Source organism: Arthrobacter sp. SDTb3-6, from assembly GCF_013376095.1.
In the GTDB taxonomy this organism is placed as follows: Bacteria; Actinomycetota; Actinomycetes; order Actinomycetales; family Micrococcaceae; genus Specibacter.
In genome coordinates this window covers 1-113302 of the sequence record NZ_JAAMFN010000008.1, presented here as the reverse complement: position 1 = coordinate 113302, position 113302 = coordinate 1, and the positions used below count along the sequence as shown (strand labels likewise).

Here is a 113302-nt window from a genome sequence, read left to right as displayed (position 1 = left end):
AACCTCATCGGCGCCGACATTGTGGAGGTGGCCCCGGCCTACGACCACGCCGAAATCACCGGCGTCGCCGCCAGCCACGTCGGCTACGAGCTCATCTCCCTGATGGCCGACAACCATGTGCCCGGCGACCGTTTTGGGGCTGCCAACGGCTACGCCGCCCAGGCGCTGGACGCGGAAGCACGACGCCGGCCGGCCGGCTTTGCGCCCGCCCCGCTGGTCGGCACCCAGGGAGGTGCCCAGTGAGCGACGCCCAGCTGGTCCAGCCTGTCGAGCCCACCCCGCTGGCCGGGCCCGGGGAGCAGCCGGGACTCGACGCCCAGCGCAACGGTGGGGACCTCGTCGTCGAAACCCTGGCGGCCCTGGGTGCGAAGACCGTCTTCGGCATCCCCGGCCAGCACGCGCTGGGCCTCTTTGACGCCCTGAGCCGCTCGCCGCTGCACTTCGTCTCCTCCCGCGTGGAGAACAACTCGGCCTTCGCCGCTGACGGCTATTCGCGCGCCACCGGCGAGGTGGGCGTGCTGTTCCTCTCCACCGGGCCCGGCGCCCTGACAGCCCTGGCCGGGCTGCAGGAGGCCTATGCCACGGGCGTGCCCATGATCGTGGTGGCCAGCCAGATCCCGCTCGAGGGCCTGGGCGCCCGGCGCAAGGGCATGCTCCACCAGCTCGACGACCAAAAGGCTTCCGCCGCGAACGTCACGAAGAGCCAGCGGCTCATCCAGCACGCCTCCGGCATCCCTTCAGCCATCCAGGACGCCTGGACCGAGGCCGTGTCCTCGCCGCAGGGCCCGGTGTGGATCGAGGTGCCGCAAAACGTGCTGCTGGACCCCGTCTTTGTGCCCGCCGTCGAGGATGCGCTGGCCGAACCGTTCGACAACCCGCCCCGGGTGGAGCTGGTCCGCGAGGCCGTCAAATGGCTCACCGATGCGGTGCGGCCGGCCATCGTGGCCGGGGGAGGGGTGCGCCGCGGCAGGGCCGGGGCCCACTTGTTGTCCATCGCGGAAAAGCTCAACGCACCCGTCGTCTGCACGCCCGGCGGCAACGGCGCCTTCCCGTGGAACCACGAACTGTCGCTGCAGTCATGGGTCGAGGACCGGCATGTCACCGAGGTCCTGGAAGACGCCGACGTGCTGGTGGTGATCGGCTCCTCGCTGGGCGAGGTGTCCAGCAACTACTTCACCATGGAGCCGCGGGGGCGCATCATCCAGATCGACGCCGAACCGCGCGTGCTCGAATCCAACCGCCCCGCGCTGGGCATCCGGGCCGACGCCGGCCAGGCGCTCGCCGCGCTCGACACCGCCCTGGACGCGTCGCTGAGCGCGGACGCCGACTGGCACGGCGCCACGCCGCAGGCCGTGGTCAAGGAAACGCTGGCCAAGGTCGCGGCCAGGCTCGACGGCCAGGACCTGGCCCTGGAACGCCGGTTCATGGCGGACATCCGCGAGGCCGTCCCGGCGGACATGCAGACGTTTTGGGACATGACCATCTCCGCCTATTGGGGCTGGAGCTGCTGGGACTCCCGAGACGGCGAATTCCATTCCGCCCAGGGCGCCGGCGGCCTGGGCTTCGCCTTCCCCGCCGCCATCGGCGCCTCCCTCGGGCTGCAGGGCGCGGGGAGGCCCGCGCGCGTGCTGGCCGTGGCCGGGGACGGTTCCTCCATGTATTCCATCGCCGAGCTGGCCACGGCCAGGCAGCACAATGCGCCGGTCACCTGGCTGATTGTGGACGACGGCGGCTACGGCATCCTGCGCGAATACATGGTGGGAGCGTTTGGCAAGGCCACCCACACGGAATTGGCGCGGCCGGACTTCGTGAAGCTGGCCGAGTCGTTCGGCGTCCCGGCCCGCCGGGTGAAGCCGGAGGACGTCGGGGACGCGCTGCGGGAGGGTTTCGCTTCGGACGGGCCAAACGTCGTCGTGGTTGACGTTCTGTTGAAGATGTTCGCCCCCACCCACCTGGACATCTGAGCTTCCGCGGACGGGCAGCCAACGGGGCTGCGGGACCCGCGGCGGGCGCCTAGACTGGTCCGCATGGCCCTCGTGTACAAGGCGCAGCTGCGCCCCTCGAAGATGGAACTGCTGGCCCGCTGGCTGCCGCAACAACCCTGGTTTGACGCGGCGGACGCGGACCTGGTCCGGCTCGGGTCCTTCCGCTTTGACGACCCGGACGGCGGGGTCGGCCTCGAAACCATCCTGGTCGGCGCCGGGCACCGGGCGTACCAGGTCCCGCTGAGCTACCGCGGGGCGCCGCTGGACGGCGCGGAGGCCTTCCTGGTCGGCACCATGGAGCACTCCGTGCTTGGCAGCCGCTGGGTCTACGACGCCGCGGCAGACCCCGTCTATGTCCGCGCGCTGGCGGCCGCGCTGCTCACCGGCACGCCGCAGGCCGTCGAAATGCGGGAAACCGACGGAGTCATGGAAACCCTGCCGGCGACGGCGACGCTGGCCAGCACCGGGACCGCTGCGGCCGTGCCGGCGTTGGCGCCCGGGACGCCGACGACGTCGGACTCGCTCACCGTTGTTCCTGCCGGGGCACTCACGCTGCGGATCGCCCGCGGACTGGACCTGTCCGGCGTCGTGCACGGGGCGCCCGCACTGACCGTGACGTGGGCGGGACAGGACGTGCCGGTCCACCTGGCCGGGCCGGCCTGAGGAATGCTTCACCCAACCAAGCATGGGAATGCACCATGGCGGTTGACTTCCAGCTCGTGATTGACTGCGCCGATCCCCGGCTGCTGGCCGAATTTTGGGCTGCGGCGCTCGATTATGAACCCACGCCGCCGCCGCAGGGCTTCGGCAGCTGGGACGACTATTGGCGGGACGTCGGCGTCCCCGAGGAGGAGCTGGACCTGGGCATTGACAGGATCTCCGACCCCGCAGGACGCGGGCCCACCATCTGGTTCCAGGTGGTGCCGGAGGGGAAAACACACAAGAACCGGCTGCACCTGGACATCCGTGCCAGCCGCGGCAGGAATTCCCCGATCGCCGAGCGGCGCAAACTCATCGAGGCAAAGGCGGAACGCCTTGCCGGGCTCGGTGCAGTGCGCCTGCACACGTTCGAGACGGAAGGCCTGGACCACTACGCCGTCGCCATGCGCGACCCGGAAGGCAACGAGTTCGACATCAACTGACGCGCACTGCCCCGCGGTCTTGCAGGCGCAGCGCTGTGGCCGTACCGTGTCCGGGCAGACGCCCGGCACAGCCAAGGACCCGGCTCCTAGGCGGCTTGAAGAACCGGGATGTCCGATCCGGTGGTGCTTGGTGCCTGGGTTTCAAGCCTGCGCTGCCGGCGTTCGAGCATGTCCGCCAGGGCGCCCAACAGGATGTTGACGATGAGGAACCCGATGGCGGCAACAAACTGCGCCTGCAGCAGTGACTGCGTGAAGTACTGCCCAATGACCGTGGCGGAGCGCAGCAGTTCCATGTACCCGCCCAGCACGTAGGCGAGGGCCGTCCCCTTGAACAGGATGATCAGCTGGCTGACCAGCGCGGGGCTCATGGACCGCAGGGCCTGCGGCAGGAGCACCCGGACCATGGTTCCGACCTGGGAAAAGCCCAGTGCCAGCGCCGCCTCGGACTGTCCCGGGGGCAGGGCGGCAATGCCGGAGCGGATCAGGTCTCCAATGACAGCGCCGCTGTAGAGCGTCAACGCAATGACCAGGAACCAAAAGTCCCCAAGCTTGAGGCCGTAATTGGGCAGGACCAGGGACGTGAAGTACAGCAGCAGCAACAGGGGGATGCTGCTGAACACGTCGGTGTAGACGCGGCTGAGGCGGCGCAGGAAGGTGCGGGTGGAGACCAGGCCAAAGGCCAGGAGGCAGCCGACGGCCAGGGACAGGACCATCCCGACGGCTGCGGCCGCAATGTTGTTGAGCAGCCCCTGCCCCAGGAGCTTCCACAAGCCGGGTTGGGCAAAGGGCGCCCAGGCGGCGGCGCCAAAGACGCCCTTTTTGGCCAGGGTTGCCAGGACCAGGACGGCCAGGGCGGCGAGGGCTGCTCCCGTGACAATTTCGAAGATGATGTGCCGGCGCCGGGTACGGGGTCCGGCCGGGTCGAAGAGGGAATGGTTGTTCATCGGCTAAACGCCACCTTCCGGTCCAGTGCGGCAACGAGGCGGCCGACGGCCAGGCCCAGCACCAAGTAGCAAATGGCAGCTCCTGCGAAGATGAGGAACGGTGAGGCCTCATCCACGGCAAGCTTGTCGGTGAGGAACGTCAGTTCCGCAACCCCGACCAGGGCGGCCACCGAGGTGTTTTTGACCATGGTGATGTAGACATTGCCCAAGGGGCGGACAACGGTCGCCATGGCCTGTGGGAGTACCAGCAGCCTCAAGGACATCATGGGCGCAAAGCCCAGTGCCCTGCCGGCCTCCAATTCGCCCCGGTCCACGGTGTTGAGGCCGGAGCGGATGGTCTCCGCGACGAAGGGTGCCGTGTACAGCACCAGTGCGATGGCGGCGGAGGCATACAGCGAGAACTGGATGTCCAACTGTGGCAGCCCGAAAACAAACAGCACCATTTGCACCGGCAGCGGGACATTGCGGAAGATCAGGATGTAGGTGGATGACATGGCGCGGGCGACCCGGATGGGGCTGGTCTTCAGCGCCGCCAGGACGGTGCCGAGGACGATCGAGCCCAAGACCCCGTACACAACGAGGCCGAGCGTGACCAGCACCCCCTGGCCGAAGTCACCTGCGTGGTTGAAAAGTAGTTCCATGGTGGTTCCTAGAGGACAATCTTCGGCGGGGTGACCTTCTCAGGCTTGACCTTGCCGATCGTGGCCCCGTACGCCTTCTGCCAGTCGCCGTCGGCGACGGCCTTCTTCAGGAGTCCGTCAAGATATGTGTGGAAGGCCGGGTCGTTCTTGGGGGAGCCGATGGCGAACTCCTCGGAATCGGCCAGGTGGCCGCTGGCGATGCGGTAGAGGCCGGGATTTTGGCTTTCAATGCCCAGCAGGATGGCTTCGGTGGTTGTCAGGGCATCGACGCGCTTGTCCTTCAAGGCCTGCGCGCACTCGCTGTAGGTGCTGAACAAGACCAGCTTGGCGGAGGGGACGGCTGTTGCAATGAGCTGGGAAGCGCGCGCACCCGTGGTGGAGCAGACGGACTTGCCGGACAGGTCGGTCGGCTTGTTGATGGACGTGTCGTCCTTGCGGACCATCAGGGCGACGTCGCTTTCCAGGTAGGGGCCGGCAAAGTCGACCGCCTTCTTGCGCTGGTCGGTCACGGCGTAGGAGGCAATGACGACGTCCACCTTGTTTTGCTCGAGGAAGGCTTCGCGGTTCTTGGTGACGGCTTCGACGTACTGGACGTTGTTTTCGCTGCCGGTCAGGTCCTTGGCGAGGATCTTGGCCATTTCAATGTCAAGGCCCTCCATCTGGCCGGTGATGGGGTTCTTGACGCCGAAGAGCGGCTGGTCAAACTTGACGCCGACAATCACCTTGCCGCGTTGCTGGATCTTGGCCATGGTGCTGCCGGCCGGAAAGGTCTCGGTGGGGTGGCTCGCGGCGGCTGTTCCGCTGCCCCCGCAGGCGGTGGTGCCGAGGATGAGTGCGCCCATGACGGCCAGGGCGGGGAGCAGGTGTGTGCGCTTCATTGTGACTCCTCAAAGGGGTGCTTCGGTGCACCCGCTGCTTGTGGTGGAAGGGGTTGGTTGTTAGTGGACGGAAGAAAGGAAGGATTTGGCGCGCTCGCTCTGGGGCGCGGTGAAGAACGACTCGGGGTCGGCCATTTCGACAATCTGCCCGTCCGCCATGAACACGATGCGGTCGGCAAAGGCGCGGGCAAAGGACATTTCGTGGGTGACCACGACCATGGTGGTGCCGTTTTCGGCCAAATTGCGCATCGTGGCAAGGACCTCCCGGGTGGACTCGGGATCCAGTGCGGAGGTTGGCTCGTCAAAAAGGAGCACCTTCGGCCCCATGGCCAGGGCCCGGGCAATGGCGGCCCGTTGCTTTTGGCCGCCGGAAAGCTGCGCGGGCCGGCTGTTGGCCTTGTTCCCGATCCCCACCAGCGTCAGGAGTTCGTGGGCGCGGGCCTCGGCGCTCTTTTTGTCGACGCCCAGAATCTTGCGCGGTGCCATGGTGATGTTCTCGAGAATCGACTTGTGGGAAAACAGGTTGAAGGACTGGAAAACCATGCCCACTTCGGTGCGGAACTTGTATAGCTCCCGGCCCTCCAGCGGCTGCTCCTTGCCATCGATGAGGATGTGTCCCTCGTCGATGACCTCCAGGCGGTTGATGCACCGGCAAAGCGTCGACTTGCCCGAGCCTGACGGGCCCAGAATCACCACCACCTCCCCGCGCTTCACGGAAAGGTTGACGTTGGACAGGGCCTGCATCTGGCCAAAACGCTTCCCGACACCCCTGAACTCGACGACGGTATCCGTCTCCGTGATCGCTGTCATGATCTATCTCCCTTAGGTGGATACGACTGTATACATTAAAATACAGTGTGACACGGTGATGGCCGTCACGGCAAGATCTTGACGAAGAAAAGTCGGATATGTCGGCGTGCGCCGCAAAGTCCGGCAGCCGGCTGCACCTTAGGGGTGGGAGATGGAATCCCGCAGCAGGCCAAGGCGCAGGCTCCTGGCACTTTCCATGTGCGCCCCTGCAATGTCCCGCGCGGAGGACTCATCACCGGCGTCAATGGCTTCCACGAGTCGGCCATGTTCATCCAGGGCTTCCTCCCAGCGCGTGCCGACGGACAGCGTGGAGTGCGGCGTGCGGATCAAGTGCGTTGTGAGCCGCTGGAGGAGGTCTTCAAGGACGGGGTTGTGCGCCGCCGCCCAGACGGCGGCATGGAATTCCATGTTGGTGGCTGCTCGCGTCCCGTCATCCGGAGCGGTCAGCGCCCGGTCGCGCGCCAGGAGCCCTTCGAGCCGCATGACGTCGGTGACGTCGTGGCCCCTGGCAGCCTGTGCGGCGACTTCCTTCTCCAGTAGGATGCGGACGTCGTAGACCTGTATGACTTCCTGCGGGGTGGCCTGGTGGACCTGAAGCCCACGGACGCCCTGCTCGAGAAGTTTGTCGTGCTTGAGGCGCCGCAGCGCATCGCGAACCGGCGTGCGCGAGACCCCGAACCGCTCACTGAGTGCGACCTCGCGCAGCGGTGTTGCCGGTTTCAGGACGCCGGTCAGTATTTCGCCGCGAAGCTCGTGGTAAATTGAATCCCCGTCATGGCGGGTCACTTCTGGTGGCGTTGGCATGAATCTCCCGGCTGGTGTCTCCGGCACGGCCACAGCGTGGTTCTGCGGACTTACGCAGAAGGGCAGCGGGCCGGTGGCGGTTTACGGATAATTTAATAGTTTGATTCTCAACAAGGGTAATTCAATCCACCCGCTGTATCCACCTGTATACTAAATAGCCATACCTAATAGCCGCGTCCGGTTCGAGGCTACGACAACTGTCTTTTTCCGTGGCCGGCCGGACGATGTCCCGCCTGTCCGCAGATGGGGCGTTGTCGCGGAGAGTCACCGAACAGGACCGGCGGTGCGTCGACGAGTCCATCGACGCGTACCTGGCGGAGGCGGGCATTCCCCCGAGACCTCGGGGACGAGACCTCGGGGATGGGCATGGTTGATCCGGATCCCGGACACCTTCCGTACGGGCAGGGAATTTTTGGACCATGCCAGCGCGCAGCTCAACGCTTGCGATCCTGCGCCGACGCTGCCTTCCGGATGGCTGCCCGTGATGCGGGAAGCCATAGCCTGGCCATGCGTTGTGGGGAAATAGGGTCCATTCCCGTTGCGGGGCCTGCTCCGCTTCCGAGAAGTACTGTGGCTCCCACCAGGCGGCCGGGACCGCGGGCCGGTCGGCGGACTCTCCGAGTTTCAGGGCGTCTCGCGTGTGCAGTCGGAGGCAGAAGGCGCAACCATTGATCTGGGAAACCCGGATTTTTACGGCTTCGACGAGCCTTGCGTTGAGTCCGGCCAACCGCGCGGCTTCTTCAGCGGCCATGAAAAAACTGCCGATGGGCGGCCACGAATTGGTTTTGCGCGGCTGGATCCGGCAGCGCACCCGGCACCCCGTCCGATAGGCTCGGCCCATGAGCAACGCGGCCTCCATGACTGTCACCACGCGTACCATCGAGCTGGCCGGGCTTGGTCCCGAATCGCCGCTGCCCGCGGTCCAGCCGCTGCCCGGGCCGCCCTATGTTGCGGGAGGCGGCATCCCGGCAGAGATCGTTCAGGGCGCACGCTGGGGCGGGGTGAAAAACATCTTCCCCTACATGCTGCAGGACGCGTACACGCGGGAGGCCGGCGCAACGGAACTGACCGCCGTCGTGCTGGAAAACCAGCACCTGAAGGCAACCTTCCTGCCGCAGCTGGGCGGCCGGCTCTGGCAGCTGTTCGACAAGGACACGGGCAAAGAGCTGCTGCACACCGGCGGCCGCATCCAGTTTGCCAACCTGGCCCTGCGCAACGCCTGGTTTGCCGGCGGGATCGAGTGGAACATCGGCACGCGCGGGCATTCGCCCACCACCTGCTCGCCCCTCCACACCGCACTGGTGCACACGCCGGACGGGCAGGAGGTGCTGCGCATGTGGGAGTTCGACCGGCTGCGCGAGGCGGTGTTCCAACTCGATGCGTGGCTGCCCGCCGACTCCCGCGTGCTGTTCACGGCCGTGCGCATCCGCAACCCCAACGCCACCCCCGTCCCCATGTACTGGTGGTCCAACGCGGCCATCCCGCAAACCCCGCACACCCGCGTCATCGCCCCGGCCACGCGCGCCTTCGCCACCGGCTACGACGGCGCCATGGACGTGGTGGCCCCGTCCGGCTTCCACGGGATCGACGCCACCTGGCCCGCCCGGAACCCGCACGCCGCGGACTTCTTCTTCGACCTCGCACCGGGCCGGCGCCGCTGGGAGCTCGCCCTGGACGACGCCGGGGACGGGCTTGCGCTCGTCTCCTCACCCCGGCTGCGGGGCAGGAAGCTGTTCGTCTGGGGCGAGGGCGACGGCGGGCGCCGCTGGCAGGAGTGGCTCACGCCGACGCCGCCGGGCACCGAGCCGCGGCGCTACGCGGAGATCCAGTCCGGCCTGGCGCAGACGCAGTTTGAGTATGTTCCGATGCCCGCCGGGGCGTCCTGGCAGTGGGTGGAGGCGTATGGCAATGCCGGCCTGGACCCTGCGGTGGCCGGCGGCGCGTGGGACGCCGCCGTTGAACATGCCGGCGAACGGGTGGACTCAATGGTTTCCGCCGGCGTTGTGGACGCGGCGCTCGCCGACGCCGGCCGCTGGGCGGACCTGGCGCCGTCGGAATTTGTGGTGGCGGGCAACGGCTGGGGCGCGCTGGAGCGGGCCCGGAGGCACGCAGCCAAAATGGAGTGGATCGACGAGACCGGCACACCGTTTGGCCAGGAAACGCTGACGGCGGCCCAGGCTCCCTGGCTGGAACTGCTGCGGGCCAATGAAGGCGTCGTGGAAAAGCCGTTTGAGCCGGCGTCCGCAGGGGAGCCGCGCCAGCCGTTCGGCGGGGCGGAATCGTTTGTCCGCGGCCTGGACTGGGAGGACCTGCTGACCGCGGCGCGCAACGACAGTGCGGAGGCCGCCTTCCACCACGCGGTCATGGTCCACGCCCGGGCCGATGCCGCCAACGCTGATGACATGGCAACCGTGGCCGCCCTGTACCGGAAGGCCCTGGGCGGCACTGGCGGCACGGGCGGCACTGGCGGTGATGGGGGTGGGGCCGGCGGGACCGGCACCACGCTGGGCAAGCGCAGCCGGGTGCTCGCGCACCGGGGACTGGGCCTGGCCCTCATTGCCGCCGGGGACATCGACGGCGGACTGCTTCAACTTGGCCACGCCTGCCACCTTGAGCCTGGCAGCCGCGCCGTCCTGCTGGAAGCCATGGCACTCGCGGTGGACAACGGGAGGCCGGCGCTGGTGTTCGACCTGCTGGAAGGCGCCCCGGCAGCACTGCTGTCGCTGGGGCAGGTGAAGTTCCTGCAGGCCAGGGCGCACGCGGACACCGGGGACAGCGCCGCGGCGGCGGCGGTCCTCAAGGAGGGCATTGAAGTCCCGGACCTGCGCGAGGGCGCCAACTCGATCGCCGAGCTGTGGCGGCGCGTGTGCCCGGGCGAGGACGTGCCGGAAAAGTACCAGTTCAGCATGCGCTGACCCCCGGGGGAGCCCTGCCCGGCCCCGCCGGTTCGCGCAAGGGCGGTGTCGGCATTGACACCGGGGTGTGAGCTGTGTCATTCTAATCTCTGTGAACTTGTCAGACAGCTGGACAGCCGGACAGCCGCAAATTGTCCGGGTCAGCGCCGCGGAGGCCGTGTTCACGGCCATCCGCGACGCGATCGAGAGCGGGCAGCTGGCCGTCGGGTCCAAGCTGAGCTCCGAAACGGCGCTCGCGGCCCAGTACGGCGTCAGCCGCTCCGTGGTCCGCGAGGCCCTGCGCTCCTGCACGGCTCTGGGCCTGACGGAAACGCACACCGGCAAGGGCACCTTCGTGGTGGCCAACCACGCCCCCGGCGACTTGGTCCTGGGCCGGTTCTCGGCCCGCAGCCTCATGGAAGCACGCCCCCACATCGAGGTTCCGGCCGCCGAACTCGCCGCCACCCGCCGTTCCGCAGAACAGCTGGACCAGATGCGCGGCATCATCGAGGCCATGGTGGGGGAGGACGATCCCGAAATCTGGGTCAGCCTGGACGGCAGCTTCCACGCCGCCATTGCCACCGCCAGCGGCAACGGCGTCTTCGAACGGGTGGTCAATGACATCCGCGACGCCATGGTCTACCAGTCGGAGACCATCAACCTCATCACCGGCCGGCGCCTCGCCTCCGACCGCGAACACCGCGCCATCCTGGACGCCATCGCCCGGGGGGACATCGGGGAAGCCGGCCGCGCCATGGCCGTCCACCTCCACGCCGTCGACGACGCACTGACCCTGATTATTGGAGACACCACCGCATGACAGCGCCACAGTTCCCGGCCCACGCACCCCTTGCCGTCCAGACCCGCGGTTCCATGGTGGAGAGCGTCCACTACGGTTCGCTGGCCGCGGTGAGGCCCGACGGCGGGACCCTCCTGGAGCGCGGGGAGCCCGCCGCGCGCATCTACCCCCGGTCGGCCTTGAAGCCGCTCATGGCCGTCGCGATGCTGCGCGCCGGCGCCGACCTGACCGACGGCCAGCTGGCCCTGGCCGCCGCGAGCCATTCGGGTGCCGCGGTGCACCAGGACACGGCGGCAAAGATCCTGGCCGATGCCGGGCTCACGGAGGACGACCTGGGCAATTCCACCGACCTGCCCTACGGCACCGCCGAACGCCGCGCCTGGCTCGCGGCCGGCCACGGCCCCACCCACCTGGCGCAAAACTGTTCCGGCAAGCACGCAGCGCTGCTGTCCACCTGCGTGGCAAACCGCTGGCCGTTGGACAGCTACCTGGACCACGACCATCCGCTGCCGGCGCTGATCCGCGAGGTCGTGGCGGAACTCACCGGCGAGGAACTGACGGAGATCAGCACCGACGGCTGCGGCACCGAGGTCTTCGCGCTGTCCCTGACCGGCATGGCACGGGCCTTCAGCCGCCTCGTCACCGCCGCGCCGGCCACCCCCGAGCATCGCGTGGCCGCCGCCATGCGCGCCCACCCGGACCTCGTTGCGGGGGACGGCCGCGACGTCACCGCCCTGATGCGGGCCGTCCCGGGACTGCTTGCCAAGGACGGCTTTGAAGGCATCCAGCTCATCGCCCTGGGGGACGGCAGTGCGGTGGCCCTGAAGATTTCCGACGGCGGCGACCGCGCCCGCATGCCCGCCGCCGTTCCCGCGCTGCTCGCCTTGGGCGTGGAGCCGTCGCTGCTGGAACCGTTTGACAACCTCCCCGTGCTGGGCGGCGGCCATCCCGTCGGCACCCTCCACGGCCTCCGCCATCCCGCCTGACCCCTCCCACCAAACCCCCGGTTCCAAACGGGGCCCTTTTTCCCGACGCGCGGTTCCAAACGGGGCCCTTTCCCGCAGCGCTCCCTCATGTTCCGGGGGAACGGGATGCCCGCGTGTGCCTTCGCCCGCCAGAACCACCCGTCTGCCTGACCAACCTTCCCGCCTGACCAACCTTCCCGCCTGCCACGCAAGTCGCACTGCCTTTACCCAAGGAGCATCATGACTGAACTGTCCACCAAGCCGCTGGACCCCCTCGCGGCCGTCGCCATGCGCAGCGAACACGACCTGATCGGCGACCGCGACGTCCCTGCCAACGTTTACTGGGGCGTGCACACCCTGCGCGCCGTGGAAAACTTCCCCATCACCGGCCAGCCGCTCTCCACCAACTCGCACCTGGTGAACGGGCTGGCCATGGTCAAGCAGGCCGCCGCCCAGGCCAACCAGGAGCTGGGGCTGCTCGACGGCGGGCGCGCCGGCGCGATCATCCAGGCCTGCCGGGAAATCATCGCCGGGAACCTCCATGACCAGTTCGTGGTGGACGTCATCCAGGGAGGTGCGGGGACGTCGTCGAACATGAACGCCAACGAGGTGATCGCCAACCGTGCGCTGGAAATCCTGGGGCACAACAAGGGTGAATACCAGTTCCTGCACCCCAACGACCATGTCAACCTCAGCCAGTCCACGAACGACGTCTACCCGACGGCCGTGAACGTGGCCACGATCTTTGCCGCGAAATCGCTGGTGGAGGCCATGGAGTACCTGGGTGGGGCGTTCCTCGACAAGGCCGTGGAGTTCCGCACCGTGGTGAAGATGGGGCGCACGCAGCTGCAGGACGCCGTGCCCATGACGCTCGGCCAGGAATTCAACAGCTACGCGGTCACGATGGGGGAGGACCGGGCCAGGCTGGCGGAATCGACCCTGCTGGTCCACGAGATCAACCTCGGCGCCACGGCCATCGGCACCGGGCTGAACGCGCCGAAGGGGTACGCGGAACTGGCCTGCCGCCACCTGGCGGACATTTCCGGGCTGCCGCTGACCACCTCCGTGGACCTGATCGAGGCGACGAGCGACGTCGGCGCGTTTGTCCACCTGTCGGGTGTCCTCAAGCGCGTGGCCGTCAAGCTTTCCAAGATTTGCAACGACCTGCGCCTGCTTTCCTCCGGCCCCCGCGCCGGGCTGGGCGAGATCACGCTGCCGGCCGTCCAGGCGGGATCCTCGATCATGCCCGGCAAGGTCAACCCGGTCATCCCCGAGGTGGTCAACCAGGTGGCCTACGAGGTCATTGGCAACGACGTCACCGTCACCATGGCGGCCGAAGGCGGGCAGCTCCAGCTCAACGCCTTTGAACCGATCATTGTGCACAGCCTGACAAAGAGCATGCGGCACCTGGAAGCCGCCTGCCGGACCCTCGCGGACAAGTGCGTCCGGGGCATCACCGCCCATGAGGACAAGCTGCGGGCCCAGGTGGAGCACTCCATCGGACTGGTCACCGCACTCAACCCGCGGCTGGGGTACGCGGCGTCGACCATGATCGCACTCGAGGCGCTTTCCTCCGGCCGCGGCGTGGCCGAACTCGTCCTGGAGCACAAGCTCCTCACCGCCGGACAATTGGACGAGCTTCTGCGTCCGGAACACCTGGCCAACCTCAGCGACTAAACGAGCGGTCCGCAAAGGTGCGGGCCGCATTCACGGATAGGCAAGCTTATGCACAACCGCACCACAACAGACACCTCCGACCTGGTCCAGGACGCCCCGGACCAGGCCCTGACGGCCGAGGACGCCGGGCTTCACAAGGGCCTCAAGTCCCGCCAGATACAGATGATCGCCATTGGCGGGGCCATCGGCACCGGCCTGTTCATGGGCGCCGGCGGCCGCCTGGCCGGCGCCGGCCCCGCCCTGATGTTCAGCTATGCGATCTGCGGCTTCTTCGCCTTCCTGATCCTGCGTGCACTGGGCGAACTGGTCATCCACCGCCCGTCGTCGGGCTCCTTTGTCTCCTACGCCCGCGAATTCTTCGGCGAGAAGGCGGCCTTTGTCTCCGGGTGGCTGTACTGGCTCAACTGGGCCATGACTGCCATCGTGGACATCACCGCGATCGCCCTATACATGCACTTCTTCGCCAAATACGTGCCGTGGATCGGCGCCGTGCCCCAGTGGGCGTGGGCGCTCGCGGCGCTGTTGCTGGTGCTGGGCCTGAACCTCGTTTCGGTCAAGGTGTTCGGCGAGATGGAGTTCTGGTTCGCGCTGATCAAGGTGGTTGCCCTGGTCGGCTTCCTGATCATTGGCACGTACTTTGTCATCTTCGGCACGCCCGTGGAAGGCCAGCAGGTGGGGTTCAGCCTCATCGCGTCGCACGGCGGCTTCTTCCCCAACGGCCTACTGCCCGTGGTGGTGGTCATGCAGGGTGTGGTGTTTGCCTACGCCTCGATCGAGCTCATCGGCACCGCGGCCGGCGAAACGCAAAACCCCGAAAAGGTCATGCCGAAGGCCATCAACACCGTCATCATCCGCATCGCCATCTTCTACGTGGGCTCGCTGGTGCTGCTCTCCATGCTCCTGCCCTACACCGCGTACAAGGCCGGGGAAAGCCCGTTCGTGACCTTCTTTGGCTCCATCGGGGTCCAGGGCGTGGACTCGATCATGAACCTGGTGGTCCTCACGGCGGCCATGTCCTCGCTGAACGCCGGACTGTACTCCACCGGCCGCATCCTGCGCTCCATGTCCCTGGCCGGCTCCGCACCGAAGTTCGCCGCCAAGCTGAACAAGCGCGGCGTCCCCTACGGCGGCATCGCGCTCACGGCCATTGTCGCCGGGCTCGGCGTGGTCCTCAACGCCATTGTCCCGGCGTCGGCGTTTGAAATCGTGCTGAACGAGGCGGCACTGGGCATCATCGCCTCGTGGGGCATGATCGTGCTGTGCCAGCTGGCCCTGTACCGCCTGTCGAAAAAGGGACTCGCCATCCGGCCTTCGTTCCGCATGATCGGTGCGCCGTGGACCGGCTACCTGACGCTCGCGTTCCTGCTGGCCGTCATTGTACTCATGGCCTTCGACAACCCCGTCGGCACCTGGACCGTGGCCTCCATCGTGGTCATTGTGCCGGCGCTGATGATCGGCTGGTACGCCTCCCGCGGCCGCATTAAGGAGATTGCCGCCGGCCGGGACGGCTTCACCGGCGCCCATCCGGTGATCGCCCACCACAGCCACGCCCCGCAGGCCGCGGGAATCGCCGGCGAGGACTGAGCCCCTCCGCCCCGACGAATGCCGGGACCGGCCCTGGGAATAACTTCCTGGCACCGCCAGTTGACCCTTTTAGATGCAAACGCATGAACATTGCAGCGATCAAGGAGTCACAGTGCAGCGCACAGTTGTTGTTATCTCGGCCGGCCTCGGCGTCCCGTCGTCCACCCGGATGCTGGCGGACCAGCTGGCCGCGGGCGTCAAGGCGCACCTGGGCGAGCTGGGCGCGGAAGCCGTGCTCGACGTCGTCGACCTGCGCGATTATGCGACCGACATCGCCAACAACATGGTCACCGGCTATGCGGGTCCGGCCCTGGCCGACGTCGTCCACCGCGTCTCGCGCGCCGATGCCATGATCGCCGTGACCCCCACGTTCAGCGCCTCCTACAGCGGCCTGTTCAAGTCGTTCTTTGACATCCTGGACCCCAAGTTCATCGACGGCATGCCGGTGCTGATCGGCGCCACGGGGGGATCCTCACGGCACTCGCTGGTGCTGGATACGGCCATCCGCCCGCTGTTCAGCTACCTGCGCGCCCACACCATGCCCACGGCCATCTATGCCTCGCCCGAGGACTGGGGGCAGTCCGGCACCGACGCCATGGACCACCGGATCGGCCAGGCGGCGGGGGAGCTCGCCGCCGTCCTTGCCCCGTCCACGGGCACGACGCCGGCCGCCGGGGACACTGTTGGCCTCGGATTTTCCCCCGACCACAAGGCGAAGCGCCACGAGCGTGAGGTGTCCGAGATGACGTCCCTGCCGTTCGAGCAGCTGCTGGCCCAGACCCAGGCCCGCTAGGCAGGCCCCGCGAGTTGGGCTTGTCAGGGCCTTGATTTCGGCAGGCTCAATCGGCGGCGGTCCCGGCAGGCCCAACCATCGGGCCGCGACCACCGCCCGTCAGAAGATCGGCTGGACGGGCCGGGTGGTCAGCGGCGGCGGATCGAGCTGGTCTACGATGACCGTGAGTGCCACGCGGTAGATGTCCGGATGGATTTCCGGGCTGGCGTGGCCGGTGTTGGGGATGTCGTATTCAACGTGCGGGTTCTTCGGGAACAGCGCCTCCCAGCCCACAATGGCCATGCGGGCGTTGACAATGAAGTCCTTGGGGTCATACAGCAGGCCGATCCCGGTGCTGCTGGGGATGCCGCCGTCATACTGGGCGGGGAAGGCCTGCAGGAACGTCGCCTGCGTGGTCTTGAGGATCAGCGAATCGCTGGACACGTTCAGGGAGCTGCCGATGCCCGAACGCGCGGCCTGGTACATGCCCTGCCCGTTCGGGTTGGCCAGCCCGCTCCACACGCCGGCCGCCAGGCGCCCCACCAGCCCCAGGTAGGGGACCACCTGCCCGGCCAGTGAAATGTATTCCTTGCTCGGGTCCAGGACATCCGCCACGCTGCTGGGGCTCGAGCCCATGATGATGACGCGGACGTGGATGCCAATCCCCTCCAGCAGCCCCGCCAGCACCGTCGCCGCCATCCCGCCAAAGCTGTCCCCGTAAAAATAGACGGTGTCGATCTTGCGCTCAAAGGTGTCGCGCTGGACGGCGATGAACAGCTGGGCAATGTCGATCCCGCCGTTCGAGTAGCCAATGTAGGACGCCGGCGCCCGCTCGTTCATGGCCGGCTGCAGGGCCGCCAGCTTCCGGCCTGTGTCCCGGTAGCTGACCCCAAAGCCGCCCAGCAGGTACCAGGTCCGGCCTGGAAACCTGTTCGCTGCCGTCTTGTTTTCGTCATTGTCCGGCGTGGTGACGCGGAACTGGGAGCGCTCGGTCAGCTGGTAGTCGGCGGCGATGTTGGCATTGAAGGCCGTGGAGGCGGCGGCGGCCGCAACGGTGCCCAGCAGCCAGCGCCGGGGCGTGTTGGGAACCTGCCGGGTGTGCCGGTGCCGTTCGAGGGACTTGTGCGCAGGGTGGGCGGCGCCACCGTCGGGGGGCGGCTGGTCGGGGTCTGGTGTCGTGGCTGCCATGGCGAATCAGCTTCATTCTTCCACGCCGGGCCACCCCGCTGCAGGAGGGAGGCGCGACGCCGTTTCCCGGCGCGCGCGTTGCCGTCGGGTCCCAGCGTGGTGCGGAGGGGTACGTTTAAGGTGTCTGCCACCCCCTCGCAAATCCTATAGGATTTTAGAATGATGAAGCCATCCCGTGTCGCCCGCCCCGTCAGCCGGCAGGTCCTGGCCGATCACGTCTACGAGGAAATTCTCGAGTCCCTCATGGACGGGCGCCTGGAACCCGGCGCGCAGGTCAGCATCGACGGCACGGCCCGCGACCTTGACGTTTCGCCCACGCCCGTGCGCGAGGCGCTGGCCCGCCTGGAACACACCGGCCTGGTGGTCCGGGTGGCCCTGAAGGGGTACCGCGTGGCACCGGTTTTCTCCCGCGAGGACTTTGCCAACCTCATGGACGCGCGCCTGGTGATTGAACCCGTCACCACGGAGCTGGCCTGCCGGCGGATGACCCCGGCCCTGCTCGAAGAGCTGCGCCAGTCCATCACGGACCTGAAGGACGCGCGGCGGGGGCCTTCGTTCGCCGAATTCCGCGACTACCTCGACGCCGATGAACGCTTCCACCGGCTGATCGCCGAAAACTCCGGGAACCCGTTCATGTTGGCCGCCTACGAGGCGCTGGGCGGCCAGGTGCAGCGCTTTCGCCTGTTTGGCGGCGTGGGGATCACCGACGCGGACCATGCCATTGCTGAACACCAGGCTGTGTTCCGGGCCATCGAGCTTGGCGACCCGAAAGCCGCCGCAGCCGCCATGACGGAACACGTGGGCCGCGTCCGCCAGCGCTCCATCCAGGACGCCCCGCCCGCCTGAGGCGTGCCCAGCGACGGGCCCAAAACGTGCCCAACCGCGGACCCCGCGGCGTGCCCAACTTCGGGGTGCCGCCCGTCTGACGCACGGGCGCCGGGAGCGTGCCAGCGGCCTGCCCGTGACGCACCATGCCGCTTCCGCCGGCGCGCCCGCGGAAGCGGCAGGACGGCAAAACCGGCCGGGGGTTCCCAAAATGTGATTCTTGACATAGGCTCCCTCAATAGTAGATCCTATAGGAAACAGGATCACTAAAGGAGAAACACCCATGGCCTACACAGCCGCCAACTGGCCCATCAGCGCAGCACTGCTGCAATTCCCGGGCACGAATGCCGCCGGGCAGCACATCAACGACGCCGACGCCACCGCCTGGCTGAAGGTCTTCCGGGAAGTCAGGGACGCCGGATTCACCAACGCGGACCTCACCGACAGCTGGGTCCGCCCGGGCGACCTGGACGCCGCACGGCTGGCGGAATTCAAGCAGTCCGCAGCGGAAGCGGGGATCGGCATCCCCGTCATCTCGGCCATCCGCAGCAGCGTGATCGACGCGGCAAACTGGGAAGGGAACCTGGCCTACAGCCACCGCACCATTGATGCCGCCGCGGAACTCGGCTGCGAAGTGGTCTCCTTCGGACTCCACCAGGCACTGACCGCCGAACAGCAACGGCAGCTGTGGTTCTGGACGGCCCAGGGCCACACGGACCCGGTGGGGGACACGGAAACGTGGAATGCCGCCGTCGGACGCCTTCGCGAGCTGGGGCGCCACGCCGCCGAAGCCGGCATCCTGCTGTCCCTGGAAATGTACGAGGACACCTACCTGGGCACGGCGGACTCGTCCGTGAAGCTGGTCCAGGACATCGGGCTGGCCAATGTGGGCCTCAACCCGGACGTGGGCAACCTGGTCCGGCTGCACCGCCCCATCGAGGACTGGCGCGAGGTGCTGGAGAAGACCCTGCCGTACTCCAACTACTGGCACGTGAAGAACTACATCCGAGACGAGGACGTGGCCCGCAACAGCTACGTGGCCATGCCGGCGCCCATGGAAAGCGGCATCATCAACTACCGCGACGCCTTCCGCACCGCCATCTCGGTGGGCTTCCAGGGCATCATCTGCACCGAGCACTATGGCGGCGACGGCCTCAGCGTCACGGCCCGCAACCAGGACTACCTGCGCAGCCAGGTCCTGCCCAAGGACGACGGCTACGCACTCGGCACCAGCCGGGTGGCCCAGGGCCGCCAGCAGCCCGCCGCCGTCGCCGCCGTCTAAATACCGGAGCACCAACCCCGAAACCCTTGCGGATTCAAAGAGGAACCATGACCCAGATATTCGACGATCCCGCCGACTTTGCGGACGAGGCCCTTGACGGCTTCGTGGCCGCCAACCGGCAGTACGTGTCCCGCGTGGACGGCGGCGTGGTCCGCTCCACGGCCAGCCCCCGCGGCCAGGTGGCAGTGGTGGTGGGCGGCGGCTCCGGCCACTACCCGGCCTTCGCAGGCCTGGTGGGGCCGGGCCTTGCCGCGGCCTCGGCCTGCGGCAACATGTTCGCCTCCCCGGCGGCCGGGCAGGTGTACCGCGTGGCCAAGGCCGCCCACAACGGCGGCGGCGTGCTGCTCAGCTACGGCAACTACGCCGGGGATGTCCTGCACTTTGGCCAGGCCCAGGTGCGCCTAAACGCCGAAGGCATCGAAACGCGCACCGTGCTCGTCACGGACGACATCGCCAGCGCACCGGCCGACCAGCCGGAAAAACGGCGCGGCATTGCCGGGGACCTCACCGTGTTCAAGGTTGCCGGCGCCGCCGCCGAGGAAGGCCTGGACCTGGATGAGGTGGAGCGCCTGGCCATTCTGGCCAACGCCCGCACCCGCTCCCTCGGCGTGGCCTTCGACGGCTGCACGCTGCCCGGGGCGCCCGAACCGCTCTTCCACGTCCCCGCCGGGCTCATGGCGCTGGGCCTGGGGATCCATGGCGAGCCCGGCATCTCCGAACACCCGATGCCGACGGCGTCCGAGCTGGCCGGGCTCCTCGTCTCCCGGCTGCTGGCGGACAAGCCGGAAAACCCCGGCACCCGCGTCGTGCCGATCATCAACGGCCTGGGCACGGTCAAGTACGACGAACTGTTCCTGCTGTTCGGCAAGGTGGAAAAGCTGCTCACCGGCGCCGGCCTGACCGTCGTGGAGCCCGAGTGCGGTGAGCTGGTCACCAGCCTCGACATGGCCGGCCTGTCGCTGACCCTGCTGTGGCTCGACGACGAACTCGAGCGCCTGTGGGCCGCACCCGCGGACACGCCGGCCTTCCGCAAGGGCACCGTGGCCCGGCGCGCCCGCCGCGAGGTGGAAGCAGGCGCCGCCGCTGGCCAGGCGGACAGCGAGCAGCCCACGCCGGCGTCCGCCGCCCTGGGGAGGCACGCGGTCTCCGCGCTCGCCGCGGTGCGGGACGTCGTCGTCGAAAATGTCGAGGAACTGGGCAGCCTGGACGCCATTGCCGGCGACGGCGACCATGGCATCGGCATGCGCCGGGGCGTCGAGGCAGCGGTGGATGCGGCACAGTCCGCGGCCGCGTCCGACGCCGGCGCCTCCGTGCGCCGCATCCTCGCCGCGGCGGGGGAGGCCTGGAGCGAAAAGGCCGGCGGAACATCCGGCGCACTGTGGGGCACGGCCGTCATCGCGGCAGGTGCGGCCCTGGGCAACCGCGGGAGCTACTCCGGCACCGATGCGGCGGTTGCCGTCGAGGCCTTCGCCTCGGCCATCACCGGGCTGGGCAAGGCCGAGCCGGGGGACAAGACCATGGTGGACGCGCTGCTGCCGTTCCGGGACGCCTTCACCGCCGAAATCGCCGGCGGGGCGCCCGTGGACCGGGCACTCGCGGTGGCAGCCGCGGCCGCCCGCGCCGCAGCGGATGCGACGGCCGGGCTGCGTCCGTTGAAGGGGCGCGCACGGCCGCTGGCCGAGAAGAGCCTGGGCCACCCGGACCCGGGTGCGGTGTCCTTCGGCCTCATCGCCGAACGGCTGGGCCGCCACATCGAAGCACAACTCATCCAACAAGGAGCACGGGCATGACACAGGGCAAAGCAGGACTTCGCATCGTGGTCGGCAACGACTCGGCCGGCGTCGAATACAAGAACGCGCTCAAGGCCCTGCTGGAAGCCGACTCCCGGGTGGCCGCCGTCACCGACATCGGCGTGGGCCCGGACGATTCCCGCGCCTATCCGCACGTTGCCGTGGACGGGGCCCGCCTGGTGGCCGACGGCGACGCCGACAGGGCGCTGCTGATCTGCGGTACCGGGCTCGGGGTGGCCATTGCCGCCAACAAGGTTCCCGGCATCCGCGCCGTCACTGCCCACGACAGCTACTCTGTGGAACGCTCTGTACTGAGCAACAACGCCCAGGTGCTCACCATGGGCCAGCGCGTCATCGGCCTGGAACTGGCCAAAAAACTGGTCACCGAGTGGCTTGGCTACAACTTTGATGAAAACTCCGCCTCGGCCGAAAAGGTCGACGCGATCTGCTCCTACGAACCCGACTACACGAAGGCCTCCTGAACCATGACTGAAACAACGTCCACGCCCGGCATCCAGAAAAACTTCGCCGTCGTCGGCTCCGGCTACATGGGCGGCGGCATCGCCCAGGTCCTGGCCCTGGGCGGTGCCCGGGTGGCCCTGGCCGACGTCTCGGCCGAGGTCGCGCAGAAGAACTACGAGCGCCTGCTCACCGAATCGGACCAGTTCGTGGCCGACGGGCTGTTCCCTGCCGGCTCCACCGGGATCCTGCGCAAGAACCTCTGGCCCGCAGAAAACATTGAAGAGGCCGTGGCCGGCGCCGAGTTCATCGAGGAGGCCGTGCCCGAGGTCCTGGCCATCAAGCACGAGACCCTGGCACGCATTAGTGCCGCCGCCCGCCAGGACGCCGTGATCGGCTCCAACACCTCCACCATCTCCATCGCCGACCTGGCCGGCCCCGTGGCGCACCCGGAACGCTTCCTGGGCGTGCACTTCTCCAACCCGTCACCCTTCATTCCCGGGGTGGAGGTCATCCCGCACGCCGGCACCTCGGCCGGCACCGTCGCTGCCATCCGCGAGCTGGTCCACTCCTCCGGGAAGCAGACGGCCGTGGTCAAGGACGTCACCGGCTTTGTCCTCAACCGCCTCCAGTACGCCCTGTTCCATGAGGCCGCCCAGCTGGTGGAGCAGGAAATTGCCACGGCGGAGGACATCGACACCCTCGTCCGGACCACCTTCGGCTTCCGGCTTCCCTTCTTCGGCCCGTTCGCCATCGCGGACATGGCCGGGCTGGACGTCTACAACTTCTGCTACCAGTCGCTGCAGACCGGGTTCCCGGAACGCTTCGCCACGCCCAAGATCCTCAGCGACCTGGTCAACGCCGGCAAGCTGGGCACCAAGACGGGCGCCGGCTTCCTGAACGTCCCGGCTGAGCGGACGCCGGAACTGATCGCCTACCGCAACAAGGCCTACGTCGCCATGCAACAGCTGCTCGAAGACCTCGGCCCCGCACCCATCCACTAATTCCCCCTACCCACGAACCACCAGGAGAGATCCATGCCGGAAACCACTTCAGCATTCCCCGCCGAACGCACCGCCATCATCACCGGGGCCGTATCCGAACGCGGCATCGGCCGCGCCACTGCCAACTACCTGGCCAAGCGGGGCTGGAGCATCGGCGTCATCGACCTTGACGACGCCGCCTGCAAGTCCGTCGCCGCGGAATTGACGGCCACGTACGGGGTCAAGGCGCACGGGGTGGGTGCCAACGTCTCCGAGGAGTCCTCGGTCCGCTCGGCCATTGACGAAATCGAGGCCGCACTGCCGCAGGTGGTGGCGCTGGCCAACATCGCCGGCGTCAGCTCGCCCGTCGACTACCTGGAGCTGGAACCGGCCGAATGGAACCGGGTCCTGGGCATCAACCTCAACGGCGTGCACTACGCCACCCGCCGGGTGGCCGAGTCCATGGTGAAGAACCGGCTTGGGCGCATTGTGAACATCTCCTCCGTCTCCGCCCAGCGCGGCGGCGGCACCTTCTCCAAGACGCCGTATTCCGTGGCGAAGGCCGGCGTGATCGGCCTGACCCGCGCCACCGCCCGCGAACTGGGCCCGTATGACATCACCGTCAACTGCGTCTCGCCCGGCCCCATCGACACCGACATCATGGGCGGCACGCTGACCCAGGAACGCAAGGACGACATGGTCAAGGACCTGGTGGTCAACCGTGTTGGCAACACCCGCGACATCGCCGCAGCCATCCACTACTTCATCGGCGAGGACTCCGGGTACACCTCGGGCCAGACGTTGAACGTGGATGGCGGGCTGTACATGCACTAGAGGAGGAAACCATGGAACCCCAAAGCACCGGTGCCTGGAGCACCGCCCGCAAGCTGTACCTGCTTGTCGGCATCATCGCCTGCGTCGGCGCCGTCATCCTGATGGCCTACCCGCGCTAAGACCCGACCTCAGCACCACCTTCGACCAAGCACCACCACCGCTCAACGAGGAGTCTGCATGACCAACCTGACCAGCACCAGCAAGGAGTTGTTGGAGTCACCGGCGCTCAAGTCGGCCGTCCGCAAGGCCACTTTCCGCCTGATGCCCATGCTCGTGATTCTCTACGTGGTTGCCTTCATGGACCGCACCAACGTCGGCTTTGCCGAGGCGGCACTGGAGACCGACAAGGGAATCTCCGCCGGCGCCTATGCGCTCGGCGCCGGCATCTTCTTCATCGGCTACGCAATCTTTGAAATCCCCAGCAACCTGATGCTTAAAAAGGTCGGCGCCAAGATCTGGCTCGCCCGCATCGCCATCACCTGGGGCATCGTTTCCGCCTGTTTTGCCTTCGTCCAGGGCGAAAACTCCTTCGTCGCGCTGCGCTTCCTGCTCGGCGTCACCGAGGCCGGCCTCTTCCCCGGCATCATCATGTACCTGGCCGAATGGTTCCCCAACAAGCACCGCGTGAAGATGTTCGCCATCTTCTACCTGGCCCAGCCGTTCTCCCAGCTCATCGGTTCCCCGCTGTCCGGCGGGCTGCTCAACATCGGTGAGAAGGTTCCCGGCGTGCACGGCTGGCAGGTCATGTTCTTCATCGAGGGCATGCTTGCCGTGGCCGCCGGCGTTGTTGCGTTCTTCCTGCTCATCAACGGCCCCGCCAAGGCCAAGTTCCTCTCGCAGGAAGAGAAGGACGCCCTGACGGCGGCCATGGCCCAGGAGGACGTGCTCCGCAAGGAATCCGGCCCGTCCGGCGTCCTCGCGGCGATGGCCAACGGCAAGGTCTGGTACTTCACCATCATCTACTTCTGCCTGCAGATCGCCGTCTACGGCGTCACGTTCTACCTGCCGCAGCAGGTGGCGCAGCTGACAGGGCAGAAGGTGGGCCTTGCAGTGGGCCTGCTGGCCGCCGTGCCGTGGTTCTTCGGCATCTTTGCCTGCTATTTCATCGGCAAGTACGCCCACACGGTCATCCGCCGCCGTGTCCTGGGCACGTGGCTGTTCGTCTCCACCGGCCTGTGCATCTTCGGCTCGGCATGGGCCGGCGCCAACGGGCTCCCGGCACTGGGCATCATCTTCATCACGCTGGCCGTCTGCAGCTTCCTGTCGATCGGCCCCATCGCCTGGTCCTACCCGACGGCGTTCCTCACCGGCACCGCTGCTGCCGCAGGCATCGGCCTGATCAACTCCCTCGGAAACCTCGGCGGATTCGTCGCCCCGATCCTGCGCACCAGCATCAACGAAACGTTCTCCTCGGCGTCCGGTGCCATGGGCATCTACGCACTGGGCGTGCTGCCGTTCGTTGCCGCCCTCATGATGTGGGGCACCTGCCGGTTCAAGAACAAGGCCGACCAACTGCTGGACAACTGAACGGAACACTGCACCACATGACACACACCGGAACCACCCCGCAGCTATACATCGGCGTCAGCACCAAGATGTACATGGGGTACCGGGCCAGCCTGCGCTGGTTGGAGCAGGTGCGTGCCGAACTGGACGCCCGCCCGGCACTTGCTGCCGGGCGGGTGCTCCCGTTTGTGATCCCGTCCTTCCCGGTGCTGCCGGCAGCTGCGGACATCCTGGCCGGAACCGCGGCGGTGCTGGGCGCCCAGAACTGCAGCCCGGCCGAAGGCCCCTGGACCGGCGAGGTTTCCGCCTCCATGCTCGCGGAGCTGGGCGTGGGGATGGTGGAGCTGGGCCATGCCGAGCGACGCCGCCACTTTGGCGAGGACGACGCCGTCGTGGCGGCCAAGGTGCGCCAGGCCAGGTCCGCGGGGATCACCCCGCTGCTGTGCGTGGGGGAGCAGCGCCGGGGCACGCCCGCAGAGGCGGCGGACTTTGTGGTCCGCCAGCTGGAGGCGGCCCTCGCCGGCCCGCCGGACGGCGGGTCCTGGGACAACGCGGGTGCCACTGTGGTGGCCTACGAACCGGTCTGGGCCATCGGCGCGGCCGAGCCCGCAGATGCCGGCTACGTCACCGCCGTCGTCCGTGGCATCAGGCAGCGGCTGGAACCGCATGGTGCGGGGGTGCTGCCCATCATTTACGGGGGATCGGCCAAGCCGGGCCTGCTGCCGCAGCTGGACGGCGTCTCGGGCCTGTTCCTGGGCCGGTTCGCGCACGATGCCGCCAACCTGGGGCGCGTGCTGGACGAGGCGCTGGCGGAGGCCGGCCCGGCGTAGGCGGCGAGGCGGCTTGCCGGCACACAGCGTAAGCGGCGGCCCGGCACACGGCTGTCGGGCGGTGCCTTTATGCGCCAATTTCGCGCACCGGTTTTGCGCATAGGGTCGCCCGAATTTCTTTATGCGCGGAACCGGGCCCGGGTTTGGCGCATCTTGTCCACTGGCGCGAAACCCGCGGCGGGTCCGGCGCATAAGGAAAGCGGCCCCGGCTTATGCGCCAAACCCGCGGCGGGTCCGGCGCAGAATTGTTGCCATGGTTAGCCGGCGTGGCGCCGGGCCGGGGCAACAACCTTGATCACGGCGGAATCGTCCGCAGCGGCCAGGCCTTGGGCCTGGCCCAGCAGGTAGAGCTGCTCGGCTGCGGCGGCCACGGGCGCCGCGAGGCCGGCCGCACGCGCCGCCTTGCCAACAATTCCCATGTCCTTGACGAAGATGTCCAGGCGGCTGAGCACGTCCGCGCCGCCGTCGGCGTAGGCCTGAAGGATGCGCGGGCCGCGGTTGGAGAGCATGAAGGAGCCCGCCGCCCCGGCCTCGAGCGCGGAGAGTGTCTTGGCCGCATCAAGCCCCAGGGCGTCGGCCAGGGCCAGGGCTTCGGCAGCTGCGGCAATGTGGACGCCGCACAACAGCTGGTTGACGGTTTTCAGGGCCTGGCCGTCGCCGGGGTTGTCGCCCACGATCGAGAGCGTGGAGGCCAACAGGTCCAGGACCGGGGCCGCCTGTTCCCGGGCCGAAGGCGTGGCGCCCACCACGATCAGCAGATCGCCGTCGCCGGCGCGGACTGGCCCGCCGGACAGCGGTGCATCCACCAGTTCCACGCCGTATTCGGCCAGCCGCTCCACCGTGGCCGGGATGGCCTCGGTGCCGACGGTGCTGGTGAGGATGACGACCGATCCGCGGGCCAGGACGGGCGCCACGCCGGCATCGCCAAAGAGGACCTCGTTGAGCTGCTCGCCGTTGCGCACGGCCAGCAGGAGCGCATCAGCGCCCTGCGCGGCGGCGCGGGCGGAACCAAAGGTCGCAATCCCAGCCGCGGAGGCGAGTTTGAGCCGCGGTTCGGCAATGTCATAGCCGTGGACGGACAGCCGCGAGGCCAGGCGCGTGGCCATGGGCAGGCCCATGGCACCCAGGCCCAGGACGGCGACGGTGTAGTTGGCATTCATGGTGGTCTCCTTCAGGGACTGGATTCAGAACGTGGCGCTGAGCTTGCGCGTAACGTCGGCCAGGGACTGGTCGTCGCCCACATTGCCGGCAAACACGATGTACGGGATGCCCTTGGCCGGCCCGTCCACCGGTTCCCACAGGGACACGATGCCCGGCAGCATGGGGCCGCGCACAATGGCATGGCGGATTTGAAGCCCGTGCGCCGCCACGTCCGAGGACGTGATGCCGCCCTTGGCGATGACGAAGCGCGGGGGCGTGGCCTGCAGCGTGCGGTTGACCACCTCGACGACGGCGGCCGAGACGGTGCGCGCAATCTGCAGGCTCGCCGCGGGGTCGTCGGCCGTGATGAGCAGGCGGCTGGTGTGCACGATGACGTCGCCCGTCGCCAGGGCGGCCACAATGTCCCGGACGACGGCGGCGACGTGGGTGCCGCCGCCGTCGGCCAGCAGCCTTTCCACATCGATCTCAACGGTGCATGCCGCACGGTGGGCATCCGTCAGGGCCTTGAGCTGGCGGGTGGTGACGCCGACGTGGGAGCCGACCACGATCAGCCCGCCGCGTGCGGAGCCGGGGGCGCCGCCGGCAGGGAAGATCTCGGCAGTGGACAGGGGTTCGCGTATTTCCTGGCCGATCCGGGCGCGCACGAACGGCGGGCCCACGCGGTACACGAGCGACTTGCCGCGGCGTTCGGATTCCTCCAGGCCCAGGGCCAGGACGCGCAGGTCGTTTTCGGTGACGGCGTCCACCACGATGGGTGTGGCGCCGGTGGCGGCGTCCAGGGCATCGGCGATCGCGGTGGCGCCTGCTTCCGGGGTGCCGCGCCGGATCAGCGTGAGGTCCACGGTGGTGACGCGGGAGGCGGGGATGCGGCCGCCGGATTTCTCCTCCACATAGTCCGCCAGGGCGGAATGGGTGAAGCCGAAGGTGGCGTCCCGGGCGAATTCGGTCTCGGCCACCGGGACCAGTGTCCCCGCCTGGCCTCGGGTGTAGTGGACGCCCCCAACCGTGATGCGGCCGGCGTCGGGGAACGCCGGGACAATGACCACCCCGTCCACCTCGCCGCCGCCTTCCGCGGCGAGGGTTTCGGCAATCGTGTCCGGTTCCAGGGGGAAGTGCCCGCGAAGGGTGGAATCGCTGCGGCTGGTGAATCCCACGGACACTCCGGCCGTGCGGGCTGCGGCCAGCGCATTGACCACGACCTGCCGGTTCCGCTCGCGGGCCTCGGCGGGGTCCAGGCTGCGGGTGTTGGTCAGGACGTAGACGGCCTTGGCGGCGGCGCCGTCGATCAGGTGCCTGAACACCCAGTCAAAGTCCGCCACGTCCCAGCGCGTCAGCACCGGCAGCCCGGCCACGGACTGTGTTCCGGTGGGGTCGTCGTCGAGCACGATCAGCACCCGGTTGGACGCGGCGGCCCCGGCAGCCACCAGGCCGGCCGGGACGCTGACCTCGGCGGGGTACGCGCCCAGCAGCTCGGATTCAAGGACCATTTCTTCACACCTCTTTGTGGTCTGCATTTTGTAAGATGTCTGACATCTAACATTCGAGTGTTATTGTGGCACGGGGCACAGCGGATGTGCAAGCGGGCCCCGGCGGCAGTGGTGCCGGACCTTAAACTAAAGCCTGAAGGACCCGGGGAAGGGGATGGCATGGCACGCAAGTCGCTGACCGAGGTGGTGGCGGATGATTTGCTGGACCGGATTGTGGCCGGTGAATTCCCGCCCGGCTCGCTGGTGCCGGGCGAGCTGGAACTGGGCGCGCAGCACGAGGTGAGCCGGATGACCGTGCGGGAGGCAATGAAGACGCTCGAGGCCCAGCGCATTCTCCGGGTGGAACGGGGCCGGGGGACGTTCGTCAACCCGCTGGGCACCTGGGGGTCATTGCATGCCGTGCTCCGGGCCGTCTCCGAAGGCAGGGATGACGCCGCCGTGGCCATCCAGCTCATCGAACTGCGGCGCATGCTGGAGACGGGCGCCTGTGAACTGGCGGCCACCCGCATCTCCGGGGACGACCTCAAACGGCTGGCCGGCGAGCTGGAACGGATGCGGACGGCCCACGCGGCCAACGACGTGCCCGCCTTTGTGGAATCGGACCTGGCCTTTCACGACATCATCCTGCACGCCTCGGGCAACATCTTCGTGTCGGTGCTTTTCGAGCCGCTGCACCGCATCCTGGAAAACCGCCGTGCCGAAACGTCGCGGGTCCCGGAGATCCAGGCAAACGCGATTGCCATGCACGCGGCCATCCTCGCGGCGCTTACCGCGGGCCGGCCGGAACCGGCCCGCGTGGCCATGGACAATCACATGGTGCAGACCTTGGATGATCTGAAGGGCTATGTCCTGCAGGCACCTAAATCGTGATGTTCTGCGCACCCACCACCTTGGCGATGAACAGGTGGAATTCCTGCATCCAGGTGCGCAGGAACTCCTCCGTGGACGGTTCCGAGACGTTGCCGTCGCTGTCGATGAGCCCCTCGGTGAAGTGGATGTAGCACTCCGGGTTGGCCAGCTCGGGTGAGTTGACGAAGGAGAGGATGCTGCGCAGGTGCTGCTGGGCCACGGCCGTGCTGATCAGGCCCGGCGAGGTGCCGGTCACGGCGGAGGGCTTCTTCGCGAAGGAATTGGTGCCCCAGGGCCGCGAACCCCAGTCGATGGCGTTCTTGAGCACGCCGGGCACACTGCGGTTGTATTCCGGTGTCACAAAGATCAGGGCGTCGACGGCAGCCACCGCTTCCTTGAACGCTCGCCCGGCCGGGGGATAGTCGGCGTCGTAGTCGCGGTTGTACAAGGGGAGGTCGCCGATGGGGATCTCCACCAGTTCAAGCTCGGGCGGTGCAAGCTTGAGCAGGGCACGTGCCAGCTTGCGGTTGATGGACTCCGAGGCCAGGCTGCCGACAAAAACTCCCACTTTGTAGCTCATGTTGGTACTCCTTCGAGGCTTGACTGAAGCTGCCGGTCCCACCCTAAGCCTGCGATGGCTGCGGCGTCCACGGTCCGCCGCCCGGTCCGCGGCGTGTAGCGGGAGCTGCGCCGGGGCGTACGACGCCGGGTGCCCGGCCCCGCCACCATCCCGCCTGTCGCTGGCGCTGGGAGCGCGCTGGTGGTGGACTGGGAACATGGCTGGAAGCGTGCACAAGGGCAGGTCCGCAGGCGCCGGGCGCCCGGACGGTGTGGGCCCCGCCGGCGCGGCGCAACCCGTGCCCGGCACGGCGGCCCGTCCGTCGCCGTGGCTGTCGCTGCCCTGGGTGGCCATCCTGTTCATCACCGGCGCGTTCCACCTGTACCGCGGGGTGCCCGTCGACGCAGCGATCTTCCTCGCCGCAGGGGTTGCCCTGGCGGTCGACACATCCGTGCGGCACTCCAGGATCACCCGGCACGGCCGGCACACCCCGCACGGCCGGCAGCACCCGGCGGGGGAGCCCGCAGTACGGCTGCTGCCGCGCTGGTTCTGGCCAGCGGTGGCCGCTGCCGTCGGGGCGCTGTCACTGGCCGTGGTGGTCCTAGCCCCGGAAAACAGCACGGGCATACCCGCGGTTGTGGGGCTCGTCGGGGCCGCCATGCTTCTTGTGGCCTGGCCCGACCCGCCCCGGACCCCCGGGGCTGCGCCTGGAAATCCCGCGGCGCCCGGGCACCCCGCACCCCGGGTGAGGCGGGCCGCCTGCTGGTGGGGCGCCGTCGTACTTCTGCTGTGTGTGTGGGAAATGGGCACCTACTTCATCGACCGGTTTGCCCCGGCGGACACGGCCGTGTTTCCGCCCCTGACGGACCTGCTGCAACCGTTGTTCGACGGCGATTCCAGCCGCTGGTTCATGACCGGGCTGTGGCTGGTGGCGTGCGGCGCGCTGGTGCGGGTGGGGCGGCGGCCATGATTTACGTGCTGGTGGTGGCGGGGTACGCGCTGGTGCCGCTGGCGGGGATCACGCTGGTGGTGGTCTCGCGCGTGCGGCCGGCGGCGCTCGCCGGCCTGGGGGAGCTGCTGGGACGGGTGTTTGCGACACGGGCCGCGCGCATCACGCTGCTGCTGTTCGTGTGGTGGCTGGGCTGGCATTTCCTCGTGGGGGATTAGCCCGCAGCTGTGGCGGGTGGGACGATGGGGGCATGCAGGATTTTTGGCACTTCGTGGGCAACTTCTGGTGGCTGGCGTTCCCCCTGGCAGGCATCGTGGGCGGCTGGGGCCGGGCCGTGTCGAAGGCTTCCGACCGACGCCACGAGCGGCGCATGGAAATGTACAGGCTCAAACACCCCGAGGCCGCCGCGCTGCCACCGCTTCCGCAGGTCACGCTCGCCAAGGACCCGGAGGCCTTCACCGAGGCCGACGTCGCCAAGGTCATGGACGCCCACGACGCCGTCAACCGCCGCTGGCTCGACTACGAGCTCGATGTGGGCAAGCTGATCGACTTCCCCATGATGACCGACGTCCGCGAACCCCTCACCGTGGCGTTCCTGCGGGCCAAGCGCGACGCCGATGCGCTCCGCCCCGTGGCCGCGGCCGAGGTCACCGCCAAGACCCGGTGGGACGACTACCGCAACGCCGTCAACGCCTACGATGTGGCTTTCGACGTGGCGGAAAAGGAAGCCCGGCGCATCAAGGACACCGCGTACAGCGAGCCGGAGCGCCAACGCCTGGGCACGGCGCGCAAGCTCGTGAACCTTGCCGAGAATGAGGCTGCCAGCCCGGCCGAGCGGCAGTCGGCCTTCAAGCGGGCCCGCAAGGAACTGGACGGGATCATCGTGCTGCCGGACGTGACGCTGGCGGCGCTCGAACAAAAAGTGGCCCGCATGATCAACCGCTCCAACTGACTCCCCGGCGGTATGCTGAAGCATCTTTCTAAGGACGGGCCATGGCACGCACAATCGTAATCACCGGGGCAAGCGACGGCATTGGTGCGGCCGCCGCGAAGATGCTGGCGTATCCAGGGGACCAGCTGGTGGTGGTGGGCCGGTCGCCGCACAAGACGAAGGCCATTGCCGACGAGCTGGAGGCGGACAGCTTCATCACGGACTTCACCGATTTGGGCCAGGTGCGGGAACTGGCGGCCGGGCTGGCAGAAAAGTACCCGCGCATCGACGTGCTGGCCAACAACGCCGGGGGCATCATGGCCGGCCGCGAGGTGACCAAGGACGGACACGAGAAGACGTTCCAGGTCAACCACCTGGCCCCCTTCCTGCTGACCACGCTGCTGGTCGAGCAGCTTGTCGCGAGCAGGGCCACCGTCATCAACACCTCCAGCATGGCCAACCGGTTCATGGCGAAGTTTGACATCAACGACCTTGACGCGGCGAAAAAATACTCGGCGAACGCCGCCTACGGCAACGCCAAACTGGCCAACATCCTCTTCACCCGTGAACTGCAGCGCCGCTACGGCGACCATGGCATTTCCGCCGCGGCCTTCCACCCAGGCGTGGTGGCGAGCGGATTCTCGGCGGAATCGAATGGTGTGACCAAGCTGGCGTATGGCAGCCTGGCCCGGCGCTTCATGCTCTCGCCCGCGCAGGGAGCGGACACGCTGGTCTGGCTGGCCACCTCCGTCCCGGGCGAGGACTGGACGCCCGGCGAGTTCTTCTCCCGGCGCAAGGTGGCCCGGGCCAACCCGCTGGCCTACCGCGCGGACCTGGCCCTGGGCTTGTGGGAGCAAAGCGCTGCGATGGTGGCCGGCTGACCGCCGCGCTGTCCCGGAAGCTGGGCTGGCGGCAACAGCTCAGCCGGGCAGAACGCCGTCGTAGATCCCGTCCGCGAGCTGGCGCACCAGCCACGGGCTGAACACGAACGGCACGGCCTCCACCGCCTCCGCCACATCCCCGACGTCCGCCCACGACCAGTCGCACACCTCATCGCGATTGGGTGAGAGCCCGCCGTCGCCTGTGTAGACGGCGGTAAAGACGGGGCAGATCTCGTTTTCCACAATGCCCGAGGCATCCACGGCCCGGTAGCGGAAGTGCGGCAGGGCCAGGCGGATGTCGGTGACCTCAAGGTTGAGTTCGACGCCGGCCCGCCGCCGCACAGCGTCCTCCAGCGTTTCGCCGGGGGCCGGGTGCCCGCAAAACGAGTTCGTCCAGACCCCGGGCCAGGTCAGCTTCGAGAGCGCCCGGCGGGTGAGCAGGGTCCGCCCGGTGCCGTCCATCAGGTGGCAGGAGAAGGCCAGGTGCAGCGGGGTGTTGTCGCCGTGCACCAGCGACTTGTCCGCCGTGCCGATCTCGGAGCCGTCGTCGTCCAGCAGCCGGACCAGTTCAAGGGGTGAAGACATGGCAGGGCGTCCTTTCCGACGGTGTCCCACCAGCTTATGGCTTGCCGGCGGGGTGGGGCACCCTGCACGCCGGTCCGGGGCGGCTGCTTTCAGCGAAGAAGTCCCCCGGAACCGATTTCAAAATTCGGCGGTGCAGATAAAGCGTGCTGTGGGGCCGCCAACCCGCATTTGCTGAACCATCGAATTCCCCTGTGGCCGCAGAGGCCACCGGCCACCCCGTGCCGGCAACGATTCCGGTCCGAGCCCTCAACAAACCGGATAGGCACGGACAGGCGTTAAGGCTTCACGGCGTCGTGCGGCACAACTTCGTGGAGCTCGAAGCCGCCGGACTTCAGCTTCCAGTAGTGCAGCCGCAGCGCAGCGGCCGTGCCCTGCTCCACGTACAGCCGCCAGCACACATCCTCCCCGCGCATGCGGGCCGGTGCATGGGCGCCCTCGTTTTCGCGCAGGACATGCGGCTTCCGGTTGCGCAGCGGCCCCTCGCGGTTGGCCACCAGGTCCACCACCGCCCGCAGGGCCTTGGTCCGCTGCGGCGCCGGCAATGCCGCAAGCGACTCCAAAAAGTAGGGTCCCACGGAGTACGCGCCCAGCGGCTCACGGTCCTTGTCCACGGCGGGAACCGTCCGCGCCCATTCCGTGTAGAGGTCAAAGCGGAACTGCTCCACGGGTTCGCCGAACAGGTCCGGCGGCTCGGGTTCCGACTTGGAGGAGGCCGACCTCCGCAACTTCTTCGCCCCTACCAGCTGGGTCTTCGTCTTGGCCAGCTCGGCTTTCAGGGACTCGAGCTGCCGGATGACGTCGCTGCGGAGCCGGGCCTCGTGGTCGGCCCGGCGGCGTTCGTCGTCATAGCGGTCCTGCCACATCCTGGCGAGCTTGTCCGTCGCGCCCCTCTTCGTGGCATCCGCAGAGAGCTCGGCGATGGTGTGCCGTGCGGCCTCCAGCTCCATCTGTGTCGATTTCAGGGCCGTGCGCCGCTCCGAGGCCGTAAGTGCGGACCCCTCCCCGGGAGGGCCGACGCCGGCCGCCGGGCGTGCGTGCCCGTCTCCCGTTTCGCCGGCCCCGCCGGGTGCCCCGGCATGCGTTCCGGCGGCCGCGGCAGCGCCGGGAGGGGCAAAAATACTGGTGTACGGCCGGTCCGGGTCGAGCCAGGGCGGCCCGCCCGCAACGAGGGATGGGGCCGGGACGTGGGGGTCGTCGTCGTCCACGTCCAGCATGGACAGCACCACGGCGCCGTTTTCGTAGAGCACCCGGACGCGCACCACTTCCCCTTCGGTGAGCAGGTCCTCCGCGGCGTCGAGCTCGTTGGAGGAGATCCGGGCGATGCCGATCCGGAAGTCGGCGTCGGGCCACAGGGTCACCACGGCGTGCCCGGCGTAGGCCGCCTTGACCCGGGCCAGGGCAACGTCGCCGGGGCGGTACACCGTGACGGGAGAGGCCGGCCGCTGCAGCAGGGCGTGGATGTCCAGCGTGCGGGCCTCCGCATCGAGGAGCCCGGTGACCTGCTGGCCCCGCGTGAGCAGCCAGTCCAACGGCACGCCGGGCAGCAGGTCCTCGGCACGGATGGTGACCTGCCGGCCCGTGGTGGCCAGCCTGACCAGCGCGCGGCTGTTGTCTTCGCCGGTGAACCCGCCCACCGTGCCGGTGGCCGTGGTTGGTGCGGGTTTCGGGGGCGGGGGTGCTGCGGATTGGGTGCGCCGGGCGCCCGAACGGACGTCCGCGGCCAGGGCCTCCATCAGCCGTGACAGGTTGGTGAGGCGGTGGACCAGCCGCGGTTCAGGCGTTGTTTCCGGCCAGTCGGGCCCCGCCGGGTAGGCCCGTGCACCGGAACCGTAAATCTCCAGGCCCGGGGGCAGTCCGTCCTGCAGCCGGCGCGTTTCACTGCCGTTTTCCAACTCGAACACGTCAGCCTCGCCGTCCAGGAGTGCTGCCAGGGCGGCGGCGTTGATCCGGTGGCTGCCGGTGCCGGCTGTGAAACTGACGACGACGGCGGGCCTGGTCCGTGTTGGACTGGCCAGCAGTTCGGCCACGGCGGCGCCGGGCAGGTGGTGGACGGGTGCGCGGCTGGCGGGTGTTTCGGGGACGGTGGCCGGGCCATGCCTGCGCTGCTTTTTCCGTGCAGGCATGTCGCCTCCCTTCGCCGCAGTCCACCGGCCTCGCCGCCGTGTCAGCCACATTACCGTGGTGCGGCTCCGTGGTAGCGGTGGGGCGCGTTGCCGCGGTGACCGTGATCCCTGCCAGGATCTTAAACGACCCTTCCCGGCGTGCCGAACGGCGGGGCCGGCGGCAGGGGAGGCCTGGGCGCATCCGGATGGGGCGGGTCCAGAGGGTCCGGCGGGAACGGCGGGGGAGGGGGCTCGGCAGGGTCCGGTGGCCGGGTGGGGTCCGGCGGCCGGGTGGGGTCCGGGGGCTGCGTCGGGTCGGGCGGCATCGTCGGGTCGGGCGGCATGGGAGGCACCCAGGGCCCGGGTTCGCCTGGCCTGGACGGTTCGGGGTCCGGAATCGATGAAGTGCTGTTCTGGTCCATGACTACAGGTCCTTCCTGACGGGAGGCTGCCGCATCAGAGCCCGTTATCAGGTGCGTCGGCAACCTTGATTCATTCACCCTACGCGGCTGCCATGCCGGGCGTAACCCCGGTGGCGCCGGGTGCAGCCCCGGTGTTCGGCACCGTCCGTTCCGTTCGGGTTTCCGGGCGCCGTTCGTGCGGTGCCATGGGTACGTGTGCATGGGGAGTCCTGCATGGGGAGCGGGCCCCATCGACGCCGGCGGACGGGCCGCGATAGTTTTTTAGCAACGGCTCCACCGACGCACGGGGAGCTGAACCGAAGAACACTGAACGAATAGGATGTGCATTGTGGCTGGTTTGATTGGTAACAACCCGGAGGACATGGCGGACCTGGCGGGCAAGCTGGGGCATGCGGTGGACCAGATCCAGCAGCTGACCAGTTCGCTGGATGGCAAGGCGAATTCCGTGCAGTGGCAGGGTCCGGATGCTGACCGGTTCAAGCACACGGACTGGCCGACGTACAAGACGCAGCTGACCAAGGTGGCCCACAGCCTGCAGGAAGTGCAGCAGAATGTGAACAAGCAGCGCCAGCAGCAGATCCAGACCTCCGCACACTGATACGAGCGGTGGTGTGCAGGCCCGGTGCATCCCGCACCGGGCCTGCTGCCTGCCCTATGCCTTCGCGAGTGCTTCCTTCAGCGCGCCGAGCACCAGCACCACGGAGGCCGGGTTCGCGTTGGGCCCCATCATGCCGATCCGCCACACGGTGTCCGCGAACTTGCCGGCGCCGGCCCCGATTTCCAGGCTGAAGTTCTCCAGCAGGTAGGACCGCACCACGGCGGAATGGACGCCGTCGGGCACGCGGACGGTGGTCAGGCTGGGCAGGCGGGACCCTTCGGCGGCAAACAGCTCCAGGCCCATGTCCTGCAGGCCGTCCTGGAGGGCAAGGCCGGCGGCGGCGTGGCGTGCCTGGACCGCGTCGAGCCCTTCATTGCGGATGCGGCCGAGGCCTGCCTGCAGGCTGGCAATCATGGCCACCGGGGCCGTGTGGTGGTACGTGCGCTTGCTGCCGCTGGCCGCTCCGACGTACCCGCCGAGCAGGCCGATGTCCAGGTACCAGGACCGCGGGTCCTTGACGCGGCGCTCGAAGGCGGCGTCGGAAATGGTGAAGGGGGCCAGGCCGGGGGAGACGCCGAGGCATTTCTGCGTGCCGGCATAGCCGACGTCGATGCCCCAGTCGTCGGCCTTCAGCTCCAGGCCGCCAATGGAGGTGACGGCATCGGTGATGAGCAGCGCATCACCCTTCAGCTTGCCCAGCGCGGCGATGTCGGAGCGGACGCCGGTGGAGGTTTCGGCGTGGACGGCGGCGATCACCTTGGGGGCGGGGTGGGCGGAGGCGACGCGCTCGGGGTCGATCGGCCGCCCCCACTCGTGGTCCACGCGCACCACCTCGGCGCCGGCGCGGCGGGCCACCTCGCACATGCGCTCGCCGAAGAGGCCGTTGACCGCGACGACGGCCACGTCGCCCTTTTCGATGGTGTTGACGAACGCGGCCTCCATGCCGAGCGAGCCCGTGCCGCTGAGCGGAAGGGTTCGGGCGTTCGTGGTGCCCCAGACCTCGCGCAGGCCCTCGCAGGTGTCGTCGAGCATTTCGATGAACAGGGGGTCCAGGTGGCCCAGGATCGGGGCCGCGATGGCCGAGACTGCCTCCGGGTAGCAATTGCTCGGTCCCGGCCCGAACAGGTGGCGGTAGGTGAGGGTCTCGGTCATGGAAGCTCCTTGGTGTGCGCGGAAGGTTCCTCTACAGCATATGCGCCGCTGGCAGCGCCATTTCATCGCACCCAGCGCGTCATGCACGACCTCGGCGGGTACGGTTACAGGCGGTGCGGCCCGTCCGTGCCGGAGCGGGCACCGGGCCACTAGCGCTCTGGAATCTCGGTCAGCCCGCCGCCGTCGAGAATCTTGCCGGCCTTGTACGCCATCGGTGCCACGTCGTTGACTTCGGCATGGCGGACGCGGCAGATGAATACCGTATGGGTTTTCGCCTGGAAGCGCTCCCGGATTTCCGCCTCGAGCATGGCCGCGGAACCGTCGATCAGCGGTGAACCGTGGGGCCCGCCGTGCCAGTCAAATTCAGCGAACTTGTCGTCGGACTTGGACGAAAATACATTCACCACCTCGCGTTGGCGGTTGCTGAGGATGTTGACGCCCAGGTGGGTCGCTGCGTGAAGCGCCGGATACGTCGAGGAGGTGCGCTGGATGCACACCATGATCAGCGGGGGATCGAAGGAGATGGAAGCGTAGGCGTTCACCGCCAGGCCGCGTGGCTTGTCGCCCTCGCGCGTGGTGACAACCGTGACGCCCGTAATGAATTGCTTGTTGAATCCCCGGACCATGAGCGGATCGGGTTCATCCACGTCCCGGTCTGCGATGCCGGGGACCACGGTTTCAGTCATCAATCTTCTCCTAGTGAAGTAATGCCAAGGGCGTTGAGCAGTTGGCGCGGATCCCAGGTCACGCGCTCGTGGAAGAGCCTGCCGTCGGTGAAGGTGCAGAAGTTCACCCCGAACGTTTGTACTGTCCTGCCCGTGGCCGGAACCCCAAACAGTTCGTTGCTGTGGGTGCCGGTGCTGCTCCAAAAGATGGCCAGGTGGCCGTCCTCCTCGACGAGGTCCTCGACAGTGGTCTTAAGGTCAGGAAATGCGGCGCGGGTTGTCCTGACCGCGCCCTTGTATGCCGCCGCATCGAGGGGTGACGACGAACCCTCCGTGACGCGGGTGAAACCGTCGGCCAGCAGCGCATCGAGCGCGTCAACGTCGCCTTCGTCCCACACTGAGTGCCATACCCGGCGGACGTGCGCCTTCAGCTCCGATTCCTTGGACATGGGTGAAAACTCCTCCTCAAAACGTTCTGATGTATGGCACCAACGGTAATGCAGCTCACAATGCCAAGTCAAAGGTGCTGGCCGTTTGTGATGTGGATTTCCGTAGTTTAGACCAAAATTACCGTTATTTATGGGATTTTTTTACTCCATGACTATGCCGGTGAGGCAAAGTCGTTGACTTCAATGAACGTCGATGCATATAGTCGCTACCATGCAAGATGTGTTGACGTTGAAGTCGACGGACAATGCACCACACCATTGACAAATTCGCTGCAACGCTGCAGCGGAGCGAAAGGCTATACCAATGCGCTTCTCCATCTTCCATGCGCTGGGTGCTCCCGGTGACTTGAAAAATTACAACCAGCACATGAAAGATGCCCGAGAGTACGCGCAGGCGGCCGAACGCTACGGGTTTTGGTCTACCTGGTACACCGAGCACCACTTTGGCCACGAGGGCCAGGAGCTGACGCCGAACCCCGTCATGATGGGCACTGACATTGCGGCGCGGACCTCCACCATCCGCATCGGCCAGGCAGCCGCCATCGCCACCTTCTGGCACCCGCTGCGCCTCGCCGAGGACCTGGCACTGCTGGACCAGTTCTCCGACGGTCGCGTGGAGGTGGGCGTGGGACGCGGCCTCTATGGGCGGGAGGCCCTGAACCTGAATGAGCTGGCGGATCCCCGCGACCAGGAACAAAACCGCGCCCTGTTCGCGGAAACATTGGAAGTCATGCGCAAGGCATGGACGCAGGACTTCTTCAGCCACAAGGGCCGTTTTTACGAATTCCCCAAGCCCGGGGTCAAATGGAGCCACCCGCTTTCGCCGGCCACCAGCGACTTCACCGAAGATGGCATCATCACCAAGATGTCGGTGGTTCCCAAGCCGTTCCAGGAGGAGCTGCCGCTCTGGCAGGTCATCGACACCCCGCGCTCCATTGCCAGTGCCGGCCGGGACGGCATCCAAGGCATCTTCTGGCTGCCTCCGGTCTCTGCCCTCAAGCCGCGCTTTGAGCTGTACCGCGAGGAAGCTTCCAAGGCCCAGGGCCGCGACGTGCCGCTGGGCGAGGGGATTGCCCTGGTGCGCGACGTCTATGTGGCTGACACCATGGAACAGGCCCGCGAGGAGTTTGAGCAGGCCGTCATGAACACATACAAGTGGATCACCCACTGGCGCGGGCTTTCCAACATGATGGAGGACGGCGAAGAACTGACGGATGCGCACAAGCTCGACTTTGACTTCCTGATGGACCGCAACATGTTGGTTGGCACACCCGAGTTCGTTGCCGAGAAGATCGCCGAGCTCAAGCGGGAGGTCGGCCTGGAACACATGATGCTCTGGACCACCCACCCCGGGCTGGACCACAAGAAGTCCATGCGAAGCCTGGAGCTCTTCTCGGAGCACGTCATGCCGCAATTCACGGGCAGCAACTAGGATGGCGGCCACTGCGACAAAGTTGTCAGACTGGCTGCGCAAGATTGTCCTTTACCAGGAGGACGTCAAGGATGAACACGGCGCGCCTCCAGCGGTCCCTGCCGTTCGGGCCACCGTGGCGGCCGTGATCCGCAATCCATGGCTGGGCACTGGTCCGGGCGAGGTCCTGGCCGGGCAGGCCGAGGCCGTTGCGCCGCACCTGGCGCGTGCCCTTTCGGACCGCCTCAAGGCGGCCCTTGGCGGGGCGGAGGAGATTGAGGCGTTCGGCAAGGCAGCCATTGTCGGCACGGCCGGCGAAATTGAGCACGGCGGAGCGTTGATCCACACCCCTTACTTCGGGAACCTCTTCCGGGAATTCCTGGAGGGCGAGTCCATCATCTGCTTTGCCGACAGCAGATCGGATGCCGGGCAGGCACTCATTGTCCCGATGTGGCACAAGCACGCACCGGCCACCCGCAGCCACTACCAAACCATTGCCGCCCGGGTCTCCGACGGGCCCCGCCCCGACGAGATTGTTGTCATCGCGGCGGCCTCCACCGGGCCGCGGCCGCACGCACGCATCGGTGACCGGAAAACCGACCAAGTTGTCACAGCAGAGAAATTGGAGCACGTATTCGCATGAAAATTCGCAAGGTAGTCACTGTCATTGAAGAAATCTCGCAGGAGGGCGGCCGGGCCGTCTCGCCGGCGGCGCGCGTGGCAATTGTGGCCGCCGTGATTGAGAACCCGTGGGCCGGCCAGGGATTCGTGGAAGACCTCTCGGCCGGCATTGACGCCACGGCATCCGATCTTGGCGCGTTGCTGGCCCCCGCCGTACTTGCGGCGCTGGGGACACCTGCAGAAGCCTACGGCAAGGCTGCGATCGTCGGGCTGAACGGCGAAGTGGAGCACGGATCGGCCCTCATCCACACCCTGAAGTTTGGTGACCACTTCCGCAAGGCCGCCAACGCCACGACGCTGCTGCCGGCGGTGGAGAAGCGCGCCACGGCCGGCACAATTTTCGACATTCCCCTCAAGCACATCACCGACGCCACCATCCGCTCGCACCACCAAAGTGTGGAAGTGCGCATTGACGATGCCCCGCACGCGGATGAAATCATCGTTGCACTCGCGGCCGCATCCCAGGGCCGTCCACAGCAGCGCCTGGCCGCGCTGTCCACGGAACAGTAGCCGGCGATGGCCAAGGCAACCCTGGTCCTGTTGCACGGCGTGGGCCTGGACCACACCATGTGGCATCAGTTGGCTGGGCGGCTGGGGACGCAATTTGACGTCCGTGCCCTGGACCTCCTGGGTCACGGGACGCGGCCGCCCGCGCCGGCGGACGTCACCTTGTCCGATCTCGCGGACGACATTGCCGGGATGCTGGAACCGGGGACGCACCTCGTGGGCTTTTCCCTCGGCGCCCTGGTGGGCCAGCATCTGGCCAGCCACCGGCCAGGGCTGCTGGCGAGCCTGACCTCGGTCAGCTCCGTGTGCCGGCGCACCCCAGAGGAGCGCTCGGCTGTCCTGGCGCGGCTGGCCCTGGCCGCCGGGGACTTTCCGGCCAGTGTCGAAGCATCCCTGGAGCGCTGGTTCCCAGATGCGACGGCGGCACCAAATTCCGTCGTTGCGCAGACCCGGCGGGTCCTCCTGGGCAACGACGTCCAGTCGTACCTGAACTGCTACCGCGTCTTTGCCACCGCGGATGAAGGGCTGTCCCTGGAACTGCCCAAAATAGCTGTTCCTGCCCTGGCCGTCACCGGTGCGGACGATCCCGGCTCGACCCCGGAGATGACGCACCGGCTGGCGGGGGCCATGCCGGACTGCACCGCCGTCGTTGTTCCCCATGCCCGGCACATGCTGCCGGTCCAAGACCCAGAAGCCCTGGCCACCGCCCTCACGTCGTTTATTGGAGAGAAAATCAATGTCAACTATCCGTAGCTACGGCCACTTCATCGGCGGCGAGTGGGTGGCGCCTGCCAGTGGCGAATATTTCGAAAGCACCAATCCGGCCACGCTGGAGGTCTTGTATTCTGCTGCCCGCGGCAATTCGGAAGACATCTCGAAGGCCGTTGACTCGGCACAGCGTGCCTTTGAGGACCCGCGCTGGAGGGACTTGAGCCAGACCCGCCGTGGGCACCTGCTGCGCCGGCTGGGGGACGTCATTGGCGAACATGCCGAGGAACTCGCCCGGATGGAAACCCTGGACAATGGCAAATTGCTGCGTGAAATGCGCGGGCAGATGGCCTCCCTTCCCGAGTACTACTATTACTACGCCGGCCTGGCGGACAAGATCCAGGGCGACGTCATCCCGACGTCGGACAAGACGGTGCTGAACTACACCATGCGGGAACCGGTGGGCGTGGTGGGTGCCATCACGCCCTGGAACTCGCCGCTGACCCTGACTACCAGCAAGCTGGCGCCGGCCCTGGCAGCTGGAAACACCATGGTGGTCAAACCCAGCGAATATACCTCGGCCACAGTGTTGCGTCTGGCCGAGCTGGTCATCGAAGCCGGATTCCCGCCGGGTGTGGTCAATGTGGTGACGGGGTTTGGTGGCGAGGCCGGGGCCTCACTGGTGGACCATCCGAAGCTGGCCAAGATCTCCTTTACCGGCAGTACGCAGACAGGCTCGCGGATCGCCTCAAGTGCCGCGTCGCGGTTCATCGGTGCCACCCTGGAACTTGGCGGCAAGTCGCCCAACATCGTCTTCGAAGACGCCAACGTCGCCAACGCCGCAATGGGCGTGGTGGCCGGCATCTTCGCGGCCGCCGGGCAAACCTGCATTGCCGGAAGCCGCGTCTTTGCCCACAAGTCCGTCTACGACGAACTTCTGGAACGGGTGTCCGCGCGGGCGGCGTCGATCGTGATCGGCGATCCGCTGGAGGACGCGACAGAGCTGGGCCCCCTGGCCTTTGCCACGCAACGAGACAAGGTGGCCGGCTACGTGGACCTGGGCGTCAGCGAGGGTGCCAAGGTCCTCACCGGCGGGCGGTCCATCGACGGGGGTCTGGGCGGCTACTTCTTCGAGCCCACGGTCCTGACGGGGGTGGACAACAGCATGCGCGTTGTCCGCGAGGAGATTTTTGGCCCGGTGGCCGCGATCATGCCCTTCGAAACGGAGGACGAGGTGGTCCGCCTGGCCAATGACACCCAGTACGGCCTGGCGGCCGGGCTGTGGACGCAGAACCTCTCCCGTGCCCACCGCCTGGCCGGACGGCTGGACGCGGGCACCATCTGGGTCAACACCTACCGTGCCATGTCTCCCATGTCGCCCCGGCAGGGGTTCAAGAGCAGCGGTGTGGGTGTGGAGCACGGCACGGAGACCATCCGCGAGTACACCCGCCTCAAGAGTGTGTGGATCAACACCAACGACGCTCCCGTGGACGACCCGTTTATCATGAGAGGCTGACCATGCCGCTCATTGAAGTGACCCTGTCGGCCGGCCGGACAGCCGCTCAGGTGCGGTCCATGATCCACGAGGTCCATGCGGCGGTGGAACGCACCACCGCCGCGCGTCCGGAGCACATCCGCATCATCGTTCGCGAGGTGCCCCGGGACCACTGGGCCACGGGCGACGTCACCCTCACGGAACTGGACGCCAGTTCCGGGTGATGTTGCATGGTAGATAGGCTGCCCGTCATGACTCGGCAAAAAGCCAAGACGGCCTGATTTGCCACGTTTTCCCTCCATGGAAGTGAGTTCGCCGAATTGGTGAACATCTATTGACATGCATGCAAGCTTCAAAATAGGATTTCTACCATGCAAGAAGGTATTGTGAGCCAGGACACAGCAGTGGATGATTCGCTGGGCGAGACCACGTTGCTTGACAGGATTCGTGAGCTCATTCTGGGCGGGGACTACAAGCCTGGAACCGCACTCTCGGAGGTGCGGCTGGCTGAGTACTATGCAGTCAGCCGGACGCCCGTGCGTGAAGCCCTCAAGCAGCTGCAAATCGAGGGACTCGTGGAAATCCGACCCAAGGTGGGCACCTTTGTTCGGGAAATCACCCGACGCGAGATTCTTGAAATGTTTGAAGTGAAAGAAACGCTGGAGGGCCTCGCAGCACGCCTGATGGCCCGGCGCGGGCAGATTCCCGAGCTGGACACCCTCCGGACAAATGTGGAGGCTTCCGAACTGGCGGTGCTGCGCAATGACAGCACCGCTTACGCCAACCTGGTGCACGAATTTCACGAAACCCTCATCACCGGGTCAGACAACCTCAAACTTGCCCAACACTACCGAACGCTCATGAACCAGCTTGCATACCACCACCTGGTCCTCACCTCCGTTCAGCATCCCGGGCGGCTTTCCAGGTCCACGGCGGAACACCGCCAGGTCCTGGAACTAATCACCGCCAAGGACAGCGTCGGCGCGGAGCTGGCCATGAAGGACCACGTGTGGGCCTCCTCCCGCGAAGTCATGATGGACTCCGTTTCACGCCAAGACAGAAACTAGCCGCCGGCTAGCCCAGGGCCGGCCCAGCGAGGCCCACCCCACCCCACAACCGAGCGATTTCAGAACGCGGCACCAATGCGGGTGCCGTGGCGCTGGACCGCACCCACTTTCGCAAGAATTGACCGATAGGACGGCAGACATGTCGCAAAACAGTGAGTCAAGTGTTGCCGCTGACCGGGGTTACCGGGACAGCCTGACCAAGATTGAACCCTACGGCGTGGAACACATCCCCGACGTGGAACGGCACGGCAAGCCCAGCTCCCAGTTCTTCATCTGGTTTGCCGCCGGCATGAACTTCCCCATCATCGTCCTGGGCTTCAGTGCAGCCTACTTTGGCCTGTCCATGGCGCAAGCGGTCGTGGCAATCCTCGCCGGCGCCCTTATTGGTTCCACCATCATGGGCCTGATGTCCCGCATGGGCGTCCGGCTCGGCGTTCCCCAGCAGATGCAGGCCCGCGGACCTCTTGGCTTCATCGGCAACCTGTTCCCCGTGGCCTACGTCAACGTCTTTGCCGGCGTCGGCTGGGCGGCGGTCACCGTCATTCTCGGCGGCAAGGCGCTGCACGAGCTGACGCATTTGCCGTTCTGGCTCGCCGCCTTGGGCCTGATGCTGCTGCAGCTCCTCGTTGCCGTCATCGGCTACAACCTCATCCACTTCCTGCAGCGGATCCTGGCGATCGTGCTGTTCTTCGGCTTCCTGCTGATCACCATCGTCACGGTTTCCCGCGGCGGCGTCACCTTGACAGGCAACCCGCACGCTGAAGGATTCATCGGCGCCGGCAGCTGGGTCACCTTCTTTGGCTACTTCCTGGCATTCCTGGTGGCCTGGCTGCCATTCGCCTCGGACTACTCCCGCTACCTGCCGGACACGGGGTCCGTGCGCCGCGGCACCGGCATCTTCACCATGCTCGGGAACTTCGTGACCATCGCCTGGATGGGGATCGTCGGCGTCGTGCTGGCCGGCACCGCAACCACCACCGACCCGATCACGGCGCTGAACCAGCTCATGGGACCTTGGGCTGTTCCGGGACTGCTGGCCATTGCACTTTCCTCCTTCTCGCAGAACTTCCTTAACGTCTACGGCGGCGCCATATCAATCCAGACCATGGGGGTGCCAGTCAAACGGACCACCGGCGTCGTGTTCATCTGCGTGGCCTCCTACCTGGTTGCCCTGTGGGGCCAAAACGGAATCTACGAGGGCTTCTCCGTCTTCCTCAACCTGACGGCCTACTTCATTGCACCGTTCGCAACCGTCCTGATCTGCGACTACTACCTCGGCGGCCGCCAGTCGAAGCAGGGCATGGCCGAGCTGTTCGACAAGTCGCGCAAGTTTGAGTGGGGCTTCGTGGCCTGGGCCGCCGGCGTGCTTGGCTCGGTTCCCTTCTGGGTCTCCTCCCTGTACACGGGGCCGGTGGCCGCAGCCATCCCCGATGCGGGGGACCTGAGCATGTTCGTGGCCGCGGCCGTTGCGGCGGTCGTGTACTTTGCCACCTACAGGCTGCGCCCCCTGTCCGGGCTCCGGCATCCAGTTGCCGATGTCATGGCCGCGCAGCCAGCTCCTGCAGCCCAGCGGGCGGGGCGGTGAGCGCCGGGGTCCCTGTCCGCCGCAGGACGCTCGTCGCAGTCGACATGCAGCACTGCTTCCGTGACAAAGGCAGCCAGTGGTACGTGCCGCGGTATGACGAGATCGTGCCGGTCATCGAGGCGCTGGACAAATGTCTGGAGGGGCCGGCGGTTTTCACGATGTTCGTGGCCGACCCCCGGGAGCCCGGCGCCTGGAGCAGCTACTACGACCGCTGGCATGAGATGCGCCGGCCCGGCGCGCACAGTCTCTGGGACATCACAATGGCCCCGCCGGCCGGCGCCGCCATAGTTTCGAAGGGGACATTTTCCAAGTGGGGACCCGAGCTTGAAGAGCTCATCCCCGTAGGTTCGGAAATGATCCTGACAGGTGTGGCCACGGACTGCTGCATCCTCTCAACGGCCCTGGGCGCCGTCGACGCCGGACGGTTCGTTACGGTGGTCTCCGACGCCTGCGCGGCGGTCAGCGATGAGGCGCAGGCCCAGACGCTGGCGCTGCTGCAACTGCTGGCGCCCCTGTGTACCGTGGTCACCAGCACGGAATTGCTGGGCGTGTCCCCGGAAATTTCCGCGCCCGCCCTGCAGCCCTGAAAGAAGGAAGAAATGATTGTTGAAGTGACGCCGGCCGGAGTCAGGCTGCTCAACCCGGATGACACCAAGCGCCTCCATGTTGAGGTTACCGGCGGACTGGACGGGGGACAGCTCGCGCAAGCCCTGCAGGCTGCCCAGCTTGGCACTGTCGACGGCGGCCACGCCTTCCTTCGGCCGGCCGGCCTGCGTGGGCTGGCAGGGGACGCGGCGACGCCGGCGTGGGAGGCGGAACTGGCTTCCATGGTTGACTACGCCACGTCAAAGGGGTGGGTCGACGGCAACGGCTGCCTGCAGGCCCACCTGGAATTTGACGACGGGAAAGCCCATGGGTAGTCGCCGGCGGCGAAGCCGGTAGTCTCACTTCAACCGCAGCCATCCTGGAAAGGTTCCCCCATGCCCCTCCCCGTGCCCGGTGCCGACGCCCACCTGGCCGCTGCCCCGACGGTCATCCCCTCCCTCCAGCATTGGACCCCGGGGGAGGGGGGCACCCGCCTCGGGGAGGGATTCGTCGTCGTGCATCCGCCCGAGCTGGCGGAGGTGGCCGCCACACTGCTGGCGGACATGGCCGAGCTGGCCGGGCTCTCCGGCAGCGCCGGGGACGGTGCGGGCGCCGGCACCATCGTGCTGGCGCTGGACCCCGCGCTGGAGTTCCCCGCGGACAATGCCACTGCAGCTGCCGAAGGGTATGTGCTGGAGGTCGACGGCGGCGTGCGCGTCAGTGCCCGGACGGCGGCCGGCGTCTACTGGGGCACGCGCAGCCTGTTGCAGATGCTCTCGGCCTCCACCACTTTGCCGGGCGGGACCGCCGTCGACTGGCCGAACTACCCGGTGCGCGGCTTCATGCTGGACGTGGGCCGCCGCTTTGCCGATCCGGCGGCGCTGCGGGACTGGCTCCGGTTCATGAGCTGGTACAAGCTGAACACTTTCCTGGTCCACCTCAATGACAATGAGATCACCTCGAACACCCAACGGCCGTGGACCGCGGCGCAGCAGGCGTTCCGGCTGGCCTCGGATTCGCCGTGGCTGGCGGGACTTGCCGCGGAGGACGGCTCCTACAGCCGCGCCGACTGGGACTCCTTCGAGGACGAGGCGGCGCTGCGGCAGGTGCGGCTGGTGCCGGAGATTGACGTGCCGGCGCATGCAAGGAGTTTCACCCGTTGGCGTCCGGAGATGGGGCTCGACGGCGGCGACTCGGACATGCTGGACCTGGGCAGGCCGGCGACCACCGAGCTGGTCAAGGACGTGTTCAGCGAGTTTGTGCCGTGGTTCCGCGGCCCGGCCGTCCACTTCGGGGCCGACGAATACGCCCGCGGACACTCGGAGGAATACCGGGCGTTTTTCAACGCCATCAGCGCCCATGTCCGGGCACTCGGGAAGGACCCGATGGCGTGGGGCAGCCTGACCGTGATGTCCGGTGGCGCCGGCGCACCGGGCCCGGACGGCTACAGCCGCGACGTGGTGGTGTGCGCCTGGAACAAGGACTGGTACAGCGGCCGGGCGGCCGTGGCGGACGGCTACCGCGTCATCAACACCGACGACGCGCTCCTGTACATTGTGCCGTTTGCGGACTACTACCACGGCCACGGGCTGGACGCCCGGGCATTGTTTGACAGTTGGGAGCCGCACGTCTTTGGCGACGGCCTGGACCTGGAACCGCGGCACCCACAGCTGCTGGGCGCGGCCTCGGCCGTCTGGAACGACCTGGTCCTGCTCGCCTACAACGAGCGCGCCGTCCACGACCTGGTGAAGCCGGCCTTCGGGGTGCTGGCCCAAAAGATGTGGGCCGGGGCTGTCGCGGGGCTTTCCTTTGAGGAGTTCACTGCACAGGCCCGAGCGGTGGCAAGGTGGCCGGGACGGGAGCTTTTGGACTGACCAATGGACGGGCGGCCGTCCTGTCTGTAGGCCTGAAAGGACGTCGTCCGCGCTCGCTGTGGAACGCACCATGCCGTCTACAAAGTTGTTCAGCGGGTAGCGGGACCGGCTGTATTGAGGGCGCCGCGTGCGCCGCGCGTAGCCTTGGCCATGTTGCCGAGGAGGCCCTCACGCGTGGCGCAGTCGTAGCTGGGGACATTCCTCCCGCGAGGACAGGCCCCCAACGCCAATGCAGGCCGTTCCCCAGGCCCCGACGGACGCGAAGCAGGGACCTTGTGAACTCCGGAACCCCTTGTGCCGGCGTCAGGGAAGTGGCCATGTAGGCAGCCCCGGTCGGCCGCTTCCGGGTTCTGATGGGGCCCATTAAACGTCCGTTGGCCTTCGGCCTCGCGGGGAGGTTGCCGAAGGCCAACGGTAACGCTGATAGGGGTCTAATTATTTGGTGTACCCGAAGACCTGGTTCCACTTGGCAAGATCGCTTTTGCCAAAGTTGATGGCATCCGCGTTGGTCATCCGGTAGACCTTGCCCGAGTCAATGGCAGGGAGCTGAACACCCATGATGGTGGGAGGCGCCACATCGGTGCGGACGGGGTATTCGCCAAGCTGCCCAAAGATTTTCTGTCCCTGCTTGGAGAGGTTGTAGTTCATGAACACCTTGGCTGCGTCAGTGTTTTTCGCTGAACTGGTCATGCCCAGGAAATAGTCATAGGCGACCAGGCCCTCCTTCGGAACGATAAATTTGACGGGCGCCTTGTCTTGCACCGCAGAGAGGTTCGTTCCGCTGATGGTGACGGTTCCGACGGCGACTTCACCGCGGGCCAGAGCTGTTGCCTCTGCGCCCAACGAGTCGTAGATGGTCGGCTTCTGTGCGGCATAGGACTTGAAATAGTCCGGTCCGAGTTTCGAATCCATGAACCTGTTCAGGGCAGCCGTGCTGCCGCCGGAGCCGCCTTGGACGATGCCAATCTTTCCCTGCCATTTGCCGCTGACGGCATCAGCCCAGGACGTGGGGGCATCCGCTTCCTTAACAAGCTGGGTGTTGTAACCAAGCGTGTAGACGGAGTCGAACATCCGGGTGAACTTTCCACCGTCAATGGAGACGTCCTTGAACTTTGACGCCCCAGGGACGTCGTAGTTCTGCCATACCCCGGCGTCTTCCATGGACTTCGCGATCCGGTAATCGGAGGTGCGAATGACGTCGGCGCCGAGTTTGCCGGCCCCCTTTTCGGACAGCACGCGCTCACTGAGTTTGTTCGGGGTGAGGCGCACGACATTGACCTTGATGCCGGTGTCCTTGGTGAACGCGGCAACCAGGGCAGCCTCCGACGACTCCGTATAACCGGAGTAGAGGGAAAGCGTCTCGGTCTTGGCCTTGTCGTAGGTGGTCTTGTCCGCGATGGTTTCACCGTTAATGACCAGCCCATTGGTCGTGTTGACGGATGCGGCGCCTGTCACGACGCTGGAACTGGCGTCGGCACTGCCGCAGGCGGCCATGCCCATGACCAGTAGTAGACCGGTTCCGATTACGGGGATTTTGGAGGATAGCTTCATGGTTTTGATCCCTTCAATTCTTGGTGTGGACTTCGGATTTGAGTGAGCGTTTTTTGGATTTGCGTTCCGCGCCAACGAGCTGGGCGGCGATGGCTAGTACGGCGATAACGATGCAGTAGAGCACGCTGACTGCCGCAGCAGCCTGGCTCTGCCCGTTGTCAAAGTCATCGAAGACAAGGATTGACAGGATGCGCGTATTGGACGTGAACAAAAAGATGGAGGCACTCAATTCGCGCATCGAGAGCATGAGGAAAAGCAGGAATGACGACGTGATGCCGACCCTCATTAGGGGCAGGGTGACCGAGACAATGGCCCGTGCACGACGCGCCCCCAACATCACGGCGCTGTCCTCCAGATCCTGGTCCATCTGAAGCATCGATGCCGAGATGCCGCGGTAGCCCTGCGGCAGGAAGACCGCCACGCAGGCGATGGCCAAAATGGCCAGGGTGCCATAGACGGGAAGGGGCAGCAGCAGCCACGTCCACAGCAGGCCGATGCCCATCACGATGGCTGGGACCGCAAGCGGGGTCATCGCAATCATTTCAATGGCCGCCCCGCCCTTGGCCTTGGTGCGGTACCGGATGTAGGAAGCAACGAAGCTCAACGTTGTGCCGGCTGCAGCTGCGATGAGGGCCACGAGGACGCTGTTGCGCAGCGCAAGCTGGAAATCGTGGGACGTAAAGACTTCCCCAAGCTTCGAAAAGGTCAGGGCTCCTGAATCGAAGAGCTGTGAGATCGATGCGACGAAGGGACTTGACTGCATTGACGCTGCCAGCAGTGCCAGCATCGGCAAGACCACGGAGACGGCGAAGTAGGCCAGCGCGAGAATCGTAAAGGGCCAGCGCAGGCTCCGCAAAGGTACCTGCCGGGGCCGGTTTCCCTTGCCCGTCACGGTCGTGAATTTGCGCTTGTTGATGATTCGTTGCTGTACCACGGTGATCACCAGCAGGGCGACGGTGAGGACGACGGCGATGCTGGCGGCCTGGTTGCTCTTGGCGGGGGTGGCGCTCATCAGCCGGTAAATATACGTCGGAAGCGTGTCGACGCCGCCGGGGTTTCCAATGACCTGTGCCACGGGGAAGTTTTCCATGGTCAGGGCGAACACCAGGACTGCGGATCCCAGCAGCGCCGGGAGCGCCAGCGGCAGCGTGACGGTGCGGAGCATGGTCCGCATCGGTGCGCCGTGGACGGTTGCTGCTTCTTCAAGGTCGGCGTTCATCATGGATAGCGAACTGTGCATGAGCAGGAAGGCGTAGGGCGCGTAAAAGATTCCCAGCACAAAAATGAGTCCCGGCAGGCTGTAGATATTGATGACGAAATCCAGGCCCAAATCCCTGAGCAGGATGTTTATATATCCGGCGCTTGGGGACGACAGGAGGGACCAGGCCAGCGCGCCGACGAGTGCCGGGATGAACATTGGAGCCATGCCGATAAAGAAGATGAACCGGCGCATGGGGGCATCGGAGCGGGCGCAGATGAAGGCAAGGAACGCCCCGATGACCAGGGCGATAACCGCCGAGCCGGCGCCCACGATGAGCGAGTTGCCAAGTGCACCGAGGGCCTCGGGACTGCCAAGGAAAGCCAGGTTGTCCAAGGTGAGGTTGCCCAGGGAGATATTCCCGGGCCGGGGCACCGAGCTGGAGAAGGCGGCCAGCAGGACAAGGGCCAACGGGAGCACCACCAGTATCGCCAGGATGACGATGATCAGCGTTGTGGGCCAACTCTTCCTGAAGCTTGCCAGCGTACGGATCCGGCGAGGGAACGGCTTCCTCACCGGAACAGGCAGGTCCCTGGTGAAGCTGGTGTCTACGGGGGAGGGGGCTTTGAGGCTCATGCGTACACCTCAGCCGGGAGGAGCTGAACCTCGTTGGGATCGACAGTCACCCAGACTGTGTCTCCGACGTCGTGCTGTTCGCCGCGCTTGATGGTGCCGAGGGCATCCAGTTCCAGGCCGCCCTCCAGTTCCACGGCATAGCGGATGTCGTTTCCCTGGAAGCCGGCAACGCGAACCGTTCCCTTCCATGAATTCAATGATTCCTGGGGGCGGGCCGTGACTTGGAGATCTTCGGCGCGGATGCACAGCCTCATGTCAGCCACGTTGGACGGCACAGACTGGGAGGACCGGACCTTGACGTTGTGCCCTGCGATGTTCGCTGCAGCCAAGCTGTCTTCCACCTCCACCTTGTCGCAGTCCATCACGTTCGATACCCCGAGAAAGTGGGCGATGGATGCGCTGGCCGGGGTTTCATACATCTCCCGGGGCGCGCCGATCTGCACGATTCGCCCGCTCTGGAGGAGGGCAATGCGGTCCGCGAGAGCGAAGGCCTCGTGCTGGTCATGGGTGACGTAGACACAGGTGAGGCCGAGCCGGAGCTGGATTTCGCGCAGTTCCACCCGGAGACGGTCGCGGAGGCGGGCATCAAGGTTGGACAACGGCTCATCGAGCATCAAGACACTGGGGCGCATGACCAGGCTGCGGGCCAGGGCAACGCGCTGCATCTGCCCGCCGCTGAGCAGGCTTGCACCGCGGGGTGCAAATTTCTCCAGCCCGACCATCGTCAGCACTTCCATGACCCGGTCCTGAATCTCCTTTTTCGAGATCTTTTGCATCCGGAGCGAATATGCAACGTTTTGGAAGACGGTCATGTGGGGCCACACCGCATAGGACTGGAACACCATTCCCACATTGCGCTTGTTGGGCGGCAGGTTGATGCCCTTTTCGGAGTCGAATACCACCACGTCGTCGATAATGATTCGTCCCGCGCTCGGCTCTTCCAGCCCTGCCAGGCAGCGCATGGTGCTCGTCTTGCCGCAGCCGGACTGGCCGAGCAGCACCAGTGCTTCACCATCCCCGACGTCGAGGTTGAGATTTTCTATGGCAGTGAAATCGCCATACTTTAGTTGAAGATTCTGGATGCTTATTTTCATAACAGTTCCTTAGGATTGAGACGACCGGTCCATTCAGTCCCCCGGGACAAGGACGGTCCCTTCGCTGATAACACGGGCTGACCTTTGAAAAGTGATCTGCGTCGGCATGGAGGCGTCGAGCGAGAATCCGGTGGCGCCCTTAAGCATATGGATCGTCATTGGCGTTCCGGCCGCCGTCTCCGCAGATTTTACGGTGTAACGGTTGACGACAGTGCCTTCCCTGCCGGCGGCCACGGCCACTGCCACGGCACTGGTCAGGCCGATGGCCGGGTGCAAGGCGCCCATGGAGATCATCCTGGCCGACACGCCTTCTTCACCAGGTGGCGGTGAGCCGACGATACCGACCTTGGGGATCGAGGTGAGGTCATTGGGGATACTCATCAGTTTCGCCGCCGCCGCTCGAAGCTCAGGCGCGAGTTCAACCAGGCCCTGTAGCTGGCCGGCGCCTTCCTGTCCGGAAACACCGAAGTCAGCGGCATCGAAAAGTGCGGCGGGGGCCCCCGCATCTATCAGCGTCACGCGGTAGGTGGCGCCGCCCACGGTGATCTCATCAACCGGGTTCCCGGTCGGGAATTCAACACCGAAGGTCGACCAGCTGCCCTGTTCGAAAATGATGTCCACCGGGACGCCGGGATAATATTGGCCGTCCAGCCGGCGGTCACCATAGGCGGGCACGAGCCCACCAGGCGTAGGAACCTCACACGTGAGGTTGAGCCCGGTAATGGTGTTCGTAATGGGAATCCGTGTTGTGCCTTCGCCGGGCTCAACAAGTCCGGCGTGCAAGGCGTACAGGCCCAACCCCGTGGCGCAGTTCCCGCAGTTGCTGTCCCATTCGACCGCCGGCCGGTCAATGGCAACTTGGGCGAACCGGTATTTAACCGCCCCGACGTTCATGCCACGGTCGTCGACTACGATCGCCTTGCTCGTGGTGGACGATGCACCTCCCACGCCGTCAATCTGCCTGACATCCGGCGAACCGAACATGCGGATGAGCAGCCGTTCCACTTCCCCGGTGTCCTGGGGGAGGTCGCTTTCACGGAAGATCCAGCACTTGCTGGTACCTCCGCGGACCAGCGTGGCCGGGACAGCCGATATGGAGTGCGGCATCTGATAGACATCCGGGTCGGGGTCGAGTCCTGCGTGAAGCACCGTTGATTCTCCTATATGCCATTCAATCGGTTGGCGTACCGCCCAGTCTTTCTAGTCGATCAAGTACCTCAAAGAAGTGCAGACTGGGAGTTGTTGTATGTGATCTGGATAAAATGTATACCGAAATCACCGCCGTGACAACAATCACTATCCAAAGTGGCGGATTTGGGGGAGCCGGACATCGGACGGGACGGTTCCTCCCGCGCTGTTCCGGCCGGATTGCCGATTGCAGACAGTAACCCCAAAATGTATACAGGTGGTAGAATGTAGGCAGAAGGTATGGCGGCGGCTGTCGCCGCCATCGTTGTCCGCTGCCTGTCGTAGACCCTTATTTGGAGGACTCCGTGTCGTCACCGGCGTTGATGAGCCCGTATCTGATGATCCGTAATGCGATCATTGCCCAGGAGTTTCCGCCCCGCGCGCAGCTGGTGGAGAATGCCTTGGCTAAAAAATACAATGTGTCCCGCACCCCGATCCGGGAGGCCCTGCGCCGACTGGAGACGGAGGGGCTGGTGGAACGCTACGGTTCCCGTATGCAGGTTCGCGAGTACAGGCCCGAAGAAATGTTGGATCTGTATGAAGTGCGATCCTTCCTGGAGGAGGCGGCTGCGAAAACGGCGGCATTGCGCCATACCGACATGGATCTGATGCTTATTGAACGTGCCCACCAGAGCATGCTGGATATCAAGTTTGAGGAAGCGAGTGCGGCGCAGATGGCCGCCGCCAACCGGACATTCCATGAGCGGGTATGGGCCGCCAGCCACAGTGCGGCACTTGTGGACCTCCTGGACCGGATTCTGGTGCACTTCATCCGCTACCCGGGAACCACCCTCTCGACGCCGGAGCGGTGGAGCCAGGTCCTGAAGGAACATGAGGAACTTGTTTCCGCGATCCGGGACCGCGACGCAGAGAGTGCAGGAAAGATCGCCAGTGTCCACATGGAAGAGGCGAAAAACATTCGCATCGAGATGTACATCGATGCCCAGGAGATAGCTCCGTCCTAAGGCTTCGCCAAGACGCGCGAAGAGCATTTCACACCCCTGCCGACGGCAGGGGTGTGAACGACGCCAGCGGCGGGGCGGTTTGAATGGTGGTCACTGGGACCACCGACTACGCCACGTGACCGCCCCGCTGGCTGGGCTGCAGCCAGCCAACCATCCCTGAAGACAATGCCGTAGAGCCACCATGCCGTGGCATGGGGCTGCCGGCAGCAGCCAGGGCACCATTGCAGGATCAAACACCAAAAGGAGAGTGCACATGTCCGGGATTATCATCGTCGGAGTGGACGGAAGTGAGACGGCGTTAAAGGCCGCGCGCACTGCCGCGGACTTGGCCGCGGGTACAGGGGCAACGCTGAACGTTGTGACAGCCTACGGGAACGACAAAAGCGAGATCGTTGAAATTGCCGGGGAGGAATGGACCATCTCCAATGCTGCCGAAGCGAAGAAAGTGGCGCAGCGGGTGGCCGGGCAGTTAAGTGCCAAGGGGGTGCGGGCCACATACACGGCTGCACTGGGTAAGCCGCACGAGGTCCTGCTCAACGAAGCTGAACGCCTCGGCGCGGCCATGATTGTGGTCGGCAACCGTCGGATGCAGGGGCTGGCCCGCGTCCTGGGTAGCGTTGCCAACAACGTTGCGCACAACTCTCCCTGCGATGTCTACATCGTCAAGACCGATTAGCCTTCCGCTGCCGCGCCGGATTTGCCGGGTTCCCGGGCCGTAAAGGCCGGAGCCTCCAACAGGAGCTCCCGGCATCCGACCGCGCTGGCCTGGGAAGGGCGGTTACGGCCGGCGGTCCCTGAATGGGGCGCCGGCCCGGCGCGAGTGAAACCCGTCGCAGCACTATGGACAAGTCTGTCGACCATTGTATACAGTTGTATATAGCAGAATCCGCCATGACGAATGGAGCCAAAAATGCAGGACGTTGCGCAAGTTGTTGTTGTTGGAGGAGGGAATGCCGGTTTCGCGGCCGCCCTGGCCGCCGCGGAGCGGGGCAGGTCGGTGGTGCTGCTGGAGAAGGCCGAGGAAGACCTTTCGGGGGGCAACAGCTATTACACTGCGGGGGCCACCCGGATTCCCCACGATGGCCTGGATGACCTCCTGGATGTTATCGAACCCGATGAGCGGCACGCGGTCACCGTCGTTCCTCCGTACGCGCCCGGCGATTACCTCTCAGACCTGGAAAAGGTCTCAGAAGGCCGAAACGACGCTGAACTGTCACAGGTCCTGGTGGAAGAGAGCCAGGCTGCGCTGCGTTGGCTTCACGGGCATGGCCTGAAGTACCGGCTCATGTATGAACGCCAGGCGTACACCCAGCCTGACGGTTCCTACCTCTTCTGGGGCGGGCTGCATGTCGGAAACGTTGGAGGCGGCAAGGGACTGATGGCCGACCATCGGGCGGCAGCCGAACGGGCCGGCGTGACGGTACTGTATGGCCATGCGGTAACAGGCCTTGTGACCAACGATGACCGCATCGAGGGCGTAAGCTTCGAGACCGCCGACGGCCAATCTGGAACCATGCGCGCCGAATCGGTCATTATCGCCTCGGGAGGCTTTGAAGCCAACGCCGAGATGCGCCGTCGGCATCTCGGGGAAGGGTGGCAGAACGCGAAGGTGCGGGGAACCCAGGGCAATACAGGAGAAATGATCGTGTCCGCGCTGGAAGCCGGTGCAACCAAGGGTGGAGACTGGGCGACATGCCACAGCGTTGCCTGGGACGCCGGCCATCCGGAAAATGAAAGCAACTTTGAGCTGACGAATCAGCTGACCCGTGGCGGCTATCCGTTGGGAATCGTCGTCAACCGGTTGGGCGAGCGCTTCGTCGATGAGGGTGCCGACTTCCGTAACTACACCTATGCGCGGTACGGCCGGGACATCCTGCAACAGCCGGGATCCGTGGCGTTCCAGATCTTTGACTCCTCAACCCGTCCCATGCTGCGGAGCGAGGAATACGACATGCCGGGCGTTTCGGTGGTGTCCGCGGACACCATTTCCGAGCTGGCCATCCAGACCGGAATTGAGCCGGAGGCGTTGGAGAAAACCGTCAAGGAATTCAATGCGGCAATCGATGAATCGAAGGTTTTTGACCCGAACATTAAGGACCAGCGGCTTTCGGATGTCACTCCGCCGAAGAGCAACTGGGCCCTCGCCATCGAGTCGGGACCGTATTACGCGTTCCCCGTCACCTGTGGCGTGACCTTTACGTTCGGCGGATTGAAGACCGATACCCATGGCCGTGTCCTTGGTGAAGACGGGGCCCCGTTGCCTGGGCTTTTTGCCTGCGGCGAGGCCCTCGGCGGCCTGTTCAGCGGCAATTACCCCGGGGGAAGCGGACTGGCGGCGGGTGCTGTCTTCGGCAGAAGGGCCGGAGCCATCGCCTGAGGCACGCCCCCGAATGGAAGTCCTGCTGACAATGGTCTGGCAGGGGCCGTCATTGGTCCATGATTTCCTGAAGAGCCAGCGCGGACTCTTTCGGATTTGTGAGCATGGCGCAATGGTCTCCGCTGATCTTCACCAGCCTTGTTCCCTGGGGCAGGTTGGACAATGACGAGCGCATACGCAGTTCCGTGTTTTGTCTGTCCCCGGTGGGCCACACTTAAGTGGTGGGGATATGCGAGAGGTCTCCGTAAGGCGCAGCCGGCTCAAAGAGGGGAGCGAGGGGCTGGGGCGTCAGCCGGGAGCGAATCGATTGTGCCAGCCTGCTTTCCGGATGCAGGGATGACAGCCATCGGGAGTTCACTATCCCCTCTGGCACTGTGTAGCTGCCGTCGCCGCTGGCGGCGGCGAGGGCTTCATAAGTCGAGCGGGTCTCCGGGTCCAACGTTTGCGCCCAGGTCTGTCCCGCGGGACGGGCCTGGGCGCTGAAGTAGACCAGATGCCGGACCTGCTCCGGGCGCTGCTGCGCGGCCATTGATATCGGATATCCCGCCATGCTGTGGCCTACCAGGACCACCGGTGAACGGAGCCGCTCAAGCTGTTCGACGACGGCGCGTATGTAGGTGGCCGCGGTGACCGTTCCGCGCGGGGTCGCGTCAGCACCGTGCCCCGGAAGATCGAAGGACCGGCACTCTGCCCCTACCTGTGTCAGTTCACCGGGCGGCCAAAAGTGTGCACACAAGATAAAATACACCTGTATACAGGTATTCGCTGTTGGATCGTTGGTTCGGCACAACGCACATACGGGTGCAATGCGTCCCTCAACAAAAAGTCGGAGAGATCGTCATGTTTAGACTATCCAGGTCTGTCGATACCCGCATGGCCGGTGGTGGTTCACAGCCGTGTTGAAGTAATCCGTGTACAGCCGTTTGCGCGAAGACATCCTGACCCGGACGACCCCCCCCGACGAGAGTCTCACGGAAATGGCACTCACACAGCGGTACGCTGCGTCCCGAACCCCTGTCCGTGAAGCGCTCCAGCGCCTCGAGCAGGATGGCCTGGTCGAGCGGCGGGGCAAGGTCCTCACCGTCCGATCCCATACGGCTGAGGAAATCGTGGACATGTATGAATCGCGGATCATTCTTGAGCAGGCTGCAGCGGCAAAAGCGGCGCGCAAGCGGACCACTCCCAGCTCCTCGCTGGTCGGTCTACCCGAGGGATTGGATCAACAAGTACGCCGATACCCTCTGACGACATTGACGTATCCAGGCCGGTGGGAGACCGTGCTGACGCACTATGAGGCACTGATCCAGGCCATCGAATCGGAAGACACCACAACAGCCGGAGCCATTGCCGCCGCACACATGTCCGAATCGCTCAACATCCGGCTTCAAATGTACGCCAGCAATCCCGGGGTCCTCTAAGTAGGACAGCCGTGCCAGTTCCATCTCAGTAGTTGTAGTCCGTGGCCGGAACGCGCGGCCCGTGGTCCGGCCGCCGCCTGCCGGCCACCAGGTCCAGGGAGAGCTTCACCAAAGCACGTTCACCTGTGGCACCCCAACCGTGCAGCCTCCCCAGCCAATCCGCGGGAATGGTTGGGTACCCGGCGGCAGCTCCAATCAAACCTCCGGCAATCGCGGCAACAGTGTCCGTGTCATTTCCTCCGCGGACGGCATTTCCAGCGACAGCCGGAGCGCTTCCGGCCCCACCGCACCCGCTGACGCAAGGGCGCGGAAAATGGCGGACCACGCGCCCTGAAATGCCTCAACCACCCAGCCGTTGTTTTTGAAGTCGCATGGATGCGAAGCCTCGGCGACGTCGATCCGTGAACGCCATACCTCGGCCCGGCCGTCGTCCAGCAGCGGCAGCCCAACCCGCACATCCAGCTCGCCTTCCAGCACGGCATGGCGGATGGCTGCCGTCCATAGCTGACAGGCCTCGGTGGAGTCTGCCTCATAGTGGGTCAATGCGCTGATCCGTCCGGCGGCTTCCCACAGGCCAGCCGCGGAAGAAAGGAACGCCAGTGCGACGGGCGCCGTGCGCATCAGGGAGCCATTGCCGGCGGATCGCCCTGCACTCTCATGGTGGCCCCGGGCAGCCGCGAAAGCCGCCTGGTCCGCGGCCTTGCCTGCGGCCATCAGGTGCGCCGCACGTCGCAGCACTGAACCGGTTTGCGCCCCGACGTCCTTGGACTCCGCGGCCCATGCCTGCCAGCCGGTGACCATGCCTGAAAGCGAGCGTTCCCCCGCGGCGGACTGTCCGGCGTCGAGCGCATCGAGGATCGACGTTGCGATGGTGACGGCCATGGATGTGTCATCAGTCCATTCGGCGGGATCGAAACCGAACGGGCCGCCGCCCTTCATGGTCACGGATGCCGAGGCCGGGAGTGCGGGGCCGAATTCGTAGCCGGCTCCGAGCGCATCGCCGGCGGCAGTGGCGACCAGGGTGCCGGCGGCGCGGTCAAGTTGTGCGGGGGAGAGCTTCAAGGTGGTGCCTTTCGGTGGTTGAGCCAGTCGACGGTGGTAGAGCCGGTCGTGACCGGGCTGTCTGCTGTGCCTGAAGTTGAGTTACGTGAACACGGCGTGCTTGGCATTCCAGGCGGAGAGGTGGGCGATCTGCGGTTGAGTTCCCTCCGTGCCCCAAATACTCAGACCGCTGACGGGCAGGCTGGAATGGCCGTTTTCAATCCGACGTACCGAAATGGAGCCGGCGTTGCCGCGGTGTCCTGACTGGTTTCGGAGTCCAAGGCCATTGGACGCAATGGCCCCAACGAAGTCGCGGGCGGCCTGGGCCCGGACCGGGCGTGTGGCGCCCCGGCCGGCGGGGTTCCTGAACAGCAGCAGGTCCAGCACCAAGGCATCCATCACGGCGGCGAAGTGCCGGCGGAACAATTTCCGGGAACCGAACAGTTCCAAGGACAGGACCTGGCCTTCAATTCCAATGATCAATCCACGCTGGCCGTCCAGCAGGTTCGGCAGGAGGAATCCCTGGGGCCGCGGCAAGTCGAGGTGCTTAACCAGGGAGCCCGTCGCACTGTTGGTGCGGATGCCCTCGTAGCGCTGGACCCGCTGCCAGACAGCGTCCTGGTGGTCCGAGCCGTTCATATGCAGGCCGGCCTGGACATGGAACGGGGCGCGCCGGCCGGTGTTGAGGTGGGCGGGGCTGCCGTTCCAGCGCCCTTGTTCAACGCACACAACCTTGATGTTCGCCGTTTCGCCCGCGCCGATCAACGTTGTCCGGGCTGCCATTCGGTGCTGTTGTCCGCCCTCCAGGAGCTGTCCCTCAGTGAGCAGCGCCGCTTTGGTTCCCTGGTTGGTGACCGTGAGCCGGCTGACTTCCGGAGTCGACAGCTCGTTGACGCCCAGCTTCGCTTCGGTGCCTGTGACCAGGCCCTTGGTTGCCCGGGCGTCCACCCAGACCGGGAAGAACGTGGCCGCTCCGCACTGCATGCCGACGCCTACGTGTAGTTGGGGCAGTTTCATGGCGGTTCTCCTGATCATTGGTCGAGCCTTTCGAGGCACGTTCAACCTGATACAAATTTGCGCATTTATGCGCTAAAACAACGATAAGGCAAGTTGTGTATTTAGCGCAAGTCTGCGCAAAATAGAGTCATGACTTCTTCACCCGACCGGCCCTTAGACGGGTCCGGGAAGACGCTTCTGGATTACCCCCGCCCGTCGGTCGCCGTGGATACGGCGCTGTTGACCGTGCACGACGGCGCACTGAAAGTCCTGCTGGTCCGTCGCCCTGGGCCGGGGGAAGGGTGGGCGCTGCCCGGGACCTTTGTTCATCCGGGGGAGAGGCTGGCTGATGCGGTGCTGCGGTCCTTGCGGGAGAAGGCCGGAGTGACGGGGCGCTCGCCCCATCAGCTTCACGTGTTTGACGAGCCGGATCGGGACAACCGCGGCTGGGTCTTGTCGGTGGCCCACGTTGATGTAGTCCCGGAGGCTGCGCTGATCGGGTCCGCCGTGACCGCGCCACGGGCCAAGCCACAGCCGGTGATCGAGCTGGTCGAAATCGACGCGATCGATTCCATGGACCTGCCCTACGACCACGGCCAAATCATTGGCCACGCCGTGACCCATATCCGCGGAAATTACAAAACATCACCGGACCCGGGCGGGCTTCTTACTGGGCCGTTCACCCTCAAGGAACTGCGGGAAGTCCATGAATCAGTTCTCGGCGAGCCGCTACAGCGCGACACGTTCCGCCGCACCATGGAACGCCAACTGAGTGCCACCGGCGCCATGTCGGACGGAACCAAAGGGCGGCCAGCGGCCTTGTTCGTTTCCCGCGGGGCAACTTAATCCTTGTAGGGGCTCCACTTCAAGGAGCGGGACAAGGCCAAGTCCAGCTCGTTGCCGCCAGCTTCACGCAACTGCCCGGAATCGCCGACAACCACCAGCAGGGTCCGGGCACGGGACAATCCAACGTAGAGGCGTTCGGCTGCCCTTTCCATATCCCGGAACCCGTTGACACACAGGATGACGACGGACCGTTCCAGCCCCTTGAAGCCCAGCACGTGGCCGTAAAACTCTCGTTCGTTGGCATGAAATTCGCGCCAGTACTCGTCAATCTTTCCGGACTCGAAGAAGTCACGATGAATAGGATGGCGCGAGTTGGTGGTCAGCAATGCGATTTGGTTGTTCGCCCAGCCGTCATCGATGAGGGCGTCGATGCAGTCACTGGCTACGTCCAGGGCTTCCCCTTCCGAACATTCCACTCGTCGCACGGCAAGCCCGGTGCTTCCGCGCGGGGTGAACCTTTCCCCGGCAAAACTCTTGAACGTCTCGGCGATCTTCTTGGTGTTCCGCAGGTTGTCATCGATGTGGATGGGGATTAGGCCGGGGATCGCTGCGGCCGAATCCCAACGTTTGTACACATCCTGGCGGTCATCCATGAACGCATAGATTTCTGAAGCATCAGGATCTTTCAGGCAGGAGCGCAGGGCGTCCCACCAGCCGGGCGCGAAGTCCTGGGCCTCGTCAACGATGACCGCGTCAAACTTTTCCTCGCGACGCAGTGTTGAAGCCAGTTCCTTCAACATTCTGGGCATTTCAACATCGAAATAGTCCTGACCTTCCCCACTGGGGATTCCCAGCGACTGAACATATTCATGGAACTCCCCGGTGAAAGCGGGCTTGGCTGATCGCCACCTCCCTACCTGATTGATGAGGTGCATGCCAAGTCCCTTGTTGTAGCAGAACAATCCGACGCGTTTGCCGGACCGGCAGAGCTCGCGAGCCTTCTCCACGGCGAGCCACGTCTTGCCGCTGCCTGCCCCGCCGGTAAACCTGATCCGCCTCAAGGAGCGGGTGGCCGAGAGTAGCACCGACTGGCGCTCGGTCAGGTGGTCTTGTTTGTCTTCGTCTTCCTCGTATCCGGTAGCACTGGTTTCCGCCTGGTCGAGACCGCCCTCCAGCCTTGGAACAATTCTTTCCAAGAAGGACGCCGCCAAGGGCACAGTTCCACCGCCCTCGGTTTCAATGGCCTGCCGAATTTTTTCGGCAGCATTTCCAAGGTCTTCTTGAGCAAGAAAAAGCGCGCGGGGACTCCCGGACTTTACCCAGTCGGGCGACATAACCGAGTATGGGAAGGCGGCCATGTATATGAAACGGCTTGTCAGCGGGGTGCCGATCTGGTCGGCCAGCCAGTTCTTGAAGGCATGAGCGGAGCTTTGCGACTGGGCCAGAGGATCGCGGAGTTTATGCTTTCCATCTTTGCCACCAGACTGAAACCACTGCCCGTGATCATTGGTAATTTGTCCGCCTTTTACTTCTATGGCGGCAAGGCCCACACCCGGCCAAAGCACCAGAATGTCGATCTCGTGCTCAGCCCGGCCATGTCGGACCTGCACAGAGTGGGCCAGCACGACGTCTTCGGGCAGATCAGCCTTCAACGAGTCCCAGACTGACTTCTCGGCCAGCTGGCCGTCATCGAAGTCAGGGTCTGGCGGAATGCACTGCACGGGAGGACTCCTTTCCGGTAATCGGTGCCAACGAGATATTCAACCTGTAGGATCCGGATCGACGCGAAGTCATGGTCACGACTCGGCCAAATTCGCGAGGTATTCGGCGTGGGCCAGGGCAGCGCGCTGTAGTTGGTCCACCGACAGCTTGGGTAGTTTTTTATAGCGGTAAATGAAATCGGGATCGAAATGGTTGAACTCGCCTTCGGCTTTCCCTTGCTCATTGTTGGAACGGGGGACGTCTGCGGAATCCAGGATCTGGTCCAAATGGTCGAAGGCGTAGAACTCCGGATGATTCCGTGCGAATTCGGATCTGACGTTCTTGCTGACAAGCCCCTGGCCGGACAGGTGTGGGAGGCGCATTGCCAGTCGGAAGGCCCCACCCTGATATTGCCATCCGGCAAGGATCCCCCGCTCCTTCCCGTGAATAGCGGTGAACCAGCTGACGCCAGGGCGTGAATTGTTGAAGTGACTGTCAGCGCCCGCCGGCAGGCCCTGCTGCTTCAGGATAGCGTTCAGGCGCTCAGCTACGCGTTCCGCCCGAGTCTTGGACAGGCCCGAGACCATCTGTTTGGTCAGGTATTGGTCAACGTCGCCAGCGGGATCAAACACCGGTTCGTCTCTGTCCTTGATTCGTGTTGCGTCCACCAGCCCGCCCAATGAGAGCAGGACCTTGGCGTAACGTCTGACAGTTTCCACCTCGTAGCTTGGTTCCTCCCTGTCGAAGGCAACCTCGAGCAGTTCAGCCAATCGGTCGAAGCTGAGGTGCTTCCACACGAGCCGTTGGCCGCCTGTTGTGGTGTAGCGAGTCGGATATCCGTCTTCGATAAAGCCGGACCGGGTTGGGCTCAGCAGCAGCATGGCGCCTGGGCCCACGGGCCACCTGGCGACCTTTTCGGCATATTTGTCCAGCTGGTCAGGAGAGGGGGTGGAGAAGACCTTGTTCTCGATGACCAATGGTGCCTTGTCCGGCCAATGGAAAACTATGTCAAGGTTCTCTTTTTCACGGTCGACCCAACGACTTTCGCTGCCACTCCCGGAATTAACAAATTGACCGAAAACGTCGTCAGCTTTCTTCGGGAAAGCCTCGAATATCCAGGCCAACATGTTCGAGTGGAACAGTTCCTTGTTGCCAAACATGATCTGGGCAAGCGGTTCCGTGGCAAGTACCTGCGCGAAACTCACCTGGGATGTTTGAACCGGGGCCGGGATGCCATGGAGAAACAACCGGACCGGATTCGCCGCACCATGGGGCGGTGCAAGGTGGTGGACCGACTGCCCAATCCATGCGTCCGTTTCGGCGGATCGGTGTCCAGTGAAATAGTGGCGGTTCTTCATGCTTTCGGCAACGGCTGGGGCATAGCGCTGTTCACTTGTCCCCCAAGAATCGATGATGAACGCCGTCCGGATGATGCCGTCGGCGATTCCAAGGGCGATCTTTGCTGCGTCCCTGCTGCCGGATCCGATGCGCCAATTGCCACGGGTCATGTCGTAGAGGCTGCTCTCGGATTCCGTCGCGCCGTAGCTCTTGCCAATGACGAACATGGCGACTGGCATGTCGGTCCCCGGGAAGGCCTGACTGAGGATCTCGACTTCGCCGAAAGTAACAGCCATATGCATTCATCCCCAAGTGTTATTACGCCAGCAGGCAACCGGTAATCAGTCCTGGACATGACCTTACTTGAGAGCGGCAACATTGGAAGGCAAGCCGCTACCAGTGAAGTGGCCCCTGTTCGTCTTTGTCGTACACACCACATACCCTGGCCAGGTGAAGACATTTGATGGGGATGGATCACCAGAGCTGCTAGGCGAGGGACTCTACGAGTTGCTCCACACAAAGGAGCTGGGCCGGCGTCTCGCCGCGGTGCCGGAGCTTCAGGCCGGCATGGACGACCTGGGCCGGGATGACTCACCCGCAGCACTGGCGCGATACGTCGGCAATGCCGTCCAGCAACTGCTCATGGACACCAGGGAAGAGGACCGCGTTGCGAAGGCGAACCAGATCCTGGCCGTCATCGACCCGGGTAATCAGGTCACCCCGGGTCCCACCCAGCTCATGTCACTTCACAAACCCGATGCACTCAAGCGCCGGCAACTCCGCCGTCCCACCACAAACCTCAGCGACAGCGCGCTGCTCACCAACGGCAAGGACGATCCAAACCTTGCCGCCGAGATCCGGGCGGAGATCGAGTCCGCCGACGCAGTGGACCTGCTCTGCGCCTTCATCCGGTGGACGGGAATCCGCCTGCTGGAACCGGCACTCGAAGGGCTGAAGGAGCGCGGCGGGAAATTCCGGGTCATCACCACCACTTACATGGGCGCCACCGAACGCCGCGCCATCGACCACCTCGCTAACAAGTACGGCGCCGAGGTCAAGATCAGCTATGAGACACAGTCCACCAGGCTGCATGCCAAGGCCTGGCTCTTCGACCGGAAGACCGGTTTCAGCACCGCCTACGTTGGAAGCTCGAACCTGAGCCGGGCCGCCATGCTGGACGGCCTCGAATGGAACGTACGCCTCTCCAACATCGGGACACCTGCACTCCTGCAGAAGTTTGCCATCACCTTCGACAGCTATTGGGAACAGCGGGCGTTCCAGGACTATGACCCCGCCACGGATGCTGCCAAACTTGACGCAGCCTTGCAGCGCAACGGCGGCAAGCTGACCTCCGCCCCCACGGGATACACGGGCCTTGAGGTGGAACCGTTCCTGCACCAGGTCGAGATGCTTGAAGACCTCGATGCCGAACGAGCCAAGGGTTTCCACCGAAACCTGATCGTCGCGGCCACGGGCACTGGGAAGACAGTCATCGCAGCCGTCGACTACAAGCAACTCTGCGAAGCCGCCGGTCGGGATCTGAGCCTGCTGTTCGTCGCCCACCGCAAGGAAATCCTGCAACAGTCGCTGACCACCTACCGCAACGTCATGCAGGACGGAGCCTTCGGCGAACTGTTCGTCGGAGCAGACAAGCCCAAACAGTGGAAGCACGTTTTCGCCAGCGTCCAATCGCTCTCCGCCAAGGGCATCGGCGTGCTGCCCGCAGACCGGTTCGACGTCGTCGTCATTGACGAGTTCCACCACTCGGCCGCGTCCACGTACCGGAAGCTGATGGAACACCTTCAGCCGCTGGAACTGCTCGGGCTGACGGCCACGCCCGAGCGGGGCGACGGCATCCACGTCGCCGACCTGTACTTCGATGGGCGGACGGCGAGCGAACTGCGCCTCTGGGACGCCCTTGACGCCGATCTCCTGGTCCCGTTCCACTACTTCGGGGTGTCCGACGACGTCGACCTGAGCCATTTGGACTGGAAGCGCGGATCGTACGACCTGCAACAGCTCAGCGGGCTCTACACGGGCCACAGTGCGCGCGCGGCCAAGGTGGTCAGGGAACTGCAGGACAAGGTCACCAGCACCCAGGACATGCGCGCCATCGGCTTTTGCGTCTCGGTGCAGCACGCCCGGTACATGGCGCAGGTGTTCAATCAGGCGGGAATCGCGTCGCTTGCGGTGTCGGGCCAGACGGACGACGGCGAACGCGCCCTTGCGCTTCGACGGCTGCGGGACCGCGAGATCAACTGCATTTTCGCCGTTGACCTTTTCAATGAGGGCCTCGACCTGCCGGAGGTGGACACGATCCTGCTCCTGCGCCCGACGCAGAGTGCCACGATCTTCATCCAGCAGCTGGGCCGCGGGCTCCGGCGGGCCCGCGACAAAGCCGTGCTCACGGTGTTGGACTTCATCGGGCAGCAGCACCGCGAGTTCCGCTTTGATGACCGGTACCGGGCCATGACAGGCTACGGCAGGAAACGCCTTGAGAAGGCGGTGGAAGACGACTTTCCCTTCCTGCCATCCGGCTCCCAAATTGTCCTGGACCGGGTCGCGAAGGACGTGGTGCTGACGAACTTGAAGGCTCAGCTGAACTTAAATAAACCGAAACTGGTGGCCGACATCAAGTCGTATTCGGAGCTGTTGTTGGCGAATTACCTGGAAAGGTCAGGCAATGACGTCAAGACCATCTACAAGAGCACCAGGAACTCCTGGACCGACTATTTGCGCCTCGCGGGGCTCATCGACGGGCTTTCCCCCTTGGAATCACTGGCCGGCGGGAAGTACGACGAGTTGAACCAGGCCGCGGAGAAGAAGCTTCTCGGCCGGATGGCGGCCCTGATTCATGTTGACGACCAAGAACGCGCGGATGCCTATTCCATGCTAGTTTCTGCCAACGCACCTTCCTACGCGGACCTGGCCCCGCGGGAGCAGGTCTTCGCCAGGATGCTCTTCTTCACGCTGTGGGACGACGCCGGCGGATTCACCTCCTACGACGAAGGCTTCGATCACCTGCGCCGCCATCCGCATGTCTGCAGCGAGATTCAGCAGATCGTGGCGCTGGGAGCCGCGGCGTCCAAGCGGGCCGGCAGGAGCCTTGGCATGGAGTATGCGGGAATTCCGCTATATTCGCATGCGACGTACAGGCGCGAGGAAATCTTGGCCGCCCTGCAGTATGGGTCTTTGGAGACCGGGAAGAACGTCAAACACCGCGAAGGCGTTGCCTGGTGTCCGTCCACCAATACGGACGCATTCTTTGTGACGATAAGCAAAGACCAGGCCAAACACTCTGCCACCACCATGTACAAGGACTATGCAATCAGTCCGCAGCTGTTCCATTGGGAGTCGCAGAACAACACTTCGCCGACAAGCACTGTTGGCCGGCGCTACTTAGGCCACAAGGCGCAGGGGTCCAACGTCCTGCTGTTCACCCGCGACACCGCTGAGGACGAAACCGGGTTGACCTTGCCTTACACGTGTCTTGGCCAGGTCGACTATGTCCAGCACAAGGGGGAGAAGCCAATCGCCATTACATGGAAGCTGCACCGGCCGATGCCGGCGGACGTGTTCGCCGACGCGGCGGCCGTCGCCCAATAAGACGTTCAGGCACGGAGTCCCGACTTGTCGTGAGACAGTCCGAAAAGCGGGCCGCGTCAATTCGATGTCACATACTCGATAGTAGTTTTCTTCCCTGCCACAGTGATTGCGTACCCGCTGCTACAGGAGGACCGCTGTGACCGTTCGAGACAACACCAACCGCCGGCTCAAGGAAGTTCTGGACATCATGGCCGCAGGGTCGTGGGAGGACCAGAAGCCCAACGGGGGAGAGGTCTTGGCAGAGGCCGTGGCCCGCATCCCTTTCAGCAAGGAAGAGTCCGAGCTCCTCAGCGGAGGCATTCCGCGTGGCCACAAGAACCTGACCAAGGCCACCGCGGAGCTGGTGAAGGCCGGTTGGATGAGCAAGGGCCGCAGCGGCTGGGAAATCACCGAGGACGGGCTGAAGGCCACTGTTGCGTTCAAGACCGTTGATGCGCTGACCGCAGCCCTCGCCGATGGAACCCCGGTCCCGGCCGAAACGCCGCTCCCCGCCAAGCCTGTGGCCAAAAAGGCTGCCGCCAGGAAGCCCGCGACCAAAGCCGCAGCCACCGCCAAGAAGGCGCCGGCCAAGGCGGCCCCCAAGAAGACCGCCACGAAGGCACCTGCCAAGGCATCCGGCGTCGAACATAAGGACCAGCCGGCCTCAGTAGCCCTGGCCGGGGACTTCGGCACCATCCTGGGCGCCCTCGTGAACTGGGACCCCGCACACGACAGCGTGCAGATGAAGCTGGATGCAAAGCGCGGCACCTGGAAGCTGACCGCTGACCTGCCGGCAGGAAAATACAGCTACAAGGCCGTGGTGAACGGTTCCTGGGATGAGAACTACGGCGCATTCGGCCTGCGGGACGGCGCCAACCACGAGTTCGAACATGCCGGTGGGCCGGTCACCTTCCATTACGACCACGCCACCAAGGACGTGCTGCGGGGCGAATAGGGGCGGGCCGCGCGCCCCTTGGTCTCGACGCGCTCGCAGGGCTCGCTGCTCGACCAGCGGGGGAGCCGGACCTATCCGTGGAGGGTCCGGTACGTTTCCGCGGCCGCAGGGTGCAACGGCAGCCCGGCCGTGTTGATCAAGGTCTCGGGACTGAGAAACTGGATGCCGAGGCTGGACTTCGGGATAAGCTCCCGGGCGTGGTCCACCAGCAGCAGCACCGTCTGCCTGACCGTCTCGGCGTTGAGGTCCGCCCGGCACAGCAGCAGATTGGCAACGCCGATGGTGTTGACGGATGGCGTCCCGCCATAGCTGTTCTCCGGAATCACTGCGTGTTCGTAAAAGCCACCGTAGCCTGACGCCAGCCGCGGAAGCAGCGCAGCCAGGTCGAGAAACCGGAGCCCGACTTCGGCATTGGCTGCGGTGATGGCCGCTGTGGGAAGACCGCCTGACCACAACAGCGCGTTGATGGCACCCTTGCGGATCGCGGCCAGCCCGTCGTTCAGACCCAGCTGGTGCTGCCGTACGGGATTCCGTGAGTCCGGCCCCAGGCCCGCAGCATCGATGATCCTGCCGGCGGCCAGCGCCGTCCCGGAACCCACCGCGCCGGTCCCCACCGACCTGCCGGCCAAGTCTTCGAATGAGCCAATCCTGCTGTCCCTCCGCACGATGCAGTGGACGTAGTTCTCATAGACCTTGCCAATGGCCACCATGCGTCCCGGGGTCGCATTCATCAGGTCCGCAGCGCTGTCCGCCAGAACCGGGCCCATCGTGGCCGACCCTGCGAGGATCCGGGAAAAATTCTCCGCGCTGCCGCCTGTGGAAATGGTGGTGGCGGTCCTTGCCACGCCGTTGCGCTGCAGTGACGCGGCGAGCAGACCCGCAAATTCCAGGTAGAAACCGCCGGGCTCGCCGCCGGCAATCACGGCACGATCCAGCGGAGAGTGAGGAGCGCAGGCCGCGACGGCCGGCAGGATCGTTCCGGCCAGAACGGCTCCGGCGGCGGATTTGAAGAGCCGACGGCGGGTCACCGGCTGGTTCTCGACAGCCTCGACCGGCGGGCGGGCGTCAATCATCGGAGGACCTTGGTCTCGACAGGCTCGACCGGCGGCTGGGTCTGGACAAGCTCGGCCGCCGGTCCGGGCCCGGCCAGCGGGGCAGGACCAGCCTGGCCCGCAGCCCGTGCGGCTCGCTGGGGCCCAGCACCAGCGTGCCGCCGTTGGCTTCGGCCAGCCGGTCCACAATGGTCAGGCCCAGCCCGGTGCCCCGGATGTCCCGGTGGTCCGGCGACCGCCAAAACCGCGTTGTGCTCAAGGCGAGGTCGTCGGGGGACATGCCGGGGCCGTCGTCGGACACCTCAATGTCCACGGTGGCGGCAGATGCCTTGAGGGTGAGCCGGATATGGCCGCCGGGGGCGTACTTGATGGCATTTTCCAGCAGCTCGCCCAGCATTTGGGCCAGTTCAAAGGGGCTGCAGGCCACATAAAGCTCGGCGTCCGGGCTGCTTTGAAGTGACAATTTCGTCCCGCTGCCGGTGGCCGCCGCCGTGGCCCTGTCCAGTTCTTCCTGCACGGCCAGCAAGGCGTTCGCCCGGTCGTGCTCCGAGGCGGGCACCGGGCCCACGGCCTTCCCCGCCGTGCCCTCAAAGGCGCGGTTTTCCGCCGTGGCCAGCATGAGCACCCCGTCAAGGAGTTCCTCCACCCGGCCCAGCTCGGCCGTGACGGCGGAGAATGCCTCGGGCTCCGGACCTGCCTTGAGCTGGAGCAGGTCCACCCGCAGCCTCAGGGCGGCCACGGGGTTGCGCAATTGGTGGGAGGTGTCCGCAATCAGCTGGCGCTGCTGCTCGAGGCTCCCCTTGACCGCCGCGGCCATGGTGGTCAGCGAGCGGCTGAGCTCCCGCAACTCCGGCGGCCCGTCCTCGGGGACGCGGCGCATGGAGCCGGTTTCCTCCAGTTCCACCACGGCGGAATTGAGCCGGTGGATGGGCCGCAGCACCCACCGGGTCACCCGGGCCGCACCAAACAGCAGCCCGACTTCCAGCAGGGCTCCCGCTGCAATGACCAAGATCCACAGCGTCCTCAGCTTGGCCTGGGCGGTACCGGCGTCGACTTCCAGGACCACCTCGCCCATGACCTGGTTCGCGCTGCCAAAGGATGTGGACACGAGCATCGTGCCGGGGCCGACGGGACGCAGCGCCGGCAGCTTGGTCAGGCTCAGGTTCAGGCTGGCATTGAACAGGGCATCCCTGACATCCGCCCGGGCGGGATCGAGCACGCCCGAAACCAGGGTGCGATCCTGGGTGTGAACCAGGATCCCTTCGCCGTAGAGCTTGGAGTAGGTATCCATCGCCGTCTTCAGCCCGGCCCACTCATGGGTGGCGGCGGCATCCGCGGCCACCTGGGAAAAACGGTTGAGCGAGGCCAGCCGGTTGATTTCCAGGTCCTGTCCGAGCGCGCGGCTGCCGGCGCTCAGGATCGAATACGCCAGGCCCACCACCAGCAGCACGGACAGAAGGCCCAGGACGCCCAGGACGCGGACCCTCACCCCGGGTTCGCTTCGAAGCGGTAGCCGACGCCGCGGACGTTGACGATGTAGCCCGGCCGGCCCAGCTTGGCGCGCAAGCCGGTCAGGTGGACGTCCAGGGAACGCGAGGCTGCCACGAAGGCGTCGCCCCAGAGGGCATCCATGATTTGTTCGCGGGTGGCGATGGAGCCGCCATGGCGGACCAGCAGTTCCAACAACCCGAACTCGGTGGGGGTCAATGCCAGGAGCCGGCCATCCAGCTCGGCGGTTCGGTGGTCCGAGTTGAGCGTGAGGGCTCCGGCGGTGAGCTGGCTGCTTTGGGGCGCCGCACGCCCCATCCGCCGGCCCACGGCTTCGATCCGGGCCAGCAGTTCGGCGAGCTTGACCGGTTTGACCAGGTAGTCGTCCGCGCCCAGCCGCAGGCCTCGGACCACGCTGCGTTCATCATCGCGGGCCGTGAGGATGATGACGGGGGCCAGGGTCACCTGGCGCAGCTTGCGCAACACGTCCAGGCCGTCCATGTCCGGCAGGCCCAAATCAAGCAGGACCATGTCCGCCCCGTGGTGCCGGAGCAGGGCGTCGCTGCCACGGAACACCCTGGCGGCCTGGTGCCCGGCGGAACCCACGGCCGCAAGCAGGGCGGAGGCAACGGCGTCGTCGTCCTCAACGATCAGCAAGTCCACGCGTCAGTCCCTTTGCGGCAGTGCCGGGCAGCCTGTCGCGGTGACAGGCTGCCCGGGCCAGTGTGCTTCCAGATTACCGGGCGGCGACGTCGTCCAGGTCGGGGGTGCCGCCGTCGGGCGTGGACCCGAGGGCTTCGGCCTCGATGTGCGAGGTCTTCGACGACTCGCCCATCCTCCAGTAGACGATGAAGCTGACGGCGATGCAGGCGGCCACGTAGAAGTAAAACACCGGCTCCAGCCCGATGCTCTTCAGTCCAAGGGCGATGAATTCCGCGGTGCCGCCAAAGATGGCCACGGTGAGCGCGTACGGCAGCCCGACGCCCAGGGCACGGATTTCCGTCGGGAAAAGCTCGGCCTTAACAATGGCGTTGATGGACGTGTAGCCGCTGACGATGACCAGGCCCACCATCATGAGCAGGAACGCCCCCACGGGGTTTTTGGTCCCCGCCATGAGGAAGAACAGGGGAACGGTCAGGAGCGTGCCGAGGATGCCGAAGCCGAGCAGCAGCGGACGGCGCCCAATCCGGTCTGACAGAGCTCCGGCCACGGGCTGCAGGACCACGAAGGCCAGCAGGGCGAAGAAGTTGATCCAGCTGACAGTGGACTTGTCGATGCCCACGGTGTTGACCATGAACTTTTGCATGTACGTGGTGTAGGTGTAGAACGCCACCGTGCCGCCCAGGGTAAGCCCGACGACGGTCATGACGGCCTTGGGGTGCTGGAGCAGGATGCGGATGGTGCCGGCCTGGGACGTGGATTCCTTGCCCAGCCGGGTGAACTGCTCGGATTCATCCATGGTGCGGCGCAGCCACAGGACTGTCAGGGCAAAGATGGCGCCGAGCACGAACGGGATCCGCCAGCCCCACGTCTTCATGTCGGAATCGCTGAGGAGTTGTTGCAGGATGATCTGCACGCCGAGGGCAATCAGCTGCCCGGCGATGAGGGTGACGTACTGGAAGCTGGAGTAGAAGCCGCGGCGGCCGCTGCTGGCCATTTCCGAAAGGTACGTGGCGGAGGTGCCGTATTCGCCGCCCAGGGACAGGCCCTGGATGAGCCGGGCGACGACGAGGATGATGGGCGCCCACACGCCGATGGTCTCGAAGCCCGGTGTGCAGGCAATGATCAACGAACCGGCGGCCATCACCGTGATGGACAGCGTGAGCGCGGCCCGGCGGCCGTGGCGGTCCGCGTACCGGCCCAGGATCAGGCTTCCGAGCGGGCGCATCAGGAAGCCGACGGCGAAGATGGCCGCCGTGTTCAGCAGCCGCGACGTGGAGTCGCCCGCCGGGAAGAACTCGGCCGAAAAGTACACGGCAAAGGCCGCGTAGACGTACCAGTCGTACCATTCGATGAGGTTCCCCACGGAACCCTTGAAAATGTTGCTTGTGATGCGCCGCGTCGTTGCGCGCTCACGTGCCTTGTCCACGGCAGGTGCGTCCATGGATCCTCCTCGACGTTTTGGGTTGTGGCCCCGAAGAAGTGATGGGGCACAAGCCAAGTTATGCGTGATCCGGGGCACAACAAAGCCGATCCGGGCTTTCCTAACACTTCCTTAGGTTTGCCGGTTGCGGGGAGAATGCGGCGGGGTTTCCGGGCGTGGGCGGGCAGTCGGGCCGGGGTCTCGACCACTGGGGCGCGACCCCTGCCCCCCGCCTAGTCGGTGTCCTTGTTCAGCTGCCGCCTGGCGATGGACAGCCCGGCAACGATCACCACCAGGATGCCGGCAGCTCCGCCGATGATGCCCCACGGCACCGCCGGGCCGGAGGAACCTTCCGCCGCGACAGCCGACGCCGTCGGCCCGCTTGCCGCCGCCGGCGCACTGGCGCCGCCGGTGGCCGTGAAGGAAAATGTCCCTTCGACGGGGTGCGAATCCGAGGAGACAATCCGCCACTCCACCGTGTACTTTCCGGCCGGGGCACCCGGCTTGACACCCTGCGTGACGTGGTTGTCAACGATGTTCACGGGGCCTTCGGCCCAGTTGGTGCCTGCCGCATCCTTGACCAGGATCTCCGAGCCGATCGCGGTGGGCGTGTGGTTGAACGTCAGCCCGATCCTGGCCGGCACGGCGGTGACGGTTGAACCGTCTGCGGGGCTGGTGCCCTCCAGCTGGTCATGCGCCTGCGCCGCGGCCATGGGGAGCATGAACGCCGCCAGTGCGACGACGGCCAGCAGCGCCCGCGCGAACGGGCCCAGGCGGCGGTGTGCTGTGGTGCGGTTGCTCATGGCATTTCCTTATTTCGCCGTTGGCTTGCGGCGGCCGGCAAGGACCATGCCCAGTGCGGTGCCGCCCAGGAGCAGGCCCGCGGCGCCGAGCACGATGCCCCACACGGAGGCGGCATTGCCGGTGTCGCTGGTGGTGGCTGGGTCGGCGGCCGGGGTGGCGCCGTCGGCGGCGGTCGTGACGAACGACGGGGCCGGGTGCTCGGGTTCGGCCTGGCCGGCGACGGCCTTCTGGTCCCAGTTCACCACCGAACCGTCCGTGTAGGTCTGGCTGGCCGGCAGCAGGACGGTGGTGCCTGCCTTGGGGAGCTTGCCCAGGGACAGGGAGAAGGACTGGTATTCGTTCGGGCCGATCTGGTGGGCGGCGTCGGCGGTCCATTCCACGGAGGTGGCTGCCTTGGTCACCTCGCTGCCGCCCACGGTGACAGGCTTGGGGAGCTTGGTGGTGATGACCTTCGCGGTCCAGCCGTCCAGGGCCTTGACGGAGACGGAGGTGAAGGGGTGGTCGGTGGGGAGTTTGACCACGAGCTTGGTGGTCTTGGCGGTGTCCGATTCGTTGGGCACGTTGAACGTTACGTGTGTGTAGCCGTTGGCTGCCGGGTCATCGGCGACGGCGTGGACGTGGGCGGATGCGGCGGCGGCGCCGGCGGCCAGGAAGGCGGCGGCGAGGGCGCCGGTGGCGATGGTCTTGAGGGTGCGGCGTGCTGGGGATTTCATGGTGGGCCTTTCAGGGGCTCTGAAGCTGTGGGTGTGGGTATGCGGCGGGCGGCCCGGACGCCGGAGACGGGTCAGGGGTGCCGGATGGGTGCCGCAGGGCGGCGGGCCGTGGTGTCCGGCCCGGGGGGATGGCCGCAGCACGCGATGCCACGCCCCGACCCGTTGGGTGGGGGAGCGGCTTAGGCTGCGGCGGCCAGGGCCGGCGGGCCGCGGTGGTGGCGGACCGGCAGCGGGACGTCCAGGGCGCTGGCGGCCGGCAGCCAGGGTTCAGGGGCCGCATCAATGCGCAACGGTGCGGGGATGGGGACAATGGCCAGGCCGATGATGGCGGTGATGCGCAGTCGCAGGGACTCCAGCAGACGGATGGCACTGGCCTCGCCGTAGCGCAGGAACACGATGGTCAGTCCCGCAGCGGCCGCGTGGCTGAACCACATGGCGGGGGTGTGGCCCGCAGCCATGTCCGCGGCGGGGCCGACGGCCATGGGGGAGGGGGCTGCAAGGGTGCCGCCCATGTCCATCCCGCCCATGTCCATCCCGCCCATGTCCATCCCGCGGTGCGCGGCGGCCATGGCGGCTGCCGGCAGGGAGGCCGGGGTGTCTGCGGAGAGGCTGAACAGCAGGTGGAACAGGCCTTCGCTGGCCACCACGGCCGCCACCAGGTTCGTCAGGGACAGTACGCGTCCGGCCAGGAATACACACACCAAGCCGGAGATTGCCAGGGAAAACAGCACCAGCAGCGGCTGCGGGGCGTCCCCGCCGCCCCAAATGTGCGACAGCACCGCAGCCAGCGTGGCAAACGCGGCGGCAGTCCAGCCGCGGGCCAGGCGCGCACCACGATCGCCCACGGTACCTCCCTGCCCCTGTTGCCGGCGCCCCAGCCCGGTGTGGCGGGCGCATCCCCCACCATCATAAACGTTCTACGCGGTGTCGAAAACAGCGGCTGCGGGCTTGGCCGATAGGGTGGAAACATGCCGCACGGACTACGACGACCCGCACTTGCACTGGTGCTCATCCTGGGCGCCGGGCTGGCCGCCGCCTCCTGCTCCGGCCCGTCCCTGCCCAGCGCGGCCGACGCCGGGCCCCGCCTCCAGCAGCTCTCCACCGACCTCGCTGCGGCGCTGTCCGCCGCTTACCCCGGGGCGCCCTGGCTGTCCGTCCCGGGGCAGGCCACGAATCTTTCCAAGAACGACGCCGGCACCTGCCACCTCACCATCGGCACCTTGCGCTCCAAGGAATCCCTGAGGGACGTGCCCGGCGGGTGGGCCGCCGTCATGAAAACCGTCAACCCGGTCCTGAGGGAAGGCGGCTTTGCCGACGTTACGCGTACGGATTCGCTCAAGGGCGGTTACACGGGCATCAGCTCCACCGACGGCCACGGCGGCGAGGTGAAGATCTCGGAGAAAGGGGCCACCGAGATTTCGGTGGGCTCCGACGTCTCCGACAAGGACTGCAGCCTGCAGTAGGTCCTGCCACGGCGGTGGTCGAGTAGAACCCGGTGGCGAGCAGCGAGCTATGTGAGCGCGTCGAGACCAGGGTTGCTGCGCCCGCTCGCCCCGCGGATGCGTAACGTAGACAATTGAGGCACATAATCCAGGCTGATGTCGCCGAACCGGGATCCTGGACACGGCCGGCTTCGCTGTTGCCAACTCACTTTGTCAGACCCCCACCCTACCTTGGGAACAAGACAGATCCACTGGCGATCCGTCCGCGATTTGCGCTACTGAATCCGCGCTATTCGCATCGTCACTTATAGGGGAAATCATGAAAAAGCTCTTCTTTGCAGTTCCGCTGGTTGCACTTTTGCTGGCCGGTTGTTCCAGCCCGGCTCCGACCGTTGACAAGGTGGGGGATGCCAAGCCCGCCGCGAGCCAACCCGCCAAGACTGCGGACCGCTCGGCTGCCCTTGGCGGTACCGTCACGTACGATTCCGGCGTCAAGGTCACTGTGAAGTCGGACGGTTTTCAGCCGGTCAGCCAATACGCCGCGGGAGCCGTGGACGGCAAGGCTGCGGTGTTCGAACTGACCGTGGTCAACGGCAGCAACAAGGAACTGGAGGCTGGCCTCATGTCAATGCCCAAGGTCACCGTCGGGGCCAAAAACACCCAGGCCACGCCTGTTACGGACATGGAAGCCAAGCTGGGCATGGACATGCTCAGCACCATCCTGCCCGGCGAAACCCAGACTGTGAAGTTTGGTGCCGGCATCGCCGCCGCTGACGCCGCTGCTGTGCGCGTCGAAGTAAGCGGACCCAACCCGTTTACCGACAAGGACGCCATCTTCAAGGGAGCCGTCAAGTAGCGTGCGCGTCGCGGGCGGCGCCACGTTTCGGCGGCCCGGTCCATCATTGGGGGGACCGCGCCGCCGTCGATGGCGGCATGGCGGCCCGGGACGCGTGCGCACCTTGCTGATCTTTTCAAGCCCCGGGTGCGTGGGCGCTGGTCAGACAACCCGCGAGCGTGATGACAAGGCCCCACCACGCAGACGGGCGTCTCGCGGCCGTTCCCCACGGCCCGGCTGCCGTTGCGGGGTGAGGGGAGTGACGGCGTCGGCCACGGTCGACGGCGGTCACCGTTTTTGCGGTTAGGGCTTCCAGACCATCAGCACCACCACGGCCACCAGCAACAGCGCCGAGATGCCCGAGCCCATCGCCACGCGGGGGTACTCCTTCGTTCGCAGGGCGGCTGCCCCGCCGTCGCCGGCGCCCGCATTTCCGCCGGCCGGGCCGCCGTCGGGCAGTTCGTCCGCAGCCCGGCGCAGGGCGGGAACCACCACGGCCAGGTTCAGGATCAGGGCCACAATGTACAGCAGGATCGAGATCAGGATCCATGGCGTCGTGACGGACAGGTTGTGGCTCTTGCCCGCCAGGCCCAGGGCGCCGAACCCAAAGAACACCACGATCAGCGACAACAAGGTATAGAGGTTCACGCTCTTTGACAGCGCCCGGACCTGGCCCGAGTCGCGGGCCCGGAGGGACCTCAGCGCGGTCATGGGCAGGATTGCCATGGGGCCCACCAGGAATACGGCGGCCACCACATGCAGAACGTTCATTACGGTATCCATCAAGAACCTGCTTTCCATTCGGGTCCGGGCCGTTGCCCTTCCCCCAGTCAATACCACGGGACCCGATTGGTCATCCGAGGGGGAGAAACCAGTTCACCAAGAGGTAGACCAGTGCGACGGCGGTCAACGCCCAGGTGACCGCGGCACCGACCCACAGGCCGCGGCGGCGCCGGCTGACGGCCAGCCCGGTGAGCAGCGGCGCGGCCACCATGCACAGGACGAACACCATGCCGGCGAGGCCGGCCACCACCGAGCCGGCCGTTGCCGGGCTCGCGCCGGTGCCCGCCATGTAGAGATAGGACAGGAGTGCCAGCAAGACGGCCGGGTAGGCCAGAACCAGCCACCCGAGCAGGGTGATGCCAACGGCCCACAGGAGCGAGCGGTGCGGCTTGGCCTCCGTCGTGGCGGACGCGACGGAGACGGGCAGGCGCTGTGAGGGGATGAAGTGCTGGCGTCGGCTCATGGTCCTTTTGTAGCAGGCCAAGCTAGGCAAATGCTGTGCCAGCAGCTGTTCACGCTTGTTCGGTGCCGGGTTCAAAGGGCCAGGCACCCTCCATTTCTTCCAGCCGGCGGCTCCCATGGAATATGGGCACCGGAGTCCGGCAAGGACTTCGCGACGGCCGCGACCCTCTGCCTGTCGCTGCCTGAACGGCCCGAAGGAAGGGCACGCGGGTCGTCGATACAGGCCAGCAGGACGGCGGAGCCGCCAATGTGGCGCTCGCGGTCACGGGTGTCGTTGATCCAGGCTGCCGTCCGGTACCTGAAAGCCGTTGAGGCCTCCGCGTTTTGCCATGACGGAAGGGGCAACATGGTCCGCAACCATGGCGTCGACCATGCTTGATCCGCGCAGCTAGTGCAGTTCCTGAAGCCCGGGGAGAACCTGCTCCTGTAGTTCATATCCCAGATGGCTCAACAGAACCGCGACTTGTGGTTTGGACGTCGCCCCCATTTCCATGTGCAGCAGCGCGTCCATGCCAGCGGTTGGCCGGATTGACTCGACGTGACGGCGAATGGCGTGGAGCTGCACCATGAGGCCGCCGACCAACGTCCACATGTCCGCGGGCGCGGCGCCTTCCAGCTCGGCCAGCTGCGGCCACGGATCAGTCCATAGTTCCCGGGGGAATCTCCATTTCACCGTGTGGCCGCGTGGTCATGACCGTTCCCCGTCCCAGAGTCAGTGAGCCGCTCCCGCAGGAGCCACTGCGCCTGGCTGCGGCTTCGCACGGACCCTTCATCCAAGAGGTCGAGGGCGACGGCGACGTCGGGAACCCCGTTTGACAGGCCACTGCTGATACGTTCCGTTGACACCGTCCGGAGCCGCAACCTGCCGGATGGATTGGTGGTGGGACCGTACTTGGTGGCCAGGGCGTCCAGTTGTTCGCCGGATTCATAACCGTCCACGTCCCGGGCCCATGCCGTGAGGTCAAAGTGCTTCGAGATGGGTGGGGAGGCAACGGCCCGATTGCCGGTTGGGATGATTTCATCGCGCAGATGGGCGGCGTCACCGGCGAGACCGTCGAAGGTGTGGAGTGTGGCTCGTCCGCCGGCGAGCCACACGACGTGGTCGGTCTGGAGGCCGGCCTGTCGTTTGTGGTGCCGGGAAAGGGCCGCCGCATCTAGACCGGACGCCCCCAAATCATTGGAGTGCCCCTGTGTGAGGAGTGAAATTGCCGCCCACGCCGTTTTTTCACTCCACCGCCGCCCCGTGTGGGACGTGGTGGACCAGCCCCGGTTGGCGGCGGTTTGGCGCCCGCTTGCAACCCCCTGGCGGCGGTCCGGGACCAACATGGTGCCGAGCCTGCCCGAGGCGGTGGGGGCCCCGCTGCTGACCAGTGCCGCACCCGGCGTCGTCCCTGTGGACGGACCGGCGGACCCTGTCGGTGCTTCATGGCAGAATGAGTGGCACTGAGGGTGGGGAGGCGTTGATGGCGTATCCGATGTCCAGGGCATTGCCGGGGTCGGGGCGGATTCCGCTGCCTGCCTCGCCCATCGTGTGGGACGGGTATGTCCGCAAGACCAGGCGGGCCCTGCTGCTGGTGGGCCTGCTTTGGGCGCTCGCGGTGGCGATGCTCGGGTTCTTCTCCCCGTTCCACCTGGCCCACACGCTGGACTCCCCGGACCGTTTCATCCCGGCGCTGCTCTTCGTGGTGGGCGTGGTCGGCGCGCTGGCCCTGGGCCCGGAAATCGGCGCAAACTTCAAGCACGTCATGGGCTACGGCTTCCTGAAGCAGACCTCTGCCGCGCACAGCCGCACCATTGCCCCGCACCGCGCCCGGCGTGTCACCTACGGGGCCGTCCTCTGCGGCCTCCTGCTCGGCTGCGTCGCCGCCGCGGCACTCCGGCTCACCGCCGGCGACGCCCTTGAGGCCCTCCTTCTGGCGAGCATTGCGGTCCTGTTGGCCATTCCCACCCGCAAGGCGCTGCGGCACGCACGGATACTGTGGCGCCAGGCCCGTGATGAGCGCGGCCTCCAGGCGATCCTGATTGACGACGGCGAGCACTCCGTGGGGCGCGTGGCCTCCGTGACCTGGGAGAAGCGTTGGGTGGACGGCATGGCGCTGTTCCATGTGGAGCTTGAACACCAGGCGGGGGGACGCGAGGAAACCACCAAGGTCCGGCTCCTGGCCTACCCCATTTGGGCGCCGGCGGAAGGCAACGAATACGATGTCTGGACCGATCCCGAGCGCCCATTCGACAAGGCCCGGACCTTGATTGAGCGCCGATACGTGGGGCAGGAGTTCGCCGACTTCAGCTCGGAACCCGCACCCCCGGACCACGTGCCGTCAGCGATCGAGACGGCCGCGGATACGGCTGTCGCGGTGGGAAGCGGCCTGGGCCACCGGGGCCACGCAGCGGGAACTGCCGCGTCCGCCGTTTCGGGCAGGGCGCATGGGACCGCCGGACTGCACGGCGCGGAACCGCGCGGCGACACCGGCAGGGCGGCGGGCCGGGTCTCGCCGCCGTGGCTGCCCCGTGGAACCAGGGGCGCCCGGGCCGTCCCTGCCGTTCGGGCACGGCGGACCCGGCGCCTGCTGGCGCTGCCGCCGTTGGTCATCTCCGTCCTTGCCGTGGCCGGCGCACTGCTGGTCCCGCCGATGGTGGCCGACGTCCCGTGGTGGACCGTGACCGCCTTGTGGCTGTACGCGGTGCTGACGGCAGTCAACGCCTGGGTGTACTGGCAGTTCATGATCCGCAGCCGCTGGGTGATCCGGTCCGGCATCTCCTTCGGCGCCACGGAGTCCGCCGTGTTTGTCGGCTTCTTCGCCGCAGGCTTTTGCGTTCTCTCCACACCGTCCCTGGTGGACGGGCCCGTGCACGGCGGAGCGCCGTGGACGCTGGCTCACTACCTTGTCGGAGCTGCCCTTCTCGGCGCACTGCTCGTCTTTGAATGGGCATTCAGCAGCACTGCCTGGGCGCTGAACCACCTCAACGCCGAGTTTCCGGCTCCTGCGGAAAAGGTCCAGGAGGCACTCACCGGCTGCGATCCCGCCGGCATCGACCGGCTCGAGGCCGACTACGGCTACCGTGCCGGCGTGCTGTTATGCGGCTGATCAGTGCTGCAGTGCCGCCAGCCTCCGGAAGTGGCCCCGGAAGGGGCATAGGCTTGAAACCATGATCCTCATTACCGGTTTTGAACCTTTCGGCGGGGAATCCGTCAACCCTTCCTGGGCCGCCGCCCAGCTGGCTGCGGCGGCACTGGACGAGTCCGGCGTGCCGGCCACCGCCGTCGAACTTCCCGTGGAATTCGGTGCGGCGGGCCCGGCTTTGGAAAAAGCGCTCGCCGCCGGCGACCATGACCTGGTCCTGGCCGTTGGCCAGGCAGGCGGGCGGGCCAAGCTGTCGCTGGAGCGCGTCGCCATCAACGTGGACGACGCGCGGATTCCCGACAACGCAGGCAATTCGCCCGTGGACGAGCCCGTGGTCGACGGCGGGCCCGTAGGCTATTTCAGCAGGCTGCCGCTCAAGGCCTGCCTGCAGCAGCTCACCCGCGCCGGCATTCCGGCGGAGGTGTCGCAGACGGCCGGGACCTATGTGTGCAACCACGTCTTTTACGCCCTCATGCACCAGCTGGCATCCGTGCCCGGCGTGCGGGGCGGCTTCATCCACGTGCCCTACGCTCCCGAGCAGGCTCCGGACGGCGGGCAGCCGACCATGGAAATATCGGTCATGGCGGAAGGCCTGGAGGTCATTGCCCGCACGGCGCTGTCAACAGCGGCGGACATCAAGCTGGCGGCCGGCGCCACGCACTGAGGCCCTGGGCCGGTCCCTGGACAGGACAGGGCGCCCGTTGCCGGGCACTACGCCTTGGCACCTTGCCGGCGAACCATCTCACTGATCCAGATGGGCGCGAACGGCGAGGTGCAGTTGGGCGGCGTCGGGTAGTCCTTGAGCACTTCAAGGCGCTCGCCAATGCCCACCGCGCGGCTGCGGAGGCCGGCATGTTCGATCCCGATCTGGGCGAGGCAGTTGTTCATGGCCCACTGCAGGCGCTCCGGGGCGTCCTTCATCTGAGCCTCGATGATGCCGAGCAGGCCCTCGAGGTCGATGCCCTGGGGCTTCTTCACCACCCGTTCGCTGGTCAACGCCCAGCCGGCACTGGCCACCACCGGATCCGGATCGTCAAACCAGGCCAGGCGCAGCTCCTCGGCGTGGGGACTCTTCTTCACCACATAGTTAACCAGCCAGTCGGTGACCTTGGGCACGCGTGCTTCACGCAGCATGGCGTCCAGTTCGCCGCACCCGAACTCCTTCGGACGGCAGATGAGCAGCGCCACCAGCCGCGCGGCGGTGTCGCCCGTGGCCCAGAGCTGGCGTGAAAGTTCCTGCTGGGTTTTCAGCCGCTTGGCAACGGCGCGCAGTTGGCCCAGGTTCACGCCGTTGTCGTCGCCGTGCCGTTCATTGATGGCCCGCGCCTTTGGATCCTCGAGCGCGGCCAGCTCGGCCATCACCTGGTCCACCGTCGTCCCCGCCACTGTGTTCTCCTGCCGTCGCACGTGAGAACAGCCTACCGGGAGAGGGTGGTGCGCGCGGGCCGTGCGGATGGCACTGCCGGGGGTTTTCCTACGGGTGCCACAGCCGCTTACTTTATGCGCCGGACCCGCTGCGGGTTTGGCGCCAGTGGCCGTGCTGCGCCAAACCCGCAACGGGTCCGGCGCATAGGCGAACAGGACTGACATTATGCGCCAAACTGCCGCGCGAATTCGGCGCAGGCGCAATCCCGCCGGCCGCGGCGCTGCAGCGTCCGCGGCTGTACTTCCGGCCCGCCACCCGGTCGGGTCAAAAACACAGCCGCACGGGCGCACCCGGCCCTCGACGCCGCCGTCGGACACGCCTATGGTGGGAAGCAAGGGGTTCGGACCCCGGTTGGAGGGTTGGAACATGGTTGTCCCGGAGCTGGTGGATACGCTGCAGCGCCCGCTGCGCGACCTGCGGATCTCCGTCACGGACCGCTGCAATTTCCGCTGCGTGTACTGCATGCCCAAGGAAATTTTTGGCCGCGACTTTGTCTTCATGCCGCACGACCAGCTGCTCACCTTCGAGGAAATCACCACCCTCGCCCGCATCGCCATGGCCCATGGCGTGCGGAAAATCCGGCTGACCGGCGGCGAACCGCTGCTGCGCCGGGGCATCGAGGACCTCATCGCGATGCTCGCCGCCCTGCGCACCCCGGAGGGCCTGCCGCCGGACCTGGCGATGACCACCAACGGCTCCGTGCTCGCGCAAAAGGCGGAGGCGCTCAAGGCTGCCGGCCTGGACCGGGTGACGGTCTCCCTGGATTCCATGGACGACGCCGTATTCCAGTCCATGAACGACGTCGCCTACCCCGTGGCGAAGGTTTTGCACGCCATTGACGCCGCCCAGGCCGCCGGGCTTGGCCCCGTCAAGATCAACATGGTGGTCAAGCGCGGGCTCAACGACCACAGCATCGTGGAGATGGCCCGCCACTTCCGCGGCACCGGATTCATCCTGCGCTTTATCGAATACATGGACGTGGGGCATTCCAACGGCTGGAAGATGGACCAGGTGGTGCCGTCCGCGGAAGTCATTGGACTGATCAACAAGGAGTTTCCGCTGGAGCCGCTCGAGCAGAACTACCACGGCGAGACGGCACAGCGCTGGCGCTACAAGGACGGTGCCGGGGAGATCGGCGCCATCTCCAGCGTCACCCAGGCGTTCTGCCGAGGCTGCACCAGGGCCAGGCTCTCGGCCGACGGCAAGCTGTTCACCTGCCTCTTCGCCACCGCCGGGACGGACCTGCGCGCACTGTTGCGCGGCGGTGCCAGCGACGCCGCGCTGGCGGACGCTCTCGCAGCGCTCTGGGGTGCGCGCTCGGACCGGTATTCGGAGCTGCGCAGCGCCGCGACACCCGGGCTGCGCAAGGGCGGGGAGAAGATAGAGATGAGCTACATCGGCGGATAGCTCGGCAGCATTTTTCCAAAACCCCGCGTTGCGCCGGCAGCCCGGCCGCCATCGGGTCTAGTGTGGCGACGAACTTTTCAGCCAACATGAGATGGGATGCGCGGCCGCTGGGTCCGTGCGGAAATGAGGGATCCGTGGGCTTCTTACTAACCGGTACCGCGGGGGCTGTCCTGGCCGCCGCCGACACCGCAAATTCTCCGTGGACCGGGCATGACACCCGGGTATTGGTGGTCGCGGCCATCGGCATCGCGATCGTGGTGCTGCTCATTGTCTGGATCAAGATGCACGCCTTCCTGGCCCTGACCATCGGCGCATTGTTCGTGGGGATCGGCTCCGGGATCGCACTGGACAAGGTCACGGGCTCCTACGAGACGGGCGTGGGCGGCGTCCTCGGCTACGTCGGCATCCTGATCGCGCTCGGCGCCATGCTGGGGAAGCTGCTGGCGGATTCCGGCGGCGCGGACAAGGTGGTCGAGACGCTCCTGCGCGGCAGGCCCGCCACCCTGCCCTGGAAAATGGCCCTGATTGCCGGCATCATCGGCATCCCCATGTTCTTTGAAATCGGCCTGGTCCTGCTGATCCCCGTGGTCATGCTGGCGGTGCGCCGCAGCAACGGGCCCGCCATGCGCCTGGGCATCCCGGCGCTCGCCGGCCTGTCCGTCCTGCACGGCTTCATCCCGCCGCACCCCGGCCCGCTGGCCGCCATCGGCATCCTGCACGCCAACGTCGGCATCACCCTGGCCCTGGGCCTCCTGGTCGCCATCCCCACCGTCATCGTGGCCGGGCCGCTGTTCAGCCTGCTGGCGGCCCGCATGGTCCCCATCGGCGCCGCCGGGGCCGCGCTTGCCGTCACGGGAGGCATGCGCGGCGCGGGCACCAACGGTTCCGCCGTGCGCACCGCCGGCGGGGGAACGGCGTCGGACCCGCAGGGCAACGCTTCGGATGCCGCGGGCGGGAACCGGGCACAGGACCCCGACGCCACCGGCACGCCGTCCTTTGGCATCACGCTGGTCACGCTGCTGTCCCCGCTGGTGCTCATGCTGATCAAGGCCGCGGCCGACGTCTGGATGGCGAAGGGCAACCCGCTCCACCCGCTGCTGGACTTCATCGGCGATCCCGTGGTGGCCCTGACGGTGGCCGTGCTGCTGGCCATGGTCACCTTCGGCACCGGCGTCGGCTTTTCGGCCCAGGTCCTGACGAAGAAGATCGGCCAAAGCCTGCTCCCCATTGTGGGCGTGATGCTCATCGTGGGCGCCGGCGGCGGGTTCAAGCAGGTCCTGGTCGATGGCGGGACGGGGACGGCCATTGCCAAGATTGCCGTTGCCGCCAGCCTGTCCGTGCTGCTGCTCGGCTGGATTGTTGCCGTGCTGATCCGCCTGGCCACCGGCTCCGCCACGGTGGCCACCGTGACGGCTGCGGGCATCATTGCCCCGCTGGCCGGCGGGCTGAGCCCCGCGCACTTGGCACTCGTCGTGCTGGCCGTGGGAGCAGGGTCCCTGTTCTTCTCCCATGTGAACGACGCCGGATTCTGGCTGGTCAAGGAGTACTTTGGACTGACCGTGGGGCAGACCATCAAGACCTGGTCGGTCATGGAAACCATCATCTCGGTCATGGGGCTGCTGCTGACCTGGCTGCTGTTTTCGATCCTGTAGCTGCGCCCCCGGCCCGCGGCGCACCCGAGCGTCTGCGGGCCGGATTGAGGCCGGGCATTCCCTGTGATGTGCGTCACCCCACGGTTCCGTTGCCTTTGTCAAGGCCCGGTGATAGACCGGAAGCTAACAGCCAATTCCGCGCCCTGCGGCGTGCGGGTTGCAGCACAACTTGCACACGGCGGTGCGTGGAACCGGAATGACCGGCCCCACCCTTCATTCCGGACAGCGCATTCTTCTAGCAGAAGGTTGTGTTTGCCATGAGCAGCAAACCCCCCGTCCAGGACGATTCCGACGCTGGCTTGAAGGTGAGCCGCCCCGCCCGGGCTGCGGCAGGGATTCACGGCTTGACCGAATCCATGCCCCAGGCGCTGGCCGCCATGGGGCCGGTCCGGTCCCTGAAAACCCTGTTGGCGATGAACCAAAAGGACGGCTTTGACTGCATGAGCTGCGCCTGGCCGGATCCGCCGGACCGCAAGACCGCCGAGTTCTGTGAGAACGGCGCCAAGGCCGTCACCTGGGAAGCCGGGCTGCTGACGGTGCCCCGGGAATTCTGGGAAGAAAATTCGGTGTCCTCGCTGCGCGAACGCACCGAATACTGGCTGGGCCAGCAGGGGCGCCTGGTGGACCCCGTCTACAAGCCGGCGGGCTCGGACCACTACCAGCCCATCAGCTGGGACAACGCCTTCCGGCTCGTGGCCCGCGAGCTCAACGACCTCGACTCCCCCAACGAGGCCACGTTTTACACCAGCGGACGCACCAGCAACGAGACGGCGTTCCAGTACCAGCTGTTCGCCCGCGCCTTCGGCACCAACAACCTCCCGGACTGCTCCAACATGTGCCACGAATCCACCGGCCTGGCCATGGGGGAGACCATCGGTGTGGGCAAGTGCGCCATCTCCTACGAGGACTTTGCCAAGTCAGACCTGATCATCATCATGGGCCAGAACCCCGGCACCTGCCACCCCCGCATGCTCACGGCGCTGGAGGAGGCCAAGCTGGCCGGGGCGGAAATCGTGGCCGTGAACCCGCTGCCGGAAGCCGGGCTGATCAACTTCCGGAACCCGCAAAAGCCGCGCGGCCTCGTGGGCAAGGGCACGGACCTGGCGGACCAGTTCCTGCAAATCCGGCTGGCCGGCGACATGGCGCTCATGCAGGCAGTGGCCAAGCGGGTCTTCCGGGCCGAGGATGCAGCGCCGGGTGCCGTGCTGGACCACGCCTTCCTGGAGGAACACTGCCAGGGCCTGGAAGAATACCGGGCACACATTGAACAGGTGGACGACGCGGCCGTGCTGGCCGCCACCGGCCTGCGGACCGCGGAAATCGACGAGCTTGCGGCCCGCTACCTCAAGGCGGACAAGGTCATTGTCACCTGGGCCATGGGCCTGACCCAGCACAAGCGGGCCGTGCCCACCATCAAGGAAATCATCAACCTGCTCCTGCTGCGCGGGAACATCGGCAAGCCTGGGGCAGGCCCCTCGCCGATCCGCGGCCACAGCAACGTCCAGGGCGACCGCACCATGGGCATCTGGGAGAAGATGCCCCCGGCCTTCCTCGACGCCCTGGGCAAGGAGTTCAACTTTGAGCCGCCGCGGGAGAACGGCGTCGATGCGGTGCAGAGCATCCGTGCCATGCGGGACGGCAAGCTCAAGGTGCTCTTCGCCCTGGGCGGGAACTTGGTGGGTGCCATTTCCGACACCGCCGTTGCCGAGGCCGCCCTGCAAAAACTGAAGCTCACGGTCCAGGTGTCCACGAAACTGAACCGCTCGCACGCGTTTGTGGGGGAGCAGGCCCTGATCCTGCCCACCATGGGCCGGACCGAGATTGACCGGCAGGCGTCCGGCGAGCAATTTGTCACGGTCGAGGACACCGTGTGCGCCGTGCACGCCTCATCCGGGAAGGTGGAGCCGGTGGGGCCGAACCTGCTCTCCGAAATGGCCATTGTCAGCCGGCTGGCCAGGGCGGTGCTGGGCAGCGACCACCCCATTGACTGGGCCGGCTTCGAAGCCGACTACAACACCATCCGCGAGCACATCGCCCACGTCTGCAAGGGCTGCGAGGACTACAACGCCAAGGTCCGGCGCCCCGGCGGCTTTGTCCTGCCGCACCCGCCGCGCGACAGCCGCACCTTCCCCACACCGTCCGGCAAGGCGATCTTCACGGTCAGTGAGCTGGAGACCGTGGAGGTCCCCGAAGGCAGGCTGCTGCTGCAGACCGTCCGCGCGCACGACCAGTTCAACACCACCATGTACTCCCTCAACGACAGGTACCGGGGGGTGAAGAAGGGCCGGCACGTGCTGTTCGTGAATCCGTCCGACCTGGCCGTGCTGGGCATTGCCGACGGCAGCTATGTGGACATCCACAGTGAATCGGCCGACGGCGTGGACCGGGTCCTGCGCCAGCAGCGCATCATCAGCTATCCCACCGCACGCGGCTGTGTGGCCGCGTACTTCCCCGAAGCGAACGTGCTTGTTTCCCTCGATGCCACGGCGGAAGGGTCCAACACCCCGGTGTCCAAGTCCGTCGTCGTACGCCTGGAAAAGGCTGCCGCGCCGGCCTACGCCGCAGTACCGTAAGGACCTTCATGGGGGAATAAGGAAGTGCTTGCCTATGAAACTGCCTGGATGACACTCGTTTTTCGTCAAAGCATAGGAGTAAGGCAATGAACTTGATCTTTGCTTCGTCGGCGTTCGCACCGCTGGCGCTGGGTTTCTTTGGTCTGGGGACAGGGTATTTGATTTACGGGCCGGAGGAACTGTTCCACTGGCCCAAGCGGAATGAATCCGTGGACAAGTCGACGGGCGTGTGGGGCATCTGGCTTCCGGGGTTCTGCCAGCTCGTCACCGGCATCATCCTCTTCGTCGGCATGACATGGTTCCAGGTGTTCAAGGACGCGCCGCTGTACATGGCAGCCCTGGCGTTCTCGGCCTATGGCATCCACTGGTTCGCGCTGGGCTACAACCGCTGGCAGGGTGTGGATCCGCGCACCAATGCCGGCATGTCAGTGGCGTACACCATCCTCTCGGTGCTGGGCATTGTGGTGTTCTTCATCGCCGGGGACTGGCCGGTGGGCCTGCTGTTCGTGGGGCTGACGTTGATCTACATCAGCGACTTCTTCCACAGCATCGGGCAGGCCTGGGGCGAACGCTCACTGGGCCTGTGGCACCTGGTCACCGGGCTGTGGCTGATGTACCTGACCTTCGCCACCGGGCTGAACTTCTCCCTCGGGATGAAGCTGCCGCTGTAAGCGGGTCGGTGGCCGGGCCTGCCGCCGGGGCCCGGGCTTGTCGAGACCCGGGCCCCAAGAGATGAACCAAGCGAAAGAGGGTTGCCATTGGCAGGGATAGTACTGGTGCACGGACTGTGGTCCGACGGGTCCAGCTGGCTGCGCGTCATTGCCGAGCTGTGCGCGCTGGGCCACAACCCCGTGGCGGCCCAGCTGGGCCTGGAAACGTTCGACGACGACGTGGCCAGCGTGCGCCGGACCCTCGCCACCGTGGAGGGTCCCGTGCTGCTGGCCGGGTGGTCGTACGGTGGCGTGGTCATCGGGGAAGCCGCCCGGGAGATTGGCCGGGAGGCCGGCAGCGCTGCGCTCGGCAAGGTCGGGGCGCTGGCCTATGTTGCGGGATTTGCGCCGGCCGAGGGCGAGTCGGTGGACGGGTTATCCCGGCGGCATCCGGGCAGCCTGATCCCGCGGCACGTGGTGGTCGCGGGCGCCTACACCTATATTGACCGGGCGCACTTCGGCGAGGTGATCGCGCACGAACTCCCCGCGGAAAGCGCCGCCGTCGGGGCTGCGGTGCAAAAACTGACGCGCATCGGCCTGGACCGGGTGGCGGTGGGGCGGCCGGCCTGGCTGGACCTGCCGTGCCACTACCTGCTCACCACGGACGACCGTGCCGTGCCGCCGGCACTGCAGCGGGAAATGGCCGCGCGGATGGGCGCCGACGTGACGGAAATCGACTCCAGCCACGCGCCGCTCCTGACACGCCCGCGCGAGGTGGCCGCGTTTCTGGACAAGGCCTGTGGCAGCCTGCCGCCTGGCGGTTGAGCCAGGCGGCCTGGGCAGGACAGCAGGTGCCGGCACAGGGCCGGGGCGGCGTAGCCTGAAGCCATGACCGTCGATGACGCCGGCGCCGCAGCCGCACCCGCCACCTGTCCCACCCACCAGGTGTTCAACCAGCCGCCGCCGCGCGTGGACATCAACGAATTCAGCACGAACCTACCGCTGGGGGACTACCTCGCCACAATCGGCAGGGCAGGCGCACGGGCAACGGGGGAGCTGGAACGGGTGGGCGCCGTCGTCGGCTCGGCGCAGTTCCAGGACGACGCCCGGCTGGTCCACACGTACCCGCCCGTCCTGCACACCCACAGCAAGTACGGGCAGCGGATCGACGAGGTGGAATACCACCCCTCCTACCACCGGATCATGGGGCAGGCGGTGGCGGCGGGCGCCCACACCTCGGCATGGGCGGATCCGGGGGCGGGCGCGAATGCCCTGCGGTCCGCGGTGTTCATGCTGTTTGCGCAGGTGGAGCCGGGCCACGCCTGCCCCATCTCGATGAGCCATGCCGCGGTGGAGCCGCTCCGGCTGAGCCAGGAGCTGGCGGGGGAGTGGCTGCCGCGGCTCTATTCGCGCGAGTATTCGCCGGAGCTGGCTGCGGGCAAGCGCGGTGCCTTGTTCGGGATGGCGATGACGGAGAAGCAGGGCGGCTCGGACGTGCGGGCCAACACCACGCGTGCCGTTCCGTGGGCGGACCACCACCTGCTCACGGGGCACAAGTGGTTTTGTTCCGCGCCGATGTCCGACGCGTTCCTGGTCCTGGCCCGGGACGACGCCGGACCCGGCTGCTTCCTGGTCCCGCGCGTGCTGCCGGACGGAGAGCGCAACACGTTCCTGGTCCAGCGGCTCAAGGACAAGGCGGGCAACCGGTCGAATGCGTCGTCGGAGGTGGAATTTGCCAGCACGCACGGCTGGCGGATCGGCGAGCCGGGCCACGGCGTGCGCGCCATCATGGGCATGGTGGCGCAGACGCGGCTGGACTGCGTGCTCGGCACGGCCGCCGGCATGCGCCAGGCCGTGGCCGAGGCCGCGTGGCACGCCCGCCACCGCCGCGCGTTCGGGGCCCGGCTCGTGGACCAGCCGGCCATGGCCAATGTGCTGGCGGACCTGGCCCTGGAAGCCGAGGCGGCGGCCGCCGTGGGCATGCGCCTCTCGCGTGCCTTTGACGACGACGCCGGCCCCGCCGAGCGTGCCTTCCGGCGCCTCGCAACAGCCGTGGCCAAGTACTGGGTGTGCAAGCGCGGACCCAACCATGCCTACGAGGCCATGGAATGCCTGGGCGGCAACGGCTACATTGAGGACTTCCCGTTGGCCATGCGCTACCGGGAGCAGCCGGTCATGGCGATCTGGGAGGGCACGGGCAACGTCATTGCGCTGGACGTGCTGCGGGCCATGGCCGCCGAACCGGAGTCGGTCGACGCCTTCTTTGCCGAGCTCCGGGCGGCTTCCGGTTCCCACGCCATGTTTGACGGCTTCGCGGCCGGATTGCGGGAGGCCGTGGTTCCGGTCCGGGCGGCGCCGGCGGAATTTGCCGGCCAGGCACGGACCCTGGTGGAGAAGATGGCCCTGGCGCTTCAGGCGTCGCTGCTGGTCAGGTACGCGCCGCCCGCGGTGGCGGACGCGTTCGTCCACTCCCGGCTGGGACCGGACAGGTGTTTCAACTACGGCAACCTCCCGGCGTCGTGCGACGTTCCGGGGATTTTGGCGCGGACGTGAGCGCATTACGGGCCCGGGACCTTGGATCCGCCGGTGGGTGTACGGCTCTGGCGGGTCGGGTCGGGGCGTGGCCGCCACTTCTGTACTTTCGGCGGAAAAGGCCCGGACGGGCCCGGTGGCGTGGCGTTAAATCCAAGTGAACTTAAAAGTCGCGCTGAGTGACGCGTCACGCCGCCGGCGCCCAAATATCGCTGGATCCGGCGCCTTTCCCCGGGGCGGTTGATGAACGGCAGGCAAACAGTGACGCACCTCTCATTAATTACTGGCGTTTCAGAAAGAGGTATGTATACTTGGACGTAGTTGTAGTGTTGCGTTTTTTGTAGTTGAAGCGACGCCATCCTTCGGGACGACGTCGCTTTTCTGGAGAAGCGGACTTCAACCGTAAACAGGAGGCCCGAAGGTCGGGCGGAATCTCCAACTTCAGAAGGAAATAGAAATAATGGCAACAGGTACCGTCAAGTGGTTCAACGCTGAAAAGGGCTTCGGCTTCATCTCCCCCGATGACCAGAGCCAGGATGTTTTCGCGCACTACTCCGCAATCAACTCCTCGGGCTACCGCTCCCTCGAAGAGAACCAGAAGGTTTCCTTCGATGTTGAGCAGGGTCCCAAGGGTCCCCAGGCAGTCAACATCCAGGCCCTCTAATTTCTAAGGTAACCGCGCGGGCAACCGTGCAATTACTTTAGTCTTCGAGGCTGGTGCGAATAGGGTTCGGTTTATCCGGGCCCTATTCGTCTTTAACGTCCCCGTGCGGACCGCAGTCCCGTCCGGACCCTTATATGACGCCGGAGCATCCCTGCGCTGACCGTTCCGCGGCGCTTCTCAGGGATGTTGCCGGTTCCGTGTGGCACCATGGAAGACGATGAATACGAATGCTGCCCGCGGCCAACGAGACGGGCTTCCCATGCCGCTGGGGCTGCAGGGGGCCTTCGAGGCGGCCCAGGTCTTTGTTATCTCGGCCCTCGTCTTGGTTGTTCCACTGGCGGCAGTATGGTTTACCGGCGGCTTCGCGGAACAGGACATGTCCGTCGTCGCGCGGCTGGCGGGGAAATTCTGGCTGGTCATGCACGGCGTGCCCCTGTCACTGAGCGTCACCAACGGCCCCAGTTCCGCCTCCGTGGAAAACGGCACCTTCGACCTGCTGCCCCTGGGCCTGGTCCTGGTCCCGTTCTTCCTCTCCTGGCGCGCCGGCCGGCGGCTCGCCCGCGCCTCCTACACGGACCAGCTCTGGCAGCCGTTGCTGGGCGCCCTGACGGTTTACGCCGCGGCCGGCCTGGCCACCGCATTTGTCTGCAACACCCCCGACGCCGATGCGTCGCTGTTGGCCAGCATGCTGGTTCCCCTCATCCCCGCCGGACTGGGCCTGGTGATCGGTGCCAGGCGCGAAGCCGGTTCGTGGGGGCGCCTGATCGGCGTCAACGCGGCGGACTGGATCGCCAAGACCAGCCAGGACCAACGCTGGGCCGGGTCCTACGCCTGGGCTGCGGCGCGTTCGGGCTTTGTGGCATTGGCGGCCGCCCTGGCTGCCGCATCGCTGCTGCTGGCCATCAACCTCATGGCCCGCTGGACGGACATGGCCACCGTCTACCAGGGCATGCGCGCCGGGGGCACGGGCGGTGCAGCACTGACACTGGGACAGCTCAGCTTCATGCCGAACCTGGCCGTTTGGTCGCTGGCCTGGTCCACCGGCGCGGGCTTCAATCTTGGCGCGGGCTCCACCGTCTCGCCGCTGGGCACCTCGGTGGCGCCCGTCCCGCCCCTGCCGGTGCTGGCCGCACTGCCCACCGGCGCGCTCACCTGGGGGTTCGCGGCCCTTGCCGTTCCCGTGGCGGCAGGCATGCTGGCCGGCTGGTGGTTCGTGCGGACGGGCGAAAACCACTTTGACGAATGGCTGTCGATGAAGGTCCGCCAGCGGTGGCTTTCCCTGCCGGGTTCCACGCTGGTCCTGGGCGTGGCCGTGGGCCTGGTGGCGGCCGTGCTGGGCTGCATCGTGTTTTGGCTGTCGGGCGGCTCCGTGGGACTTGGCCGGCTCACCGAGGTGGGGCCCAGCCCCTTGGCGGCGGCAGCCTGGCTGGGCGCGGAGGTGGGGGCCGGCGTCGTACTGGGCTCACTGCTGGGGCCGTGGCTGGAAGCCGGCAAGGCGGCCGCGCCGCAACTCTCGCACCGCACCTAGCCCTCGAATAGGGCCGGCCCGCCGCGTGCGCCTAACATTGACCCATGCGCATAGTTGTTTTGGTTTCCGGGACCGGCTCCAACCTGCAGGCGGTGATCGACGCCGTCGCCGCGGGGGAACTGCCCATGGAAATCGCCGCGGTGGGGGCCGACCGCCCCGGCACCTTCGGCATTGAGCGGTCCGCCGCCGCCGGCCTGGAGACCTTTGTGGTCAATTTCAAGGACTTTGCGGCCCGCGCGGACTGGGATGCCGCGCTGCTGGATGCCGTCGCCGCCTACAAGCCCGACTACGTGCTTTCCAGCGGCTTCATGCGCATCGTGGCGCCGGGCTTCATCGACGCGTTCGCGGGCCGCTACGTCAACACGCACCCGGCCCTGCTGCCCGCGTTCCCCGGCGCCCACGGGGTCCGCGATGCCCTCGCCTACGGCGTGAAGGTCACCGGCTGCACCGTCCACTTTGCCGACGCCGGCGTGGACACCGGCCCCATCATCGCCCAGACCCCCGTGGCGGTGCTGGACGGCGACACCGAGGAAACCCTCCACGAACGCATCAAGGTGGCCGAACGCGAACTGCTCGTCAAGGTCCTGGGAGACCTCGCCCGCGCCTGACTCCGCCGTTCTTCCGGTCTGTGTTGCACTTGTTGGACGGATTTGCCCGAAAAACGGGGTTTTTCGTCGAAGTCCTGCAACACAGATTGACCGCGTGCGGGGCGGAGGGCCTACTAGCGCTTGCGGCCCAGGAGCAGCGAGGCCAGGGCCGTGGCACCCGTGACCGTGTAGACGGCAGGCCAGGCGCCCATCTTCTTGGCCAGCGGGTGCGACGCGCCGAAGGCGGCCAGGTACGTGGCCGTGAGGGCGGCCGCGGTGCCGGCACCGGCGTTCTTCTTCCAGCCAAGGAACGCAGCCGCACCGGCAGCGGCCAGGACGGCGCCGCCCAGCTGGCGGTTCTTGGTGGAGCGGGCGGTCTGGAAGCCGCCGATCAGGCCGGCAGTGGTGAAAACGGTGGGAAGCAGGGCGCCCATGATTCTCCTCAAGACAAGAGTTGGATTTGCAGCCAACACTACCGGCTGAAAATGGATGAAGCCTGAGCGGCAGGCTGACAGTGTCCCGGACTTCGCCGGCCGGGCTGATCCGGCCCATGCAAGGGCGGTGCCCGGGCCGTACCCTGCGTATCAGTGCAGGGGCGCGCCCTTGGTTTCCGGGGCGGCGAAGGCCATCCAAAGGACGGCCAGCAGCACCAGCGCACCGGTCAGCGCATACGTCAGCGGCAGGCCCAGCACCGGCCACAGCAGCGAGCCGAAGATAAGGGGGACCAGCCCGGCGCCCACACGGGACATGGTGGACGCCCAGCCAAAGCCGGTGGCCCGCAGGTGGGTCGGATACAGCTCCGAGACGTAGGTGTACAGCACCGGGATGGCCACCTGGACCACAAAGCCGAACACCAGCAGCCACAGCTGTGCGGCAGCGGGGGCTTTCAGCACCAGGGCGAAGACCACCAGCGAGAGCGCGGCGCCGGGGCCCGTGACGGCCAGGATCCATTTGCGGCCCACGCGCTCCACCAGCAGCGCCGCGGCCACCACGCCCAGGAAGCCGATGGCCGTCATCGACGCCGTGGCGATGAAGGCCTTGTTCTCCGCATAGCCGGTGGCGACCAGGATGGACGGCATCCAGGTCAGGGCACCGTAATAAACCAGCAGGACAGTCAGGAACAGCGACCAGGCAATGCCGGTGATCCGCCAGTTGAAGCGCCACAACCCGGCCAGCTGCCCGGTGACGCTGCCCATCGACAGCCGTGGCACGTCGGCCGGATCCGGCAGCCGCCACGGCCCCACCTGTACGCCAGTGCGCTCAATCAGCCGCCCAATGACGGCCTCCGCCTCGGCGGGCCGTCCCGCACGGACCAAAAACAGGGGCGATTCGGGCACGTGCCGGCGCACCCAGAACACCAGCAGCGCCGGCAGCACCAAAACCAGCATCAGGAGGCGCCAGTTGTCGAAGGAGGCCATGAGCACGGCCGAGACGACGCCGCACAGCGACGCGCCCACCGGCCACCACGCGTCCATGGCCGTCAGCACCCGGCCGCGGTGTTTGCGGGGCGTAAACTCGCCCACCAGGGCGTAGTCGACCGGGATGCACCCGCCCAGCCCGAACCCGGCCAGGAAACGGAATGCGCAAAACAGCACGATGTCGTTGGAGACGGCGCCCAGCACGGTAAACACCGAAAAGACCAGCAGGGTCAGGGTGAACGCCGTCTTGCGCCCGATCACGTCCGCAATGGAGCCCCAGACAAAGGCACCCACGGCCATGCCGATCAGGTTCGCCGCGCCGATCCACGCGGCCTGCCCCGGAACCAGCCCCCATTCCTTGGACAGCAGCGGGATCAGGAAGCCGTTGAGCGCCACGTCCCAGGCGTCGAACATGAAGCCGAGCCCGCCGATGATGAAGATGCTGCCCTGCACGCGCCAGCGCCACGGCAGTTCCTGGACCACCGCATCGCCGGTGGCTGTTGCCGTGTTTGTGCCCATGGCACTTACCCCCGGTTAGTTAAAGTCACTTCTACCAGAATAGACGACGTCGGACACCGCCTGGCGCAGGCCCGTCGCGTCATCGCCGTCCCGGCGGGGGCTCACCCGGTTGCTCAGGAGCGCAATCGTGATTCCGTTTTCCTTGTCCACCAGCAGGGAGGTGCCGGTGAACCCGCCGTGCCCGCGGGCGTCGCGCCCGGCCGATCCCATCCACGGCTGCTGGTTGATGCGCAGTCCCAGGCCGTGGCCGAAGCCGGGGTCGGCCGGGTTGAAATGGCTGCCCAGCACCTCCGGGAGCTGGCTGCGCCACATCTCGTCGGCCAGGCCGGCGGAGAGGATGCCGGCCAGGCCGGTGCGGAGGGCCTCGCCGAACACGGCCAGCGCGGGGGCCGTGGCGAACATGCCGGCGTTGCCGCTGAGACCGCCGAGCGACCACGCCGCCTCGTCGTGCACAATGCCGCGGACCAGCCCGCGGCCCAGTTCCGGCTGGTACTCGGTGGGGGCGCAACGCTGCGGATCCGGGGCGCCCGTGATGCCGTCCGTGCCGAGCCTGGCCAGCACCCGGTCCTCGACGAGCCGTGCCCACGGCATCGCCGTAACGTGTTCGGCCAGCGCCATTGCGGTGTTGAAGCCGGCGCACGAATACGCAAAGCGTGTTCCCGGCGCGGCCTCCAGCGCGGTGCCGAGGAGGTCGTCGATGAGCAGGATGCGCTCAAAGGACCGGCCCCGGGCCAGCGTCCTTTCCCAGCCGCGCCATTCCGAGGGCAGGCCCGAGGTGTGCGTGAGCAGGTGGCGCAGCGTGACACCGGCCTTCCCGCCCTGCGCGTAGGCCGGCAGCCGTTCCCCGACCGGGGTGTCAAGCTCCAGCAGGCCGCCGTCCACCAGGGACAGCATGGTGACGGTGCTGAACAGCTTGGTCACCGAGGCGAGGTCAAAAAAGGTGCCCGGTGCGGCGGTCCCGGCCGTGACGGCAGGCAGCGTTTCCCCGGCAATCACGACGGCGCAGCCCGCCGCCGGTGCCACGCCGTCCGCAACTGCCCGGCCAAGGAGGTGCCGTATTTCCGTGGTCAGGCGTTCGTAAGGTGCAGGCATGGGTGGGCTCCGGCGTCGTGGTTCAGGGGGTCCCGGCGGCGAGGGCAGCCGGCAGGAAGCCGCCGCTGCGTTCGAGCAGGGCGGCGGATTCGGCCGCGGGGAGGCCGGTCAGGACCGCGAGGATGGCGGCCTTGACGTGGCCGCCGGCGGCTTCGAGGGCCGCCGCGGCGGTGGCGGAGTCGCATCCGGTGGCCTGCATCAGGGTTTGTGCGCTGCGGGCGCGGAGCTTTTCATTCGTGGCGCGCAGGTCCACCATGTAATTTTTGTAGGTCTTGCCCAGGCGGACCATGGTGATGGTGCTGAGCATGTTCAGCACCAGTTTTTGGCAGGTGCCGGCCTTCAGCCGCGTGGAGCCGGTGAGCACTTCCGGGCCCACCTCGATCTCCAGGGCGGCGTCCGCGGCAGCGCCAAGGGGGGAGTTTTCGTTGCAGGAAAAGCCCACCGTATAGGCGCCCCGGCGGCGTGCGGCAGCGACGGCGGCGACGACGTACGGGGTGCGGCCGGACGCCGCGATGCCGACCACCGAATCATTCTTGGCCAGTTGCAGGGCAGCCATGGCCTGCTGCGCCGCTTCCGCGCTGTCCTCGGCATTTTCCACGGCCTGCCGTACGGCCGCGCCGCCACCGGCAATGACGCCCACCACTTGCGCCGGGTCGGTGCCGAAGGTGGGCGGGCACTCGCTGGCGTCCAGGACCCCGAGCCGGCCGGGGGTGCCGGCACCCACGTAGATGAGGCGGCCGCCGTCGGACATCCGGTGGGAAATTTCATCGATGACCGCTGCGATGGCGGGGACGTGGCGCTGCACCGCTGCCGGGACCAGGGCGTCTTCGGCGTTCATGGCCGCGGCAAGTTCGGCGGTGCTGAGGGCGGCCAGGTCGGGGTGGGCGGGGTTGGGCTGCTCGGTGACGAGGGTGCGCAACTCGGCGCGGATGTCCCCGGGGGCTTGGGGGTGGCCTGCCGGGGCGGGGGCGGCGTTCGGCACGGGGTCCGGGGTGGTCCTGGAAGTGGTCAAGGCGCGCCTTCCCTGCAGCAATAGGGTGGGCCGTAGTTCGGATTACGGCCTTCTGTAACGATTGTAAATTATTTACCAACTGTGCGGCAGAAGGCCCCTACAATGAGGGAACCACGGCCGGGAGGACCCATTGAGCATTCAATCTGTCATTTACGCGAAACGGTCGTCGCTGACTCCCGCGGCCGCGCGGGTTGCGGACGTCATCCTGGCCGACCCCTCCGTGGTCCTGTCTCACACGGTGACGGAATTGGCACAGATGTGCTCCACCTCGGATCCGACGGTGGTGCGGTTCTGCCGGGCCGTGGGGCTGGCCGGTTATGCGCAGCTGCGCCTGGAAATGGCCGCCGAGCTGGGACGTGAAAGCGCAGCCGCCGCGGAGGTGCGCGATCCCGCGTTCGGCGACGACATCAGCCCCGGCACCTCCCTTGCGGACATGGTGGAGCGGATCCGCTTCTCCGAGGTCATGGGGCTGGAGGAAACCACAAGGAACCTGGACCTCGCGGCACTGGAACGGGCCGTGAAGCTGGTTGCTGCCGCCGGCCGGATCAATGTTTACGGCGTGGGGGCCGGCGCCGTGGTGGCTGAGGACCTGCGCTACAAGCTGTTCCGGATCGGGCTGAACGTGTCCGCCTTCGGCAACGCGGACAATGCCCTGATGGGCGCCTCGCTCATGACGGCCGGGGACGTCGCGGTGGCGTTTTCCCACGGCGGGAAGACGGCGTCGGTGGTCGAATTCCTCCGGCTGGCGCGGGCGTCGGGCGCTCCGGCACTGCTGGTGACCAATGCGCCGGCATCCCCGGCCGGCGCCGAGGCGTCCGTGTGCCTGGCCACCATGGTCCGCGAGACGGCCTTCCGGTCTGGGGCCATGGCCTCGCGGATGTCCCAGCTGGCCGTGGTCGACTGCCTGTTCGTTGCCGTGGCCCAGCGCCGCTACGACCGCTCCGTGGCCGCCCTTGCTGCCACGCACCAGGCGGTCGTGGGCACCGACACCGGCGGCTCGCGCGCCTGAGCCCGGGTCCCCGGCCCCAACTGGGTCGCACTTATTACCGATTTCGCGGCGTTTTTCCGGCAAATCCTGCAACTATTGCGACCTACATGGTGGGACCGGGGGCACCTGTGGATAACTTTCTGCGCGGCCCCGCGCTAATTGCCATGATGGAAGGATGTTCCAGCAGCCAGTGGTCCCGCCGGCGTTGTTGACGGGGCCCTTCACCACCCGCCAGGCCGCCGAGCTCGGCGTCAATTACAGCCGCCTGCGTCATGCCGACGTGGCCGGGCTGAGCCGTGGCATCAAGTCCTTCAGCGACGAAGACCTGCCCCTGGCCCTGCTGACCCGGCCGTACACGTTCGTCACCGGGTACTCGGCGGCCTCGCACGCCACGGCCTTCGCCATCTGGGCATTCCCCGGGTTCCTGCCGGTGGCACATCCGGAAAAGATTCACATAGCGCGGCAAAAACCGCACGCCATTCCCCGCAGGACCGGCGTCACCGGCCACCGGACCGAATTCCGCGACGACGAGGTGGAATGCCTCAACGGGCTGTGGATTACCACAAGGGCCCGCACCTGGCTGGACTGTGCGCGCCGAATGGGCGTGGCGGAACTGGTGGTGGTGGCGGACCACCTGATCCGTGTTCCGCGCCCGGAGTTCGAGGGACGCAGTGCACCGTATGCAACGCGCAAGGACCTTGAACTCCTGCTGGACCGCCACAAGGGCACCCCCGGCATCCGCAAGGCCCGTGCCGCCCTCAACCTGGCCCGCGTTGGCTCGGACTCGGCCCAGGAGACGCACCTCCGCCTGGCCATGGGGTTCGCCGGCCTGCCGGAGCCGGACATCAACGTCAGGGTTGAGCTGGCGGGCGGCCGCTCGCGCACCCCGGACGCTTCCTTCCCCCGCTATCGGGTTGCCGTGGAATACGACGGCGGCACCCACGCCGGGACCGACCAGCAGGTCCGCGACATCCGCCGCCAGGAAGACTACGAGGCCGCAGGGTGGATCGAGGTCCGCATCGGCAAGGAACACATGAAGGACGACGCCAAGGCCGCGGTGCGCAAAATCCGCCGGGCGTTGCAAAGCCGCGGCTGGCGCCCCAAGCCCGGCCCAACTGGGTAGCACTACTTACCGAAAATCGTCGATTTTCCCCCGCGAAACGGTAACAAGTGCGACCCAGTTGCTCAGCGGGCAGGGGTGAGGAGGCGGACCACGGCCTCGGCGCTGACGCGGCTGAAGCCGTGGCAGTGGACGGTGGACAGGGCGGTGCCGGTGGCGGTGCCGGGTTCGGGGGGCAGTCCGGCGTTGATGCACAGGGCGCGGGGTGCGACGGCGGCCACCGCGGCCAGGGTGGCCTGCTGCATCGGCGAGGACAGGGCATCGACCAGCACCAGCACCGGCTCGCCCTGCGAGGCGGCGGCGGAGACCAGGTCGGAGAGATCCTCCGCGCTCAGCAGCGACACGTCGGGGACGCAGACCTCGTAACCCTCCAGCAGCGCCGTGGCGAGAAAGTTGTCCGTGGCCCCGGCCGCCATGTTCGGCGCGGTGCGGGCGTCAACGAGCGTGACGACGGCGTCCGGACCGGCCAACGCCACGGCCCCCGCCCCAGGGTCCACGCGGCAGGCCCGGGCCGCCACGTCCACCCAATCGACTTCTCCGTCCTCGCACGCACCGCCTTCACCGCACCGGGAAGCCTCCTGCGACCACTGCACAAAGGCCGCCACGCGCCCGGCCGCCGCCTGCAAAACCTCGACGGGCAGGCGGCCGGAGGATACGGCGCTGTACACGGCGTCAAAAACCTCGGTGTAGCAGGCCTCGTCGTCGCGCCCGGTGGTGTAGGCGTTCAGCGGGTTGCCGACACAGAGCAGGTCGGCGCCGGCCAGCAACGCCAGGACGGCGCCCTCGCCCGGGCCGACGGTGGCCCGCACCGCGGCCATGTCCAGGGCGTCGGTCACCAGCAGGCCCCCGAAGCCAAGGTCGCGCAGCAGGGCCCCGGCCCGCGGGTTCAACGTTGCCGGCGCGTCGCCCAGCCCGGGCACGACGATGTGGGCGCCCATCACGGCGGCCACGCCGGCGTCGAACGCGGCCTGGAATGGCGGCAGGTGGTGCTCGCGCAGCTGCGCCAGGGTCAGTTCCACGCGCGCCACGTCCAGGTGGGAATCCGCCACGGTGTCACCGTGCCCGGGAAAGTGCTTGGCGCAGGCTCCGACGCCCGCCGCCTGGATCCCGGCCACCGCGGCGGCAGTGTGCGCACTGACCAGCGCCGCGGAGGAACCGAAGGCACGCACGCCGATCACCGGATTCAGCGGGTTTGTGTTGACGTCGGCCACGGGCGCAATGGCCAGGTTCACCCCGGCGGCGCGGCACAGGCCGCCGATCGCCCGCCCCGCCGCAGCCGTCACCTCCACATCGTCCAGGGCGCCCAGCACCGCCGCGCCGGGAATGGCGGAGCCCCCACGTGACTGGAGCCGGGTCACGTTCCCGCCTTCCTCGTCCACGCCGACGACGGCGGACGGGTTGGCTGCCCGGATGGCGGCAGAGAGTGCCGGGAGCTGTCCGGGGACGTCGGGGTCGATGTTGTGGCTGAAGTAGACCACCCCGGCCAGCCCGTCGCGCAACGCCCGGTCCAGCCACCCGGGGACCGTGGCGCCCACAAAACCGGGCCAGATGACGGCGTTGACCAGGCGGCTGAGGCCGGCTGCGGGGCAGTGGTGCGGGTCACGGAGGGCCATGGCTGACAGCCTACCCGGTGGTAGTGGCATAAACTCAAGCTGTCGCCATCATCGACCAACCCCTGGAGAAAATTCTGTGACCAGCGTACTTAACCGTGTTCCAATCCGCCGGGCCCTGATTTCGGTCTACGACAAAACCGGGCTGGAGGAGTTGGCCACGGGGCTGCACGCCGCCGGTGTTGCCATCGTTTCCACCGGCTCCACCGCGGCCAGGATTGCCGCCGCGGGCGTCCCGGTCACCGAAGTGTCGGAGCTGACCGGCTTCCCGGAGTGCCTGGACGGCCGCGTCAAGACCCTCCACCCCATGGTCCACGCCGGCATCCTGGCCGACCGCCGCCTGCCCGACCACGTCCGCCAGCTTGAAGAGCTGCACGTGGAGCCGTTTGACCTGGTGGTGGTGAACCTCTACCCGTTCGTGGACACCGTGAAGTCCGGCGCGGAGCAGGACGCCGTAGTGGAGCAGATCGACATCGGCGGCCCTTCCATGGTGCGCGCCGCGGCCAAGAACCACCCGTCCGTGGCCGTCGTCGTGGACCCCGCCAAGTACGCCGACGTGGTGCTTGCCGCGGCCGAAGGCGGCTTCACGCTGGCCGCCCGCCAGCGCCTGGCTGCCGCCGCCTTTGCCCACACGGCGGCGTATGACAACGCCGTGGCGTCCTGGACGGCCTCCCAGTTCCTGGACGAGGACGGCGACGGCGTGGTCGAGTGGCCCGCGTACGCCGGCTACTCGCTGGAACGCTCCGAGGTGCTGCGCTACGGTGAAAACCCCCACCAGCAGGCCGCACTCTACGTGGACCAGGCCGCCCCGGCCGGCATTGCGCAGGCGGACCAGCTGCACGGCAAGGCCATGAGCTACAACAACTTTGTCGACGCCGACGCCGCCCTGCGCGCAGCGTTCGACTTCGACGGCCCCGCCGTGGCCGTGGTCAAGCACGCGAACCCCTGCGGCGTGGCCGTGGCCTCCGCGGATGCCGACGACCCCATCGCCGACGCCCACCGCAAGGCCCACGCCTGCGACCCCGTCTCCGCCTACGGCGGCGTCATCGCCGCCAACCGCACCGTCACCGCCGGCATGGCCCGGACCGTGAAGGACATCTTCACCGAAGTTGTCATCGCCCCGGACTTTGCACCCGAAGCCGTGGAAATCCTGTCCAAGAAGAAGAACGTCCGCCTGCTGGCCCTGCCCGACGGCTACGGCCGCTACCCGGCAGAGGTCCGCCAGGTTTCCGGCGGCATGCTGGTGCAGGTGAGCGACCGGATCGACGCCGACGGCGACAACCCCGCCAACTGGACGCTCGCCGCAGGCCCCGCCGCCGACGAATCCACGCTGGCCGAGCTCAAATTCGCCTGGACCGCCGTCCGGGCCGCCAAGTCAAACGCGATCCTGCTCGCCAAGGACGGCGCCACCGTCGGCATCGGCATGGGCCAGGTCAACCGCGTTGACTCCTGCAGGCTGGCCGTGGAGCGTGCCAACACGCTCGGTGTCCAGGTGGAATCCACCGTTGACGCCGCCGGCGGCGCAGCGGGTGCCGAAGGCGTCTCCGAAAGGCGCGCGGTCGGTTCCGTTGCCGCCTCGGACGCGTTCTTCCCGTTCGCCGACGGCCTGCAGATCCTGCTCGACGCCGGCGTGAGCGCCGTGGTCCAGCCCGGCGGATCCATCCGCGACGAGGAAGTCATCGCGGCCGCCAACGCGGCCGGCGTCACCATGTACTTCACCGGTTCCCGGCACTTCTTCCACTGAGTTGATCGCCCCAGGGCGCTTCCGCTGCACCACCGAATGCAAGCATCAAATTCGGTGGTGCAGCTTCGGTGACCTGTCGGGCGCCTGACGCACATTATGTGCACCATCAAATTCGGTGGCGCCCTTTAAGTGCCACAATGCCGGGAATGTCTGTCGGGGATGGCATGCTGTGTGGAAAGCAACATCAAGACGGCAATCCACCGGGGGAGTGGGAACGATGTCAGTTTGGGTGGTCGTGGCGGTGGGCGTCCTTGCGCCCATTGTGGTGGCATTGCTGGCGGCGCTGGTCGTGCGCCGGCTGCGCGGAAGGCCGTCGGATCCGGCGGCAGCGCCTGAATCCGGGCCGGATGCCGGAGTGGACGTGCACCATGGTGCCCACCAGCAGGCCGTGCAGCAACGCGTGAACCAGCAGGTCAACGCCCGGCCGCCGTCGTACTTTAAGAAACCCGGCTCACTTGTCCGGATCGGGCGTGCGCGTGCCGAGCTCGGCATCGAGGCGCAGGAGGCCGTCGCCGTCGTCGCCAATCAGGTTGATCCGGCCAATGATTTCACTGACGGAGGACTCCTCTTCGAGCTGTTCGTTGATGAACCAGTTCAGCAGCGGGATCGAGTCGATGTCGCCCGTTTCCTGGGACATCCGGTACAGGTTGCGAATGGAATCGGAGACCTGCTGCTCGTTGTCCAGGGCGGCCTTGAAGGCATCCAGTGGCGACTTGATGGTGAGATTGGGGGCCGTGATGGCTTCAATCCTGGGGCAAGCCTCGCGGTCAACCATGTGGTCGGTGAACCTCTGCGCGTGGCCCAGCTCCTCGCCGGATTGGATCAGGAACCAGCTGGCCATGCCGGGCAGGTTCCTGAAGTCCATTTCGATGGACAGCTGGCGGTACACCATGGCGGCCTTGAGCTCCATGGTGACCTGGTCGTTGACTGCGTCTGCGAATTTCCCTTTGAGTTCCATGTGATCCACGCTACTTACTGCGCGGTGACTTGTCAGGTGTTCGGGTCACAAAGCAGGCCCCCTCCCCGCCGATACACGGCAGAGGGGCCCATTCGGGTAAGTTGGAGGGGAAGAAAACGAAATCATTTTCGCATTCCACCGTTGTAATTTTGTAGGAGACGCCTCACCCATGGCCAAGATTATCTACACCCACACCGACGAAGCGCCCATGCTGGCGACCTATTCGCTCCTGCCCATTGTCCAGGCGTTCGCCTCGACCGCAGGCGTCGAGATCGAGACCCGCGACATCTCACTCTCCGGCCGCATCATCGCCGTCTTCGGCGACTACCTCGCCGAGGACCAGCGGATCGAGGATGCGCTGGCTGAACTGGGTGCCCTGGCCAAGGACCCCGATGCCAACATCATCAAGCTGCCGAACATCAGCGCGTCCATCCCGCAGTTGAAGGCCGCCATCGCCGAACTCCAGGGCCAGGGCTACGCACTGCCGGACTACCCGGACGACCCCTCCACGGATGAGGAAAAGGACGTCCGCGCCCGCTACGACAAGATCAAGGGCAGTGCCGTGAACCCGGTGCTGCGCGAGGGCAACTCGGACCGCCGCGCACCCCTCTCCGTCAAGAACTACGCCAAGGCCAATCCGCACAGCATGGGTGCCTGGTCCGCGGATTCCAAGACGAACGTGGCCACCATGTCCGCCGGCGACTTCCGCCACAACGAGAAGTCCGTGGTGATCCCGGCCGACGACAAAATCAAGATCCAGTTCGTCGCCACCGACGGCACCGTCACCGTGCTCAAGGACTCATTCCCGGTGCTCGCCGACGAGATCGTGGACGGCACGGTCATGAACGCTGCAGCCCTGGACGAGTTCCTCAAGGCCCAGGTGGCCCGCGCCAAGAAAGACGGCGTCCTGCTCTCGGCACACCTGAAGGCCACCATGATGAAGGTTTCGGACCCGGTCATCTTCGGCCACGTCGTGAAGGCCTACTTCCCGGACCTGTTCGCCAACTACGGCGACGCCCTGGCCAAGGCCGGCCTCAGCCCCGCCAACGGCCTGGCCTCCATCCTCAACGGCCTGGACGCCCTGCCGGCCGATGCCCGCGCCGGCGTCGAAGCCGCCATCGAGAAGGGGTACGACGAGGGCCCCGCCCTGGCCATGGTCGATTCCGACAAGGGGATCACCAACCTGCACGTGCCCTCCGACGTGATTGTGGACGCCTCCATGCCGGCCATGATCCGCACCTCCGGCCACATGTGGGGCGCCGACGGCAAGGAACACGACACCCTCGCCGTCCTGCCGGACAGCAGCTACGCCGGCGTCTACCAGGTGACCATCGACGACTGCCGCGCCCACGGCGCCTTCGACCCGACCACCATGGGCACCGTCCCCAACGTGGGCCTCATGGCCCAGGCCGCCGAGGAATACGGCAGCCATGACAAGACGTTCGTCCTCGACGAGGCCGGCACCGTGCAGATCACCAACACCGCCGGCGACGTGCTCATCTCGCACGAAGTTGCCCCCGGGGACATCTGGCGCGCCTGCCAGGTCAAGGACATCCCGGTCCGTGACTGGGTCAAGCTTGCCGTCACCCGTGCACGCGCCTCGGCCACCCCGGCCGTGTTCTGGCTGGATGAGACCCGCGCCCACGACGCCAACCTCATCACCAGGGTCAAGGAGTACCTGAAGGAGCACGACACCGAGGGCCTGGACATCCGCATCCTCTCCCCGGAGAAGGCCACTGCCTTCACGCTGGAGCGCATCCGCCGCGGCGAGGACACCATCTCCGTCACCGGCAACGTGCTGCGCGACTACCTGACCGACCTGTTCCCGATCCTGGAGCTGGGCACCAGCGCCAAGATGCTCTCCATCGTCCCGCTCATTGCGGGCGGCGGGCTCTTCGAGACCGGCGCCGGCGGCTCCGCACCGAAGCACGTGCAGCAGCTGATCAAGGAAAACCACCTGCGCTGGGACAGCCTGGGCGAATTCCTGGCACTGGCCGTCAGCTTTGAGCACCTGGCCGTCTCCAAGGGCAACGCCCGGGCACAGATCCTGGCCGACACCCTGGACCGCGCCACCGGCACCTTCCTGCTGCAGAACAAGTCCCCTAAGCGCAAGGTCGGCGAGATCGACAACCGCGGCAGCCACTTCCACCTGGCCAAGTTCTGGGCCCAGGAACTGGCCGCCCAGACCGTTGACGCCGAACTGGCCGCAGCCTTCGCCGCCGTCGCCGCCGACCTGACGGACAACGAGGAAGCCATCGTTGCCGAACTGCTCGCGGTGCAGGGCTCCCCGGTCGACCTGGGCGGCTACTACCGCACGGACGCAGCCAAGGTTGCCGCCATCATGCGCCCGTCCGCCACGCTGAACAAGGCCATCGAAACCCTGGCCTAAATCCGCCGGTCGGGACCCCGCCGGTCGAGCCGGCACAAACCCCGGCGGTCGAGCCCGCCGGGACCTTGAAACCGCCCCGCCCAAGCACCGTCCGCAGGCAAGATAAAAGCCCGCCTCCCACCGGAGGCGGGCTTTTATTGTCCCCGGGCGCCGCCGTCGCCCTGTTCACCGCAAAATTCTCCCGTCCGTTATCAGATCTTTACGCTAAATGTGTCCCGGACCACATACTTGCGGGTAATGTCAGATCTCGTGAAGAGCAGGGAAACCTGGGGGACGAGGACGTCCACCGGGACTCTGCGACATAGTCCGGAAGGCGAATCTATGTACCGTAAGCAAGTGATGACCACCCTCGCAGCAGCCGCCACCCTTGGCATGCTCATGGCAGGGTGTGCGAATCAGGCCGCACCCCAGAGCAGCGGAAGCGCCGGTGGAGGCTCCACCACCGTCAACATTCCCGCGTTGACTTCCATCCAAACCCCGAAGGACGCCGTCCTGCCCGCGGGCAATGGCAAGGCCACCTGCCCGGCCACCACCACGCTGGCCTACATTGGCGCCGAAACGGGGGCCAACGCCCAGCTGGGCATCAACATTTTCAACGGCGTCCAGCTGGCCGTCTCCCAGCACAACAAGGCCAACGCCAACTGCCAGGTCCAGTTCAAGAAGTTTGACACCGAAGGCGACCCGAACAAGGCGACCGGCCCCGTCACCCAGGCCACCAAGGAAGCCGACATCATCGGCGTCGTGGGCCTGCCGTTCTCCGGCGAGTCCAAGGCCACCGGCAACATCTTCGAGCAGCAGAAGCTGGTCCACATCACCCCCGCCGCCACGAACCCGACGCTGACCCAGAACGGCTGGACCACGTTCTTCCGCGGCCTGGGCAACGACGCCGTCCAGGGCCCGGCAGCTGCGAAGTTCATCACCGGCAAGCTCGGCGCCAAGAAGGTCTACCTGGTCCAGGACGACTCCGACTACGGAATCGGCCTCGGCAAGACCACCTCGGACGGACTCGGTTCGGCCCTGATCGGCACCGACAAGGTCACCACCGGCCAGAAGGACTTCTCGGCCACGATCTCCAAGATCATGAACGCCAAGGCCGACGCGGTCTTCTACTCGGGCTACTACGCCGAAGGCGCCCCGTTTGACCAGCAGCTCGTGGCCAAGGGCTTCACCGGCACGTTCATCGGCCCGGACGGCCTGAAGGATGACCAGTTCATCAAGCAGGCCGGCGACGCCTCGGCCAACGCGTTCTTCACCTGCCCCTGCATCCCGGGCGAGTTGATCCCGACCTTCGAATCTGCCTACAAGGCAGCAAACAACATGGAACCGGGCACGTACTCGATCGAGGGCTACGACGCTGCCACCGTGCTGCTGGCAGGGATCGACGCCGGCAACCAGGACCGCGCCAAGCTGCTGAGCTGGGTCAAGTCCTACGACAAGGACGGGCTGAGCAAGCACTACAAGTGGAATGACAAGGGCGAGCTCCAGGCCCCGACCGTCTACGGCTACAAGGTTGAAAACGGCAAGATCGTCCCGATCGGCGCCATCGGCGAGTAATTCAGGCGCACAAGGCTGTGGGACGGGGGACCTCCGGCCCACAGCCTTTGCGTGCCACCCTATCCCGTTCGCTCTACCGGCAGCGGCCGGCCCATCCGAAGCCATGGGCGCTGCCAAGATCAGGATGTCCGAATGATTCCCACCCTCCTAACAATGCTCCCCGCATCCGCCTCCGACAGTTCGTGGATCACCTTTGATATTCCCTCGCTGTTGCAGAACTTTTGGTCCGCCACCTTTGACGGGCTGACGTTTGGCTCCATCTACGCCCTGGTGGCCCTCGGGTACACCCTCGTTTACGGCGTGCTCAACCTGATCAACTTCGCGCACTCCGAAGTGTTCATCATGGGCTGCTACGGCGTGTTTTTCACGCTCAGCTTCCTCGGCTTCGGCCCCTCCGCACCCAACCTGTCCATCGGCTCGATCATCGTCAACCTGCTGTTGGCGCTTGTCGTGGCCATATGCGCCTCGGCGCTTACGGCGTTCCTGCTTGAGCGGCTGGCCTATAAACCGCTGCGCAAACGCAACGCGCCGCGCCTGGTCTTTTTGATCACGGCCATCGGCGCCTCGTTCACCATCCAGTACACGATCTTCCTGGTCCGCGGACCCAACCCCGAACCGGCCCTGACCATGTTCAGGTCGCGGCCGATCTTTGAGGTTTTCGGGACCTTCATCTACGACCAGCAGCTGATCATTGTCATCGCGGCCGTGATCATGATGGTCATCACCGAACGCTTCATCAGCAAGTCCCGCACCGGGCGCGGCATCCGTGCCGTGGCCCAGGACCCGGACACCGCCACGCTCATGGGCGTGAACAAGGAAAAGATCATCATCACCACGTTCGTGATCGGCGGCATCCTCGCCGGCGCGGCCGCATTGTTCTACGTCATGAAGATCCCCTCCGGGGTCCAGTACAACGGCGGATTCATCCTGGGCATCAAGGCGTTCGCCGCGGCTGTCCTGGGCGGCATCGGCAACGTCCGGGGGGCGCTGCTCGGCGGCCTGCTCCTCGGGCTCATCGGCAACTACGGACAGATCCTGCTGGGCAACTCGCAGTGGACCGACGTTGTTGCATTCGTGGTCCTGGTGCTCGTGCTGCTGCTGCGGCCCGAGGGCATCCTGGGCACCTCGCTGGGAAGGAGCAAGGCATGAGCATGGTAGACGGGCCGACACCCCTTCACACCGCCAAAGGAGACCAGGCGGCCGAAAACCGTGAGGCCGTGGGGCTCCCGCCCGGCTCCAGCGCGGCAGCCCGCCGCAGGGGCTGGTTCAGCGGCCTCGGCGACAAGTGGCAGGCGCTGCCACGGCAAAAACAGTGGGCGTTCCTGATCCTGGTGGTGATCCTGGCGTACCTGCTGCCGGTCATCAACCCGCCGTTGATTTCCACCGAACCGGGCAACGACTTTGCACTGGCCTGCCAGACCATGGCCGTCTGGGCGCTCGTGGCCGTGGGGCTGAACATCGTGATCGGCTATGCGGGGCTCCTGGACTTGGGCTACATTGCCTTCTTTGCCGTCGGCTCATACGTGACGGCCATGCTGACCAGTTCCGACTCCACCTTCCTGAAGATCCCCTACCTGTGGACCCTTCCGGTGGCCATGGCGGTGACCATGTTCTTCGGCGTGCTGCTCGGCGTTCCGACGCTGCGCCTGCGCGGGGACTACCTGGCCATCGTCACGCTGGGATTCGGTGAAATTGTCCGCATCCTGGCCACGATCATCCCGGCCATGAAGGGCCAGGTCGGCTTCCAAAACGTCGGCCACCCGCCGGGAACGGATGCCAGCGGCGTGCCCATCTTTGCCAACTCCAACGGCACGCCCTGGTACTGGCTCACCCTGACCATCCTGATCATTGTGCTGCTGCTTGCCGGCAACCTGGAACGCAGCAGGGTGGGCCGCAACTGGATCGCCATCCGCGAGGACGAGGACGCTGCCGAGACCATGGGCGTCCCCACCTTCAAGTACAAGGTATGGGCGTTTGCCATCGGCGCCGGCGTGGGCGGACTGTCCGGTGCCCTCATGTCCGGGCAGGTCGGCTTCGTGAACAACCAGAAGTTCGACGTCGTCACCTCCGTGCTGTTCGTGGCCGCCGTGGTGCTGGGCGGGGCGGGCAACAAGGTCGGCGCCATCCTCGGTGGGGCCCTTGTGGCCTACATTCCGCTGCGTTTTACGGCGATCGCCGACTACAAGTACCTGATCTTTGGCCTGGCCCTCGTCCTGATCATGATCTACCGTTCGCACGGGCTGCTGGCCGCCCGGCAACAGCTGCTGGCCTATGGCCGCAATGCCTATGCCGCGGTGCGGGCGTCCGCCGATGCCAAGGCCGCCAAGGCCAAGCCCGGGCCGGGGAAGGAGGCCTCCTCATGAGCGAGTCAACGGAAGCAACCGGCCGGCATGCGGACACCGAGGTTGCCGGCGTCGAGGCGGAGGTGGCCGAGGCCGCCGCGCCGGAACGCGAAATTGCCGTCAGTGTCGGGGACGACCTCGTCGAGGTGAAGAACCTGACCATGAAGTTTGGCGGCCTGCTGGCGCTGGACAACATCAGCTTCACCATCAAGCGGGGGGAGATCCTGGGGCTGATCGGGCCCAACGGCGCCGGCAAGACCACCTGCTTCAACGCCATGACCGGCGTGTACAAGCCCACCGGCGGCCAGGTGCTGCTCGAGGGTAGGCTGCTCAACGGCATGAAGCAGCACAAGATCACCCGGGCCGGGCTGGCCCGCACCTTCCAAAACATCCGGCTGTTCGGCGAGATGACCGCCCTGGAAAATGTGGTGGTGGGGCTCGACGCGCGGCACAAGACCTCCGTGATCGGCGCCCTGCTGCGGCTGCCCCGCCACGTCCAGGAGGAGAAGACGGCGATCGAGCGGGGCATGGCCCTGCTGGAATTTGTGGGGATCGCCGACCAGGCCGCCACGCTGTCCCGGCACCTGCCGTACGGCAGCCAGCGCCGCCTGGAGATCGCCAGGGCCCTCGCCACGGACCCCAAGGTGCTGTGCCTCGACGAGCCGGCCGCCGGCTTCAACCCGGCGGAAAAGGAAGAGCTCATGCAGCTCATCCGCACCATCCGGGACGACGGCTACACGGTCCTGCTGATTGAGCACGACATGAAGCTGGTCATGGGGGTGACCGACAGGATTGTGGTGCTGGAGTTCGGGAAGAAAATTGCCGACGACGTCCCAACCGTGATCAGGGAAGACCCCAAGGTCATTTCCGCCTATCTAGGGGAGCCCGAAGATGACTTTGCTTGAGCTGAAAAACATTTCCGTCCACTACGGGCGGATCCAGGCCATCAAGGAGATGTCCTTCACGGTGGACGAAGGGGAGATCGTCTCCCTGATCGGTGCCAACGGCGCAGGCAAGACCACCACCATGAAGACCATCTCCGGGCTGTTGAACCCCTCCGGCGGATCCATCTCCTTCATGGGGGAGGACATCACGAAGATGAAGGCCCACATCCGGGTGGTGCAGGGGATCTCCCAGGCACCGGAAGGCCGCGGGATCTTCCCGGCCATGACGGTCCTGGAGAACCTTGACATGGGGACATTCGGCCGCAAGGACCGCAGCGGCGTCGGGGAGGACCTGGACCGCGTGTTCACGCTGTTCCCGCGCCTGAAGGAACGCCAAAAGCAGTTCGGCGGCACCATGAGCGGCGGCGAGCAGCAAATGCTCGCCATCGGCCGCGCGCTGATGTCCCGGCCCAAGCTGCTGCTGCTTGACGAGCCCTCCATGGGGCTGGCCCCGCAGTTCATCCGGCAGATCTTCAAGATCATCACCGAGATCAACACCCAGGGCACCACGGTGCTGCTCGTGGAGCAGAACGCCAACCAGGCCCTGGCCCGGGCACACCGGGCCTTTGTGCTGGAGACCGGGGAGATCACGCACAGCGGCACGGGCAAGGAACTGCTGGCAAACCCGGCCATCAAGGAGGCCTACCTGGGCGTCGGCTGACCCGCTGACGGAAGTTAACCT

107 protein-coding genes and 2 pseudogenes (1 of these 109 cut by a window edge) are annotated in these 113302 nt (G+C 66.4%); 68 read left to right on the top strand and 41 right to left on the bottom strand.

Annotated features, from left to right (window positions below):
• The 4 genes from speB to G6035_RS06280 all read left to right on the top strand — a co-directional run.
• A protein-coding gene (gene speB / locus G6035_RS06295) for an agmatinase (RefSeq protein ID WP_176616223.1) crosses the window boundary here: on the top strand, positions 1-243 show its 3' end. 846 nt of this gene lie to the left of the window's left edge; the window shows 243 of its 1089 coding nt (coding positions 847-1089); its start codon lies off the left edge, out of view; it ends in the stop codon at positions 241-243.
• A 38-nt stretch (positions 244-281) separates the two neighbouring features.
• Positions 282-1964, top strand: a complete 1683-nt coding sequence (locus G6035_RS06290) for a thiamine pyrophosphate-binding protein (protein ID WP_176616236.1) — start codon at positions 282-284, stop codon at positions 1962-1964.
• A gap of 63 nt (positions 1965-2027) precedes the next feature.
• Positions 2028-2648, top strand: coding sequence for a hypothetical protein (locus G6035_RS06285; RefSeq protein WP_176616222.1), 621 nt, complete (start codon positions 2028-2030; stop codon positions 2646-2648).
• Between the two features lie 35 nt (positions 2649-2683).
• A complete protein-coding gene (locus G6035_RS06280; RefSeq protein ID WP_176616221.1) occupies positions 2684-3127 on the top strand; it encodes a VOC family protein in 444 nt (147 codons plus the stop codon).
• An 86-nt stretch (positions 3128-3213) separates the two neighbouring features.
• On the opposite strand, the gene G6035_RS06275 is transcribed toward G6035_RS06280, so the two are convergent.
• The 5 genes from G6035_RS06275 to G6035_RS06255 all read right to left on the bottom strand — a co-directional run bounded on the left by G6035_RS06275 (position 3214) and on the right by G6035_RS06255 (position 7204).
• Positions 3214-4071, bottom strand: coding sequence for an amino acid ABC transporter permease (locus G6035_RS06275; RefSeq protein ID WP_176616220.1), 858 nt, complete (start codon positions 4069-4071; stop codon positions 3214-3216).
• Positions 4068-4712 (bottom strand): amino acid ABC transporter permease, encoded by a 645-nt coding sequence (locus G6035_RS06270; protein WP_176616219.1) that lies wholly within the window; start codon positions 4710-4712, stop codon positions 4068-4070. Before G6035_RS06270 ends, G6035_RS06275 begins: the two co-directional genes overlap by 4 nt.
• Positions 4713-4720: 8 nt before the next feature.
• Positions 4721-5590, bottom strand: a complete 870-nt coding sequence (locus G6035_RS06265; RefSeq protein WP_176616218.1) for a glutamate ABC transporter substrate-binding protein — start codon at positions 5588-5590, stop codon at positions 4721-4723.
• A 60-nt stretch (positions 5591-5650) separates the two neighbouring features.
• Positions 5651-6400 (bottom strand): amino acid ABC transporter ATP-binding protein, encoded by a 750-nt coding sequence (locus tag G6035_RS06260; RefSeq protein WP_176616217.1) that lies wholly within the window; start codon positions 6398-6400, stop codon positions 5651-5653.
• A gap of 138 nt (positions 6401-6538) precedes the next feature.
• Positions 6539-7204, bottom strand: coding sequence for a GntR family transcriptional regulator (locus G6035_RS06255; RefSeq protein ID WP_176616216.1), 666 nt, complete (start codon positions 7202-7204; stop codon positions 6539-6541).
• Positions 7205-7428: 224 nt separating this feature from the next.
• Here G6035_RS06255 and G6035_RS19995 point away from each other — a divergent pair, with 224 nt between their 5' ends.
• Positions 7429-7578 carry a DUF5956 family protein gene (locus G6035_RS19995; protein WP_256127779.1) on the top strand — a complete coding sequence of 50 codons (150 nt, stop codon included), beginning with the start codon at positions 7429-7431 and terminating at the stop codon, positions 7576-7578.
• A 233-nt stretch (positions 7579-7811) separates the two neighbouring features.
• On the opposite strand, the pseudogene G6035_RS06250 reads toward G6035_RS19995, so the two are convergent.
• Positions 7812-7931: pseudogene (locus G6035_RS06250) on the bottom strand (carboxymuconolactone decarboxylase family protein); the annotation flags it as partial.
• On the opposite strand from G6035_RS06250, the gene G6035_RS20540 reads away from it, so the two are divergent.
• The 7 genes from G6035_RS20540 (at position 7873) to G6035_RS06220 (ending at position 15916) form a co-directional block, all read left to right on the top strand.
• The gene (locus G6035_RS20540; RefSeq protein WP_371130881.1) at positions 7873-8034 is read left to right on the top strand and encodes a hypothetical protein; all 162 of its coding nucleotides are present in this window, start codon (positions 7873-7875) and stop codon (positions 8032-8034) included. The pseudogene G6035_RS06250 and the gene G6035_RS20540 sit on opposite strands and share 59 nt — an antisense overlap.
• 9 nt (positions 8035-8043) lie before the next feature.
• Positions 8044-10119: a DUF5107 domain-containing protein gene (locus G6035_RS06245; protein ID WP_256127778.1), complete on the top strand. Its 2076-nt coding sequence runs from the start codon at positions 8044-8046 to the stop codon at positions 10117-10119.
• Positions 10120-10210: 91 nt separating this feature from the next.
• Complete coding sequence (locus G6035_RS06240; RefSeq protein WP_176616215.1) at positions 10211-10918, top strand: FadR/GntR family transcriptional regulator; 708 nt, start codon at positions 10211-10213, stop codon at positions 10916-10918.
• A complete protein-coding gene (locus G6035_RS06235; protein WP_176616214.1) occupies positions 10915-11883 on the top strand; it encodes an asparaginase in 969 nt (322 codons plus the stop codon). Before G6035_RS06240 ends, G6035_RS06235 begins: the two co-directional genes overlap by 4 nt.
• Positions 11884-12102: 219 nt before the next feature.
• Positions 12103-13539 (top strand): aspartate ammonia-lyase, encoded by a 1437-nt coding sequence (aspA, locus tag G6035_RS06230; protein ID WP_176616213.1) that lies wholly within the window; start codon positions 12103-12105, stop codon positions 13537-13539.
• 48 nt (positions 13540-13587) lie between these two features.
• Positions 13588-15123, top strand: a complete 1536-nt coding sequence (locus tag G6035_RS06225) for an amino acid permease (RefSeq protein ID WP_176616212.1) — start codon at positions 13588-13590, stop codon at positions 15121-15123.
• A gap of 73 nt (positions 15124-15196) precedes the next feature.
• Positions 15197-15916: an FMN reductase gene (locus tag G6035_RS06220; protein WP_176616211.1), complete on the top strand. Its 720-nt coding sequence runs from the start codon at positions 15197-15199 to the stop codon at positions 15914-15916.
• 99 nt (positions 15917-16015) lie between these two features.
• On the opposite strand, the gene G6035_RS06215 is transcribed toward G6035_RS06220, so the two are convergent.
• Complete coding sequence (locus G6035_RS06215; protein WP_176616210.1) at positions 16016-17083, bottom strand: hypothetical protein; 1068 nt, start codon at positions 17081-17083, stop codon at positions 16016-16018.
• 159 nt (positions 17084-17242) lie between these two features.
• Here G6035_RS06215 and G6035_RS06210 point away from each other — a divergent pair, with 159 nt between their 5' ends.
• The 8 genes from G6035_RS06210 to G6035_RS06175 all read left to right on the top strand — a co-directional run bounded on the left by G6035_RS06210 (position 17243) and on the right by G6035_RS06175 (position 25592).
• Positions 17243-17929 carry a GntR family transcriptional regulator gene (locus tag G6035_RS06210; RefSeq protein ID WP_176616209.1) on the top strand — a complete coding sequence of 229 codons (687 nt, stop codon included), beginning with the start codon at positions 17243-17245 and terminating at the stop codon, positions 17927-17929.
• 262 nt (positions 17930-18191) lie between these two features.
• Entirely contained in the window at positions 18192-19190 is a 999-nt protein-coding gene (locus tag G6035_RS06205; protein WP_176616208.1) for a sugar phosphate isomerase/epimerase, read from the top strand.
• Between the two features lie 47 nt (positions 19191-19237).
• A complete protein-coding gene (locus G6035_RS06200) occupies positions 19238-20980 on the top strand; it encodes a dihydroxyacetone kinase family protein (protein WP_176616207.1) in 1743 nt (580 codons plus the stop codon).
• Positions 20977-21462 (top strand): ribose-5-phosphate isomerase, encoded by a 486-nt coding sequence (locus G6035_RS06195; protein ID WP_176616206.1) that lies wholly within the window; start codon positions 20977-20979, stop codon positions 21460-21462. The genes G6035_RS06200 and G6035_RS06195 overlap by 4 nt, the downstream gene beginning before the upstream one ends.
• Before the next feature lie 3 nt (positions 21463-21465).
• Positions 21466-22443, top strand: a complete 978-nt coding sequence (locus G6035_RS06190; RefSeq protein ID WP_176616205.1) for a 3-hydroxyacyl-CoA dehydrogenase family protein — start codon at positions 21466-21468, stop codon at positions 22441-22443.
• 33 nt (positions 22444-22476) lie between these two features.
• Positions 22477-23256 (top strand): SDR family NAD(P)-dependent oxidoreductase, encoded by a 780-nt coding sequence (locus G6035_RS06185; protein ID WP_176616204.1) that lies wholly within the window; start codon positions 22477-22479, stop codon positions 23254-23256.
• A 177-nt stretch (positions 23257-23433) separates the two neighbouring features.
• Entirely contained in the window at positions 23434-24783 is a 1350-nt protein-coding gene (locus tag G6035_RS06180; protein WP_176616203.1) for an MFS transporter, read from the top strand.
• Between the two features lie 17 nt (positions 24784-24800).
• Positions 24801-25592, top strand: coding sequence for a triose-phosphate isomerase family protein (locus G6035_RS06175; RefSeq protein WP_176616202.1), 792 nt, complete (start codon positions 24801-24803; stop codon positions 25590-25592).
• A gap of 257 nt (positions 25593-25849) precedes the next feature.
• On the opposite strand, the gene G6035_RS06170 is transcribed toward G6035_RS06175, so the two are convergent.
• Together G6035_RS06170 and G6035_RS06165 are read right to left on the bottom strand one after the other, a co-directional pair.
• On the bottom strand, positions 25850-26752 hold the full coding sequence (locus G6035_RS06170; protein ID WP_176616201.1) for an NAD(P)-dependent oxidoreductase: 903 nt from the start codon (positions 26750-26752) through the stop codon (positions 25850-25852).
• A gap of 24 nt (positions 26753-26776) precedes the next feature.
• Positions 26777-28240: a four-carbon acid sugar kinase family protein gene (locus G6035_RS06165; RefSeq protein WP_176616200.1), complete on the bottom strand. Its 1464-nt coding sequence runs from the start codon at positions 28238-28240 to the stop codon at positions 26777-26779.
• Between the two features lie 159 nt (positions 28241-28399).
• Here G6035_RS06165 and G6035_RS06160 point away from each other — a divergent pair, with 159 nt between their 5' ends.
• A complete protein-coding gene (locus tag G6035_RS06160; RefSeq protein ID WP_176616199.1) occupies positions 28400-29110 on the top strand; it encodes a FadR/GntR family transcriptional regulator in 711 nt (236 codons plus the stop codon).
• Here G6035_RS06160 and G6035_RS06155 read toward each other — a convergent pair.
• Positions 29100-29669 carry an NADPH-dependent FMN reductase gene (locus tag G6035_RS06155; RefSeq protein WP_176616198.1) on the bottom strand — a complete coding sequence of 190 codons (570 nt, stop codon included), beginning with the start codon at positions 29667-29669 and terminating at the stop codon, positions 29100-29102. The genes G6035_RS06160 and G6035_RS06155 overlap by 11 nt on opposite strands.
• A gap of 196 nt (positions 29670-29865) precedes the next feature.
• Here G6035_RS06155 and G6035_RS06150 point away from each other — a divergent pair, with 196 nt between their 5' ends.
• The 4 genes from G6035_RS06150 to G6035_RS06135 are packed head-to-tail and all read left to right on the top strand — an operon-like array spanning position 29866 to position 32409.
• Positions 29866-30618 (top strand): hypothetical protein, encoded by a 753-nt coding sequence (locus G6035_RS06150; protein WP_176616197.1) that lies wholly within the window; start codon positions 29866-29868, stop codon positions 30616-30618.
• Complete coding sequence (locus G6035_RS06145) at positions 30615-30815, top strand: DUF6186 family protein (protein ID WP_176616196.1); 201 nt, start codon at positions 30615-30617, stop codon at positions 30813-30815. The genes G6035_RS06150 and G6035_RS06145 overlap by 4 nt, the downstream gene beginning before the upstream one ends.
• Positions 30816-30847: 32 nt before the next feature.
• Entirely contained in the window at positions 30848-31549 is a 702-nt protein-coding gene (locus tag G6035_RS06140) for a hypothetical protein (protein WP_176616195.1), read from the top strand.
• Positions 31550-31590: 41 nt separating this feature from the next.
• Complete coding sequence (locus tag G6035_RS06135; protein ID WP_176616194.1) at positions 31591-32409, top strand: SDR family NAD(P)-dependent oxidoreductase; 819 nt, start codon at positions 31591-31593, stop codon at positions 32407-32409.
• 39 nt (positions 32410-32448) lie between these two features.
• On the opposite strand, the gene idi is transcribed toward G6035_RS06135, so the two are convergent.
• Positions 32449-32994 carry an isopentenyl-diphosphate Delta-isomerase gene (idi, locus tag G6035_RS06130; RefSeq protein WP_176616193.1) on the bottom strand — a complete coding sequence of 182 codons (546 nt, stop codon included), beginning with the start codon at positions 32992-32994 and terminating at the stop codon, positions 32449-32451.
• A gap of 275 nt (positions 32995-33269) precedes the next feature.
• Positions 33270-35117: a hypothetical protein gene (locus G6035_RS06125; protein ID WP_176616192.1), complete on the bottom strand. Its 1848-nt coding sequence runs from the start codon at positions 35115-35117 to the stop codon at positions 33270-33272.
• 729 nt (positions 35118-35846) lie between these two features.
• Here G6035_RS06125 and G6035_RS06120 point away from each other — a divergent pair.
• Positions 35847-36116, top strand: coding sequence for a WXG100 family type VII secretion target (locus tag G6035_RS06120; protein ID WP_176615571.1), 270 nt, complete (start codon positions 35847-35849; stop codon positions 36114-36116).
• A gap of 54 nt (positions 36117-36170) precedes the next feature.
• Here G6035_RS06120 and G6035_RS06115 read toward each other — a convergent pair whose 3' ends face one another.
• The 3 genes from G6035_RS06115 to G6035_RS19985 form a co-directional block, all read right to left on the bottom strand.
• A complete protein-coding gene (locus G6035_RS06115) occupies positions 36171-37268 on the bottom strand; it encodes an alanine--glyoxylate aminotransferase family protein (RefSeq protein ID WP_176616191.1) in 1098 nt (365 codons plus the stop codon).
• A gap of 149 nt (positions 37269-37417) precedes the next feature.
• Positions 37418-37954 (bottom strand): flavin reductase family protein, encoded by a 537-nt coding sequence (locus G6035_RS19990; protein WP_176616190.1) that lies wholly within the window; start codon positions 37952-37954, stop codon positions 37418-37420.
• A complete protein-coding gene (locus G6035_RS19985) occupies positions 37954-38382 on the bottom strand; it encodes an ester cyclase (protein WP_176616189.1) in 429 nt (142 codons plus the stop codon). The genes G6035_RS19990 and G6035_RS19985 overlap by 1 nt, the downstream gene beginning before the upstream one ends.
• A 304-nt stretch (positions 38383-38686) precedes the next feature.
• On the opposite strand from G6035_RS19985, the gene G6035_RS06100 reads away from it, so the two are divergent.
• From G6035_RS06100 to G6035_RS06050, 11 genes are all read left to right on the top strand, one after another.
• On the top strand, positions 38687-39814 hold the full coding sequence (locus G6035_RS06100; protein WP_176616188.1) for an LLM class flavin-dependent oxidoreductase: 1128 nt from the start codon (positions 38687-38689) through the stop codon (positions 39812-39814).
• Between the two features lies 1 nt (position 39815).
• Positions 39816-40436, top strand: a complete 621-nt coding sequence (locus tag G6035_RS06095) for an amino acid synthesis family protein (protein ID WP_176616187.1) — start codon at positions 39816-39818, stop codon at positions 40434-40436.
• Entirely contained in the window at positions 40433-40984 is a 552-nt protein-coding gene (locus tag G6035_RS06090; RefSeq protein WP_176616186.1) for an amino acid synthesis family protein, read from the top strand. Before G6035_RS06095 ends, G6035_RS06090 begins: the two co-directional genes overlap by 4 nt.
• A 6-nt stretch (positions 40985-40990) precedes the next feature.
• Positions 40991-41734 carry an alpha/beta fold hydrolase gene (locus G6035_RS06085; RefSeq protein WP_176616185.1) on the top strand — a complete coding sequence of 248 codons (744 nt, stop codon included), beginning with the start codon at positions 40991-40993 and terminating at the stop codon, positions 41732-41734.
• Positions 41718-43205 carry an aldehyde dehydrogenase gene (locus G6035_RS06080; protein ID WP_176616184.1) on the top strand — a complete coding sequence of 496 codons (1488 nt, stop codon included), beginning with the start codon at positions 41718-41720 and terminating at the stop codon, positions 43203-43205. Before G6035_RS06085 ends, G6035_RS06080 begins: the two co-directional genes overlap by 17 nt.
• Positions 43206-43207: 2 nt before the next feature.
• Complete coding sequence (locus G6035_RS06075; RefSeq protein ID WP_176616183.1) at positions 43208-43408, top strand: tautomerase family protein; 201 nt, start codon at positions 43208-43210, stop codon at positions 43406-43408.
• 147 nt (positions 43409-43555) lie between these two features.
• Positions 43556-44251: a GntR family transcriptional regulator gene (locus G6035_RS06070; protein ID WP_176616182.1), complete on the top strand. Its 696-nt coding sequence runs from the start codon at positions 43556-43558 to the stop codon at positions 44249-44251.
• A gap of 139 nt (positions 44252-44390) precedes the next feature.
• Complete coding sequence (locus G6035_RS06065; RefSeq protein ID WP_176616181.1) at positions 44391-45836, top strand: cytosine permease; 1446 nt, start codon at positions 44391-44393, stop codon at positions 45834-45836.
• Positions 45833-46423, top strand: a complete 591-nt coding sequence (locus G6035_RS06060; RefSeq protein WP_218062995.1) for an isochorismatase family protein — start codon at positions 45833-45835, stop codon at positions 46421-46423. Before G6035_RS06065 ends, G6035_RS06060 begins: the two co-directional genes overlap by 4 nt.
• Before the next feature lie 12 nt (positions 46424-46435).
• Entirely contained in the window at positions 46436-46756 is a 321-nt protein-coding gene (locus G6035_RS06055; RefSeq protein WP_176616180.1) for a hypothetical protein, read from the top strand.
• 60 nt (positions 46757-46816) lie between these two features.
• A complete protein-coding gene (locus tag G6035_RS06050; protein ID WP_176616179.1) occupies positions 46817-48295 on the top strand; it encodes a family 20 glycosylhydrolase in 1479 nt (492 codons plus the stop codon).
• Between the two features lie 435 nt (positions 48296-48730).
• On the opposite strand, the gene G6035_RS06045 is transcribed toward G6035_RS06050, so the two are convergent.
• From G6035_RS06045 to G6035_RS06030, 4 genes are read right to left on the bottom strand one after another with little or no spacing between them, the layout of a single operon-like run.
• Positions 48731-49846, bottom strand: a complete 1116-nt coding sequence (locus G6035_RS06045; protein WP_176616178.1) for an ABC transporter substrate-binding protein — start codon at positions 49844-49846, stop codon at positions 48731-48733.
• A gap of 13 nt (positions 49847-49859) precedes the next feature.
• The gene (locus G6035_RS06040) at positions 49860-51680 is read right to left on the bottom strand and encodes an iron ABC transporter permease (RefSeq protein WP_176616177.1); all 1821 of its coding nucleotides are present in this window, start codon (positions 51678-51680) and stop codon (positions 49860-49862) included.
• Complete coding sequence (locus G6035_RS06035; protein WP_176616176.1) at positions 51677-52774, bottom strand: ABC transporter ATP-binding protein; 1098 nt, start codon at positions 52772-52774, stop codon at positions 51677-51679. The genes G6035_RS06040 and G6035_RS06035 overlap by 4 nt, the downstream gene beginning before the upstream one ends.
• A 33-nt stretch (positions 52775-52807) precedes the next feature.
• A complete protein-coding gene (locus G6035_RS06030; RefSeq protein ID WP_176616233.1) occupies positions 52808-53881 on the bottom strand; it encodes a PrpF domain-containing protein in 1074 nt (357 codons plus the stop codon).
• Between the two features lie 386 nt (positions 53882-54267).
• On the opposite strand from G6035_RS06030, the gene G6035_RS06025 reads away from it, so the two are divergent.
• The 3 genes from G6035_RS06025 to tcuA all read left to right on the top strand — a co-directional run bounded on the left by G6035_RS06025 (position 54268) and on the right by tcuA (position 57304).
• The gene (locus G6035_RS06025) at positions 54268-54927 is read left to right on the top strand and encodes a GntR family transcriptional regulator (RefSeq protein ID WP_256883556.1); all 660 of its coding nucleotides are present in this window, start codon (positions 54268-54270) and stop codon (positions 54925-54927) included.
• Positions 54928-55180: 253 nt separating this feature from the next.
• Entirely contained in the window at positions 55181-55603 is a 423-nt protein-coding gene (locus G6035_RS06020; protein WP_176616175.1) for a universal stress protein, read from the top strand.
• Positions 55604-55837: 234 nt separating this feature from the next.
• Positions 55838-57304: an FAD-dependent tricarballylate dehydrogenase TcuA gene (gene tcuA, locus G6035_RS06015; protein ID WP_176616174.1), complete on the top strand. Its 1467-nt coding sequence runs from the start codon at positions 55838-55840 to the stop codon at positions 57302-57304.
• A 214-nt stretch (positions 57305-57518) separates the two neighbouring features.
• Here the strand turns inward: tcuA and G6035_RS20535 are convergent, their stop codons facing one another.
• Positions 57519-58052 (bottom strand): alpha/beta fold hydrolase, encoded by a 534-nt coding sequence (locus tag G6035_RS20535; protein WP_371130878.1) that lies wholly within the window; start codon positions 58050-58052, stop codon positions 57519-57521.
• A 163-nt stretch (positions 58053-58215) separates the two neighbouring features.
• On the opposite strand from G6035_RS20535, the gene G6035_RS06005 reads away from it, so the two are divergent.
• Positions 58216-58722 carry a GntR family transcriptional regulator gene (locus G6035_RS06005; protein WP_371130877.1) on the top strand — a complete coding sequence of 169 codons (507 nt, stop codon included), beginning with the start codon at positions 58216-58218 and terminating at the stop codon, positions 58720-58722.
• A 25-nt stretch (positions 58723-58747) separates the two neighbouring features.
• On the opposite strand, the gene G6035_RS20530 is transcribed toward G6035_RS06005, so the two are convergent.
• The 3 genes and pseudogenes from G6035_RS20530 to G6035_RS05995 form a co-directional block, all read right to left on the bottom strand.
• Positions 58748-59047, bottom strand: a complete 300-nt coding sequence (locus tag G6035_RS20530; protein ID WP_218062994.1) for an ADP-ribosylglycohydrolase family protein — start codon at positions 59045-59047, stop codon at positions 58748-58750.
• Positions 59041-59784: pseudogene (locus tag G6035_RS19980) on the bottom strand (ADP-ribosylglycohydrolase family protein); the annotation flags it as partial. The gene G6035_RS20530 and the pseudogene G6035_RS19980, both read right to left, overlap by 7 nt.
• An 81-nt stretch (positions 59785-59865) precedes the next feature.
• The gene (locus G6035_RS05995; RefSeq protein WP_176616170.1) at positions 59866-60780 is read right to left on the bottom strand and encodes an ARPP-1 family domain-containing protein; all 915 of its coding nucleotides are present in this window, start codon (positions 60778-60780) and stop codon (positions 59866-59868) included.
• Between the two features lie 129 nt (positions 60781-60909).
• Here G6035_RS05995 and G6035_RS05990 point away from each other — a divergent pair, with 129 nt between their 5' ends.
• On the top strand, positions 60910-61605 hold the full coding sequence (locus G6035_RS05990; RefSeq protein ID WP_176616169.1) for an NUDIX domain-containing protein: 696 nt from the start codon (positions 60910-60912) through the stop codon (positions 61603-61605).
• On the opposite strand, the gene G6035_RS05985 is transcribed toward G6035_RS05990, so the two are convergent.
• Positions 61602-63266 (bottom strand): NERD domain-containing protein, encoded by a 1665-nt coding sequence (locus tag G6035_RS05985; RefSeq protein WP_176616168.1) that lies wholly within the window; start codon positions 63264-63266, stop codon positions 61602-61604. The two genes, G6035_RS05990 and G6035_RS05985, sit on opposite strands and share 4 nt — an antisense overlap.
• 75 nt (positions 63267-63341) lie before the next feature.
• Positions 63342-64880: a PD-(D/E)XK nuclease family protein gene (locus G6035_RS05980; protein WP_176616167.1), complete on the bottom strand. Its 1539-nt coding sequence runs from the start codon at positions 64878-64880 to the stop codon at positions 63342-63344.
• Between the two features lie 271 nt (positions 64881-65151).
• On the opposite strand from G6035_RS05980, the gene G6035_RS05975 reads away from it, so the two are divergent.
• A complete protein-coding gene (locus tag G6035_RS05975) occupies positions 65152-68190 on the top strand; it encodes a DUF3427 domain-containing protein (RefSeq protein ID WP_176616231.1) in 3039 nt (1012 codons plus the stop codon).
• A 136-nt stretch (positions 68191-68326) separates the two neighbouring features.
• On the top strand, positions 68327-69124 hold the full coding sequence (locus tag G6035_RS05970; protein WP_371130876.1) for a glycosidase: 798 nt from the start codon (positions 68327-68329) through the stop codon (positions 69122-69124).
• A gap of 71 nt (positions 69125-69195) precedes the next feature.
• On the opposite strand, the gene G6035_RS05965 is transcribed toward G6035_RS05970, so the two are convergent.
• The 7 genes from G6035_RS05965 to G6035_RS05935 form a co-directional block, all read right to left on the bottom strand.
• Positions 69196-70197: a TAXI family TRAP transporter solute-binding subunit gene (locus G6035_RS05965; protein ID WP_176616166.1), complete on the bottom strand. Its 1002-nt coding sequence runs from the start codon at positions 70195-70197 to the stop codon at positions 69196-69198.
• On the bottom strand, positions 70190-71665 hold the full coding sequence (locus tag G6035_RS05960; RefSeq protein ID WP_176616165.1) for a HAMP domain-containing sensor histidine kinase: 1476 nt from the start codon (positions 71663-71665) through the stop codon (positions 70190-70192). Before G6035_RS05960 ends, G6035_RS05965 begins: the two co-directional genes overlap by 8 nt.
• Positions 71662-72327 carry a response regulator transcription factor gene (locus tag G6035_RS05955; RefSeq protein WP_176616164.1) on the bottom strand — a complete coding sequence of 222 codons (666 nt, stop codon included), beginning with the start codon at positions 72325-72327 and terminating at the stop codon, positions 71662-71664. Before G6035_RS05955 ends, G6035_RS05960 begins: the two co-directional genes overlap by 4 nt.
• A 73-nt stretch (positions 72328-72400) precedes the next feature.
• Entirely contained in the window at positions 72401-73768 is a 1368-nt protein-coding gene (locus tag G6035_RS05950; RefSeq protein ID WP_176616163.1) for an MFS transporter, read from the bottom strand.
• 212 nt (positions 73769-73980) lie between these two features.
• Entirely contained in the window at positions 73981-74550 is a 570-nt protein-coding gene (locus G6035_RS05945; RefSeq protein WP_176616162.1) for a copper resistance CopC family protein, read from the bottom strand.
• Positions 74551-74559: 9 nt separating this feature from the next.
• Positions 74560-75264: a YcnI family protein gene (locus tag G6035_RS05940; protein WP_176616161.1), complete on the bottom strand. Its 705-nt coding sequence runs from the start codon at positions 75262-75264 to the stop codon at positions 74560-74562.
• Positions 75265-75443: 179 nt separating this feature from the next.
• Positions 75444-76109, bottom strand: a complete 666-nt coding sequence (locus G6035_RS05935; RefSeq protein ID WP_176616160.1) for a hypothetical protein — start codon at positions 76107-76109, stop codon at positions 75444-75446.
• 123 nt (positions 76110-76232) lie between these two features.
• Between G6035_RS05935 and G6035_RS05930 the strand changes: the two genes are divergently transcribed.
• Both G6035_RS05930 and G6035_RS05925 read left to right on the top strand, forming a co-directional pair.
• On the top strand, positions 76233-76727 hold the full coding sequence (locus G6035_RS05930) for a hypothetical protein (RefSeq protein ID WP_176616159.1): 495 nt from the start codon (positions 76233-76235) through the stop codon (positions 76725-76727).
• A gap of 298 nt (positions 76728-77025) precedes the next feature.
• Positions 77026-77562, top strand: coding sequence for a hypothetical protein (locus G6035_RS05925; protein WP_176616158.1), 537 nt, complete (start codon positions 77026-77028; stop codon positions 77560-77562).
• A gap of 282 nt (positions 77563-77844) precedes the next feature.
• Here G6035_RS05925 and G6035_RS05920 read toward each other — a convergent pair whose 3' ends face one another.
• Complete coding sequence (locus G6035_RS05920) at positions 77845-78312, bottom strand: DUF2269 family protein (protein ID WP_256127777.1); 468 nt, start codon at positions 78310-78312, stop codon at positions 77845-77847.
• 82 nt (positions 78313-78394) lie between these two features.
• Positions 78395-78787, bottom strand: coding sequence for a hypothetical protein (locus G6035_RS05915; RefSeq protein ID WP_176616156.1), 393 nt, complete (start codon positions 78785-78787; stop codon positions 78395-78397).
• Between the two features lie 911 nt (positions 78788-79698).
• Here G6035_RS05915 and G6035_RS05910 point away from each other — a divergent pair.
• The 4 genes from G6035_RS05910 (at position 79699) to pcp (ending at position 82575) form a co-directional block, all read left to right on the top strand.
• Positions 79699-79944 (top strand): hypothetical protein, encoded by a 246-nt coding sequence (locus G6035_RS05910; protein ID WP_176616155.1) that lies wholly within the window; start codon positions 79699-79701, stop codon positions 79942-79944.
• A gap of 34 nt (positions 79945-79978) precedes the next feature.
• Complete coding sequence (locus G6035_RS05905) at positions 79979-80233, top strand: hypothetical protein (RefSeq protein WP_176616154.1); 255 nt, start codon at positions 79979-79981, stop codon at positions 80231-80233.
• Positions 80220-81875: a hypothetical protein gene (locus tag G6035_RS05900; RefSeq protein WP_176616153.1), complete on the top strand. Its 1656-nt coding sequence runs from the start codon at positions 80220-80222 to the stop codon at positions 81873-81875. Before G6035_RS05905 ends, G6035_RS05900 begins: the two co-directional genes overlap by 14 nt.
• A 61-nt stretch (positions 81876-81936) precedes the next feature.
• On the top strand, positions 81937-82575 hold the full coding sequence (gene pcp, locus G6035_RS05895; RefSeq protein WP_176616152.1) for a pyroglutamyl-peptidase I: 639 nt from the start codon (positions 81937-81939) through the stop codon (positions 82573-82575).
• Positions 82576-82622: 47 nt separating this feature from the next.
• On the opposite strand, the gene G6035_RS05890 is transcribed toward pcp, so the two are convergent.
• On the bottom strand, positions 82623-83270 hold the full coding sequence (locus G6035_RS05890; RefSeq protein WP_218062997.1) for a DNA alkylation repair protein: 648 nt from the start codon (positions 83268-83270) through the stop codon (positions 82623-82625).
• Between the two features lie 433 nt (positions 83271-83703).
• Here G6035_RS05890 and moaA point away from each other — a divergent pair, with 433 nt between their 5' ends.
• The 9 genes from moaA (at position 83704) to purN (ending at position 94951) form a co-directional block, all read left to right on the top strand.
• Positions 83704-84744: a GTP 3',8-cyclase MoaA gene (moaA, locus tag G6035_RS05885; RefSeq protein WP_218062993.1), complete on the top strand. Its 1041-nt coding sequence runs from the start codon at positions 83704-83706 to the stop codon at positions 84742-84744.
• Positions 84745-84878: 134 nt separating this feature from the next.
• A complete protein-coding gene (locus G6035_RS05880) occupies positions 84879-86396 on the top strand; it encodes an SLC13 family permease (protein ID WP_371130874.1) in 1518 nt (505 codons plus the stop codon).
• Positions 86397-86653: 257 nt separating this feature from the next.
• Positions 86654-88969, top strand: a complete 2316-nt coding sequence (locus G6035_RS05875) for an FdhF/YdeP family oxidoreductase (protein ID WP_176616148.1) — start codon at positions 86654-86656, stop codon at positions 88967-88969.
• A gap of 86 nt (positions 88970-89055) precedes the next feature.
• A complete protein-coding gene (locus tag G6035_RS05870) occupies positions 89056-89640 on the top strand; it encodes a hypothetical protein (RefSeq protein ID WP_176616147.1) in 585 nt (194 codons plus the stop codon).
• Between the two features lie 87 nt (positions 89641-89727).
• A complete protein-coding gene (locus tag G6035_RS05865) occupies positions 89728-90444 on the top strand; it encodes an alpha/beta fold hydrolase (RefSeq protein ID WP_176616146.1) in 717 nt (238 codons plus the stop codon).
• A gap of 63 nt (positions 90445-90507) precedes the next feature.
• A complete protein-coding gene (locus G6035_RS05860; RefSeq protein ID WP_176616145.1) occupies positions 90508-92172 on the top strand; it encodes an acyl-CoA dehydrogenase family protein in 1665 nt (554 codons plus the stop codon).
• 439 nt (positions 92173-92611) lie between these two features.
• Complete coding sequence (locus tag G6035_RS05855) at positions 92612-92815, top strand: cold-shock protein (RefSeq protein ID WP_113717014.1); 204 nt, start codon at positions 92612-92614, stop codon at positions 92813-92815.
• Between the two features lie 217 nt (positions 92816-93032).
• Positions 93033-94343 carry a DUF6350 family protein gene (locus G6035_RS05850; RefSeq protein ID WP_176616144.1) on the top strand — a complete coding sequence of 437 codons (1311 nt, stop codon included), beginning with the start codon at positions 93033-93035 and terminating at the stop codon, positions 94341-94343.
• Positions 94344-94387: 44 nt separating this feature from the next.
• Positions 94388-94951 (top strand): phosphoribosylglycinamide formyltransferase, encoded by a 564-nt coding sequence (gene purN, locus G6035_RS05845; protein WP_176616143.1) that lies wholly within the window; start codon positions 94388-94390, stop codon positions 94949-94951.
• A 113-nt stretch (positions 94952-95064) separates the two neighbouring features.
• On the opposite strand, the gene G6035_RS05840 is transcribed toward purN, so the two are convergent.
• From G6035_RS05840 to murQ, 4 genes are all read right to left on the bottom strand, one after another.
• The gene (locus G6035_RS05840) at positions 95065-95364 is read right to left on the bottom strand and encodes a hypothetical protein (RefSeq protein WP_176616142.1); all 300 of its coding nucleotides are present in this window, start codon (positions 95362-95364) and stop codon (positions 95065-95067) included.
• A 150-nt stretch (positions 95365-95514) separates the two neighbouring features.
• Positions 95515-96867, bottom strand: coding sequence for an MFS transporter (locus G6035_RS05835; protein WP_176616141.1), 1353 nt, complete (start codon positions 96865-96867; stop codon positions 95515-95517).
• Between the two features lie 15 nt (positions 96868-96882).
• On the bottom strand, positions 96883-97959 hold the full coding sequence (locus G6035_RS05830) for a serine hydrolase (protein ID WP_176616140.1): 1077 nt from the start codon (positions 97957-97959) through the stop codon (positions 96883-96885).
• A gap of 22 nt (positions 97960-97981) precedes the next feature.
• Positions 97982-98971, bottom strand: a complete 990-nt coding sequence (gene murQ / locus G6035_RS05825) for an N-acetylmuramic acid 6-phosphate etherase (protein WP_218062992.1) — start codon at positions 98969-98971, stop codon at positions 97982-97984.
• Between the two features lie 130 nt (positions 98972-99101).
• On the opposite strand from murQ, the gene G6035_RS05820 reads away from it, so the two are divergent.
• Together G6035_RS05820 and G6035_RS05815 are read left to right on the top strand one after the other, a co-directional pair.
• Positions 99102-99980 (top strand): MurR/RpiR family transcriptional regulator, encoded by an 879-nt coding sequence (locus G6035_RS05820; protein ID WP_176616139.1) that lies wholly within the window; start codon positions 99102-99104, stop codon positions 99978-99980.
• A gap of 154 nt (positions 99981-100134) precedes the next feature.
• Complete coding sequence (locus G6035_RS05815) at positions 100135-101082, top strand: DUF559 domain-containing protein (protein ID WP_176616138.1); 948 nt, start codon at positions 100135-100137, stop codon at positions 101080-101082.
• A gap of 62 nt (positions 101083-101144) precedes the next feature.
• Here G6035_RS05815 and G6035_RS05810 read toward each other — a convergent pair whose 3' ends face one another.
• The gene (locus G6035_RS05810) at positions 101145-102692 is read right to left on the bottom strand and encodes a glycoside hydrolase family 3 protein (RefSeq protein ID WP_176616137.1); all 1548 of its coding nucleotides are present in this window, start codon (positions 102690-102692) and stop codon (positions 101145-101147) included.
• Positions 102693-102768: 76 nt separating this feature from the next.
• On the opposite strand from G6035_RS05810, the gene purH reads away from it, so the two are divergent.
• Positions 102769-104433 (top strand): bifunctional phosphoribosylaminoimidazolecarboxamide formyltransferase/IMP cyclohydrolase, encoded by a 1665-nt coding sequence (gene purH, locus G6035_RS05805; RefSeq protein ID WP_371130871.1) that lies wholly within the window; start codon positions 102769-102771, stop codon positions 104431-104433.
• 451 nt (positions 104434-104884) lie between these two features.
• Here the strand turns inward: purH and G6035_RS05800 are convergent, their stop codons facing one another.
• A complete protein-coding gene (locus G6035_RS05800) occupies positions 104885-105391 on the bottom strand; it encodes a ferritin (RefSeq protein ID WP_176616135.1) in 507 nt (168 codons plus the stop codon).
• 169 nt (positions 105392-105560) lie between these two features.
• Here G6035_RS05800 and G6035_RS05795 point away from each other — a divergent pair, with 169 nt between their 5' ends.
• The 6 genes from G6035_RS05795 to G6035_RS05770 all read left to right on the top strand — a co-directional run bounded on the left by G6035_RS05795 (position 105561) and on the right by G6035_RS05770 (position 113281).
• Entirely contained in the window at positions 105561-107780 is a 2220-nt protein-coding gene (locus tag G6035_RS05795) for an NADP-dependent isocitrate dehydrogenase (protein ID WP_176616134.1), read from the top strand.
• Between the two features lie 321 nt (positions 107781-108101).
• Positions 108102-109334, top strand: a complete 1233-nt coding sequence (locus G6035_RS05790) for a branched-chain amino acid ABC transporter substrate-binding protein (RefSeq protein ID WP_176616133.1) — start codon at positions 108102-108104, stop codon at positions 109332-109334.
• Between the two features lie 132 nt (positions 109335-109466).
• On the top strand, positions 109467-110483 hold the full coding sequence (locus G6035_RS05785; protein ID WP_176616132.1) for a branched-chain amino acid ABC transporter permease: 1017 nt from the start codon (positions 109467-109469) through the stop codon (positions 110481-110483).
• Complete coding sequence (locus G6035_RS05780; RefSeq protein ID WP_176616131.1) at positions 110480-111697, top strand: branched-chain amino acid ABC transporter permease; 1218 nt, start codon at positions 110480-110482, stop codon at positions 111695-111697. The genes G6035_RS05785 and G6035_RS05780 overlap by 4 nt, the downstream gene beginning before the upstream one ends.
• Positions 111694-112581 carry an ABC transporter ATP-binding protein gene (locus tag G6035_RS05775; protein ID WP_176616130.1) on the top strand — a complete coding sequence of 296 codons (888 nt, stop codon included), beginning with the start codon at positions 111694-111696 and terminating at the stop codon, positions 112579-112581. Before G6035_RS05780 ends, G6035_RS05775 begins: the two co-directional genes overlap by 4 nt.
• Positions 112574-113281, top strand: a complete 708-nt coding sequence (locus G6035_RS05770) for an ABC transporter ATP-binding protein (protein WP_371130882.1) — start codon at positions 112574-112576, stop codon at positions 113279-113281. The genes G6035_RS05775 and G6035_RS05770 overlap by 8 nt, the downstream gene beginning before the upstream one ends.
• Positions 113282-113302: the final 21 nt, after the last annotated feature.

What these genes read in the sequence shown, in the direction of transcription:
- G6035_RS06285 (WP_176616222.1), top strand. Translation starts at nt 2,028, where the DNA reads ATGGCCCTCGTGTACAAGGCGCAGCTGCGCCCCTCGAAGATGGAACTG.
- G6035_RS06280 (WP_176616221.1), top strand. Translation starts at nt 2,684, where the DNA reads ATGGCGGTTGACTTCCAGCTCGTGATTGACTGCGCCGATCCCCGGCTG.
- G6035_RS06275 (WP_176616220.1), bottom strand. Translation starts at nt 4,071, where the DNA reads ATGAACAACCATTCCCTCTTCGACCCGGCCGGACCCCGTACCCGGCGC.
- G6035_RS06270 (WP_176616219.1), bottom strand. Translation starts at nt 4,712, where the DNA reads ATGGAACTACTTTTCAACCACGCAGGTGACTTCGGCCAGGGGGTGCTG.
- G6035_RS06265 (WP_176616218.1), bottom strand. Translation starts at nt 5,590, where the DNA reads ATGAAGCGCACACACCTGCTCCCCGCCCTGGCCGTCATGGGCGCACTC.
- G6035_RS06260 (WP_176616217.1), bottom strand. Translation starts at nt 6,400, where the DNA reads ATGACAGCGATCACGGAGACGGATACCGTCGTCGAGTTCAGGGGTGTC.
- G6035_RS06255 (WP_176616216.1), bottom strand. Translation starts at nt 7,204, where the DNA reads ATGCCAACGCCACCAGAAGTGACCCGCCATGACGGGGATTCAATTTAC.
- G6035_RS19995 (WP_256127779.1), top strand. Translation starts at nt 7,429, where the DNA reads ATGTCCCGCCTGTCCGCAGATGGGGCGTTGTCGCGGAGAGTCACCGAA.
- G6035_RS06245 (WP_256127778.1), top strand. Translation starts at nt 8,044, where the DNA reads ATGAGCAACGCGGCCTCCATGACTGTCACCACGCGTACCATCGAGCTG.
- G6035_RS06235 (WP_176616214.1), top strand. Translation starts at nt 10,915, where the DNA reads ATGACAGCGCCACAGTTCCCGGCCCACGCACCCCTTGCCGTCCAGACC.
- aspA (WP_176616213.1), top strand. Translation starts at nt 12,103, where the DNA reads ATGACTGAACTGTCCACCAAGCCGCTGGACCCCCTCGCGGCCGTCGCC.
- G6035_RS06225 (WP_176616212.1), top strand. Translation starts at nt 13,588, where the DNA reads ATGCACAACCGCACCACAACAGACACCTCCGACCTGGTCCAGGACGCC.
- G6035_RS06220 (WP_176616211.1), top strand. Translation starts at nt 15,197, where the DNA reads ATGCAAACGCATGAACATTGCAGCGATCAAGGAGTCACAGTGCAGCGC.
- G6035_RS06215 (WP_176616210.1), bottom strand. Translation starts at nt 17,083, where the DNA reads ATGGCAGCCACGACACCAGACCCCGACCAGCCGCCCCCCGACGGTGGC.
- G6035_RS06210 (WP_176616209.1), top strand. Translation starts at nt 17,243, where the DNA reads ATGATGAAGCCATCCCGTGTCGCCCGCCCCGTCAGCCGGCAGGTCCTG.
- G6035_RS06205 (WP_176616208.1), top strand. Translation starts at nt 18,192, where the DNA reads ATGGCCTACACAGCCGCCAACTGGCCCATCAGCGCAGCACTGCTGCAA.
- G6035_RS06200 (WP_176616207.1), top strand. Translation starts at nt 19,238, where the DNA reads ATGACCCAGATATTCGACGATCCCGCCGACTTTGCGGACGAGGCCCTT.
- G6035_RS06195 (WP_176616206.1), top strand. Translation starts at nt 20,977, where the DNA reads ATGACACAGGGCAAAGCAGGACTTCGCATCGTGGTCGGCAACGACTCG.
- G6035_RS06190 (WP_176616205.1), top strand. Translation starts at nt 21,466, where the DNA reads ATGACTGAAACAACGTCCACGCCCGGCATCCAGAAAAACTTCGCCGTC.
- G6035_RS06185 (WP_176616204.1), top strand. Translation starts at nt 22,477, where the DNA reads ATGCCGGAAACCACTTCAGCATTCCCCGCCGAACGCACCGCCATCATC.
- G6035_RS06180 (WP_176616203.1), top strand. Translation starts at nt 23,434, where the DNA reads ATGACCAACCTGACCAGCACCAGCAAGGAGTTGTTGGAGTCACCGGCG.
- G6035_RS06175 (WP_176616202.1), top strand. Translation starts at nt 24,801, where the DNA reads ATGACACACACCGGAACCACCCCGCAGCTATACATCGGCGTCAGCACC.
- G6035_RS06170 (WP_176616201.1), bottom strand. Translation starts at nt 26,752, where the DNA reads ATGAATGCCAACTACACCGTCGCCGTCCTGGGCCTGGGTGCCATGGGC.
- G6035_RS06165 (WP_176616200.1), bottom strand. Translation starts at nt 28,240, where the DNA reads ATGGTCCTTGAATCCGAGCTGCTGGGCGCGTACCCCGCCGAGGTCAGC.
- G6035_RS06160 (WP_176616199.1), top strand. Translation starts at nt 28,400, where the DNA reads ATGGCACGCAAGTCGCTGACCGAGGTGGTGGCGGATGATTTGCTGGAC.
- G6035_RS06155 (WP_176616198.1), bottom strand. Translation starts at nt 29,669, where the DNA reads ATGAGCTACAAAGTGGGAGTTTTTGTCGGCAGCCTGGCCTCGGAGTCC.
- G6035_RS06150 (WP_176616197.1), top strand. Translation starts at nt 29,866, where the DNA reads ATGGCTGGAAGCGTGCACAAGGGCAGGTCCGCAGGCGCCGGGCGCCCG.
- G6035_RS06145 (WP_176616196.1), top strand. Translation starts at nt 30,615, where the DNA reads ATGATTTACGTGCTGGTGGTGGCGGGGTACGCGCTGGTGCCGCTGGCG.
- G6035_RS06140 (WP_176616195.1), top strand. Translation starts at nt 30,848, where the DNA reads ATGCAGGATTTTTGGCACTTCGTGGGCAACTTCTGGTGGCTGGCGTTC.
- G6035_RS06135 (WP_176616194.1), top strand. Translation starts at nt 31,591, where the DNA reads ATGGCACGCACAATCGTAATCACCGGGGCAAGCGACGGCATTGGTGCG.
- idi (WP_176616193.1), bottom strand. Translation starts at nt 32,994, where the DNA reads ATGTCTTCACCCCTTGAACTGGTCCGGCTGCTGGACGACGACGGCTCC.
- G6035_RS06125 (WP_176616192.1), bottom strand. Translation starts at nt 35,117, where the DNA reads ATGCCTGCACGGAAAAAGCAGCGCAGGCATGGCCCGGCCACCGTCCCC.
- G6035_RS06115 (WP_176616191.1), bottom strand. Translation starts at nt 37,268, where the DNA reads ATGACCGAGACCCTCACCTACCGCCACCTGTTCGGGCCGGGACCGAGC.
- G6035_RS19990 (WP_176616190.1), bottom strand. Translation starts at nt 37,954, where the DNA reads ATGACTGAAACCGTGGTCCCCGGCATCGCAGACCGGGACGTGGATGAA.
- G6035_RS19985 (WP_176616189.1), bottom strand. Translation starts at nt 38,382, where the DNA reads ATGTCCAAGGAATCGGAGCTGAAGGCGCACGTCCGCCGGGTATGGCAC.
- G6035_RS06100 (WP_176616188.1), top strand. Translation starts at nt 38,687, where the DNA reads ATGCGCTTCTCCATCTTCCATGCGCTGGGTGCTCCCGGTGACTTGAAA.
- G6035_RS06095 (WP_176616187.1), top strand. Translation starts at nt 39,816, where the DNA reads ATGGCGGCCACTGCGACAAAGTTGTCAGACTGGCTGCGCAAGATTGTC.
- G6035_RS06090 (WP_176616186.1), top strand. Translation starts at nt 40,433, where the DNA reads ATGAAAATTCGCAAGGTAGTCACTGTCATTGAAGAAATCTCGCAGGAG.
- G6035_RS06085 (WP_176616185.1), top strand. Translation starts at nt 40,991, where the DNA reads ATGGCCAAGGCAACCCTGGTCCTGTTGCACGGCGTGGGCCTGGACCAC.
- G6035_RS06080 (WP_176616184.1), top strand. Translation starts at nt 41,718, where the DNA reads ATGTCAACTATCCGTAGCTACGGCCACTTCATCGGCGGCGAGTGGGTG.
- G6035_RS06075 (WP_176616183.1), top strand. Translation starts at nt 43,208, where the DNA reads ATGCCGCTCATTGAAGTGACCCTGTCGGCCGGCCGGACAGCCGCTCAG.
- G6035_RS06070 (WP_176616182.1), top strand. Translation starts at nt 43,556, where the DNA reads ATGCAAGAAGGTATTGTGAGCCAGGACACAGCAGTGGATGATTCGCTG.
- G6035_RS06065 (WP_176616181.1), top strand. Translation starts at nt 44,391, where the DNA reads ATGTCGCAAAACAGTGAGTCAAGTGTTGCCGCTGACCGGGGTTACCGG.
- G6035_RS06055 (WP_176616180.1), top strand. Translation starts at nt 46,436, where the DNA reads ATGATTGTTGAAGTGACGCCGGCCGGAGTCAGGCTGCTCAACCCGGAT.
- G6035_RS06050 (WP_176616179.1), top strand. Translation starts at nt 46,817, where the DNA reads ATGCCCCTCCCCGTGCCCGGTGCCGACGCCCACCTGGCCGCTGCCCCG.
- G6035_RS06045 (WP_176616178.1), bottom strand. Translation starts at nt 49,846, where the DNA reads ATGAAGCTATCCTCCAAAATCCCCGTAATCGGAACCGGTCTACTACTG.
- G6035_RS06040 (WP_176616177.1), bottom strand. Translation starts at nt 51,680, where the DNA reads ATGAGCCTCAAAGCCCCCTCCCCCGTAGACACCAGCTTCACCAGGGAC.
- G6035_RS06035 (WP_176616176.1), bottom strand. Translation starts at nt 52,774, where the DNA reads ATGAAAATAAGCATCCAGAATCTTCAACTAAAGTATGGCGATTTCACT.
- G6035_RS06030 (WP_176616233.1), bottom strand. Translation starts at nt 53,881, where the DNA reads ATGCCGCACTCCATATCGGCTGTCCCGGCCACGCTGGTCCGCGGAGGT.
- G6035_RS06020 (WP_176616175.1), top strand. Translation starts at nt 55,181, where the DNA reads ATGTCCGGGATTATCATCGTCGGAGTGGACGGAAGTGAGACGGCGTTA.
- tcuA (WP_176616174.1), top strand. Translation starts at nt 55,838, where the DNA reads ATGCAGGACGTTGCGCAAGTTGTTGTTGTTGGAGGAGGGAATGCCGGT.
- G6035_RS05995 (WP_176616170.1), bottom strand. Translation starts at nt 60,780, where the DNA reads ATGAAACTGCCCCAACTACACGTAGGCGTCGGCATGCAGTGCGGAGCG.
- G6035_RS05990 (WP_176616169.1), top strand. Translation starts at nt 60,910, where the DNA reads ATGACTTCTTCACCCGACCGGCCCTTAGACGGGTCCGGGAAGACGCTT.
- G6035_RS05980 (WP_176616167.1), bottom strand. Translation starts at nt 64,880, where the DNA reads ATGGCTGTTACTTTCGGCGAAGTCGAGATCCTCAGTCAGGCCTTCCCG.
- G6035_RS05975 (WP_176616231.1), top strand. Translation starts at nt 65,152, where the DNA reads ATGGACGACCTGGGCCGGGATGACTCACCCGCAGCACTGGCGCGATAC.
- G6035_RS05965 (WP_176616166.1), bottom strand. Translation starts at nt 70,197, where the DNA reads ATGATTGACGCCCGCCCGCCGGTCGAGGCTGTCGAGAACCAGCCGGTG.
- G6035_RS05950 (WP_176616163.1), bottom strand. Translation starts at nt 73,768, where the DNA reads ATGGACGCACCTGCCGTGGACAAGGCACGTGAGCGCGCAACGACGCGG.
- G6035_RS05945 (WP_176616162.1), bottom strand. Translation starts at nt 74,550, where the DNA reads ATGAGCAACCGCACCACAGCACACCGCCGCCTGGGCCCGTTCGCGCGG.
- G6035_RS05940 (WP_176616161.1), bottom strand. Translation starts at nt 75,264, where the DNA reads ATGAAATCCCCAGCACGCCGCACCCTCAAGACCATCGCCACCGGCGCC.
- G6035_RS05930 (WP_176616159.1), top strand. Translation starts at nt 76,233, where the DNA reads ATGCCGCACGGACTACGACGACCCGCACTTGCACTGGTGCTCATCCTG.
- G6035_RS05925 (WP_176616158.1), top strand. Translation starts at nt 77,026, where the DNA reads ATGAAAAAGCTCTTCTTTGCAGTTCCGCTGGTTGCACTTTTGCTGGCC.
- G6035_RS05920 (WP_256127777.1), bottom strand. Translation starts at nt 78,312, where the DNA reads ATGAACGTTCTGCATGTGGTGGCCGCCGTATTCCTGGTGGGCCCCATG.
- G6035_RS05915 (WP_176616156.1), bottom strand. Translation starts at nt 78,787, where the DNA reads ATGAGCCGACGCCAGCACTTCATCCCCTCACAGCGCCTGCCCGTCTCC.
- G6035_RS05900 (WP_176616153.1), top strand. Translation starts at nt 80,220, where the DNA reads ATGAGTGGCACTGAGGGTGGGGAGGCGTTGATGGCGTATCCGATGTCC.
- pcp (WP_176616152.1), top strand. Translation starts at nt 81,937, where the DNA reads ATGATCCTCATTACCGGTTTTGAACCTTTCGGCGGGGAATCCGTCAAC.
- G6035_RS05890 (WP_218062997.1), bottom strand. Translation starts at nt 83,270, where the DNA reads ATGGCCGAGCTGGCCGCGCTCGAGGATCCAAAGGCGCGGGCCATCAAT.
- moaA (WP_218062993.1), top strand. Translation starts at nt 83,704, where the DNA reads ATGGTTGTCCCGGAGCTGGTGGATACGCTGCAGCGCCCGCTGCGCGAC.
- G6035_RS05875 (WP_176616148.1), top strand. Translation starts at nt 86,654, where the DNA reads ATGAGCAGCAAACCCCCCGTCCAGGACGATTCCGACGCTGGCTTGAAG.
- G6035_RS05870 (WP_176616147.1), top strand. Translation starts at nt 89,056, where the DNA reads ATGAACTTGATCTTTGCTTCGTCGGCGTTCGCACCGCTGGCGCTGGGT.
- G6035_RS05860 (WP_176616145.1), top strand. Translation starts at nt 90,508, where the DNA reads ATGACCGTCGATGACGCCGGCGCCGCAGCCGCACCCGCCACCTGTCCC.
- G6035_RS05855 (WP_113717014.1), top strand. Translation starts at nt 92,612, where the DNA reads ATGGCAACAGGTACCGTCAAGTGGTTCAACGCTGAAAAGGGCTTCGGC.
- G6035_RS05850 (WP_176616144.1), top strand. Translation starts at nt 93,033, where the DNA reads ATGAATACGAATGCTGCCCGCGGCCAACGAGACGGGCTTCCCATGCCG.
- purN (WP_176616143.1), top strand. Translation starts at nt 94,388, where the DNA reads ATGCGCATAGTTGTTTTGGTTTCCGGGACCGGCTCCAACCTGCAGGCG.
- G6035_RS05840 (WP_176616142.1), bottom strand. Translation starts at nt 95,364, where the DNA reads ATGGGCGCCCTGCTTCCCACCGTTTTCACCACTGCCGGCCTGATCGGC.
- G6035_RS05835 (WP_176616141.1), bottom strand. Translation starts at nt 96,867, where the DNA reads ATGGGCACAAACACGGCAACAGCCACCGGCGATGCGGTGGTCCAGGAA.
- G6035_RS05830 (WP_176616140.1), bottom strand. Translation starts at nt 97,959, where the DNA reads ATGCCTGCACCTTACGAACGCCTGACCACGGAAATACGGCACCTCCTT.
- G6035_RS05815 (WP_176616138.1), top strand. Translation starts at nt 100,135, where the DNA reads ATGTTCCAGCAGCCAGTGGTCCCGCCGGCGTTGTTGACGGGGCCCTTC.
- G6035_RS05810 (WP_176616137.1), bottom strand. Translation starts at nt 102,692, where the DNA reads ATGGCCCTCCGTGACCCGCACCACTGCCCCGCAGCCGGCCTCAGCCGC.
- G6035_RS05800 (WP_176616135.1), bottom strand. Translation starts at nt 105,391, where the DNA reads ATGGAACTCAAAGGGAAATTCGCAGACGCAGTCAACGACCAGGTCACC.
- G6035_RS05795 (WP_176616134.1), top strand. Translation starts at nt 105,561, where the DNA reads ATGGCCAAGATTATCTACACCCACACCGACGAAGCGCCCATGCTGGCG.
- G6035_RS05790 (WP_176616133.1), top strand. Translation starts at nt 108,102, where the DNA reads ATGTACCGTAAGCAAGTGATGACCACCCTCGCAGCAGCCGCCACCCTT.
- G6035_RS05785 (WP_176616132.1), top strand. Translation starts at nt 109,467, where the DNA reads ATGATTCCCACCCTCCTAACAATGCTCCCCGCATCCGCCTCCGACAGT.
- G6035_RS05780 (WP_176616131.1), top strand. Translation starts at nt 110,480, where the DNA reads ATGAGCATGGTAGACGGGCCGACACCCCTTCACACCGCCAAAGGAGAC.
- G6035_RS05775 (WP_176616130.1), top strand. Translation starts at nt 111,694, where the DNA reads ATGAGCGAGTCAACGGAAGCAACCGGCCGGCATGCGGACACCGAGGTT.